Annotated in this window: 111 protein-coding genes, 1 tRNA gene and 8 pseudogenes (1 of these 120 only partly in view); 61 read left to right on the top strand and 59 right to left on the bottom strand. The window is 70.0% G+C overall.

The features are described from left to right. A protein-coding gene (locus ACFTXQ_RS13265) for an aldo/keto reductase (RefSeq protein ID WP_382639605.1) crosses the window boundary here: on the top strand, positions 1 to 69 show its end. Its footprint begins 927 nt before the window's first position; the window shows 69 of its 996 coding nt (coding positions 928-996); its start codon lies beyond the left edge, outside the window; it ends in the stop codon at positions 67 to 69. Positions 70 to 95: 26 nt separating this feature from the next. Here the strand turns inward: ACFTXQ_RS13265 and ACFTXQ_RS13260 are convergent, their stop codons facing one another. Both ACFTXQ_RS13260 and ACFTXQ_RS13255 read right to left on the bottom strand, forming a co-directional pair. Then, positions 96 to 1187, bottom strand: coding sequence for a PP2C family protein-serine/threonine phosphatase (locus tag ACFTXQ_RS13260; RefSeq protein WP_382639602.1), 1092 nt, complete (start codon positions 1185 to 1187; stop codon positions 96 to 98). Positions 1188 to 1331: 144 nt separating this feature from the next. Then, positions 1332 to 2384, bottom strand: a complete 1053-nt coding sequence (locus ACFTXQ_RS13255; protein ID WP_382639599.1) for a YncE family protein — start codon at positions 2382 to 2384, stop codon at positions 1332 to 1334. A gap of 145 nt (positions 2385 to 2529) precedes the next feature. Between ACFTXQ_RS13255 and ACFTXQ_RS13250 the strand changes: the two genes are divergently transcribed. Further along, the gene (locus ACFTXQ_RS13250; protein WP_382639596.1) at positions 2530 to 3453 is read left to right on the top strand and encodes a LysR family transcriptional regulator; all 924 of its coding nucleotides are present in this window, start codon (positions 2530 to 2532) and stop codon (positions 3451 to 3453) included. 38 nt (positions 3454 to 3491) lie between these two features. Here ACFTXQ_RS13250 and ACFTXQ_RS13245 read toward each other — a convergent pair whose 3' ends face one another. From ACFTXQ_RS13245 to rpmG, 6 genes are all read right to left on the bottom strand, one after another. Beyond that, positions 3492 to 4673 (bottom strand): GTP-binding protein, encoded by a 1182-nt coding sequence (locus ACFTXQ_RS13245; RefSeq protein ID WP_382639593.1) that lies wholly within the window; start codon positions 4671 to 4673, stop codon positions 3492 to 3494. Between the two features lie 7 nt (positions 4674 to 4680). Further along, positions 4681 to 4851: a 50S ribosomal protein L32 gene (gene rpmF / locus ACFTXQ_RS13240; RefSeq protein ID WP_382639590.1), complete on the bottom strand. Its 171-nt coding sequence runs from the start codon at positions 4849 to 4851 to the stop codon at positions 4681 to 4683. A gap of 64 nt (positions 4852 to 4915) precedes the next feature. After that, positions 4916 to 5152 carry a 30S ribosomal protein S18 gene (gene rpsR / locus ACFTXQ_RS13235; protein ID WP_382639587.1) on the bottom strand — a complete coding sequence of 79 codons (237 nt, stop codon included), beginning with the start codon at positions 5150 to 5152 and terminating at the stop codon, positions 4916 to 4918. Positions 5153 to 5194: 42 nt separating this feature from the next. Continuing rightward, positions 5195 to 6337: a CobW family GTP-binding protein gene (locus ACFTXQ_RS13230; RefSeq protein ID WP_382639585.1), complete on the bottom strand. Its 1143-nt coding sequence runs from the start codon at positions 6335 to 6337 to the stop codon at positions 5195 to 5197. Then, on the bottom strand, positions 6334 to 6582 hold the full coding sequence (locus ACFTXQ_RS13225) for a type B 50S ribosomal protein L31 (protein WP_382639583.1): 249 nt from the start codon (positions 6580 to 6582) through the stop codon (positions 6334 to 6336). The genes ACFTXQ_RS13230 and ACFTXQ_RS13225 overlap by 4 nt, the downstream gene beginning before the upstream one ends. A 30-nt stretch (positions 6583 to 6612) precedes the next feature. Further along, the gene (gene rpmG, locus ACFTXQ_RS13220; protein WP_382639581.1) at positions 6613 to 6777 is read right to left on the bottom strand and encodes a 50S ribosomal protein L33; all 165 of its coding nucleotides are present in this window, start codon (positions 6775 to 6777) and stop codon (positions 6613 to 6615) included. Between the two features lie 68 nt (positions 6778 to 6845). On the opposite strand from rpmG, the gene rpmB reads away from it, so the two are divergent. Beyond that, positions 6846 to 7082 carry a 50S ribosomal protein L28 gene (gene rpmB, locus ACFTXQ_RS13215; RefSeq protein WP_382639578.1) on the top strand — a complete coding sequence of 79 codons (237 nt, stop codon included), beginning with the start codon at positions 6846 to 6848 and terminating at the stop codon, positions 7080 to 7082. Next, the gene (gene rpsN, locus ACFTXQ_RS13210; protein ID WP_382639575.1) at positions 7082 to 7387 is read left to right on the top strand and encodes a 30S ribosomal protein S14; all 306 of its coding nucleotides are present in this window, start codon (positions 7082 to 7084) and stop codon (positions 7385 to 7387) included. The genes rpmB and rpsN overlap by 1 nt, the downstream gene beginning before the upstream one ends. Before the next feature lie 123 nt (positions 7388 to 7510). On the opposite strand, the gene ACFTXQ_RS13205 is transcribed toward rpsN, so the two are convergent. From ACFTXQ_RS13205 to ACFTXQ_RS13195, 3 genes are all read right to left on the bottom strand, one after another. Beyond that, on the bottom strand, positions 7511 to 8344 hold the full coding sequence (locus ACFTXQ_RS13205; RefSeq protein WP_382639573.1) for a CbtA family protein: 834 nt from the start codon (positions 8342 to 8344) through the stop codon (positions 7511 to 7513). Between the two features lie 14 nt (positions 8345 to 8358). Further along, positions 8359 to 8586 carry a CbtB-domain containing protein gene (locus ACFTXQ_RS13200; protein WP_382639570.1) on the bottom strand — a complete coding sequence of 76 codons (228 nt, stop codon included), beginning with the start codon at positions 8584 to 8586 and terminating at the stop codon, positions 8359 to 8361. Positions 8587 to 8858: 272 nt separating this feature from the next. Next, positions 8859 to 9398, bottom strand: coding sequence for a hypothetical protein (locus ACFTXQ_RS13195; RefSeq protein ID WP_382639567.1), 540 nt, complete (start codon positions 9396 to 9398; stop codon positions 8859 to 8861). Between the two features lie 221 nt (positions 9399 to 9619). Here ACFTXQ_RS13195 and ACFTXQ_RS13190 point away from each other — a divergent pair, with 221 nt between their 5' ends. Together ACFTXQ_RS13190 and ACFTXQ_RS13185 are read left to right on the top strand one after the other, a co-directional pair. Then, entirely contained in the window at positions 9620 to 10012 is a 393-nt protein-coding gene (locus ACFTXQ_RS13190; RefSeq protein ID WP_382639564.1) for a VOC family protein, read from the top strand. Beyond that, on the top strand, positions 10009 to 10884 hold the full coding sequence (locus tag ACFTXQ_RS13185; RefSeq protein WP_382639562.1) for a sigma-70 family RNA polymerase sigma factor: 876 nt from the start codon (positions 10009 to 10011) through the stop codon (positions 10882 to 10884). Before ACFTXQ_RS13190 ends, ACFTXQ_RS13185 begins: the two co-directional genes overlap by 4 nt. A gap of 95 nt (positions 10885 to 10979) precedes the next feature. Here ACFTXQ_RS13185 and ACFTXQ_RS13180 read toward each other — a convergent pair. Both ACFTXQ_RS13180 and ACFTXQ_RS13175 read right to left on the bottom strand, forming a co-directional pair. Next, positions 10980 to 11052: transfer RNA gene (locus ACFTXQ_RS13180), tRNA-Ser, on the bottom strand. Between the two features lie 558 nt (positions 11053 to 11610). Next, on the bottom strand, positions 11611 to 12030 hold the full coding sequence (locus tag ACFTXQ_RS13175; protein ID WP_382639559.1) for a protease inhibitor I9 family protein: 420 nt from the start codon (positions 12028 to 12030) through the stop codon (positions 11611 to 11613). Between the two features lie 376 nt (positions 12031 to 12406). On the opposite strand from ACFTXQ_RS13175, the gene ACFTXQ_RS13170 reads away from it, so the two are divergent. Beyond that, on the top strand, positions 12407 to 13588 hold the full coding sequence (locus tag ACFTXQ_RS13170) for a S8 family serine peptidase (protein ID WP_382639557.1): 1182 nt from the start codon (positions 12407 to 12409) through the stop codon (positions 13586 to 13588). Between the two features lie 189 nt (positions 13589 to 13777). Continuing rightward, complete coding sequence (locus tag ACFTXQ_RS13165; RefSeq protein ID WP_382639555.1) at positions 13778 to 14332, top strand: hypothetical protein; 555 nt, start codon at positions 13778 to 13780, stop codon at positions 14330 to 14332. A gap of 91 nt (positions 14333 to 14423) precedes the next feature. Here ACFTXQ_RS13165 and ACFTXQ_RS13160 read toward each other — a convergent pair whose 3' ends face one another. Beyond that, a complete protein-coding gene (locus tag ACFTXQ_RS13160) occupies positions 14424 to 15302 on the bottom strand; it encodes an alpha/beta fold hydrolase (RefSeq protein ID WP_382639552.1) in 879 nt (292 codons plus the stop codon). An 83-nt stretch (positions 15303 to 15385) separates the two neighbouring features. Between ACFTXQ_RS13160 and tsaD the strand changes: the two genes are divergently transcribed. Beyond that, positions 15386 to 16474, top strand: coding sequence for a tRNA (adenosine(37)-N6)-threonylcarbamoyltransferase complex transferase subunit TsaD (gene tsaD, locus ACFTXQ_RS13155; protein ID WP_382639550.1), 1089 nt, complete (start codon positions 15386 to 15388; stop codon positions 16472 to 16474). Positions 16475 to 16572: 98 nt separating this feature from the next. Here tsaD and ACFTXQ_RS13150 read toward each other — a convergent pair whose 3' ends face one another. Next, positions 16573 to 18309, bottom strand: a complete 1737-nt coding sequence (locus tag ACFTXQ_RS13150) for an amidase (protein ID WP_382639548.1) — start codon at positions 18307 to 18309, stop codon at positions 16573 to 16575. 223 nt (positions 18310 to 18532) lie between these two features. On the opposite strand from ACFTXQ_RS13150, the gene ACFTXQ_RS13145 reads away from it, so the two are divergent. The 3 genes from ACFTXQ_RS13145 to ACFTXQ_RS13135 all read left to right on the top strand — a co-directional run bounded on the left by ACFTXQ_RS13145 (position 18533) and on the right by ACFTXQ_RS13135 (position 21490). Further along, on the top strand, positions 18533 to 19138 hold the full coding sequence (locus ACFTXQ_RS13145; protein ID WP_382639545.1) for a TetR/AcrR family transcriptional regulator: 606 nt from the start codon (positions 18533 to 18535) through the stop codon (positions 19136 to 19138). Between the two features lie 130 nt (positions 19139 to 19268). Beyond that, positions 19269 to 20399, top strand: coding sequence for an MFS transporter (locus ACFTXQ_RS13140; protein WP_382639755.1), 1131 nt, complete (start codon positions 19269 to 19271; stop codon positions 20397 to 20399). Next, complete coding sequence (locus ACFTXQ_RS13135) at positions 20396 to 21490, top strand: sugar ABC transporter permease (protein ID WP_382639542.1); 1095 nt, start codon at positions 20396 to 20398, stop codon at positions 21488 to 21490. Before ACFTXQ_RS13140 ends, ACFTXQ_RS13135 begins: the two co-directional genes overlap by 4 nt. Here ACFTXQ_RS13135 and ACFTXQ_RS13130 read toward each other — a convergent pair. Next, positions 21477 to 22613 (bottom strand): acyl-CoA dehydrogenase family protein, encoded by a 1137-nt coding sequence (locus tag ACFTXQ_RS13130; RefSeq protein WP_382639539.1) that lies wholly within the window; start codon positions 22611 to 22613, stop codon positions 21477 to 21479. The genes ACFTXQ_RS13135 and ACFTXQ_RS13130 overlap by 14 nt on opposite strands. A gap of 215 nt (positions 22614 to 22828) precedes the next feature. On the opposite strand from ACFTXQ_RS13130, the gene ACFTXQ_RS13125 reads away from it, so the two are divergent. Both ACFTXQ_RS13125 and ACFTXQ_RS13120 read left to right on the top strand, forming a co-directional pair. Beyond that, the gene (locus ACFTXQ_RS13125; protein WP_382639537.1) at positions 22829 to 24604 is read left to right on the top strand and encodes a CoA transferase; all 1776 of its coding nucleotides are present in this window, start codon (positions 22829 to 22831) and stop codon (positions 24602 to 24604) included. Then, positions 24601 to 26280: a class I adenylate-forming enzyme family protein gene (locus ACFTXQ_RS13120; protein WP_382639535.1), complete on the top strand. Its 1680-nt coding sequence runs from the start codon at positions 24601 to 24603 to the stop codon at positions 26278 to 26280. The genes ACFTXQ_RS13125 and ACFTXQ_RS13120 overlap by 4 nt, the downstream gene beginning before the upstream one ends. 81 nt (positions 26281 to 26361) lie before the next feature. Here the strand turns inward: ACFTXQ_RS13120 and ACFTXQ_RS13115 are convergent, their stop codons facing one another. The 4 genes and pseudogenes from ACFTXQ_RS13115 to ACFTXQ_RS13100 form a co-directional block, all read right to left on the bottom strand. Further along, positions 26362 to 27171 carry a metal ABC transporter solute-binding protein, Zn/Mn family gene (locus ACFTXQ_RS13115; protein WP_382639532.1) on the bottom strand — a complete coding sequence of 270 codons (810 nt, stop codon included), beginning with the start codon at positions 27169 to 27171 and terminating at the stop codon, positions 26362 to 26364. Further along, positions 27129 to 28001: a metal ABC transporter permease gene (locus ACFTXQ_RS13110; protein WP_382639529.1), complete on the bottom strand. Its 873-nt coding sequence runs from the start codon at positions 27999 to 28001 to the stop codon at positions 27129 to 27131. Before ACFTXQ_RS13110 ends, ACFTXQ_RS13115 begins: the two co-directional genes overlap by 43 nt. Next, positions 28001 to 28636 (bottom strand): ATP-binding cassette domain-containing protein, encoded by a 636-nt coding sequence (locus ACFTXQ_RS13105; protein WP_382639527.1) that lies wholly within the window; start codon positions 28634 to 28636, stop codon positions 28001 to 28003. The genes ACFTXQ_RS13110 and ACFTXQ_RS13105 overlap by 1 nt, the downstream gene beginning before the upstream one ends. A 642-nt stretch (positions 28637 to 29278) precedes the next feature. Further along, positions 29279 to 31315: pseudogene (locus ACFTXQ_RS13100) on the bottom strand (heavy metal translocating P-type ATPase). Between the two features lie 81 nt (positions 31316 to 31396). Between ACFTXQ_RS13100 and ACFTXQ_RS13095 the strand changes: the two are divergent. Further along, entirely contained in the window at positions 31397 to 31561 is a 165-nt protein-coding gene (locus tag ACFTXQ_RS13095) for a hypothetical protein (protein WP_382639524.1), read from the top strand. 120 nt (positions 31562 to 31681) lie between these two features. Here the strand turns inward: ACFTXQ_RS13095 and ACFTXQ_RS13090 are convergent, their stop codons facing one another. Next, positions 31682 to 32467, bottom strand: coding sequence for a 3-hydroxybutyryl-CoA dehydrogenase (locus ACFTXQ_RS13090; RefSeq protein WP_382639521.1), 786 nt, complete (start codon positions 32465 to 32467; stop codon positions 31682 to 31684). Between ACFTXQ_RS13090 and ACFTXQ_RS13085 the strand changes: the two are divergent. Next, positions 32447 to 32728, top strand: a pseudogene (locus ACFTXQ_RS13085) (short-chain fatty acyl-CoA regulator family protein); the annotation flags it as partial. The gene ACFTXQ_RS13090 and the pseudogene ACFTXQ_RS13085 sit on opposite strands and share 21 nt — an antisense overlap. Here ACFTXQ_RS13085 and ACFTXQ_RS13080 read toward each other — a convergent pair. Beyond that, positions 32635 to 34224: an isocitrate lyase/phosphoenolpyruvate mutase family protein gene (locus ACFTXQ_RS13080; RefSeq protein WP_382639518.1), complete on the bottom strand. Its 1590-nt coding sequence runs from the start codon at positions 34222 to 34224 to the stop codon at positions 32635 to 32637. The pseudogene ACFTXQ_RS13085 and the gene ACFTXQ_RS13080 overlap by 94 nt on opposite strands. A 65-nt stretch (positions 34225 to 34289) precedes the next feature. Between ACFTXQ_RS13080 and ACFTXQ_RS13075 the strand changes: the two genes are divergently transcribed. Then, the gene (locus ACFTXQ_RS13075) at positions 34290 to 35000 is read left to right on the top strand and encodes an ArsR/SmtB family transcription factor (RefSeq protein WP_382639515.1); all 711 of its coding nucleotides are present in this window, start codon (positions 34290 to 34292) and stop codon (positions 34998 to 35000) included. On the opposite strand, the gene ACFTXQ_RS13070 is transcribed toward ACFTXQ_RS13075, so the two are convergent. From ACFTXQ_RS13070 to ACFTXQ_RS13060, 3 genes are all read right to left on the bottom strand, one after another. Continuing rightward, positions 34967 to 36475 carry a DUF4246 domain-containing protein gene (locus ACFTXQ_RS13070; RefSeq protein ID WP_382639512.1) on the bottom strand — a complete coding sequence of 503 codons (1509 nt, stop codon included), beginning with the start codon at positions 36473 to 36475 and terminating at the stop codon, positions 34967 to 34969. The genes ACFTXQ_RS13075 and ACFTXQ_RS13070 overlap by 34 nt on opposite strands. 819 nt (positions 36476 to 37294) lie before the next feature. Beyond that, entirely contained in the window at positions 37295 to 37732 is a 438-nt protein-coding gene (locus ACFTXQ_RS13065) for a glutaredoxin domain-containing protein (RefSeq protein WP_382639509.1), read from the bottom strand. A gap of 106 nt (positions 37733 to 37838) precedes the next feature. Continuing rightward, complete coding sequence (locus ACFTXQ_RS13060) at positions 37839 to 38468, bottom strand: TIGR03086 family metal-binding protein (RefSeq protein ID WP_382639506.1); 630 nt, start codon at positions 38466 to 38468, stop codon at positions 37839 to 37841. Between the two features lie 52 nt (positions 38469 to 38520). Here ACFTXQ_RS13060 and ACFTXQ_RS13055 point away from each other — a divergent pair, with 52 nt between their 5' ends. From ACFTXQ_RS13055 to ACFTXQ_RS13020, 8 genes are all read left to right on the top strand, one after another. After that, a complete protein-coding gene (locus ACFTXQ_RS13055; protein ID WP_382639503.1) occupies positions 38521 to 38976 on the top strand; it encodes a MarR family winged helix-turn-helix transcriptional regulator in 456 nt (151 codons plus the stop codon). Between the two features lie 119 nt (positions 38977 to 39095). Further along, on the top strand, positions 39096 to 39725 hold the full coding sequence (locus ACFTXQ_RS13050; RefSeq protein WP_382639500.1) for a hypothetical protein: 630 nt from the start codon (positions 39096 to 39098) through the stop codon (positions 39723 to 39725). Positions 39726 to 40050: 325 nt separating this feature from the next. Continuing rightward, positions 40051 to 40308 (top strand): hypothetical protein, encoded by a 258-nt coding sequence (locus ACFTXQ_RS13045; protein ID WP_382639497.1) that lies wholly within the window; start codon positions 40051 to 40053, stop codon positions 40306 to 40308. Positions 40309 to 40469: 161 nt separating this feature from the next. Beyond that, complete coding sequence (locus ACFTXQ_RS13040; protein ID WP_382639495.1) at positions 40470 to 41018, top strand: hypothetical protein; 549 nt, start codon at positions 40470 to 40472, stop codon at positions 41016 to 41018. Beyond that, on the top strand, positions 41018 to 41662 hold the full coding sequence (locus tag ACFTXQ_RS13035; RefSeq protein ID WP_382639492.1) for an OmpA family protein: 645 nt from the start codon (positions 41018 to 41020) through the stop codon (positions 41660 to 41662). The genes ACFTXQ_RS13040 and ACFTXQ_RS13035 overlap by 1 nt, the downstream gene beginning before the upstream one ends. Positions 41663 to 41777: 115 nt before the next feature. Further along, positions 41778 to 42371, top strand: coding sequence for a TetR/AcrR family transcriptional regulator (locus tag ACFTXQ_RS13030; RefSeq protein ID WP_382639489.1), 594 nt, complete (start codon positions 41778 to 41780; stop codon positions 42369 to 42371). Then, positions 42368 to 43204 (top strand): alpha/beta fold hydrolase, encoded by an 837-nt coding sequence (locus tag ACFTXQ_RS13025; RefSeq protein ID WP_382639486.1) that lies wholly within the window; start codon positions 42368 to 42370, stop codon positions 43202 to 43204. Before ACFTXQ_RS13030 ends, ACFTXQ_RS13025 begins: the two co-directional genes overlap by 4 nt. A 102-nt stretch (positions 43205 to 43306) precedes the next feature. Further along, complete coding sequence (locus ACFTXQ_RS13020; RefSeq protein WP_382639484.1) at positions 43307 to 44536, top strand: serine/threonine-protein kinase; 1230 nt, start codon at positions 43307 to 43309, stop codon at positions 44534 to 44536. 71 nt (positions 44537 to 44607) lie between these two features. On the opposite strand, the gene ACFTXQ_RS13015 is transcribed toward ACFTXQ_RS13020, so the two are convergent. Together ACFTXQ_RS13015 and ACFTXQ_RS13010 are read right to left on the bottom strand one after the other, a co-directional pair. Then, the gene (locus ACFTXQ_RS13015; RefSeq protein ID WP_382639481.1) at positions 44608 to 44889 is read right to left on the bottom strand and encodes a pyrimidine/purine nucleoside phosphorylase; all 282 of its coding nucleotides are present in this window, start codon (positions 44887 to 44889) and stop codon (positions 44608 to 44610) included. Positions 44890 to 45074: 185 nt separating this feature from the next. Beyond that, positions 45075 to 45677 (bottom strand): DUF6529 family protein, encoded by a 603-nt coding sequence (locus ACFTXQ_RS13010; protein ID WP_382639478.1) that lies wholly within the window; start codon positions 45675 to 45677, stop codon positions 45075 to 45077. 454 nt (positions 45678 to 46131) lie between these two features. On the opposite strand from ACFTXQ_RS13010, the gene ACFTXQ_RS13005 reads away from it, so the two are divergent. Next, the gene (locus ACFTXQ_RS13005) at positions 46132 to 46710 is read left to right on the top strand and encodes a suppressor of fused domain protein (RefSeq protein WP_382639475.1); all 579 of its coding nucleotides are present in this window, start codon (positions 46132 to 46134) and stop codon (positions 46708 to 46710) included. Positions 46711 to 46950: 240 nt separating this feature from the next. After that, entirely contained in the window at positions 46951 to 47262 is a 312-nt protein-coding gene (locus ACFTXQ_RS13000) for a hypothetical protein (protein WP_382639472.1), read from the top strand. Between the two features lie 140 nt (positions 47263 to 47402). Here ACFTXQ_RS13000 and ACFTXQ_RS12995 read toward each other — a convergent pair whose 3' ends face one another. After that, entirely contained in the window at positions 47403 to 47534 is a 132-nt protein-coding gene (locus ACFTXQ_RS12995; protein WP_382639469.1) for a hypothetical protein, read from the bottom strand. A 1656-nt stretch (positions 47535 to 49190) separates the two neighbouring features. On the opposite strand from ACFTXQ_RS12995, the gene ACFTXQ_RS12990 reads away from it, so the two are divergent. From ACFTXQ_RS12990 to ACFTXQ_RS12960, 7 genes and pseudogenes are all read left to right on the top strand, one after another. Beyond that, on the top strand, positions 49191 to 49817 hold the full coding sequence (locus ACFTXQ_RS12990) for a hypothetical protein (protein ID WP_382639466.1): 627 nt from the start codon (positions 49191 to 49193) through the stop codon (positions 49815 to 49817). Positions 49818 to 50085: 268 nt separating this feature from the next. Then, complete coding sequence (locus tag ACFTXQ_RS12985) at positions 50086 to 50724, top strand: HAD family hydrolase (RefSeq protein WP_382639753.1); 639 nt, start codon at positions 50086 to 50088, stop codon at positions 50722 to 50724. A 70-nt stretch (positions 50725 to 50794) separates the two neighbouring features. After that, positions 50795 to 51180 (top strand): annotated as a pseudogene (locus tag ACFTXQ_RS12980) (IS5/IS1182 family transposase); the annotation flags it as partial. Positions 51181 to 51530: 350 nt separating this feature from the next. Beyond that, the gene (locus tag ACFTXQ_RS12975) at positions 51531 to 52124 is read left to right on the top strand and encodes a hypothetical protein (RefSeq protein ID WP_382639463.1); all 594 of its coding nucleotides are present in this window, start codon (positions 51531 to 51533) and stop codon (positions 52122 to 52124) included. Between the two features lie 157 nt (positions 52125 to 52281). Beyond that, positions 52282 to 52518: a hypothetical protein gene (locus ACFTXQ_RS12970; protein ID WP_382639461.1), complete on the top strand. Its 237-nt coding sequence runs from the start codon at positions 52282 to 52284 to the stop codon at positions 52516 to 52518. A 329-nt stretch (positions 52519 to 52847) separates the two neighbouring features. Beyond that, entirely contained in the window at positions 52848 to 53441 is a 594-nt protein-coding gene (locus tag ACFTXQ_RS12965) for a hypothetical protein (protein WP_382639458.1), read from the top strand. Between the two features lie 211 nt (positions 53442 to 53652). Next, entirely contained in the window at positions 53653 to 54183 is a 531-nt protein-coding gene (locus ACFTXQ_RS12960) for a hypothetical protein (RefSeq protein ID WP_382639455.1), read from the top strand. A 187-nt stretch (positions 54184 to 54370) separates the two neighbouring features. Here the strand turns inward: ACFTXQ_RS12960 and ACFTXQ_RS12955 are convergent, their stop codons facing one another. The 4 genes from ACFTXQ_RS12955 to ACFTXQ_RS12940 all read right to left on the bottom strand — a co-directional run bounded on the left by ACFTXQ_RS12955 (position 54371) and on the right by ACFTXQ_RS12940 (position 58394). After that, positions 54371 to 54964: a hypothetical protein gene (locus tag ACFTXQ_RS12955; RefSeq protein ID WP_382639452.1), complete on the bottom strand. Its 594-nt coding sequence runs from the start codon at positions 54962 to 54964 to the stop codon at positions 54371 to 54373. Positions 54965 to 55275: 311 nt separating this feature from the next. Beyond that, a complete protein-coding gene (locus tag ACFTXQ_RS12950; RefSeq protein WP_382639449.1) occupies positions 55276 to 56862 on the bottom strand; it encodes a penicillin-binding transpeptidase domain-containing protein in 1587 nt (528 codons plus the stop codon). A 152-nt stretch (positions 56863 to 57014) separates the two neighbouring features. Next, the gene (locus ACFTXQ_RS12945) at positions 57015 to 57677 is read right to left on the bottom strand and encodes an N-acetylmuramoyl-L-alanine amidase (RefSeq protein WP_382639447.1); all 663 of its coding nucleotides are present in this window, start codon (positions 57675 to 57677) and stop codon (positions 57015 to 57017) included. Between the two features lie 444 nt (positions 57678 to 58121). Next, positions 58122 to 58394, bottom strand: coding sequence for a hypothetical protein (locus ACFTXQ_RS12940; protein ID WP_382639444.1), 273 nt, complete (start codon positions 58392 to 58394; stop codon positions 58122 to 58124). A gap of 1842 nt (positions 58395 to 60236) precedes the next feature. Here ACFTXQ_RS12940 and ACFTXQ_RS12935 point away from each other — a divergent pair. Continuing rightward, complete coding sequence (locus ACFTXQ_RS12935) at positions 60237 to 61088, top strand: MBL fold metallo-hydrolase (RefSeq protein ID WP_382639441.1); 852 nt, start codon at positions 60237 to 60239, stop codon at positions 61086 to 61088. Between the two features lie 216 nt (positions 61089 to 61304). Further along, positions 61305 to 61820, top strand: coding sequence for a hypothetical protein (locus ACFTXQ_RS12930; protein WP_382639438.1), 516 nt, complete (start codon positions 61305 to 61307; stop codon positions 61818 to 61820). A 3-nt stretch (positions 61821 to 61823) separates the two neighbouring features. Here ACFTXQ_RS12930 and ACFTXQ_RS12925 read toward each other — a convergent pair. Beyond that, positions 61824 to 62698 (bottom strand): IS5 family transposase gene (locus ACFTXQ_RS12925; RefSeq protein ID WP_382639435.1). Its coding sequence is split into 2 segments (ribosomal slippage): positions 61824 to 62351 and positions 62354 to 62698, totalling 873 coding nucleotides; the frame shifts between segments, so codons are not numbered across the junction. 88 nt (positions 62699 to 62786) lie between these two features. Here ACFTXQ_RS12925 and ACFTXQ_RS12920 point away from each other — a divergent pair. The 3 genes from ACFTXQ_RS12920 to ACFTXQ_RS12910 all read left to right on the top strand — a co-directional run bounded on the left by ACFTXQ_RS12920 (position 62787) and on the right by ACFTXQ_RS12910 (position 65040). Further along, complete coding sequence (locus tag ACFTXQ_RS12920) at positions 62787 to 63338, top strand: IS5 family transposase (RefSeq protein ID WP_382639432.1); 552 nt, start codon at positions 62787 to 62789, stop codon at positions 63336 to 63338. Positions 63339 to 63594: 256 nt separating this feature from the next. Further along, entirely contained in the window at positions 63595 to 63891 is a 297-nt protein-coding gene (locus ACFTXQ_RS12915; protein WP_382639429.1) for a hypothetical protein, read from the top strand. A 579-nt stretch (positions 63892 to 64470) separates the two neighbouring features. Continuing rightward, entirely contained in the window at positions 64471 to 65040 is a 570-nt protein-coding gene (locus tag ACFTXQ_RS12910) for an SMI1/KNR4 family protein (protein WP_382639426.1), read from the top strand. Here ACFTXQ_RS12910 and ACFTXQ_RS12905 read toward each other — a convergent pair. Next, a pseudogene (locus ACFTXQ_RS12905) lies at positions 65041 to 65743 on the bottom strand (transposase family protein); the annotation flags it as partial. Between the two features lie 134 nt (positions 65744 to 65877). On the opposite strand from ACFTXQ_RS12905, the gene ACFTXQ_RS12900 reads away from it, so the two are divergent. Then, complete coding sequence (locus ACFTXQ_RS12900; RefSeq protein ID WP_382639750.1) at positions 65878 to 66144, top strand: transposase; 267 nt, start codon at positions 65878 to 65880, stop codon at positions 66142 to 66144. Here the strand turns inward: ACFTXQ_RS12900 and ACFTXQ_RS12895 are convergent. After that, a complete protein-coding gene (locus ACFTXQ_RS12895) occupies positions 66120 to 66446 on the bottom strand; it encodes a GYD domain-containing protein (protein ID WP_382639423.1) in 327 nt (108 codons plus the stop codon). The genes ACFTXQ_RS12900 and ACFTXQ_RS12895 overlap by 25 nt on opposite strands. 145 nt (positions 66447 to 66591) lie before the next feature. Next, positions 66592 to 66720, bottom strand: coding sequence for a hypothetical protein (locus tag ACFTXQ_RS12890; protein WP_382639420.1), 129 nt, complete (start codon positions 66718 to 66720; stop codon positions 66592 to 66594). A 103-nt stretch (positions 66721 to 66823) separates the two neighbouring features. Here ACFTXQ_RS12890 and ACFTXQ_RS12885 point away from each other — a divergent pair, with 103 nt between their 5' ends. The 3 genes from ACFTXQ_RS12885 (at position 66824) to ACFTXQ_RS12875 (ending at position 68714) form a co-directional block, all read left to right on the top strand. Then, a complete protein-coding gene (locus ACFTXQ_RS12885) occupies positions 66824 to 67207 on the top strand; it encodes a barstar family protein (protein WP_382639417.1) in 384 nt (127 codons plus the stop codon). Between the two features lie 708 nt (positions 67208 to 67915). Next, positions 67916 to 68074 carry a hypothetical protein gene (locus tag ACFTXQ_RS12880; protein WP_382639414.1) on the top strand — a complete coding sequence of 53 codons (159 nt, stop codon included), beginning with the start codon at positions 67916 to 67918 and terminating at the stop codon, positions 68072 to 68074. An 85-nt stretch (positions 68075 to 68159) separates the two neighbouring features. After that, entirely contained in the window at positions 68160 to 68714 is a 555-nt protein-coding gene (locus ACFTXQ_RS12875; protein ID WP_382639411.1) for a GNAT family N-acetyltransferase, read from the top strand. Here the strand turns inward: ACFTXQ_RS12875 and ACFTXQ_RS12870 are convergent. Further along, a complete protein-coding gene (locus tag ACFTXQ_RS12870; RefSeq protein ID WP_382639409.1) occupies positions 68696 to 69244 on the bottom strand; it encodes a hypothetical protein in 549 nt (182 codons plus the stop codon). The genes ACFTXQ_RS12875 and ACFTXQ_RS12870 overlap by 19 nt on opposite strands. A 41-nt stretch (positions 69245 to 69285) precedes the next feature. Then, complete coding sequence (locus ACFTXQ_RS12865) at positions 69286 to 69420, bottom strand: hypothetical protein (protein ID WP_382639406.1); 135 nt, start codon at positions 69418 to 69420, stop codon at positions 69286 to 69288. A 94-nt stretch (positions 69421 to 69514) separates the two neighbouring features. Between ACFTXQ_RS12865 and ACFTXQ_RS12860 the strand changes: the two genes are divergently transcribed. Next, a complete protein-coding gene (locus tag ACFTXQ_RS12860) occupies positions 69515 to 69925 on the top strand; it encodes a VOC family protein (RefSeq protein ID WP_382639403.1) in 411 nt (136 codons plus the stop codon). Positions 69926 to 71785: 1860 nt separating this feature from the next. Here the strand turns inward: ACFTXQ_RS12860 and ACFTXQ_RS12855 are convergent. Further along, complete coding sequence (locus ACFTXQ_RS12855) at positions 71786 to 72256, bottom strand: Clp protease N-terminal domain-containing protein (protein WP_382639400.1); 471 nt, start codon at positions 72254 to 72256, stop codon at positions 71786 to 71788. Positions 72257 to 72263: 7 nt separating this feature from the next. Then, a complete protein-coding gene (locus ACFTXQ_RS12850; RefSeq protein WP_329192551.1) occupies positions 72264 to 72467 on the bottom strand; it encodes a helix-turn-helix domain-containing protein in 204 nt (67 codons plus the stop codon). 143 nt (positions 72468 to 72610) lie between these two features. On the opposite strand from ACFTXQ_RS12850, the gene ACFTXQ_RS12845 reads away from it, so the two are divergent. Continuing rightward, positions 72611 to 74176 carry an FAD-dependent monooxygenase gene (locus ACFTXQ_RS12845; protein ID WP_382639397.1) on the top strand — a complete coding sequence of 522 codons (1566 nt, stop codon included), beginning with the start codon at positions 72611 to 72613 and terminating at the stop codon, positions 74174 to 74176. Between the two features lie 131 nt (positions 74177 to 74307). Here the strand turns inward: ACFTXQ_RS12845 and ACFTXQ_RS12840 are convergent, their stop codons facing one another. Then, positions 74308 to 74511, bottom strand: coding sequence for a hypothetical protein (locus ACFTXQ_RS12840; RefSeq protein WP_382639394.1), 204 nt, complete (start codon positions 74509 to 74511; stop codon positions 74308 to 74310). 642 nt (positions 74512 to 75153) lie between these two features. On the opposite strand from ACFTXQ_RS12840, the gene ACFTXQ_RS12835 reads away from it, so the two are divergent. Further along, complete coding sequence (locus ACFTXQ_RS12835) at positions 75154 to 75564, top strand: peptidase inhibitor family I36 protein (protein WP_382639391.1); 411 nt, start codon at positions 75154 to 75156, stop codon at positions 75562 to 75564. A gap of 392 nt (positions 75565 to 75956) precedes the next feature. On the opposite strand, the gene ACFTXQ_RS12830 is transcribed toward ACFTXQ_RS12835, so the two are convergent. The 4 genes and pseudogenes from ACFTXQ_RS12830 to ACFTXQ_RS12815 form a co-directional block, all read right to left on the bottom strand. Further along, positions 75957 to 76394, bottom strand: coding sequence for an SMI1/KNR4 family protein (locus ACFTXQ_RS12830; RefSeq protein WP_382639389.1), 438 nt, complete (start codon positions 76392 to 76394; stop codon positions 75957 to 75959). 10 nt (positions 76395 to 76404) lie between these two features. Continuing rightward, positions 76405 to 76707 (bottom strand): annotated as a pseudogene (locus ACFTXQ_RS12825) (IS5/IS1182 family transposase); the annotation flags it as partial. A 2-nt stretch (positions 76708 to 76709) separates the two neighbouring features. Beyond that, positions 76710 to 77651, bottom strand: a complete 942-nt coding sequence (locus ACFTXQ_RS12820) for a PhzF family phenazine biosynthesis protein (protein WP_382639386.1) — start codon at positions 77649 to 77651, stop codon at positions 76710 to 76712. A gap of 109 nt (positions 77652 to 77760) precedes the next feature. Next, positions 77761 to 78072 carry an EthD family reductase gene (locus tag ACFTXQ_RS12815; RefSeq protein WP_382639383.1) on the bottom strand — a complete coding sequence of 104 codons (312 nt, stop codon included), beginning with the start codon at positions 78070 to 78072 and terminating at the stop codon, positions 77761 to 77763. 257 nt (positions 78073 to 78329) lie between these two features. Here ACFTXQ_RS12815 and ACFTXQ_RS12810 point away from each other — a divergent pair, with 257 nt between their 5' ends. Then, positions 78330 to 78626 (top strand): winged helix-turn-helix transcriptional regulator, encoded by a 297-nt coding sequence (locus ACFTXQ_RS12810; protein ID WP_382639380.1) that lies wholly within the window; start codon positions 78330 to 78332, stop codon positions 78624 to 78626. Between the two features lie 179 nt (positions 78627 to 78805). Here ACFTXQ_RS12810 and ACFTXQ_RS12805 read toward each other — a convergent pair whose 3' ends face one another. From ACFTXQ_RS12805 to hutH, 4 genes are all read right to left on the bottom strand, one after another. After that, entirely contained in the window at positions 78806 to 80209 is a 1404-nt protein-coding gene (locus ACFTXQ_RS12805) for an 8-oxoguanine deaminase (RefSeq protein WP_382639377.1), read from the bottom strand. 63 nt (positions 80210 to 80272) lie between these two features. Next, positions 80273 to 81421: a 3-oxoacyl-[acyl-carrier-protein] synthase III C-terminal domain-containing protein gene (locus ACFTXQ_RS12800; protein WP_382639374.1), complete on the bottom strand. Its 1149-nt coding sequence runs from the start codon at positions 81419 to 81421 to the stop codon at positions 80273 to 80275. Between the two features lie 103 nt (positions 81422 to 81524). Further along, entirely contained in the window at positions 81525 to 82604 is a 1080-nt protein-coding gene (locus ACFTXQ_RS12795) for a methyltransferase (protein ID WP_382639371.1), read from the bottom strand. 24 nt (positions 82605 to 82628) lie between these two features. Further along, positions 82629 to 84245, bottom strand: coding sequence for a histidine ammonia-lyase (hutH, locus tag ACFTXQ_RS12790; protein WP_382639368.1), 1617 nt, complete (start codon positions 84243 to 84245; stop codon positions 82629 to 82631). 355 nt (positions 84246 to 84600) lie between these two features. Here hutH and ACFTXQ_RS12785 point away from each other — a divergent pair, with 355 nt between their 5' ends. The 3 genes from ACFTXQ_RS12785 to ACFTXQ_RS12775 all read left to right on the top strand — a co-directional run bounded on the left by ACFTXQ_RS12785 (position 84601) and on the right by ACFTXQ_RS12775 (position 87241). Beyond that, positions 84601 to 85236: an NADPH-dependent FMN reductase gene (locus tag ACFTXQ_RS12785; RefSeq protein ID WP_382639365.1), complete on the top strand. Its 636-nt coding sequence runs from the start codon at positions 84601 to 84603 to the stop codon at positions 85234 to 85236. 75 nt (positions 85237 to 85311) lie between these two features. Continuing rightward, a complete protein-coding gene (locus ACFTXQ_RS12780; protein ID WP_382639362.1) occupies positions 85312 to 85722 on the top strand; it encodes a MoaF N-terminal domain-containing protein in 411 nt (136 codons plus the stop codon). Further along, entirely contained in the window at positions 85715 to 87241 is a 1527-nt protein-coding gene (locus tag ACFTXQ_RS12775; RefSeq protein WP_382639359.1) for a long-chain fatty acid--CoA ligase, read from the top strand. Before ACFTXQ_RS12780 ends, ACFTXQ_RS12775 begins: the two co-directional genes overlap by 8 nt. Here ACFTXQ_RS12775 and ACFTXQ_RS12770 read toward each other — a convergent pair. The 5 genes from ACFTXQ_RS12770 to ACFTXQ_RS12750 all read right to left on the bottom strand — a co-directional run bounded on the left by ACFTXQ_RS12770 (position 87186) and on the right by ACFTXQ_RS12750 (position 92737). After that, the gene (locus tag ACFTXQ_RS12770) at positions 87186 to 88070 is read right to left on the bottom strand and encodes a LysR family transcriptional regulator (RefSeq protein WP_382639356.1); all 885 of its coding nucleotides are present in this window, start codon (positions 88068 to 88070) and stop codon (positions 87186 to 87188) included. The two genes, ACFTXQ_RS12775 and ACFTXQ_RS12770, sit on opposite strands and share 56 nt — an antisense overlap. Before the next feature lie 172 nt (positions 88071 to 88242). Then, positions 88243 to 89400: a prephenate dehydrogenase gene (locus ACFTXQ_RS12765; RefSeq protein WP_382639353.1), complete on the bottom strand. Its 1158-nt coding sequence runs from the start codon at positions 89398 to 89400 to the stop codon at positions 88243 to 88245. A gap of 6 nt (positions 89401 to 89406) precedes the next feature. Then, positions 89407 to 90222: an NAD(P)-dependent oxidoreductase gene (locus tag ACFTXQ_RS12760; RefSeq protein WP_382639350.1), complete on the bottom strand. Its 816-nt coding sequence runs from the start codon at positions 90220 to 90222 to the stop codon at positions 89407 to 89409. Positions 90223 to 90233: 11 nt separating this feature from the next. Continuing rightward, a complete protein-coding gene (locus ACFTXQ_RS12755; protein WP_382639347.1) occupies positions 90234 to 91484 on the bottom strand; it encodes an acyl-CoA dehydrogenase family protein in 1251 nt (416 codons plus the stop codon). Positions 91485 to 91561: 77 nt separating this feature from the next. Further along, positions 91562 to 92737, bottom strand: a complete 1176-nt coding sequence (locus tag ACFTXQ_RS12750) for a Bcr/CflA family efflux MFS transporter (RefSeq protein WP_382639344.1) — start codon at positions 92735 to 92737, stop codon at positions 91562 to 91564. Positions 92738 to 92957: 220 nt separating this feature from the next. Between ACFTXQ_RS12750 and ACFTXQ_RS12745 the strand changes: the two genes are divergently transcribed. Beyond that, entirely contained in the window at positions 92958 to 93473 is a 516-nt protein-coding gene (locus ACFTXQ_RS12745; protein WP_382639341.1) for a MarR family winged helix-turn-helix transcriptional regulator, read from the top strand. A gap of 275 nt (positions 93474 to 93748) precedes the next feature. Continuing rightward, entirely contained in the window at positions 93749 to 94834 is a 1086-nt protein-coding gene (locus ACFTXQ_RS12740) for a DUF2599 domain-containing protein (RefSeq protein WP_382639338.1), read from the top strand. Between the two features lie 118 nt (positions 94835 to 94952). Here the strand turns inward: ACFTXQ_RS12740 and ACFTXQ_RS12735 are convergent, their stop codons facing one another. Next, on the bottom strand, positions 94953 to 96167 hold the full coding sequence (locus ACFTXQ_RS12735; protein WP_382639335.1) for a PucR family transcriptional regulator: 1215 nt from the start codon (positions 96165 to 96167) through the stop codon (positions 94953 to 94955). 128 nt (positions 96168 to 96295) lie between these two features. Here ACFTXQ_RS12735 and lysA point away from each other — a divergent pair, with 128 nt between their 5' ends. From lysA to ACFTXQ_RS12705, 6 genes are all read left to right on the top strand, one after another. After that, entirely contained in the window at positions 96296 to 97603 is a 1308-nt protein-coding gene (gene lysA, locus ACFTXQ_RS12730; protein WP_382639332.1) for a diaminopimelate decarboxylase, read from the top strand. Positions 97604 to 97653: 50 nt separating this feature from the next. Then, positions 97654 to 99111: an APC family permease gene (locus ACFTXQ_RS12725; protein ID WP_382639329.1), complete on the top strand. Its 1458-nt coding sequence runs from the start codon at positions 97654 to 97656 to the stop codon at positions 99109 to 99111. Positions 99112 to 99697: 586 nt separating this feature from the next. Continuing rightward, a complete protein-coding gene (locus ACFTXQ_RS12720) occupies positions 99698 to 100153 on the top strand; it encodes a lactococcin 972 family bacteriocin (RefSeq protein WP_382639326.1) in 456 nt (151 codons plus the stop codon). A gap of 200 nt (positions 100154 to 100353) precedes the next feature. Beyond that, on the top strand, positions 100354 to 100743 hold the full coding sequence (locus ACFTXQ_RS12715; protein WP_382639323.1) for a hypothetical protein: 390 nt from the start codon (positions 100354 to 100356) through the stop codon (positions 100741 to 100743). 29 nt (positions 100744 to 100772) lie between these two features. Beyond that, positions 100773 to 100919: a hypothetical protein gene (locus ACFTXQ_RS12710; RefSeq protein WP_382639320.1), complete on the top strand. Its 147-nt coding sequence runs from the start codon at positions 100773 to 100775 to the stop codon at positions 100917 to 100919. A 546-nt stretch (positions 100920 to 101465) separates the two neighbouring features. After that, on the top strand, positions 101466 to 101717 hold the full coding sequence (locus tag ACFTXQ_RS12705) for a hypothetical protein (RefSeq protein WP_382639317.1): 252 nt from the start codon (positions 101466 to 101468) through the stop codon (positions 101715 to 101717). A 165-nt stretch (positions 101718 to 101882) separates the two neighbouring features. Here the strand turns inward: ACFTXQ_RS12705 and ACFTXQ_RS12700 are convergent, their stop codons facing one another. After that, on the bottom strand, positions 101883 to 102983 hold the full coding sequence (locus ACFTXQ_RS12700; protein WP_382639314.1) for a serine hydrolase domain-containing protein: 1101 nt from the start codon (positions 102981 to 102983) through the stop codon (positions 101883 to 101885). A gap of 579 nt (positions 102984 to 103562) precedes the next feature. Then, positions 103563 to 104050, bottom strand: a pseudogene (locus ACFTXQ_RS12695) (TerD family protein); the annotation flags it as partial. Positions 104051 to 104413: 363 nt separating this feature from the next. Between ACFTXQ_RS12695 and ACFTXQ_RS12690 the strand changes: the two are divergent. Then, a complete protein-coding gene (locus ACFTXQ_RS12690) occupies positions 104414 to 104824 on the top strand; it encodes a hypothetical protein (protein WP_382639311.1) in 411 nt (136 codons plus the stop codon). 583 nt (positions 104825 to 105407) lie between these two features. On the opposite strand, the pseudogene ACFTXQ_RS12685 reads toward ACFTXQ_RS12690, so the two are convergent. Next, positions 105408 to 106849, bottom strand: a pseudogene (locus tag ACFTXQ_RS12685) (Helicase associated domain protein); the annotation flags it as partial. Positions 106850 to 107934: 1085 nt separating this feature from the next. Between ACFTXQ_RS12685 and ACFTXQ_RS12680 the strand changes: the two are divergent. Beyond that, positions 107935 to 108093: pseudogene (locus tag ACFTXQ_RS12680) on the top strand (AAA family ATPase); the annotation flags it as partial. A 14-nt stretch (positions 108094 to 108107) separates the two neighbouring features. On the opposite strand, the gene ACFTXQ_RS12675 reads toward ACFTXQ_RS12680, so the two are convergent. Next, positions 108108 to 108764, bottom strand: coding sequence for a class I SAM-dependent methyltransferase (locus tag ACFTXQ_RS12675; protein WP_382639308.1), 657 nt, complete (start codon positions 108762 to 108764; stop codon positions 108108 to 108110). Between the two features lie 502 nt (positions 108765 to 109266). Between ACFTXQ_RS12675 and ACFTXQ_RS12670 the strand changes: the two genes are divergently transcribed. Further along, the gene (locus ACFTXQ_RS12670) at positions 109267 to 109833 is read left to right on the top strand and encodes a hypothetical protein (protein WP_382639305.1); all 567 of its coding nucleotides are present in this window, start codon (positions 109267 to 109269) and stop codon (positions 109831 to 109833) included. The last annotated feature ends 177 nt before the right edge of the window (positions 109834 to 110010 follow it).

Below are 110010 nucleotides of genomic sequence, written 5' to 3'. Positions count from 1 at the left end.
GTCGCCCCGCTGGGGATCGTCTCCGGCGACCGCTACTCGCCCGAACTCATGCAGACCCTGAACGGCTGACCCCGCGCCGCATGGCGCTCTGTCGATCAGGGTTCACGCAGACGTACGGCGAGGGCGGCGATGTCGTCGTCAAGGCGGCCCCTGCTGTAGCGGAGGAGGTCGCGGTGAAGGGCCGTGAGCAGTTCACGGGGCGGTGTCGGCGGCTGTTGACGCATCCAGGCTGCCAACGGGAAGAACTCGCCGTCGCGCGCGCGGGCCTCGGCGATCCCGTCGGTGTAGAGGAGCAGCAGGTCGCCGGGAGCGAAGTCGAAGGTGTCGACGTTGTAGTGATCGCCGATCAGCTCCGCGAGGCTGAGCAGCGGCGAGGGGGTGTCCGACTCGAGGACACGCAGTGCCCCGCGGCTCAGGAGCAGAGGCGGAGGGTGTCCGCAGTTGAGGATGACGATACGTCTTTCCTCGTGCGGGATCTCGGCGAGGAGGGCGGTGGCGAAGCGCTCCATCGGCCCGTCGGGGGGAAAGGCGGCGTTGTATCGAGTGCTGCTGGCGTCCAGCCTGCGTGCGACGTTGACCAGGTCGATCTCACCGTACGCCGCCTCCCGGAAGGCGTTGACGATCGCCGCGGCCGCCCCCACTGCCGGCAGCCCCTTGCCCCGTACGTCCCCGATGAGCAGCCTGATGCCGTACGGCGTGTCGGCCACCTCGTAGAAGTCCCCGCCGATGCTGGCCTCCGCCGCGGCCGCGAGGTACAGCGATTCGATCTCGACGTTCCCGAGGCGCCGCGGCAGAGGGCTCAGCACTACCTGCTGCGCCGCGTCGGCGACGAGCCGCACCTGAAAGAGGGTGCGCTCCCGCTGGAGGCGGAGATGGCTTCCGTACGCGGCGGCCACGGTGACCGCGATGATCCCCGCGGCCGTCCACCACGTTCCCAGGTCGGGGAAGACGAGGCTGAGCCCGATCATCAGGAGGAGGCAGACCGTCCCGAGCAGGACGGTGGGGAGAACCGGCCACATGGCGGCGGCCAGGGCCGGCGCCGCCGGCAGGAGGCGACTGAAGGCCATTTCCGGCGGAGTGTTGTAGGCCAGGCTGGCGATCACGACGGTCAGAATGACCGGCGACAGCCGCACAAGCCATCCCCGGCCGTAGCGGCGACGGAGCCGCGGCCGTCCGGACTCGATCACACTACACAGAATATCTACGCAACCAGGGCATAGCTCTTCGGCGAACGGAGTAGGCCGCCCGACCCTCCCCAACCAAAGACGCATTCGAACGCTTGATTGAATCGGTGAAAGATGTCGTGCGCCCCGGTGGGCCTCTGGCGGGGGTCAGGCCGGGCGCGGAACGTAGGCGAGGCCGTGCGCGCCGGGTTCGCCGAGCTTGGCGATGTCCAGCCGGGCCAGGCGTTCGAGCCTCTCCAGGTCGATGACGTCGACGGTGGACGAGACGACGCACGCCACATAGGCGAGCCGGCCGTCGGGGGACGAGGTGATCGTCAGCGGGAAGAGACCGACCTCGAGGTCGCCCAGCTGCTTGCGGGTGTCGGCGCAGAACACGGTGAGGCGGCCCGGTGCGTGGTGCCCGAGTCGGGAGACGGGGTCGGGCGCCATGCGCACCTCGCCCGCGAGCAGCCTGCCCGTCGAGGTCACGTGCACCGGCAGGACGATGTCCCCGGCGGGCAGGGTGTCGACGACGGCCGCCGTCCGGGTGTCGATGACCCGGATCCCGGTGGGCGGCCGATCCTCCGCGGAGCCGGAGAAATCGCCGTAGGGCGCGGCGACGAAGACGTGCCTGCCGTCGGCGGAGACGGCGAGGCCCTCACTGCCCGGTACCTCGACCTTCGCGGTGAGGCTGCCCCGTTCGAGGTCGACGACCGAAACGAACGGCGCTTCCTTGTTGGTGGCGTAACCCGTCCGCCCCGCCGGATCGATGGCGAACCAGTGCGGGCCGGGCGCGTCCGTATCGATCCTGCCCAGGGGCCGACGGGTCCGCGTGTCGATCACCACGACACCGCCGGGCCGGTCCTCCGAACCCTCCACGCTGACGTAGAGGCGATCTCGCTCCGCATCCAACGCCAGGCCGTGCGGCCCGTGTTCCGGAGCCAGGTCGACGACCTCGACGATGCGGCGGGTGTCAGGGTCGATGACGGCCAGTTCGGTGCGCCGGCCGCCGTTCGCGTGGTAGTAGCCCGAGCGGTACGTCAACGTGCACCACAGCAGTCGCTGCGTCGGGTCGAAACACAACTCGTGGGGCTCGGCGGGGACTTCCAGGTCGACGAGGTGCCGGTCGGAAGCGGCGTCGAAGAACGAGACCGTCGGTCCGCTCTGACTGACGACGGCGAGGACGTCGCCTTCCCTACCGGCGCGGGGGGACTGCTGCACAGCGGCTCCTTGAAAGGGGGGTGAAGTGAATGCCGCGAGTCTTCGCGGGCATGTCCACTCTCCGCGCCGGAAGACGCCGCGAACAATGCAAAGATTGACATCGAATCATTGACTCAGGCGTAAAAGTGCAGCTCAGGAGGCATTCGTGGATCTCAACCTGCTGAGAGTCCTGGACGCCCTGCTCCAGGAGAACAGCGTGACCCGCGCAGCGGAGCGCCTGGGCACCTCGCCCGCGGCGGTCAGCCGCACCCTCGCCCGGCTCCGCCGCGCCGTCGGTGACCCGCTGCTGGTCCGGGCCGGCCAGGGGCTGGTCCCGACCCCGCGCGCCGTCGAACTCCGGGAGGAGGTCGGCGCGTTGCTGCGCGGCTGCGACAACGTCCTGCGGCCCGGCCCCGGTTTCGATGCCGTGCATCTCCAGCGCACCTTCACGGTGCAGGCCGCCGACCTGCTGCTGGTGGGACTGGCCGCGAGCCTGACCGAGCGGATCCACGCCGAGGCCCCGCAGGTGGACGTCGTCTTCCTGCCGGAGGCATTGGAGGGCGGCCCTGGGCTGCGGCAGGGATGGGTGGACGTCGAGCTGGGCGTCCTGGGACACCTGGATCCGGAGATCCGGACCCGCCCGCTGAGGCGGACGCCGCTGGTCGGCATCGCCCGCAGCGGTCACCCCCTCTTCGACCGGCCGATCGACGCCCGCCGTTTCGCCGCGGCCGACCACATCGGCATCTCCCGGCTCGGCAAGCGCCTCGGACCCATCGACACCGCGCTCGCGGAACTCGGGCTGCAACGCCGGACCGCGGTCGTGGTGCCCAGCCACACGAGCGCGATGATGCTCGCCCGGGACACCGACCTCGTCGCGCTCAGCCTGGCCGACTGGCTCCCCGACACCGTCACCGCCATGGGACTGCGGACGTTCCCCATCCCCCTCGAACTGGCCCCCCTCGACCTCGGGATGGCCTGGCACCCCCGCAACTCGACCGATCCGGGGCACCGCTGGTTCCGCGAACACCTGACGGCCGCCGTCCTGGCCCCGACGGGACCGGGGACGGCAGCCGCCCGCACCGCCAACTGACGTCACCCTCCCTCTGTCGCTGCCCCTGTGACGGTGTCTCAGGCCACCGCCTCGTAGGCCGAGTGCGGGTGTTCGTGCTCGCAGGCGCCGTCGATTCCGTACGTCTCCCACGCCGGGAAATCGTCCTCGGGGGGCACGGGCTCGTGCGCGTCGAGCAGGCAGGCTTCGAGGGCCGCCCGGAGGGCTTCAGGACGCAGCCCGGTGCCGATGAAGACGAGTTCCTGGCCCTGGCTGCTGTCCGGGCCGAGGGCGCCCGCGGGCTCGAAGCGGGCCACCGCGCCCGCCTGTGACCAGAGACCGGTCACGCGGGGGCGGCTGGCGAGCCGGAAGAACCCCTTTGAGCGCAGGATCCGGCCGAAGGTGCCGCTGTCGAGGCCCTTGGTGACGAAAGTCCACAGGCGGCCGGGGTGGAAGGGGAGATCGGAGCGGAAGACGAGGGAGGAGATGCCGTACTCCTCCGTTTCCGGAACATGGTCGCCGTTGAGCTCCTTGACCCAGCCTGGCGCCTGCTGGGCCCGTTCGACGTCGAACAGACCGGTGCCCAGCACCTGTTCGAGCGCGACACGCCCACGGACGGCAGGGACGACGCGGGCCTCGGGGTTGAGGCGGGCGAGGGCGGCACGCAGCACAGCGGCCTGGTCCGGCCCGACCAGGTCGAGCTTGTTGAGGACGATGACGTCCGCGAACTCGACCTGGTCCACGAGGAGGTCGCTCACGGTGCGTTCGTCGTCCTCGTACTGGTCGAGTCCGCGCGCGGCGAGTTCGTCGCCACCCGCGAGTTCCGGCAGGAAGTTCGCCGCGTCGACCACGGTGACCATGGTGTCGAGACGGGCGAGATCGCCGAGGGTGGCGCCGTCGTCGCGGGGGAACGAGAACGTGGCGGCGACCGGCATGGGTTCCGAGATGCCGCTCGACTCGATGAGCAGGTGGTCGAAGCGGCCCTCACGGGCGAGGCGGTCGACCTCTTCGAGCAGGTCGTCGCGCAGGGTGCAGCAGATGCAGCCGTTGGTCATCTCGACCAGGCGTTCCTCGGTGCGCGACAGGGCCGCCTCGCCGCCGCGCACGAGCGCGGCGTCGATGTTGACCTCGCTCATGTCGTTGACGATCACCGCGACCCGCAGTCCCTCGCGGTTGCCGAGGACGTGGTTGAGCAGGGTGGTCTTTCCCGCACCGAGGAAGCCGGACAGGACGGTCACGGGCAGTCGGTCGTACGTCGTCATGAGCGGCTCAGCCTTCGGGGCGCAGCAGACCGCGCTCGTAGGCCTTCACCAGGCGCTGCGGCACCCGGTACACCGAGCCGTCGACCGTGATCGGGACGAGCTGCGGTGTGCTGGCCTTCCACTGGGCCCTGCGGTGACGGGTGTTGCTCCGGGACGTCTTCCGCTTCGGGACTGCCATCGGTATCTCCTGGGTGAGTTGTGGGGTGTTGTCGTTTGCCGACGCCGGCGGGTTGCGCCGCGGCCTATCGGGTGCCGTACGGGAGCAGGGCCATTTCGCGGGCGTTCTTGACGGCGGCGGCGAGCTGTCGCTGCTGCTGGGCGGTGACGCGGGTGACGCGGCGGCTACGGATCTTGCCCCGGTCGGAGACGAACTTCCGCAGCAGGTCGGTGTCCTTGTAGTCGATGTAGGTGATCCCTGCTGCGTCCAGCGGGTTGGGGCGGGCCTTGAGCGGCTTGTGGGCGTTCTGGCGGCGGGCCATGCGCGTTCCTTGCGGTCGTGGAGTCGTCGGGTGGTACGGGTCTTACGAGACGGGGTCGAGGAGGGAGTCGAAGGCGGCTGGAAGGGATCTCCACGCCTCCGGTCCCGCCGCGTATTCGGCGTCGGTGAGCAGGCAGGACTCCAGGAGTCGTTCCAGGCCGTGGCGATCGAGGCCGGGGGAGGTGAAGACGAGGTGCTGGCAGCAGTCGCCGTGCTCGGGATGCCAGTGGAGCGAGGCCGCCGCCCTGCGCATCGGCGGGACCAGCTCCCAGGCGGCGTCCGGCAGGGACGCCAGCCAGGGGCCGGCGTTCTCCACGCACAGGGCGCCGCCCGCCGCGTCCCAGGCCAGCAGGGTGTCGGGGCGGTCGGCGAGCCAGAACCGGCCACGGCTGCGGGCGGCCGCGCAGCACAGGTCTTCCAGGGCCTGGTAGAGGCGCTCGGGATGGAAGGGGCGGCGGCGGTGCCAGACCAAGGTGGTCACCCCCGCTTCCTCCGCCTCCTGGGGGAGCAGGGCGCAGGCCGGGTGCTGGGCGGCGGCCGCCGCTTCCACGTCGAAGCCGGCAAAGGCCGCCTGCGCGAGCTCGCCGGATGCGGCGGACACCTGCCGGGCAGTCGGGTGGAGTTGGGCCAGCAGGGCGCGGTCCTCGTCGTCGGCTTCCTCGCTGTCGACGAGCGCGAGTACGGGCGCGTACTCCAACTGGCGCGCCCAGGTGTCCCCGACCGTGCGCTGATCGGTGGCGGCCGCCGCGAGGCCCGCGTCGGCCAGGTCGTCGCCGTTGACGAGGTAGGGCAGGACGAGGGCCGGGTCGACCGCGGTGATCACGCCGGTGAGGTCGAGTGCGTCGGCGCCGTGCGCGGTGACGACTTCGGCCATCGCCTTGGGTTCGACGGAATCCCACAGCTCGACGACGGCCAGCCGGGTCAGCCCGATGCCGGCCATCCGTTCCAGCTCGGGGACCAGGTCCTCGCGCAGCGCGCAGCAGGCGCAGTCGTTGACGAGGGGCGCTTCGCCCCGGGACAGCTCGCCCGAGGCGTCGCGCACCACGCGCAGCACCGTGCCCGCCGCCGCTGTGGCGAGGTCGTGATGGAGGGCGACGCTGCCGGGTACGGCATGCAGCAGCCGGTCCACGACCTCCTTGCGGGCGTCCGAGTGGAGCCCGCCGACGATGACGACGGGCAGCCTCACGCCTTGCTCCCGTAACGGCGCTCGAAGCGCTCGACGCGGCCGGCGGTGTCCAGGACGCGGGCGGTGCCGGTGTAGAAGGGGTGGCTCTGCGAGGAGATCTCCACGTCTATGACGGGGTAGGTGTTGCCGTCCTCCCACTCCACCGTTTTGCCGCTGGTGGCGGTCGAGCGGGTGAGGAAGGCGAAGTCGGCGGCCTTGTCGCGGAAGACGACGGGGCCGTAGGCGGGGTGGATCCCGGGCTTCATGACGGTTCCTTCAGGCAGGAGGGGCGGGGGTCAGCGCTCTTCGCGGAAGTCGACGTGCCGGCGGACCACAGGGTCGAACTTGCGCAGCACCATGCGGTCCGGGTCGTTCCGCCGGTTCTTGCGGGTGACGTACGTGTATCCGGTCCCGGCCGTGGAGCGGAGCTTGACGATCGGGCGTGTTTCGTTGCGTGCCATGCCGCTACTATACGGCAATGGAAATCATTTCCAATAACCACTCCGCCCAGAGAGGGGCAGGTAGCACCTTGTCCGCACACTGCCAGCTGACCGGCGCGAAGCCGGGCTTCGGCCACCACATCTCCCACTCGCACCGGCGTACTTCCCGCCGCTTCGACCCCAACATCCAAAGCAAGCGCTACTGGCTGCCGAGCGAGGGACGGCATGTCCGCCTGACCCTGAGCGCGAAGGCGATCAAGACCGTCGACGTCATCGGCGTCGAAGCGGCCGTGGCCCGGATCCGCGCCCGGGGGGTGAAGGTCTGATGGCCAAGAAGAGCAAGATCGCGCAGAACGAGAAGCGCAGGGCGATCGTCGAGCGGTACGCAGCCCGGCGCGCCGAGCTGAAGGAGGTCCTCCGGAGGCCGTCCTCGACGGAGGCCGAGCGGGGCGCGGCGCTGGCGGAACTGCGCAGGCAGCCCCGCGACGCGAGCGCCACCCGGGTGCGCAACCGGGACGGCGTGGACGGCCGTCCCCGCGGTCACCTGCGGAAGTTCGGGCTCTCGCGCGTCCGGATGCGTGAGCAGGCGCACGCCGGGTTCCTGCCGGGGGTCACCAAGTCGTCCTGGTAGCGCCCGCAGCGCGTGCCCGTCGTACTTCCCGGGACCGGAGGGCGACGGAAGACGCAAGGGAACGGCCCTGCCGCCCCGGATGTCGGGGCGGCAGGGCCGTCGGGTAGCTGTGTCGCCGGGCGATCAGCCGAGGGCGGATGCCGTCCGGGTCGTCGCGGCCTCCGCACCGGCGGGGTCGGTGCGGTGGGCCAGCAGCCGCTGGGCGAGGACGCCGAACACGACCCCGAAGACGGCCCACAGCACGACCTGGACGGACAGCGAGGCCACCCGGAATTCCCACAGCAGCGCGGCGGGGAACTCGGGCTTGACCGCGTCGGTGTTGTCCGGAAGGACGAGGAAGGCCAGCGCCGTGGCGACGACGAAGCCCGCCCCGGCCGTCAGCGTCGCGTTCCAGTTGCCCAGGCGCGGGGCCAGCCGCCGTCCCAGGATGATCGCGCCGACGCCGAGCAGGACGCTGAGCAGGATCATCAGGAAGAACAGCGTGGTGCGCTGGCCGATGGTGTCCGGATTGCCGACCGCCGGCGGGGTGGCCGGGTACTTCAGGAACGGCACCAGGTAGACGGTCGCGAAGGCGCCCGCGGCCGTGAGCGCCGCCGTCGCACGGGGGCTGAACCCGCCGACGCGGCCCAGGGCGAAGGAGAACGCGAGGGAGGCGATACCGCCCAGCGCGACCCCGTAGACCAGCACGCCGGTGGCGAGACCGACGGTCGACTGAACGGGCCGGCTGACGAGCTCTTCCTCCTCCTCGGCGGCGGGGGCGGCAGCACCGTGACCGGCGTGGCCGGCCATCGCACCGGCGTCGGCAACGTCCTTGGCGGCCGTGGCCTCTTCGACGGCGATGGAGCCCCGAACCGGGGGCTCACCGACCACGTAGGCGACGGCGAACGCGAACAGTCCGGCGATCAGGCCCGCGAGCATGCCGCGGACCAGCAGACCTCTGACAGTGGAGGCGTACATGGCGCGTTGGCCTCTCAGTGGCAGGGGAAGCCGAGCAGATGACGGCCGTCGTGCACCCACTCGTGCACGCCCTCGCCGGAGAACACGGCGGTGGCACCCTGCTCGGCGCCGACGAAGTACAGGGCCACGAGCATCAGCAGGCCGACGAACAGCGCCCAGGGCAGCACCGCGCGAACGGGCAGCGGAGCCGACGGCGAAAGGGCGGGGGTGGGTATGGCAGCGGAAGCGGCAGCCTCGGCCATGGTGGACCTCCTCGGGGAACACGCGTCCCATGTGGTGGCGGGGACGACGGTCCTCGGGTCTGACTCGCCGCGCCGCCACCCCCGGAGGTGTGGCATCGCAGCACACAGTGGCGCGACCATGCCGGATTCACACCGGGCTTCCGTCTCGCCGTCGTCGCTATGTGTCAATGTCGCCGTGACGGTACAGCCCCGCAGGCTGTCCGACCAAGCGGATGAGTTCCTGATCACATGAGGAGTCCGGGCCACGAGACGGCGCAGGGCCCCCGCTGGGGCTATCCCTCACCCAGAAGCGGCGCGAGGGGGTCCCGGGTGAGCGCGACCGGCGCGCCCAGGGATTCCTCGTAGGCCGGGCGCGGGAAGACGTAGGGGCCCAGCGGCAGTTCGCCCCACTGCGGCCGGTGAGGCTGGTGGAAGCCGGACCAGGTGACCTCCGTCGCCGTGACGCGGACCGTGGCGAGCAGGGGCCAGCAGGCGTCGATCCCGCAGGAGCAGCCCAGGAGGCACAGGGCGCCGGTGTCGCGGTCGCGGAGGTCCGGCGGGGCGTCGCCCAGGAAATGAGCCCGGGCCCGGGCGCCGTCGGCGTCGTCGTCCAGGTGGAGCGGAGCGTGTTGGCGGAGCAGGAACTCCTCGCGCTCCTGCGGGGTGTCGTCGTCCTCGTCGAGCTCCCGGCTCCAGAGTCCGCGCGTCGCCTCCGCGACCAGGACGCGCAGGTCGGTACCGTCGATCCGGATGCCCCAGGCCGTGAGGTCCGGGTAACCCGGGTGGGGGTGGCGCAGGAACTCCACCCGGTGCGTGACGGTCGCCAGACTCATGCGCCCCATCCTGCGGCACCCGTCCCACCGGCACCAGCGGGTATCGCCGCGGGCGCCGCCGTGCGGGCGGTCGGCGAGCAGGACCGCCATGTGGTCCGCGCAGTGCAGGACCACGACCGGCGGAACGGAAGGGTCTTGTTACCTTCCTCCGTCGGCACTCGTCATAGGGGCGACGACCGAATGCGAACGGTTGTCGGACCGACGAGTGAATCGAGAGCAGGATGCTGACCAAGATCATGTACGTGACGGTCTACGTCACCGACCAGGACCGCGCGCTGGAGTTCTACACCGAGGGGCTGGGCCTGGAGAAGACCATCGACTTCCCGGGGCCCGACGGACGGTTCCTCACCGTCGGCATACCCGACAGCCCGGTGCAGATCATCCTGTGGTCGCACGCGGCGGCCGCGGGACAGCCGGGTGACGCGGGCCGGCATGCCGTGCCCGGTCCGCTGATCCTGGAGTCCGACGATCTGCGGAAGGATTTCGAGCTCATGCGCCGGCGCGGCGTCGTTTTCGAGCAAGCGGAGCCCGAGGACTATCCGTTCGGGGTCCGCATCGAGGCGGTGGACCCGGACGGCAACCGGGTTTCGCTCCGTCAGCAGCGCAAGCCGTGACCGCCCACCCGTCCGGCCTCGTGACCGAAGCCTTCGAAGCCCAGCGCGAGCGGCTGCGCGCCGTCGCCTACCGCGTGCTGGGCTCTCACGCCGACGCCGAGGACGTGGTCCAGGAGGCCTGGATGCGCCTCGTCCGCCAGGACGCGGCGACCATCGACAACCTGGGGGGCTGGCTGACCACCGTGGTCGGCCGCATCAGCCTGGACCTTCTGAGATCCCGCCAGGCCCACCCCGAAACCGCCTACGGACAACAGTTCGCGGAACTCGTGGTGACGCCCGCCGACGACCCCGCGCCGGACGAGCAGGCGGCACTGGCCGATTCAGTGGGCCTCGCCCTGCTCGTCGTGCTCGACTCGCTGACCCCCGGCGAACGCCTGGCCTTCGTCCTGCACGACATGTTCGCCGTCCCGTTCCGCGACATCGGCCAGATCCTCGGCAAATCCGCCGACGCCACCAAGATGGTCGCCAGCCGAGCCCGCCGCAAGGTCCGGGCCACGGACCGACCGGCGAGCCCCGGCCGCGAGCACCGCGAGGTCGTCCAGGCATTTCGCGCCGCCGCCCTCGGCGGCGACTTCGAAGCGCTCCTGCGTGTCCTCGACCCGAACGTGAAGCTGACCGTCGACACCCCCGCCGGGGTGGTCGTCACCCTCGGCGCCACCCAGGTCGCCACCGGCGCCCGCATGTTCTCCGGCGAAGTCGCCCGCCACCGACCCGTGCTGGTCAACGGCGTTCCCGGCCACATGTCCTGGCGCACCGACGGAACCCCTCTCTCCGTCATCGCCTTCACCGTCACCGAAGGCCGGATCACCGGCATCCACATCGTCGTTGACCCGGCCAAACTCGCCGCGATCCAGCTGCCCGACCCGGGCTGAGCCGGTGCCGTCAGGGTCGGCCCGTGCAGGCGCAAGTCACCCCGGGCCGACCTGGATCGCGGACTTGGACCAAGTGCTGCGAGAGTGCGCGCGGCGGGGGCGAGCCGGATTCGAACCGGCGTCATCCCTCTGAGCAAGAGGGTGCGACGACCTCTGCGCTACCGCCCCCGCCGCGGCATGAACAGGCTACGGCAAGCGAACGCCGAGGCGAGGGCGTAGAAGGCGCGGACTGTTCCACTGCCACGCTCGGCTGACAGACTTTTCGACCATGACGAACAGCGGACTGTGGGTCGGCGTCCTCACGGCACTGACTGCACTCGGAGCCAGCTACATCACCGCGCGGGCGACTCTCCGCGCGGCGCGGGCCCAAGCCGAGGCGACAACGAGGGCGGAGGCCCTGCGTGAGGAGCGTGAGCGGCGCCGATCCGCATACCGGGAGATGATGAGCTGCGCGCACGCGTTCAACGTGGTCACGTGGCAGATCGATGACGTTGATGCAGCGCGTGACCGTGAGAGCAAGGGCCGGCTCCTGACGCAGATGTACGAGCGCATAGGCCCGGCCATCGGGGACATGAACAGGGCGATGCACGAGGTCCGGCTCGATGGCCCTGCCGCTGTGTCCGACGCGGCGGATCACGTACGGAACATGGCCCGCCGCGTGCAGCAACGGCTCAACGCGCTACTCGGTGACGACAGTTCTGAGCGCCGGGGCGCGTACGACGCCGCCTACCGGGATTTCCGGGAAGCGTACGTCACGTTCATCGCCTGGCGCGAGGGGCGCTGGAGGTCAAGGGCAACTGATGCTCCAGGCCGCCCGAACGGCCCCGCGGCGCCGTCGGGTTCCACCGACACCACCCCCGGCAGGGCAGCCACCTCGGCGACCTGAGCCGGGCTGAGCCGGGCCGCGAAGCCGTTCAGGGCGTGGTGGAAGGAGCGCTCCGGTCGCACGCCGGCCTGGGCCGCCACGGCAGCCGGGTCGACGCCTCGCCGCACGGTGACGATGTACGAGGGCCAGTCGGCCGGAGTGGCCCGCGGCGCGGGCTCGCGTACGGCGGCCGTGGCGGCGGTGGACAGAGGAAGGACCGCGACGGCGGCCAGGACGGCGGCGGCCACGGGCAGGGCGGCTCGGCTCACACGGTTGCGCATGGGGCGAGGCCACCATGGCCGGCGGCACCGTTCAACGACGTCCGGGGGTGTGGCGGGGGCACGGGGAGCGCACCAGCCGTGCGCTCCCCGGTGTGGGGGCGGGCCGTACAGGTGATCTTGCTGGGGCCGCCCGGGACGTCCGGCTGGGGACCGCAGACGGACATGGTCCCGGGCCCACAAGGGGCGATCCTTTGCGCATCCGGGCGTCAGCGTGCCTTGACGAGGCCGAACGAGGGGACCGGTCGTGCGGGGGCCGGGTTCAAGGCGGGCGGAAAAGGGACCCGATGTAGGGGAGAGGCCGTCCCCGCGCAGGCAACCCGTCGTCGTGGGGGCGGCCGGTCCATGCCCGCCTTCACCCCGTCAGGGAGTTCCCTTCATGCGCCTGCTCGCACGCCTGGCCACCACCGCCTTGCTCACCGTGCCCTCCATCGCCGCCGGAGCCGCCTCCGCCGACACCCCGGAACCGACCCCGGCACCGCTGCACGCCGCCGCGAACGCCGTGCCCGGCCGGTACATCGTCATCCTGGAGAAGGGGGGGGACGCGCCGAAGGCCGCGCAGAAGCTGGGTCTGAAGCCGACGTTCGTCTACGGCTCGGCGCTGAACGGCTTCGCGGTCCCGATGACCCCGCTCCAGTTGTCGATCGTCCGCAACAGCCTGGGGGTGAAGGCGGTAGAGGAGGACGCGAAGGTGCAGTCCGTGCCGATGCCGTCCTCCGCGAGCGGTATGCGGGCCCCGGCCACGTCGTGGGGTCTGGACCGGATCGACCAGAAGCTGCTGCCGCTCGACGACGACTTCAGCACCGAGGGCAACGGCGCCGGCGTGACCGCGTACATCCTCGACACAGGCATCGACTACGCGCACGACGAGTTCGGGGGCCGCGCCAAGCCGGGCTTCGACGCGATCAACGACGGGCGCAACGGTCAGGACTGCAACGGGCACGGTACGCACGTGGCGGGCACGGTCGCGGGCAAGTCGTACGGGGTGGCGCGCAAGGCGAGCCTGGTCAGCGTCCGTGTCCTCAACTGCGAGGGCAAGGGCGAGTGGTCGGGGATCCTCGCGGGCATGGACTGGGTGGCCAAGAACGCCAAGCAGCCGGCCGTGCTGAACGGCTCTCTGGGCGGGGACCGGTCGGAGACGGTCAACAACGCGGCGACCGCGCTCTCCGACGCAGGTGTGCTGCCGGTCTTCGCGGCGGGCAACTCCGCGATCGACGCCTGCAATGTCTCCCCCGCCTCAGCGCTCCGCGTGGTCACGGTCGGCGCGACCAACCGGTACGACGAGGAGACCGACTTCTCCAACTACGGTCCGTGCCTGTCCCTCTATGCCCCGGGCCAGGACATCGTCTCCGCCAAGCTCGGTGGCGGCAGCGTGGCCCTGAACGGCACGTCCATGGCCGCGCCGCACGTCGCGGGTGTCGCCGTCCTCTACAAGCAGGCGCACCCGACCGCAGAGCCGGCGGAGATCGCCGATTTCCTGGACGACCAGTCCACCAAGGACGCCCTGACCAACATCAGCAGGACCAGCCCGAACCGGCTGCTGTACACGGGCGAGTTGTAACCACGTCGGGCGGCGGGCCGCAGGGATCGGCGGCCCGCGCCCCGCATGTGATCAGTATGTCGTGATCGTGTCACGATCCGGTGGGCCGGCCCGGATGGGACGCAACCAGGCGGCATAAAGACGATATTAAGGTGACGTGCGCCTGCCGAGGCGCCTATCTGCTCATCACTCTTTGCAACGGGATTGAATGTGAAGCTTCGTCATGTCCGCGCAATAGCCGTCTTCGGTGTGGCCGTCGTCGCGCTTACGGGAGCCCGTGGCTCCCACGGAGCCAGCTGTGGCGGCAGCCACGGCTCCAGCTCCTCCCACTCCGGCAGCTCGGGCAGCTCGGGCACCTCCAGCAGCGGTACCACCGGCGGCAGCGACAGCAGCGGCACCACCGGCAGCACCACCACCGGCAGCTCGTCCGGCACCCCCTCCGTCACCGGCGGTTCGAGCAGCGCCAACAAGGCCGAGCGTGACATCAAGATCGACAAGTGCCGCCTGGACGACTCGGGCAAGAAGCTCGTCGCCCAGCTGACCGTCACCAACAGCGGCTCGTCGAACTACACCTACAACATCACCATGAAGTTCGAAGGCGCGCCCGGGTCGGGCGTCCTCCCGGCGACGGCCAGGGTCGCCAACCTGACGGTCAAGGCCGGTGGCTCCCAGCAGGCCGAGGCCACGACGCCGTACACCGGCAAGGGCGACGGTAGCGAGTACAAGGAGTGCGTCGTCTCCAGCGCGTCGAAGAGCGTCTCCTGACACACCGTCCTCGTGACCGCGGGGAAGGCACCCGTGCTCGACGTCCGGCCGTCGGGTCCCTGACCCGGCAGGCCGGGACCGGGACGCAACCTCAAAGAGCGTTGCCGGGCACTGCCTGGTCGGCGTTGTCCGCTGCGGTGAGTTCGAGGAGTGCGGGAACGACCGTCGCCCAGTCGGCTCGCTCGAGGCCGTGGCCGGCGTCCTCCAGGGGCAATAGCCGTCCCTCGGGGATCTGCTCCGCGAGTGCCTCCCCGTGCCGGATCGGGAACATCGGATCGGCAGTCCCGTGGATCACCAACGTGTGCACGGCGATCGAGGACGGGGGCGCCGGTGTGAGCTCGCCGTCCTCGAGCGAGTCGTGGTTGCGGGCCGCGCTGAAATCGTGGGCGCGCTCGACGTCGCGACGGACGAGGCCGCGTGCGGCGGTCTCGTCGAACGGGCGCCGACCCCCCGCGAGCATGCGGGCGTAGGCGACCTGGTAGTCGATCACGGAATCGACGTCCGACCAATCGACGTACGCGGCCGCGACGAACCGCAAGAACTCTTCGGTGGGCGGGGGAAGCCCGAGGTCGCCCGGCACGACGGAGGACGTGCTGACCAGGGCGAGCGAGAGGACCCGATCGGCGTGATCGAGTGCGAGCCGCTGCGCGAGTGCCCCGCCGGCCGAGACGCCCACGACATGCGCGGCTGGGAGCCCGTAGGCGTCGAGCACGCGGGCGGCGTCGCCGACCAGGTCCGCGGCGGTGTACCCGGGACGGCCCGGCTCGTAGGTGATCGAACGGCCGGTGTCGCGGTGGTCGTAACGGATCACGAAGCGCCCGCCCTCGGCGAGCATCCGGCAGAAGCCCTCTTCCCACCAGAGCATCGAAGCCCCGAGGCCCATGATGAGCAGGATGGGCGGATCCGAGGGGGCGCCGAAGGACTCGGCGCACAGTTCGACGCCATCCGCTGCAAAAACGCGTTCGCCCATACCTGCATTCTCGGCCTGTCGCGCACGTACCTCCCCTGCTCCCTCGGCCGCGTACCTTATTGCACATAGGTTGCAACTGCTTTATGAGTGCGAAAGGGGTCGTAGTGGGCTCTCCGGTGGTGCTGGGCATCGAGTCGTCCTGTGATGAGACGGGGGCCGGGATCGTGTCCGGCGGGCGGCTCCTGGCGCATGTGGTGGCGTCGAGCATGGACGAGCACGCGCGCTTCGGCGGGGTGGTGCCGGAGATCGCGGCCCGTGCCCACGTACAGGCCTTCAACCCGGTCGTCCGGGAGGCCCTGGACCAGGCGGGGCTGCGGATTTCGGACATCACGGCGGTGGCCGTGACCACCGGACCGGGGCTGTCGGGTGCGCTGCAGGTGGGCCTGGCCGGCGCGAAGGCCCTCGCCTACTCCGCGGGCGTACCGCTGTACGGGGTGCACCACCTGGCCGGGCACGTGGCCGCGGACACGCTGGAGCACGGGCCGCTCCCGAACCCGTGCATGGTGCTGATCGTTTCGGGCGGGCACACCTCGCTGCTGTTCGTACGGGACCTCGTACGCGATCCGATCCTGCACCTCGGCGACACCGTCGATGACGCCGCGGGGGAGTGCTTCGACAAGGTGGCCCGGGTTTTCGGTCTGCCCTACCCGGGCGGACCCGCGATCGACCGGGCGGCCCGCGGGGGCGACGGGTGCGCGGTGGCGTTCCCGCGTCCGCTCACGCGTCCGGGTGACGCCCCGTACGCCTTCTCCTTCTCCGGGCTGAAGACCGCCGCCGCGCGCTGGGCCGAGCAGCACCGGATCCGCGGCGAGGAGCTTCCCCTCGCCGACGGCGCCGCCTCCCTCCAGGAGGCCGTCGCGGACGTGCTCACGCGCAAGGCGCTGGCCGCCTGCGAGGAGTACGGGGTGCGGACCCTCGTGGTGGTGGGCGGGGTCGCCGCGAACTCGCGGGTGCGGGCCCTGGCCGAGGAGCGTTGCGCCGCCGCGGGTGTCGAGCTGCGGGTGCCGCCGTTGACCCTGTGCACCGACAACGGGGCGATGATCGCCGCCGTCGGTGACCTCCTGGTGCGGGCGGGTTCGGGTCCGGCCCAGCTGGACGTGTCGATCGATCCGTCGGCGCCGCTGGAGTACGCGGCCCTGCATCCCGTCGCCCGCGCCGCCGCGCGGGTCTGAGGTGCCGCCGGGTGGGCGTGACGGGCGTGTCACGTCCACCCGGCCGGGCAGAACGCGTCCGGCCCGTGTTGCAACCGCCCGGAGGAACTCCGGTCAGGTCACCGCGCCGACAGCCGCGGCGTACGCGCCGGCACCGTGCGCGGGCTGCCGGTCTTCTCGAAGGCCGCGGCGAGGACCAGCAGGGCGTTGTCGTCGTAGGCGCGGCCTGCGAAGGTCAGCCCGACGGGCATGCCGGTGTCCGTCATGGCACCCATCGGCACGGTCACCGTCGGAATGCCGAGGTGCCGGGGAACCAGGTTGCCGTTCGCGACCCAGACGCCGTTGCGCCAGCCGAGGTCGGCGGACGCCACGGACACGTCCATGTCGGCGGGGCCCACGTCTGCGACCGCGGGGAACACCACCGCGTCCAGGCCCAGTCCGTCCATCCACAGCTCCAGGTCGACCCGGCGCGTCTCCTCGAGCCCGCGCAGCCCCTGCTCCAGGTGCGGCATGTCGGTGAGGGCCGCGTACGGGCGCTCGCGCACGAAGCGCGGGTAGTCGCCGATCGTGTCGTCGAAACCGTCGTAGCGGTCGGGCAGTTCGCCTTCCTGCTTGGGCCAGATGCGGGCACCGTCGACCTCGGCCAGGGTGGAGAGCGCCGGGTCGCCGTTGGCCCGCAGGAAGTCGTCCCATGCCCAGGCGGACAGGTCCTCTATCTCGAAGGTGAGGAAGTCGCGGCCGACCAGTCCGCGGGTGAGCAGCGAGGGCGCACCGGGGCGGTCGGACTCGTAGTTCGACACGACGGGGAAGTCGACCTCGACCACCTCGGCGCCGGCTGCCTCCAGGTCGCGGCGCGCGGCTTCCCACAGGGCGATCACCGAAGGACGCGTGTCGATGCGCTGACCGGTCTGGCCGCCGATGCCTCCGTCGGGGTTCGTTCCGGCCCCGGGGTCGGCGTTGATGTACATCCTGGGTACGCCGACGCGCTTGCCGGCGAGCGCGTCGTGCGCTGCCGGAGCATCGGCGGGTGCGAGCTCCGGGTAGGAGGCGGGTCGCACCTGCGAGGCCGGGGGCAGCGAGATCCACGGCTGCGCGCGCCACAGGTCCCCGCGCGTGTGCGGGTCGTCGGCGACGATGACGTCGAGCAGTTCGAGCAGGTCGGCCATGGTGCGGGTGTGCGGGACCACGACGTCCATGGTCGGTACGAGCGGCCAGTTGCCGCGGACCGAGATCACGCCGCGGCTGGGCGTGTAGGCGCACAGCGCGTTGTTCGAAGCGGGTGCCCGGCCCGAGGACCAGGTCTCCTCGCCGAGGCCGAACGCGCCGAACGACGCGGCCGTCGCCGTGCCGGAGCCGTTGGAGGAGCCGGAGCCGTAGGCGCTGGTGAGCCAGTCGGCGCTGTACGGGCTTTCCGCGCGGCCGTACACACCGCGCTGCATGCCGCCGTTCGCCATCGGCGGCATGTTGGTCAGGCCGATGAGGACGGCCCCGCCGGCGCGCAGGCGCTCGATGGCGAAGGCGTCGCGCTGGGCGACGAGGTGCTCGAACGCGGGGGAGCCGGACGCGGCCGTCAGACCCTTCGCGAGGTAGCTGTCCTTCGCGGTGTACGGGATGCCGTCCAGCGGGCCGAGCGTCTCGCCCCGCGCACGGCGTGCGTCGCTGGCCTCCGCTTCCGCCCGGGCGTCCGGGTTCATCACGACCATCGCGTTGAGAGCGGTGGCCGTGCCGGGCCGGTCGTACGCCTCGATCCGGGCGAGGTAGGCGTCGAGCAGCTCGACAGAAGTGGTCTCACCCTTCTCCAGCGCCGCACGCAGGTCGGCGATACAGGTCTCCACGACATCGAATCCGTGCGTCATGCGGGTGTCTCCAGGGTGGTCGGGACGGACAGGCGAGCCGCTGGGCGTCGGACCGACCGACGGCCTCCCCATCGCACTGACTAGATTTTCAGTCTAGACTGAAAATCTAGTCAGCACGAGCCGAGGTGCGTGGACCATGCCGACGTCAGAGACCGGGCCCGCCGCCCGGGCCCCAGGGGACAGGAAGCGCCAGCCCAGCGGGGACGAAGCGCGGGGACGGGCGATGAGGGCTGCCATCAGCGTCATCGCCGAGAAGGGCACCGCAGCCGTGCGGATGTCGGACATCGCCGCGCGGGCCGGCATGAGCACCGGGCACATCCTCTACCACTTCGGCAAGAAGGACCGGCTCCTGCTCGAAGTCCTCGCGTGGAGCCAAGCGGATCTCTGGTCCCGGTTCCAGCAGGCCGCCGACCAGGCCGCATCCCCTGCGGAGAAGCTGGACCTGTTCGTCGGCTTCTACCTGCCCCGCCACCAAGGCGACGAACGGTACGCGCTGTGGACGAAGGTGCTGGCCCAGCGCCACGACGAAGCGGGCCGGCGCATCCTCACCGAGCTGCTGGACGGCTGGGACGAGCGCCTGGAAGCCATCCTCCGGGAGGGCCGGGATCTGGGACAGTTCGCCGAAGTGGAGCTTCCCGAGTTCACCATCCGGGCCGTGGCCATGCTGAGCGGGATCTCCGAAGACGTGATGTTCGGACGGTCCCGCTGGCAGCACACCTCACCGCACGCGTTCGCCCTGTCCGCCCTCGAACGCGAACTGCGTCCCGCCGAAGGTGTGGTGCGGGCCACAAGGAGAGGGGGGAACCGGAGGGACTGCTCGACCGACTGACTTCGCATCCGGCAGTTGCGATGGACCTCGGAAGGAGACGGTTGTGCCAGCGGAGGAAGCGGCGACTGCTGCGCCGGAAGGGACGACATTCCGCGCAGGCCGACAGCTCACCGGGCTCCTGACCGCCGCCATGGCCTTCTCGATGCTGCAGTTGTTCCTGCTCGGCGCACTCGGGCCGCGCCTCGTGGACGAGCTGGAGATATCTCCCGTCACTCTGGGGCTGACGACCACGATCGGGTTCGGTACGGCAGCCCTGCTCTCGCCGGCCGGCGGCCGGATCGTGGACCGGGTGGGGCCGCGACGCTCCCTGGTGGCCCTGCTCCTGATCTCCGCCGTGGCGCTCGCACTGATCGGTACGGCCCCTGGCGCCGGGCTGCTGCTGGGCGCGGTCGCGCTGGGCGGAGTGCCGCAGGCGCTGGCCAATCCGGCGACCAACAAGGCGATCCTCGCCGCGGTACCGCCCGCCCGCCGGGGCGCGGTCACCGGCATGAAGCAGTCCGGTGTCCAACTGGGGGCGTTCGCGGCCGGGCTGCCACTGGCGGCCCTCGCCTCGGGGCTCGGCTGGCGCGGCGCCGTCTGGACTGCGGCGGGTGCGGCCCTGCTGACCGGGCTGTGGGCCGCGCGCGCTCTGCCCGCCGATCCTCCGGTCGCCCCGGGCGGCCCCCGTACCTCACTCGTCCCACGGGGGGCGGTCGCGTGGCTCGCGGTGTTCTCGCTGTTCCTGGGCTGCGGCATCGCCTCCGTGAACACCTACCTCGCGCTGTTCGGAGCACGGCAACTGGGGCTGGGGCCGACCGCGGCCGCTGCCTTGGTCGCAGTGCTGGGCGTAACGGGCATCGCGGGCCGGGTCGGCTGGTCGAAGGCGGCACGTCCGGGGCGGGCCGAGTGGCTGCCGGGATGGCTCGCCTGCGGGGCGCTCGGCGCGGCCGTGCTCCTCGTGGGGGCGGTGGCGGTCGGGCCGCTGGTGTGGCTCGGAGCCGTCGCGGTCGGGGTGTTCGCCGTCTCCGGAAACGCCGTGACGATGGTGCTCGTGATGCAGCGGGCCGCACCGGGGCGGGCGGGTCAGGACTCGGCGCTGACCGCGGCCGGCTTCTTCGCCGGGTTCGCCGTGGGACCGCCGCTGTTCGGGCTGCTGGTGTCGGAGGACCACCGGTACGGGGCCGGCTGGCTTCTGGTGGCGGCGGAGTTCGCCGCGGCGGGCGCGGTCGCATTCCTCTGGGCCGCCCGCGACCGCCGTGAGCGGCAGGTACGGTCCGCATGATCGGCACGGACTGGGCCGGCCGTGCGTTGGCGGCGCTGATGGAACGCGTCACCGAGTCCGAGTCCGAGTCGGGCGCGCGCTTCCCCCTGTACGCGGACCCCGAGGAGGGCCGGTGGACGACGACCGGTCGCGGCTCGTGGGCCGGCGGGTTCTGGGCCGGGCTGCTGTGGCTCAGGGCCCGGTACACCGGAGCCGACGCCGACCGGGCGGCAGCGGCAGGGTGCACGGCCCGCCTCGCGGGCTGGGTGGGGGCCGACACGGCGACCCGCGGCCTGATCTTCTGGTACGGAACCGCCCTGGCGATCGACGACGACCAGGCCGAGGAGCTCAGGAAGGCGGCCGCCGGCGCCTGCCTGTCCGCGCATGACCCCACGCTGGGTCTCGTGCCCTGGGGAGCCGCCTTCGGCGGGCCCCGCCTGCTGGCTCGCGTGGATGCCGTTCCCGGGATGTTGTCCCTGCTGGCCGGTGCCGGACCCGGTGGAGCGGAGGCCGCGTCGGCGCACCTGCACCGGCACCTCGACCTCTGCCTGGGCGAGTACCTCCCGCAGAAGCAGTGGCCGGCGCCCGTATGGCAGTACACCGGTCGGCACGAGTGGCAGCCCCTGGCGGATCCGCCGCCGGGATGGAGCCGGGGCCGCGCCTGGCTTCTGCTGGCGGTCGCCGAAGCGCTGCTGCATCCCGAGCTCGCCCGGCACCGGCCCGACCGCCTGGCGGCGGCGGCCGAACGACTCCTGTCCAGGGGAGGATTCCTGGCGGGTCCGCTGATCCCGCCCGCCGAGTCGGAGCGGCCCGACGGCCCGCTCGACACCTCGTCCGCCGCCATCACCGCGGTGGCGCTGATGAAGCTGGCCAGGGTCCCCGGCCCGCGGGCGAAACACTGCTCCTACCGGGCCGTGGCGATCCTGAGCAGACTGGCCGAGAGCCACCTCTCCGACGGGGAGGCGGTCAACGCGCCGGTGGGACGGCTGGTGGACGGCTGCTACGACGCGGGCAAGGGACTGGCCGTACGGCACGAACTCATCTGGGGAACCTTCTTCCTGACGCTCGCGCTCGCCGCCCTGGAGGGTGTCGTCGACATCACCCTCGTGTAGGGGCTTGCGCGCCGTAGCCGCGCAGGACGCGGTGGGCCACCGACGTGATGTGCAGTTCGTCCGGGCCGTCGAGGATCCTGGCGGCGCGGCCACTGCGGAACAGAGCGGGCAGCGGAGTGTCAGGGCCGAGGCCGGCGGCTCCGTGGACCTGGATCGCCGAGTCCGTGACCTGCTGGAGCATCCGCGCCGCGGCGACCTTGGCCAGCCCGACCTCGACGTGCGCGTCCTGCCCGGCCTCGATCAGGGCGACCGCCTCGTGGACCAGCGGGCGGGTGGTGCGCAGGGCGAGGAGGGCGTCGAAGACGTGCTGCTGGACCAGCTGATGGTCGGCGAGCGGTCCACGCGATCCGCTCCGGGTCGCGGCCCGCTCACACATGAGGTCGAAGGCCCGCCGGGCCTGGCCGAGCCAGCGCAGGCAGCGCAACGTCCGTCCCAGCTGCAGGCGCTCCCCGGCGACGGCGAGTGCCCCGCCCTCCTCGCCTACGACGTGGTCGGCCGGCACCGGAACCTGGTCGAGGGAGATCTCGTACTGGCCCGCCGCACCGAATACCGGGAGTTCCCGGACGACGCGGAAGCCGGGGGAGCCGGTCGGTACGAGCAGCAGCGACAGCCCCTCGCGGTCTCCCGGGGAGCCCGATGTGCGGGCCAGCACGGTGACCAGGTCCGCGGTCGCGGCTCCCGAGGTGAACCACTTGCGGCCGGTGACCGACCAGCCGCCGTCCGCCCGGCGTTCGGCCCGGGTGGCGGTCTGGAACGGGTTCGTTCCCGGCACACCGGGCTCGGTCATCGCGTAGCACGTGCGGATCTCACCGGCGACCAGGCGTGCCAGGTACGCCTCACGGATCCGGCTGCCGCCGTGGCGCGCGAGCATCGTGACGTCGAGGAGGGGAGCGGAGCCGAGAGCGGTGGGTCCGTGATCGCTGGCGCCCTCGGCCTCGGCCAGTGCGGCGTACGCCCCCAAGGCCAGACCCCCGCCGCCCAGCTCCTGCGGGAGGGGAAGCGCCCACAGTCCCTCCTTGACGGCACGGCCACGGAGCTCGCCCAGCGCGGCTGATGCACGGGCCCCTCCCGCGTCCAGCACCGCTTCGTACGGGATCACCTCGTTCCGGACGAATCGGGCCACCCGCTCACGCAACGGGGCCGCCTGCGCGGCAGGTTGGGCGTGAGCGGGCTTGGCTGCGCCTGGATCCGTCACTGCTTTCCTCCAGATTTCCGGGAACCCGTGGGAACGGTTGTCCGACTGTCTGTCCGTGGAACTGGTCGGGCGCGCGTGCTCCCGGGTTCCCAGGATTCGGAAACGTCCCGGCGCGGCCACCGCCGCGTCAGGAGAGGAGAGGCATGGCGTCACCGGCAACCACGCAGACGGGCCGGCCGCTCGACACATTGCGCTTCGACACCTCGGGGCCGCCGCAGATCACGAGCGTCGTGGCGGACCGCCTCCGGCTGCTCGGCGCACAGGGCGAGGCCACCGGACAGGACCAGTCCGCCACCGGGCATGTCGTGATGACCGGCGCGGGAACCGAGCCGGTTCACGCGAACACCGGCTGGGGCGGCCCGAAAGCCGGCCTCGTCGACGAAGCCACCGTGCAGGCCGCCACCGGCGTCATGGCCGTCCACGGCCGACGGGACGGCGGCCCGCGCGGCCTGGCGGTCGACTACACGGCCACCGCCACCGCCGTCCTCACCGTCCAGGGCCTCCTCGCCACACTGATCGGCTCGGCCCGCGGCATCCAGCCCCGGCAGGTCACCACGAGCGCGGACCGGGCCGGACTGCTCGCCGTCTCCCAGTACCTGGCCGCCGACGGGGCCGACGAGGGCGAAGCGGCCGATCTCGCGCCCGGCGGGCCGCCCTTCACCTCCGCCGAGGGCACTCTCTTCGAACTGGAGACCCTCGACCCCGGGGCCTGGGCCGCGTTCTGGAAGGCGCTCGAAGCACCCGCCGACGCGATGCGGGCCGGCTGGCGTCCGTTCCAGTTCCGGTACGCGACCGCCTGCGCCCCCTTTCCCGCCGCCCTGCACACCGTGACCCGGGCCCACCCCATGGCACGGATCCGGCAGGCCGCCGCGCTCTCCGGTGCGCAGGTGTGCGCCTTGCGGACACTGGCCGAGCGGGCCGCCGAACACGATGGCGCCGCGCCCTGGTCCCTGCGTCTGCTGGAGCCCGGCGCCACATCCGGCGAAACGGCTCCCTCCTCCTCCCGACCGCTGGCCGGGATCACCGTGCTGGAGGCAGGCCGCCGCATCCAGGCCCCGCTCGCCGCCCACCTGCTGGGACGGCTGGGAGCCGAGGTCATACGGATCGAGCCGCCGGGCGGGGACCTGCTGCGCGGCATGCCCCCGGCCTGCTCCGGCATCTCGGCACGCTGGCTCGCCCTCAACCGCGGCAAGAAGGCCGTGGAGATCGACATCAAGGCGGAGGCCGACCGCCGTCGCCTGCGGGAGATGACCGCCGAAGCCGACGTGTTCCTGCACAACTGGGCGCCGGGCAAGGCGGCCGAACTCGGCCTGGACGCCGAGGACCTGGCCGCCGTGAACCCGAGCCTGGTGTACGCGTACACCAGTGGCTGGGCAGAGCGCCTGCCCGACGCCCCCATGGGTACGGACTTCATGGTCCAGGCCCGTACCGGCGTCGGCGAGGCTGCCCGGCCCGAAGGCGAGCCGCCGGCCCCCTCCCTGATGACGCTGCTCGACGTACTGGGCGGGCTCACCGGAGCCGAGGCCGTGCTGGCCGGGCTGCTGCTGCGCGAGCGCACCGGACACGGCGTGCGCGTCGACTCCTCCCTGCTCGGCGCGGCCGACACCCTGACCGGACCCGCCCTGCGCCGCGCCGCGCGCGGTGAGAACCCAAGGCGGCCCGCCGGGTTCCGCCGCCCGCTGCCCACCGCCGACGGCTGGATCGCACCCTCCGACGTGTGCGCGGCCGCAATCGCCGCCTACGACCTGGGCGAACTCTCCACCCCGGACGCCGTGTCCCTGCTGGCCGGCCACGGCCTGACCGCCACCGCCGTCACCACGGACCTGGCCGGTCTCCACCATGACGCGCGCTTCGCCGGCTCGATCAGCCGTGACGCGCACGGTGCCCCTGCCGTTCTCGACCCCTGGAGCTTCAGATGACCGTCGCCCTGCACGACCTGCTGCCCGCGGAGCTCCGCCGCTCGTGGGTGGTCGACGGCACCTGCCCCGACCTCGACCTCTACAGCCTCTTCCGGGCACGCCAGATCGCGAACCTGCACGCGACCGCCGTCCTCGACGACAAGGGCAAGCTCTGTTACACCGCCCTGGACCGCAAGGTGCGATGTCTGGCCGTCGGCCTGCGCGACCTCGGCGTAGGCCCGGGCGACGTGGTCGGCGTACAACTCCCCAACACCCGCAACGCCGTTATCGCCGACCTCGCCATCGCGGCCATCGGCGCGATCGCCCTGCCCTTCCCCGTCGGCCGCGGCGTCCTGGAGGCCGAGTGCCTGCTGCGCCGGGCCGAGGCCGTCGCCGTCATCGCGGCGACCGAACACCGAGGCTCCCACCATGCCGCCGACCTGCTCGCCCTGGCCTCCTCGCAGCCCGCGTTGCGCCATGTGATCGCCGCCGGCACCGGGACGGCCCCCGAAGGTTCGGTCCCCTTCTCGCAGCTGCTGCGCTCGGACGCGACAGCCTTCACTCCGGCCCGGCCGGATCCCGACAGCGCGGCGCGCATCCTGGTCTCGTCCGGTTCCGAGGCGGAGCCGAAGATGATCGCCTACTCCCACAACGCCCTCGCCGGCGGCCGCGGCAACTTCCTCGCCTCCCTCATGCCGGACGGAACGCCCCCGCGCTGCCTGTTCCTCGTCCCGCTCGGCTCCGCCTTCGGCTCCAACGGCACCGCCGTGACCCTGGCCCGCCACGGGGGCACGCTCGTCCTGCTCGACCACTTCACCCCCGAGGCCGCCCTGGCGGCCGTACGGGAGCACGAGCCCACCCACGTCCTGGGCGTGCCGACCATGATCCGCATGATGCTGGACCGGCTCGACGCCGACGGCGGTGTCCTGCCCGCTCCCACCGCGCTCGTGCTGGGCGGTGCGCCGCTGGACGAGACCACCGCCAAGGACGCCGCACACGCCTTCGGCTGCCCGGTCGTCAACCTCTACGGCTCCGCCGACGGCGTCAACTGCCACACGGGCCTTGCCCATCAGGTCCCGCCCACGGACGGCACCGGCGTGGTCGCCGGCCACCCCGACCCGCGCGTCGCGGAGATCCGCATCGCCGACCCGGACACGCACGCCCCGCTGCCCGACGGCACCATCGGGGAGATCATCTCGCGCGGCCCGATGACCCCGCTGTGCTACGTCGCCTCTCCACAGCTCGACGCCCGGTACCGCACGCCAGACGGCTGGGTCCGCACAGGAGACCTCGGCCTCCTCGACGAGGAAGGCACCCTGCACGTCGTCGGCCGCCTCAAGGACATCGTCATCCGGGGCGGAGCCAACATCAGCCCGGCCGAGGTGGAGCGGGAGCTGTCCTCCCACCCGCTGGTCCGCGACGTGGTGTGCGTGGGCGTACCCGATCCGGTCATGGGGGAGCGGCTGGCCGCCTGCATCGTGCCCCGCACGGCCAAGGCCCCGGTACTCGGTGAGCTCGGCGCCCACCTGACCTCGCGCGGTCTGGAGCGGCGCAAGCACCCCGAGCGCCTGCTGGTGGTGGCGGAACTCCCGTTGACCCCCGCGGGCAAGCCCGACCGGGCCGCCCTGCGCGAGCGCCTGTCCGCACCGGCCGCGCTCGACCCCACACACCCGGCTCCGCTCGCGCAAGCCGGATGAGACGTGGGCCCGGGCAGCCTGCCGCTGCCCGGGCCCACACGGGGGCACTACGGTTCTACGGCGCGCTCCGCGCCGCCCGGATCACGAGGCCATGGCCTTCTTCAGCTCGGCCGCCGCGTTGCGGTAGACCGGCAGGAGGTCGAGGTCCTCGCCCGGATAGTTGACGATCTTGACCTGCTTGGCGCCGGAGTCGGGCAGGACCGTGCCGGTGGACATGTGGGCGTTGTCCAGGACGAGCGCCGGCTTCTTCGCGGGGAGCTCGGCGAGCTGCGCCGGCGTGACGGCCTCGGGCCCGTACGTGCCCACGGGGGTGGCGCCGGCGAGCTTCGCGGCCCACGCGGTGAACACCTGGGTGACGACGGAGGGGCTCTTGCCGCCGGGCCAGGCCGCCTGGACGTCCTTGTTCAGCTTCGCGTACTCGGTGTCGAAGCCGCTCTTCCACTGCGTGGCGGCGTCCGCCGTGCCGAAGAGGGCACCCAGCTTGTCGACCTCGGCCTTGACCTTGTCGGGGTCGTTGTCGAGGTTCACCTCGACGAGCTTCGCCTTGGATCCCGCGGCCTCCTTGATCTTCGCGGCGTACGGCTCGAAGGGCGCGTACAGCACGAAGTCGGCCTTGGCGACGGCGGCGAGGTCCGAGGGCTTCGGGTCGTAGTCGGGGGCGTGGTGCACCGACTGCGGCACGATGACCTTGACCTCCTCGGCGCCGGCGGCCTTGGCGAAGGCGCCCTCCCAGGTGGTGGTCACGACCACCACGGGCTTGGCCTTCTTCGCCTCGGTGGCGCCTGTGGCCGGTGCCTTGTCGGAAGAGGTGCCGCTGCTGCACGCCGCGGTCAGGAGGAGCGCCGCGCTCAGTGCGACGAGGGCAGGGATACGGACGCGGGTGCGCGCCATGAGCTGATTCTCCGTTCGGGTATGAAGTGCACGGCGAGGACGAGGGCCCCCGCCGTCAGGACGAGGACGGGCCCGGGTGGCCAGTCCAGCCACAGGGCCAGAAGGAACCCCGTCAGGTTGACGACGACGCCGATGCCGATGGCCCACAGCGTGATCGACTTCAAGGAGCTGCCCAGGCGGCGGGCCGCGAGCGCGGGCAGCAGGGTCAGGGCGTCGACCAGGAGCGCACCGGTCAGCTTGATCGCGCCGGCCACGGCGATCGCCACCAGGACGAGGAGGGCGGCGGTCAGCGCCCGCACCGGCACGCCCGAGCACTGGGCGAGCTCACGGTCGTAGAGGAGGAGGCCGATCTCGCGGCGCCGCCACCCGAACAGGCCCGGTACGGCGACGGCCAGCACGCCGAGGACGATCAGATCCGGCGTCCCGACCGACAGGATCGATCCCCAGAGCAGGGCGAACGCTCCGGACGCGTTGACCCCCGACACCGCCATGAGGAGCAGTGCCGCGGCGATCGCCAGGCTCATCAGCAGCCCCATCGCCCCGGACAGCCCGTCCGGAGTCCGGGCCAGCGGGGCGACGCCGGCGCCGGCGAGGGCGCACGCGACGAGCGCGCACAGCATGGGGTCGAGTCCGGTCAGCAGGCCGACGGCGATCCCGAGCAGGGCGACGTGCATCATCGCGAACCGCACCGGCATGATGTCGAGCCCGACGATGACCACCCCGATGACGGGCAGCCCGACCGCCGCCAGCAGCAGGGCGATCCCGGCCCGCTGCACGGGTACGAGCTGGAGCATCGCGCCGATGTCGACGGTGGCGAGGGTCACCGGCATCACCGGACCTCCCGCAGCCGGCCCGCCGCCATCTCCAGCACGCGGTCGCAGCGCTCCGCGAGGGTCCGGTCGTGCGTCACCACGACCAGCGTCACCGGCAGCGACGTCAGCACGTCCGCAGCCTCCTCCTGCCCGCCGAAGTCGAGGGCAGCCGTCGGCTCGTCCGCCAGCAGCACCTGGGCCCCCGCGGCGACGCAGCCGATGGCGCGAGCCAGGTACATCCGCTGCAACTGGCCGCCCGACAGGGTGTGCAGGGGGCGCTCGGTCAGCTCCGAGACACCGAGCCGGTCCGCCGCCTCGGCGGCGTCCGCGGGCGCGGCGCTGCTGGCCAGCAGCTCGGATCCCAGCAGCGGGAACCGGCCCGCCGCGGGCTTCTGCGGGATCCAGGCACAGGCCCGGCGCCGCCACGCCCACTCCGCCGGAGACCCGGTGCCCCGGCCGCCGACCGTGATCGACCCCGACACCTGCCGGTGCAGTCCGAGCACGGCCCGCAGGAGCGTGGTCTTGCCCGAACCGTTGGTCCCGGTCAGCGCCACGCGCTCGCCGGCCGCGATCTCCAGATCCACGTCGGCGACCGCCTCGACCCGGCCGTGCCGGCAGGCCACCCGGCGCATGCGAACATCCAGCCCGCCCATCACACCTACCTCAATCGTTACGTAGCAGCAGGGCGCGAGAGGATGCCCGACCGTCGCCCACGCCGCAGTAGTCGGACGGCGCACGCCCCGGGTTCCCGCGGGCCGGCACTCGCCGACGGCTTTTCTCTGGACTCGTGCTCCCGCAGTGCTGCGATCCGGGGCTTGCGGCCGATACCGAACATCGAGGACGCCAAGGCCGGCAAGCTGGACTCCGTCGCCGTCGCGTGAGGCACAGGTGCCGGCCGGGCAGCCCCGTTCAGCTGCCGGGCCGCACCACGAACGCCACCGCGTTCACCGTGGCCATCACGTCCACGGAGCCCGGCGTCATGGTCAGGCGGCCGCCCGTCCGGACGTCCACGGACGCGACCATGCCCATGGAATCGGCCCCCTGGCCGCCCTTCTCGTGCCGACTGAGCATCTTCGAGGGCCGGCGAGGTGACGGACACCAGCTGGTCGTCCGCTCCGCCGGTGTTGGTGATCGTGAAGAACGCGGCGGTCCGGCCGCCCCCGCCTTCGTCCACGCCGTCAGGCCGACCAGGGCCGTCAGACAAGCCACGACGGGAACGCACGCGGCGAGCAGCCCGTCGTGCAGGCGCCGCCGACCTTGGTGCCGGCCTTCCACTGCGGTCCGGAGGGGCCCGGTCATCGGCGGGAACCCTTCCGGAAGGACGCCGCGGTGCGCTTCGGGGAAGGCTGCCAGGTGCGCAGGCGCAGGCTGTTGGCCACGACGAGGAGCGAGCTGGCGGACATCGCGGCTGCGGCGACCATGGGGTTGAGCCACCCGACGGCCGCCGGCGGTACGGTCACCGCGTTGTAGCCGAACGCCCAGACCAGGTTGAGGCGGATCGTCGCCAGAGTGCGCCGGGCGAGGCGGACGGCGTCGGCGACCGCCTCGATGTCGCCCCGCACGAGCGTCACGTCTGCGGCCCCGATGGCCACGTCCGTGCCACTGCCCATCGCGATTCCGAGGTCGGCCTCCGCCAGTGCCCCCGCATCGTTGACCCCGTCCCCGATCACGGCCACGCGGCGGCCCTGCCTCTTCAACTCCCGTACCAGCGCCGCCTTGCCCTGCGGCGTACAGCGGGAGTGGACCTCGGGGGCGACGGCCCGCGCGGTTGGCCAGGACCGGTTCCAGGCCCAGCCGCCGCAGCCGGTCCACGGCCCGGTAACTGCCGGGCCGCAGCACGTCCCCCAGTGCGATGACGGCTTCGTCGACCCCGTCCACCCGGACCAGCACCGGCGTGAGCGCGGCGGCCTCCGCCTCGGCCGGCGCCTGCGCGAGCGCGCCGGGCAGGCCGTCGCCGAGGGTCCGTACCTCCACCCGGCGGCCTTCCACCACCCCCGCGACACCGATTCCGGGAGTGGCCAGGAAGTCGGTGACCGCAGGCAGCGGGCCCGACCCCTGCTCCACTGCCCCGGCCAGCCGGATCGCCGCTTCACGGCCGATGCCGTCGTCGACTGCCGTCACGCTCACGACCGACATGTGGCCCGTGGTGAGGGTGCCGGTCTTGTCCGGGACGATCACGTCGACGTGGCGCAGCGCCTCCAGCGCCCGCGGCCATGAGCGCTGCGGGGGTCGCCAATCCCAGGGCGCAGGGGCAGGCGACGACGAGGATCGCCACGGCCGCAGTGACGGCCGCCTGCGGGTCGGCTCCGGCGCCGAGCCAGAAGCCGAGGACCGTCACGGCCAGGGCGAGCACGACCGGCACGAAGACCCCCGCCACCTTGTCCGCCAGGCGTTGGGCGCGGGCCTTGCCCGCCTGGGCCTCGGTGACCATACGGGTGATCCTGGCGAGCTGGGTGTCCCCGCCCACCGCGGTCGCCCGTACGAGCAGCAGCCCGCCCACGTTGACGGCGGCGCCGACCACCGGCCGGCCCGGGCCCGCCTCGACCGGATCGCTCTCCCCGGTGACCAGCGAGAGATCCAGGGCTGAACTCCCCGAAACCACCACGCCGTCGGTGGCGACCCGTTCGCCGGGCCGAACCACGAACTCCTGGCCCGGCCACAGCCGTTCGATCGGCACCCGGCGCTCCTCGCCGCCCTCCCGCACGGTCACGTCCTTGGCGGCCACGCCCGCCAGGGAGCGCAGGGCTTCACCGGTGCCCCGTCGGGCGCGTGCCTCCAGATGGCGGCCGGTCAGGACGAGGAGACCAGGCGAACGAGGCGAGGACGCCGAGGGAGACCAAGGTGTCCATGGTGGCTGCCGAGTGCCGCAGCCCGCGGGCCGCCCGAAGGTGGAAGGGCCACGCGCTCCAGACGACCACCGGGGCGCAGAGCACGAGGCACAGCCACTGCCAGTTGCGGAACTGCAGGGCGGGCACCATCGACAGGACGAGGACCGGCAGGCAGAGGAGAGCGGTGATCAGCAGCCGCTCGCGGTCCTTGCGGACGTGGTCGTCCGCCGCGGGCCCGCTCGGGGCGGTTGCGGGGGACGCTTCGGGCGGCGACGCCGGTTCGACCCGGTAGCCGGCGCGTTCGACAGCTGCCAACAGCTCGTCGACGGTGACGTCCGGCGGGTGGCTGACCCGGGCCTTACCGGTGGCCAGGTTGACCGAAGCGGTCACGCCGTTGAGTCGGGCCAGCCGCTTCTCCACCCGGTTCACGCAGGCCGCGCAGGTCATGCCGCTGACGACGAGGTCCGGGGCCAGCGGGGACAGGCCCGCCACATCGGCCGTCATCGCCCACCACCCGGATGCATACCGCCCATGCCGCCCGGATCGGAATGCCCGGGGGACCCAGGATCCGTGACGGAGGGATGCATGCCGGGCGCCACCGGCCCGACGGCGGAGCCGACCCCGTACGCGAGGGCGAACATCGCCAGGAGCAGCACCACGAACCCGGTCAACGCCGGGGAAGGAGGCCACCACCCCGTCGTGGGCGCCTGGACTACGGACGGCTCTTCTTCGGCCATCTGCTTCCCCTGATCCGAGGACTCGCTCACGAAACTCCTGCCCTGCGAACTCCGGGGAGGCAGTCGTGTGCGGGGCGCGCGGAGTTCCCAGCTGCCGGGCACCCTCAGAGCCCTGCCGGCACGCCGGGACCGTTCAGTCCTGGCCGTAGGTGTGGAACCCGCGGCCGGTCTTGCGGCCGAGCAGCCCTGCCTGGACCAACCGCTGGAGCAGTGGGGGCGGGGCGTAGAGGGGTTCCTTGAACTCGTCGTACAGGGACTCGGCGATCGCGGCGACCGTGTCCAGGCCGATGAGGTCCGCGAGCGCGAGCGGGCCCATGGGGTGGGCGCAGCCCAGCACCATGCCGTTGTCGATGTCGGCGGCGCCGGCGTATCCGGACTCGGCCATGCGGACGGCCGAGAGGAGGTAGGGGACGAGCAGGGCGTTGACGACGAAGCCGGCCCGGTCCTGGGAGCGTATGGCGGTCTTGCCGAGAGCATCGCGGACGAAGGCCTCGGCGGTGTCCGTCACCCGTGGGGCGGTGTGGAGGGAGGAGACGATCTCGACGAGGGGGAGGACGGGGACGGGGTTGAAGAAGTGCAGGCCGAGCACGCGGTCGGCGCGGCGGGTGGCCATGCCGAGCCGCATGACGGGGAGGGCGGAGGTGTTGGTGGCGAGGATCGCCTCCGGGTCGGCCACGATCTTGTCGAGGGCCGTGAAGAGCTCGATCTTGGCGTCGGCGTTCTCGGTCACCGCCTCGATGACGAGCTGCCGGTCGGCGAGGCCGTCGAGGTCGCCCGTGAACAGGAGTCGGGCCAGGGCGTCCTCGGCGGAGAGCCGGTCGAGTTTTCCGCGCTGGACGGCGCGCTCCAGGGAGACGGCCACGCGCTCGCGGGCTGCGCGGGCGGCGGTGGCGTCTGCCTCGGCTGCGAGGTCCGCCATGCGTCCCGACTCGTCTACTCCGACGGGATCGACCTGGACAACACCTCCGCGGCCACCCCCATCGGTATGGGCTGCCGGCTGTGCGAACGCCTCGACTGCCCCCAGCGTGCTGTCCCGCCCCTCGGACGACCCCTGGCCGTCGACGAGAACAGCAGCACCTTCATTCCCTACCCGGTCTCCCACGACCGGGGGTGTGCCCTCGCCGTGGCCGCGACGACAGGCATGCCACCGGGCGCCCCGAGTGCCTGTACCTCGGCGTAGGAGGGGGCCCTGAGGTCGGTCGGCCGTCCGTCGCGGATGGCGGTCGCGGTGGTCACGGCTGCCGCCAGGGCCCTGCGGTAGAGCAGCGAGCCGAGGCTGACCCTCTGCACGCCCAGCGCACCCAGTTCGGCGAGAGTGGGTCCGGTCGGGGTGTACAGGATGTTCAGCGGGACGACGAGGGTTGCCGTCAGGGCCGCGATCCCGGCCGCATCCGACAGCCCCGGCACGAACACCCCGTCCGCGCCGGCCTGTTCGTAGATCGCGAGGCGCTCCGCCGTCTGTTCCTCGTGAACGTGGAGCCAGTGGGTGTCGGTGCGCGCGTTCACGAACAGGGCGGGCGCGGCGGACTTGACTGCGGCGATCTTCGCGGCGTGCAGCTCCACGGGCGCGAGGGTGCCGTCCGGGCGCCCGTCCTCGAGGTTGATCCCCGCGGCGCCCGCGTCGTGCAGCGTGCGGGCCAGTTGGGCCACTTCTCCCGGGTCGTCGCTGAACCCGCCTTCAGCGTCGACGGTGAACAGGAAGGGGCCTTGGCCGAGCCGGCGGGCCAGCGCCACTGTCATGTCGGCAGTGGCGGCCGCCCCGTCAGGCAGGCCGGCGGCCGCGGCCACGCCCAGGCTCGTGGTGCCGATCGCCCGGAAACCCTGCTCCGCTAGCGCTGTCGCGGAGGCGAAGTCCCAGGCATTGGGCAGCAGCAGCGGGGCGTCCTGGTGGTGCAGCCGGGCGAAGTCCGTCAGCGGGCGCTGGAGCAGGCCCTCGGCCAGGGCGAGGGCATGGGCCCGGCCGGGACAGACCCGGGGCGGTGCACCGAAGGCGAGGGGTACGGGGTGGGCGCGGTTGGCGGTTGCGAGATCCAGGAGCACCACATCGCCCTCGGCGATCTCCCGGTCGGCGACCCGGGTCGGACGGGCGGCGATCCGGCGCATGCTCCGAACCGGCGGAACCTCCCGAAGCACCCGGGCCAGCGGTGCGTCACCGTCGGCCGCGGCCTCCACCAGCGCAGCCGTCGCCGCGCAGGCCTGCACCAGCAGCCCGATGCGGTTGGCGGCGGCCTCCAGACCGGCTTCGTCCGCCCGCCCCTGCGCCAGCTGCGCCACCAGCCGCGCCACAGCCTCGTCGGCGGCCGCGTCCGAGCCTCCGAAGTAGGCCCCGGCCACCACGGCCACCGCCTCCGCGACCATCCCGGGCTCCGACATCCCCAGGGCCTCGGCCAAGGTACGCACCACCCGTATCCGGATCTCCCCCTCAGTCCCCGCCGCCGCCCCCGCCTCCCGCAGCGCGGCGGGCTCCAGCCGGGCCAGCTCGGCCTCCACCAGAGCCCGCCGCCGCGCGTGCGGCTCACCGGAGCTGAACCGGGCCACGGTGGCACGCAGCCACGCGACACTCGCCCCGACGGCACCGCCGTCCGCGGCAGGCAGGTCCGGGACAAGTGCCGGGTCGGCAAGCGCAGCCCGTACGTCGGCGTGGCGATCGAACTCGTGCATCGTGTGGTGCGTCATGGCACTGACGCTAGGGCCACAACAGTTCGGCACCTCCCGAACCATGGCTGCGCCATCATGTCCCCATGTCCCTCGCCGAAACCGCCGGCCTGTTCGCCGACCGCACCCGCGCCGCCTTCTGCCAGGCCCTGCTCGACGGACGCGCCTGGACTGCGGGCGAACTCGCCCGGCACGCAGGGGTACGCCCCTCCACCGCCAGCGAACAGCTCTCCCGCCTCATCGCGGGCGGCCTCCTGACCGAGGAACGCCAAGGCCGTCACCGCTACGTCCGGCTGGCCGGCCCGGAGGCAGCCGCCCTGATCGAAGCCCTCGTCTCCTACGCCCCGGACACCCCGCGCCCGCAGAACCTCCGTGAATCGGTGCGGCTCAGCGCCGAAGCCCGGGCCCGCACCTGCTACGACCATCTGGCGGGACAGCTGGGCGTGGCCCTGGCGGATGCAATGATCGCCCGAGGCCTGATCGCCTCCGACTCCGGTCTGGCCGTCACCCCCGCGGGCCGGGCATGGCTGGCCGACGCCCTGGGCTACGACCAACCTGCCGGCGCCCGGCGACCCCTGGTGCGGGCCTGCCTGGACTGGACAGAGCGCCGCCCCCACCTCGCCGGAGCGCTGGGCGCGTTCCTGTGCGCCAGGGCACAGGAACGGCAGTGGGTGCGGCGGGTCGGTTCAGGGCGCGCGGTGAAGGTGACACCGGAAGGAGCCGAGGCGTTCCGGGAGCTGCTGGGAGTGAAGATCCAGCACGATCAGTGCTCGCAGAGGGAGAATTCCCGTTCGTAGAGCTGCTCGTTGTGTTCGTCGACGAAGAACTTCCGTTCCTGCATGAGCTGTTCACGGTATTGCTTCGCCTGTTCCAGCGTCATGGTCGAGGTCTCGGACCACGGCTGTTGTGGTGGCACATCGGATGTCGAGACGATCTTTTCCGACGGGTCGACCAGGAAGAACGCGAGGATCTTCCGATATCCCGGGCGGGTGGGGTCCGTGAGGCGGAATGAGCCTACGCGGTGTTGCAGGACGTTCGGGAACGCCAGGCAGCGGCCCGCCGGGGTCGATGCCGATCCCAGCACCTGGTTCAGTGCGTCGTCGTTCTCCAGTCCGTAGACCTCGCGCACGCCGTTGTCGTCGTTCTGTTCGTAGTCCGGGTCGTCGAGTGCCGCCCGGAAACTCAGCCGGCTTTCGGTGATGTTCTCGCTGTCCCAGTAGTAGATGCCGGTCGAGACGATCCGCTCGTTCAACATCCCCTCGACGTGCCAGGAACCGCCTGGGTACTCGGGCTTCTCCGGGGTGAGATGAATGGTGGCGAGCTTGACGATGACTTGGAGACGGCGGCCGCGCAGGTCGACTCGTGCGGATTCGCCGGGCAACTCGGGCGGGGTGAAGGCCGGGGCGTCCGGGATGACCGGGCGGCGGTTCTCCCACCAGTCGTCCTGTGCCTGCTCCCACGCCCGAAGGGCTTCCGTGTAGGCCTCGTCATCACTGTAGGAGGACTTGCTCGGACGCTCAGGCTCCGAGTCGTACCACCCGTAAGGATCGGCCTCGATCCGCAGGGGCCGCGGATGGCGCAGGTCGGTGAGTACGTTTTCCAGCAGTGGGCGCATGCGCGCGAACAACTCCGGCAGGACGGAGGCCAGTTCGCGGTGGATCTCGGGGTGGACGTTGTTGACGTACGAACGGAAGGCGACACCGCCGTCGTCACTGATGTCGACGTCCGTGGGCAGCCACTGGAACTTCTCCGAGAATTCGTACTTCGAATAGCGGTCCGTCGGGTTCTGCCAAGCCCGCTCGGGCGCGCCACTCGCCTGCCTCACCAGGCAGAACAGGGAGGGATGAACCAGATCGAGTACCTGGCCGTCGGAGCCGGGGTGCCAGTCCTGTTCTGCTTCGGGGACCTGCTCCAGCACCCGAACCGCGTCGCGCAGCCGGGACCTGAGCGTGTCGTCGACCAGCGTGTCCGACTGCCAGACCCCGTCGACGGCGGACACCTCGACGCCGGTGCGCCCGTCCCGCAGCGCGGCGTAATGCCGGAGTTCGGCAAGCACGTAACGAACCTGCGCTTCGGTGAGGCCCTGGGCGATCGCCTCTTGCGTCCATCTGGCGACGATGTCGGGGTCGTTCATCTTGTCGAACCACGCCGGCTTGGCCCGAAGTTGTGAGCTGCACTGCATCATCTGAAGTTCCCGCAGCGTTCGGGGTGTCGCGCACGATATGGAACGGGACGTCTGAAAGGGCAGTGGGAAGGCAGACAGGCCGGTCAATTCTCTTGATCCCTCGGGTCGGTGTGCGGTGGCCGGAAGGATACTTCAGCAGACTGACACCGCAGCCATCGCCGGTCCGGAGCCAGTGCCTCGCCGTGTTGGCGTGATGTCCCGGTTCGCGCCCACCCGCGGCCAAGGCCGAGGCCGGGGAGGGCGAGGGGGGAGTCGGGGCAGCAGGCGCCGGGAGCCGGAGCGTGGCGGGAGTGTCGTCGGCACCCCCGCTGGGTCATGAGCCGCCCTGAACGCCTCAAGCGCAGCATGCTCGGCAGAGCGAAACCGCCGCTGCTGCGCAAATGGCTCCTTCTGATCGCGGCCAGCGGCCGACCTTAACCTCTGCCACCTCGGGTCTGGCGGTCCAGGAATTCGATCAGTCGCGTCTCCGAACGTAGAAGCCGCTCTCGCTGCTCAGGAGGAAGAGAGGCGAGGAGGTCGACCAGAGATCGCTTCCGCGGGACGTACACCACGTTGCCGGAGTAGATCCTGCAACCTGCACACCAAGCGAGTCCGATGCAGCGTTCGAACATCGAGGACTCGGGAGGATGGAAGCGGTAGTGGTACGAACGGACGGGCGTTCCGCAGACGGTGCAGACCCGTCCATCACCGTCGGGAATCGTGTCCCAGCTTCCGACCTTTCGCCAATGCTGTCGCCCGGCCGATGCTCTTCAAGTCGTCATGCGATGCATTCTCCCTCGCGGCGATCCGCGAGCGCAGCCGTCCGAGCAAGGCGACGGCCGACCATCGTGGTTGTCTGCCGGCCCGCCGCCCAATGTAAGTCAGGCTCTGCACGCCCTGTCGTGGCCAGTAGGGCGTGGTTTCTGATCAGGCGGAAGAGGAGAGCTGTTCGCGCACCCATTCGGGATCGGGGTTGGTGTGCGGCTGGTCCGCCACGACGACGGTCGGCACGGTCTCATTGCCGTCGTTGGCTGCCCTCACCGCTGCGGCTGCCGCCGGGTCTTGCCAGATGTTGACCCAGTGCAGCCGGCGGGCGTTGCGGCCCAGCCGGAGGCGTAGACGTATGCAGTACTTGCATCCCGGTCGCCAGAAGACGACGGGCCGGCCGTCGACCGCGCTGCGGCGTTGCGCCTCCTGCGCACTGATCGAACGCGGGAAGACCAGGGGCGAGTGCACGACGGCGAGCGCCAGGAACGCCGGCAGGAGTACTGCGGCCGTGACCGGGCTCCCCTTGGAGATCAGCCCGGTTGCGACGGCTGAGCCGCAGAGGACAAGCAGTATCGGCAGGATCCAGGCGCGCATCATGGTGAAGCAGGCTATCGACAAGTCGAACTGCTCCTCGAACTGGGCCCGCGAGCGGATGGCCCTGCGCCGGCCGTGAAGGCCAAGAGCAAGCCGTCATCCCGCCACCTCAACCGCGCCCATCGCCGAGGCCTCCCACGCCCCAGGAGGAGGAGCGGCCCAAGTGGGTGAGGATCCGGGGCAGGGGGTCGGGGTCGGTGGGCTCGGGAAGGCTCGGGGCGAAGGCGGCGCCCGGCTGCGTGCGGTGGGCGCCGTTGGGGACGGCCTGCGCGATGGGGAGGGCGGCGTCCAGGACGTCGGAGTCCATGGCGAAGGGCAGATCGAGGGCGCAGGCGACGTCCCACGCGTGGACCACGTAGTCGAGGAAGTGGAATCCGATGGCCCGGATCGCCGGGAAGCGCCCGCCCGGACCGAACTCGGGGAGGGCGAACTCCTGCTCTGCGGAGCCGACTTCGGCGAAGGCGGCCAGGACCGCTTCCGCGGCCGCGAGGTAACGCCCGACGGCGGCCGGCCGCGGCGCCTCGGCCTTCCAGTGCGTCAGGTCACCTCCCTCGCCCCTCGCCGCCGCGGCGAAACCCCGGTGCTGGGCCGTCATGTGTGCGAGCAGTTCGCCCAGGTTCCAGGCCGAGCAGGGGGTGGGGCGGGTGAGGTCCTCTGCGTTCACCCGGCGGACCACGGCGATGCTCTCGCGTACCGCACGGGCGTCGAAAGCCTTGACCGTCACTAAGTTCATAAGCATGTGCTTACGGTAAGCACGGACAGATCATAGGTCAACGAGTATCTTCTTCTGCATGACCGGGAACACCACACCCGAAGGGCGCCCCGACCTGGCGGCGATGATCGTCCCGCTGGGCCGCGCGCTGGTTGCCGCCGAGCTGCCCGTGCTGCGCGAACACAATCTGCGCATGTGGGCGTACTCGGTACTGCTCGGGCTCGACGACGAGCCGGTGCGGACACAAGCCGCGTTGGCACGGGACATCGGTGCCGACAAGACGCGGATCATCGGCGTTCTCGACGACCTGGAAGAACGCGGGCTGATCCGACGGCAGCCCGATCCGGCGGACCGGCGGGCGCGCGTCCTCTCCCTCACCCCTGAGGGGCGCAGGGTGCGCGAGGCGGTCCAGTCGGCGATCCAGCAACGCGAGGAACAGCTGCTGGCGCGTCTGCCGGAGGAAGACCGCCGCGGCTTCCTGAACACGCTGCAGGCGCTCGCCGCGCTCCCTCCCTCCGAGATCAGCGGGGACTAGGACGTCACGCCGTCGACGGTCCAGGGCAACTCGAAGGCCCGGCCCGTGGCGTTGGCATGTCGTCGAGTGCTGGTCGGAAATCGCCGGGGGGAGCGGCTCACGGGGGAGGTTCATGTCTCATGTCCGCCATCGGTACGAGTACGGCCCTCGATCGGGGAAGCGACGTCGAGGAACTGCATGATCTGATCAGCACGCGGTTCGCGCCGAACCGGATGAACCTTTTCGACGATTCCGGGCTCGACGGGCGTTTCGAGTGCGCGCACGAGGGATCAGTGGCGCGGTACGAGCTCGGGTACGGCGCGGAGGTCGACGTCACGCCCGCCGACCCACTGGACTTCTACGACGTTCACATCCCGCGGCAGGTGGTCGACCAGGCCGTCTCCGTCAGGCTCGGCGAGCCGCCGCGCAGGCCGCTGTCGTTCGATCCCCTCCTGGACACGAGGGTGGATGCGGTACAGGGGTGGTTGGTACTGGTGAGACAGTTCGCCGAGTTCCTCGACTCCGGACTCGCAGCGCTGCTGGACGTACAACCCCACGCGCTTACCGAGGCGGTGGCAGCCGGCCGCGGAACCGTCGCCATGCCCCGCGCCGTACGCCGCGCCAGGGACTTTTGTGCCGAGCACGCCCACGAGCCGATATCGGCGGCCGATATGGCGCGGGCGGCCGGGCTCAGCGTGCGCAGCCTGCGTGAGGGATTCCGGCGGCACCTGGACACCACTCCGCTGAGTATCTACGCAACGTTCGGCTGAACCTCGTACGCCGCGACCTGGTGGCCGTGGCCGACGGCCGGGCACTGGACAACGTCACCGATGCGGCGCTGCGGTGGGGTTTCATCCACCTGGGCCGGTTCACCGGCTACTACCGGGAAGCGGGAAGCCGACGGGGAGACGCCCTCGCAGACCCTGCGGAACGCTCGCCCACTGCCCCATACAAGCCCGTCTTCCCGGGCTCGCGCTATCCGAAAACGCGCTCGTACCCCCGCCGAAACCGGATAGCTGTCGAGTGGCATGCCCGGCAACGTTGTGGTGCCGCCTACGCGGATCCTGCCAAGTGATTGGTCAACGAGGAGCCTCGATGAAGCGGACGAAGAAACTCGCCTACGGCGTCACGGCCTTGGCCATGGCGGCCATCGGAATGACAGCCGGTGCCACGCCGGCATCGGCCATCGGCGGCCCGGTCAAGGCCACGCTCTTCCACTACGAGGCCTCGGGCTGGTACGCGGTGTCGACCATCCGGTCGGGAGGCTTCAGCAGCAATACCGGGGCCCTCACGCCCGAAGGCTACTGGTACCGGTTCTCGGAGAAGATCTGCACGGGCTCGGCAACTCCCTGATCGCGGCCGAGAAGCGGACGTGCTTCTCCATGATGCGCGCGCATTTCACCATCTGCCGGGGCCGAGGAAATGTCCGCAACGGAAAGGAAACATCGTTCATGAACACGAGGCTGATGAGGAGCATACGGCGGGGCGGGACAGCGGCCGTTCTCGCGGCGGTCTTGGCCCTGTCACTGTCGGCTTGTGGTGGCGGCAGTGGTGGGACGGCGAAGGACAGCAGCAGCTCCTCGTCCTCCTCCTCGGCGTCTTCAGGGGCCGTCAAGGACGGGGCGTCCAAGGGCGGCGGGGGCAAGACCTTCCCCGACAAGAGCAAGGTGCTCGGCACGTTCAAGGGGCCGGACGGCATCGACCTCGTCGTCCACGCGGCGACCAGGGACAGCGGCGGGTTCCTCACGGTCTACGGCGAGTTCAAGAACACCAGCAGCGAGGACTACACCGTCCCGATCGCCTGGCAGGGCCTGGAGCAGAGCGTGGCGATGCACGGCCGGTCCCTGGGCGCCATGACCCTGGTGGACTCCAAGGAGAGGAAGCGCTACTACATCCTGCGCGACTCCGACGACCGCCCGCTGACGACGACCGACTACGCGGACCCGCTGAAGGCCAAGGCCTCCATGGACGTCTTCGCGATGTTCCCGGCTCCGCCTGCCTCAACGACCGAGGTCGGCATCCAGTTCCCCGGCTTCGCCGCCGGCACGATCGAGGTCTCCTGATGGCCGCGACGGCGAGGTCCACCCGGCGGACTGCCGTGCGTACGGCCGGGGTTGTGGCAGCGATCGGCGCCCTGGCGCTCGGGCTGCTCACTGCGCACGCCGCTGCCGATGAGTCCCCCCACCCGTCCGCATCCGCCGCACCACCGCCGCGGATCGACGCGAACGACCCCGACCTCGGGCTCCCGGCCGGTGTCCGCCTCGGGCCCGCCAAGGTGCTCACCGTCAAGTCCGTCATCGAGGACCTCGACGGCACCGAGCGCCGCGAGGACACGAAGACGGACATCAAGGTCGCGCTCCAGTCGGAGGTGCTCTTCGGCAAGGACAGCGCGCAGCTCTCGCCCGCCGCGAACGGCCGCATCGCCGCCGTCGCGGCCGAGATCAAGAAGCAGGGCGCGAAGAAGGTCGGTGTCTTCGGCTTCACCGACAATCTCGGCTCCTCGGCGCACGGCGACGAACTGTCGAAGCAGCGTGCCGAGGCGGTACGCGCCCTGCTGGCCACGGACCTCGCCTCCGCGGGCATCACGTTCGAGGTCCGGGGCTTCGGCGAGCAGCACCCCGTCGCCGACAACGGCACCGAGGAGGGCCGGAAGAAGAACCGCCGCGTAGAGGTCTCGTTCGAGCGCACCGTGGAGAGCGCTTCGTAAGGAAGGCCCCCCACCTCGGGGGGGGCCTTCCGTCTGTGCGGCCGGAGTGCCTCCTGCGATAGCATTCCTAGGGCCCCTAGGGTAAAACTAATACCCCTAGGAATCAGGAGGTCTCATGGCGCGGGCAGGGCTGACGGCGGAGCGGGTGACGATCGCGGGCGCCGATTTGGCGGACGAGGTGGGGCTCGACCGGGTGACCATGTCCCAGGTGGCTCGGCGGCTCGGCGTGAAGGATGCAAGCCTCTACACGCACGTCCGCAGTCTGGAGGATCTGCGCGGACGGATCGCGCTGCTGGCGGCGGACGAGAAGACCATCCGCATCGCCGATGCGACCGCCGGGCGGGCCGGCAAGGACGCGCTGGTCGCGTTCGCCGACGCGTGGCGCGAGTACGCCCACACACATCCGGGGCGCTACACGGCGACGCAGACCCCGATCCCGATCGACCCCGAGCTGGCCGCAAAGGCGGCCGGACCGCGACGCGCCGTCGAGCTGACCTACGGCATGCTGCGCGGCTACGGACTGGCCGAGCCCGACCTGACCGACGCGGTCCGGTTGCTGCGCAGCACGTTCCACGGGTTCGTCGCCCTGGAGGCCGCGGGCGGTTTCGCACACGAGCGTTCACCGCAGCAGTCCTGGGTCCGCGCCCTCGACGCCCTCCACACCCTCCTGGAGCACTGGCCCCCGTCCCGAGAAGGAGACTCCGCATGACCGCCCCGACCACCGGCAGCCTGCGCGTGAACGGCGCGACCCTCCACTACGAAGTACGCGGCCAGGGCCCGCTCCTCCTGCTGATCCCCGGAGGGACGGGCGGCGCGGCCTCCTTCGACGGAGTCGCCGACGGCCTGGCCGCCGAGTACACCGTCGCGACCTACGACCCGCGCGGCATGTCCCGAAGCACGCTGGACGACCCCGAAGCCGAGCAGAGCGTGGCCGAACACGCCGCCGACGCGTTCCGGATGCTGGAACTCCTGTCGCCCGGTGATCCCGCCCGGGTGTTCGGCTCCAGCTCGGGCGCGATCGCCGCCCTGCACCTGCTCACGGTCCATCCCGAACGCGTCGAACGGCTCGTGGCTCACGAGCCGCCCGTGGTGGAGGTCCTGCCGGACGCCGCCGAGCACCGCGCATTCATCGCGCGCGTGCAGGAGACCCTCCGCACGCAGGGGCTCATGCCGGCGATGGCCGTGTTCGCCGCGGGCCTGAAGAAGGACGGCGACGCCCCCGAGCCGCGGGCCGAGGTCAAACTTCCACCGGAGGCTGCGGCACGGATCGAGCGGACGATGGCCAACCTGCCGTACTTCGTCGGGCGCATCGTGCCGAGCTTCATGTCCTACACCCCGGACACCCACCGGCTGGAGACACTGTCGGACCGCCTCGTCCTCGCCTGCGGCCAGGACTCGCGCGGCGAGCTGCCCTACCGCCCGGCCGCGTTCCTCGCCGAGCGTCTCGGCACGGAACTCCTGCACTTCCCCGGCGGACACACGGGCCTGACCACGCACCCCGCCGAGTTCGGCGAGGCCCTCCGGAAGGCATTCCGAGTCTGAAGGGGGATGCGCCGGTTGTGCCGTCCGGGACATGATCCTCCTTGCGCCGGGTTCGCGGCGTGAGGAGGCCGGCGTCTGTGTGGGGACAGGGGAGACGAGGCGATGGAGGGTCAGCTGCTCGGCGGCCGGTACCGGCTGGGGCAACAGCTCGGTGAGGGCGGCATGGGGCAGGTGTGGGAGGCGCACGACGAGACCCTGGACCGGCCCGTCGCCGTCAAGGTGATCTCCCAGCTCGCCGGCGGCGGGACCCTCGGAGAGGAAGCCCGCGCCAGGTTCCTGCGCGAGGCACGCATCACGGCCCGCCTCCAGCACCCCAACATCGTGACCATCCACGACCTCGGCGAATCCGGCGAGGGAGAAGGCAGGGTTCCGTTCCTGGTCATGGAACTGGTCCGGGGCGAGGGCCTGGACGAGGTACTGCGCAGGGGCCCTGTCGAGCCGCCGCTCGTGGCGCGGTGGAGCGCCCGGATATGCGAGGCGCTGGCCGCGGCGCACACCGCCGGGATCATGCACCGGGACATCAAGCCGTCGAACGTGCTCGTCACGCCATCCGGCACCGTCAAGGTCCTCGACTTCGGCGTCGCGCGGGCCGCCGACCCCTCGGCAACCGGCGACCGACTCACCCGGACCGGCTTCATCGTCGGCACGCCCCCGTACATGGCCCCCGAACAGGCGCGCGGCTTCCCCGAGCCGAGCAGCGACCTGTACGCGGTCGGCTGCCTGATCTTCGAACTGCTCACGGGGCGCCTGCCCTTCCAGGCCCCGGACACGGTCGGCTACCTCTCGGCACACCTCACCGAGGAACCCCCGACCCCCGGCTCGGTCTCCCCGAACGTCCCCGCGGCCTGGGACGACCTCGTACTCACCTTGCTGCGCAAGGAGCCCGCCCGGCGCTACCCGGACGCCGCCACCCTCGCCAGGGCCCTACGTCAGCTCGACCACCTTCCGCCCCGGTCCGCGACGATCCCGGCCAGGGTCGCGACGGTGCCCCCGTCGAACCGGAGCGACGCGGTGAAGCGGTTCGGACCCCCGGCGATCCTGCTCGTGCTCGCGCTCACGATCTACCCCAACTGGGCGTCCGTCACCGCCACGGCAGCCCTTCTGGGATGCGCCGCATCTCTCACACCAAGGTCCGGGAACGCGCTCCGCACGGGGGGATACGTGGCCGGGGCTCTGGCGATCGCCAGCGCCGTGTGGGCCACCTTCGGAATCGCCCGAGGCACCATGACCTACAACGGCGTATGGAGCTACTGCATCGTGGTCGCCCTCGCTGTCACGACGTACGCCCACCACGACATCACCACCCGCAGGCGCCCCGCGCCAACGCCCTAGCGGCTCGGAGAGCACGAGCTCGGCCAGCCCCGAGGCGGGCTGACCAGGCCGAACAAGGGGGCACCGCAATGCTAACGGTATTCGCAGAGGTAGGCGGTTTCGACTGCGACCTCGATCTGGAACTTGCTGTTGCCCGGGACCTTGAAATGGCTGCCACTGGAGAAGGTCTCCCAATCGGCGGCGTTGGGGAGCTTGACGGTCAGGGCGCCGCTCACCACGTGCATGATCTCCGGGCTGGCCGTGCCGAATTCGTACGCGCCGGGAGCCATGACACCGATGGTTGCCGGGCCCTGCTCCTGGGTGAAGGCGATCGACTTGACCGTGCCGTCGAAGTATTCGTTGACCTTGAACATGTGCGTTGTGTCCTCTTGGGGAACGAGCGGAAACGGATGGCCGGCTCGTCGCGCCCTGATTACCGGCGAGGGGAAGGTTACCGGTAGCGCACCCCCGTCGCCCTCTTCGTCCTGGGACGCACGGCGCCTCCGCGCCCGAACGCCGCCCGGAAGGCCGTCGAGGCTCAGTGAGTACCCCGTCATCGTCACCCGATAGGCAGGTGGTGGTACCCGAGCGACAGCATCGGCACGCTGTCGCCGTTGAAGTGCCACAGCGCACTCGTGTACCAGAGGACCACCACCACGACCGCCAGCGCGCCTCCGGCCAGTGGCAGGGCCCAGCCCGGCAGACGCCGACTCTCCACCAGCAGGACCTTGGCGGCGAACGCCCCGTAGAAGAAGCAACCCGCGATCGAGTGCACTGCCACCCGTGAGCCGGTCAACTGCACGCCATACGCCCGGACGCAGTGCACCGCGATCGGGACGGTGAGGGCGAACAGCACCACGCCGACGATCCGGTGGATGATCGGCACCGGTCCCGGTACCAGGTGCACCCCGGGCAGCCGCCGGTACATCCACAGCGCCAGCAGCAGCTGAAGAGCGGCCAGCCCCAGGACGCCGGTGGCGAGTTGTGCTTTGAGACGCAGCGCATCGGCGCCTGCCTGGCCGAGCAGTGTTGCCGTGTACTCCGCCATGTTCGCCCGGCCGAAGAGGAAAACGGCGACGAACACGACGGCGGCGACCACGACCGCCAACGCGATAGCGAGCCTGGCTTCAGGGCGGCGCAGAAGGGGCCGGGCCTGCGACATGGTGCTCCTCGTCTCAGAACGCTGACGGTTGGCGGTACGCCATCCCTTGTACTCGCCTCGTGCGACAGATGTCGGCCCACGCGGCCGTAGCGATCTCGCTACTTGTCGGCGCGGCCGACGCACGCGGCGTGGGCGCCGTCGATCTCGTCGCATTCGACCTCCGATCAACCGGCGCTACGGGCAGGAGCTGGCGCCAACAGCACGGCTCGCCGAACTCGGTGACGAGTACACCTTCCTCGAATACGGCGGCGACGCAGCGGTAGCTCAGACCGATGCCTTGCCGCAGTCCATCCCCACGTTCCCCAGAACATGAACGTTCCGACCCAACGCACACGGACCGACCCGAGAGTTCCCCCTGAACAAGCTTCAGTTCCCTGAACACCAGGCGACCGGCTCACCCGGCGGGGGACTCGTAGGCCCGCGTGTTCCGGTGGAGGTCTGGCACGATCGCGCGGTGAGCGATGCGAGGCTGCTGGCCGCGGAGGCCGTAGAGGCACATGTCCGGGCGTTCTTCGAGGGGCATTCGGTTGAGGTCGTCGCATCCGACCTCGGGCCGGACCGGCGCGATGTGGTGCCCGACCTGCGGGTCCTCGTGGTGAGCCCTGTTTCCCGCTGCGACAGCTGGTCCTACGTAACCGCAGGCTGCTGGGCCGCGATGGAGAAGGACGGCAACGGGCTTGAGTTCGTCATGGCCGCCCACGTCCGCGACCAGCGGTTCATCGACCTCATGACCATGATCGCCTACTACCACTGCGGAGGGCATCAGCTCGACCTGGAGCACAGCATGCCCATCGGTGAACCATGGGTGCCGGGCTCGACCTGCGACCACCTGCTGATCAGTCTTCCCTATCTCCACGGCCCTGACCTTGAGCACTGTCCGCTGCCCGGAGGGCACGCCCGCATCCTGTGGACCCTGCCCGTGACGGCCGCCGAAATCGAGTTCCGCAGGCACGAGGGCCATGAGGCGTTGGAGCTGCTCCTCGATGCGGCGGGGATCATTCCCACTGACCCTTCCAGGTCATCGGCGGTGTGAGCCGCCGGCCGCCCCTTTCCCTCGCCTACGCCGCGGGCCGAAGACGTTGCCCTTGCCGCCAAACGAGAGCGGACCCTCTACGAAGCCGTCCAGGACTTCCGCCTCGCGGCGCGCGGCACTCTCGGTAGAACCAACTGATCCAGGGACTCCGAGCCCTGCCCCAGAGGGTTGGGCGATTGAGGCGTTGTTCATACTGAAATGTCATCAGGGCCCATGTAGCGTCAGCGCCAGGGGGATGAGATGAACTTCGACGAGAACGAACCTCAGTCTGTCCGAGACGCACGTTTCGCCGCGGAAAGAGCCGAAGGCAGAGAGGCACGCAAGGCCGCGTCGCTTGACTCGCGGGGAGCCCACCTTGGCGCTGTAATCGTGACGATCGCCCTGGTTGTGCTCAGCTGGAACGGCAAGCTGGTGGCTCTGGGCATCGTCAGCGGAGTCTTTCTGCTCTGGTTCTTTGCAGCCCTCGCGTGGGCCTACGCCGACGGGGACCATGGCCGGCACGCGCTTCAGCGCGCTTACAACGTCACCTTCGGATGGGGCGACGGGTTCTGAGTCGCAAGCACTCGACACCTGGCCCGGACGGTCCCGGTAAGGCACCTCGCGGCGCAGGCCGCTACGGGCGGACCCATGGCCGTGTGCCTCAAGTTCCACGTCAGGCGCCGCACCGACGTGGTCAACGATCGCCCCCCAGATCAACGCGCCAGCATCGCGGCTCCGCGCTCAACGAACCGCTTCATCAACGCGAACGGCACCGGTTGCTCCGGATCGAATCGCACGAACGGCGGCTTCTCCACGTCTAGATCACGGGCCACTACAGCTGCCATGACGCCGGCATGACGACGTCTTGCTGAAAGCAGTAGTACTCGCCCTCGTCTTCCCAGACTTCTGACGCTCGGCGCGGTGGGGGTGCGCCGCATCCGGCAGCTGGGCGGCCGTCCGGCGCGCTCGGGCGCGCGGTCCCGGGAGCTGGCCGAGTCAACCCGGCAGCTCGAGGGCGCGCGGGGCGGCGGCGAGCCGCCCCTTGACGTCGGGCGCCTCCGCATCGGGCCCCTTCCCCGGCTGCGGGACCCAGTTGACCTCGGCCTCGATGTCCTGCGCCTAGTCGAGGGCTCAGCGCGGACTGACCTGATCCCCGCTGGTCGGAGGGCGCACAGGCCCTGCCGGACGAGCGATTGCGGCCGGGGGTGCACAGCTATCGGGGATATCAGGTCGCCCTGAGGAGGCCGCTGTGGGCCTGGAACTGCCCCAGGGGATGACGGTGCTGGTCATCGGCTCTTTCGAGGGCACGGTGCGCATTTCGGGCGCTCTACCCCCCGCGTGTACGCCCTACGCCTCGCTGGGCTCAGGTCTGCACACCCGCGCCGCACTGGGGGAGCACGACGGCCGGGCCTCAGGGAGCCGAGTCCGTGGTCGACCTGGACGAGGTCCTCGGTGCCCGAGGCCGGGCCCTCGCCGACGCGTTCGCCGCCGCCGCGGGCTGGGCCGAGCGGTTCACCCCCTCGACCGGGGGCTCGCCCGCGCCTGTGCGCCCGGGCCCGTGGTCTGCCCGCAGACGCTGGGGGCGTGAGAGATGCTCTGCGCCGGCCGCCGGCGCCGTGCCGCTGCTGTCCGCCGCCGGTATCTGGCCGCCGAGGTCGGCTGGAGCGAACGACAGCTGCGACGACGCTTTCAGGAGCAGATCGACTGCCTTCCTGGGCGGCGCACACGCCATCCGGATGCGCGTGGTCGACCAAGTTGGTGAGTTCCCCCCATAGTTCTTCTACGCGCACGAGGAAACCGGCTTCGTCTGGCGGGCGCTCGACGCCGGCTGGGAGATCGGCTACGGGCAGCCTGCTGCGACACCCCCGCAGCGCAGCGTCCCACCACGCGGTTTACTGCCGGAACACCGGGCGCGACCGCGTCTGGCTCGCGAAGCGACACCTGGCCGCCGTTCTGGGCCCCGGTCTACCTCCCCACCTGGGCGACTTACACCCGGCGCACTCGCCGACGCCGAGATGTGACACCGGGCCCGATCAGGGAAGCGGCAGCACATGGATCAGCCACAGCAAAGTGGCCTGGCAAGGCGTTGATGGCCATGCGCTGGGGCAAGGCGAGCGCAGGGCCGGCCACCCACGAACAGGCCATGTCGGTGAGCTGGGCTGTGAGAGCCTCCGTGCGGCGTGCGTGGCGACGGTGTCAGGGCCGCAATCTGCTCGGCAAACGTCTGACCTCCGACGGGGACAGTGCTCGTCCCACCTGCAAGCCGACGTGCTCGCAGGTCGATTCGTACACGTCGGCCTGCGACTTAAGGATCCGTCAGAGTCCGCTGCCAGTAGCCGTGCACTCTCGAAGGTCTCTACCCGCATCCAGAACAGGCCGCTGACACGTCCCGTGATCGCACGGCAACTCGGGTCTCCACTTCCGTCAGCACCAGCGGCCGAAACCCGCTGACTCTCCGGTGGACCGCCGACAGCCTGGAGGGCACAGCTACTCTTGCGATCATGGCTTTGCGACCCGATGAGTTCTACGACCACGCACGCGCGGCCGCGGACGATGAGCTGCGGCTTCCGTTGGCCCGCATGACCGGTTGGGACATCAGCCCCTTCGAGGCGGATGGCCTACGCGTGTCCATGCTCCGTCCGCCCGTTCTGCCCGAGCCGCGGCGGCACGGCGAAGACCCGGCGGACTGCGATGAATGCCGCTCCCGCAACGAAGGCATCTGGCTGAACGACAACTGGCGACTGGCCCGGATACCAGGCGTCGGTGTGCCACTGGTGCTCATGCTGTACCCCCGCGACCACTACGACATGGCCGATCTGCCCGACGAGCTGGCCGCCGAGCTGGGCGTGCTCACCACTCACATCGTCCGCCACGTGCAAGCCCTGCCCCACATCTCTCGAGCCCACGTCTACCGGATCGGGGACGGGGCCGCACATCTGCACATGTGGTTCTTCGCCCGGCCCGAGGGGCAGACCCAGCTGTACGGATCGTGGTTGCCCGTCTGGGACGACCTCCTGCCCGAATACCCGGCAGACGTAGCCGACGCAGATGCAGCCGCCGTTGCCGACGCCCTGACTGCCTCGTACGGGGGTCGCCGCTCGGACCCCAGCGGTCAAAGGGACTTCTGACCCTCGGCTGCGCCGGGCCAGCCGAGCCGGCACCCGCACATCAGTCGGCGAGTGCTACGCCGGGCCGCCCCGCCCCGCCCCGCCCACCTGCCTCACGGTCGCGCCTCGCGGCGCCGCCCTGGCACGGCGCCGCCACATCCCGGTCGGGCGGGGGCTGACCAACCTCCGCCGGCCAGCCGGACTCGGGGAACCCCGGGGCCAACGCCACCAGGGGACATCGTGATGGCAAGATCGTCATGTGATCAGTGAACTGGGCCGGCGTGGCGCGATGAGATATGTCCTGTTTGATGTCGATGGCACGTTGATCGATGCCGTGGAAAACCAGCGGCTCGTCTGGCGAACGTGGGCGGAGCGGTACGGGCTGGACCCTGATGAGGTCTACCGGGTGGCGCTCCGGACGAGGCCGATGGAGACCTTTGCGCAGGTCGCTCCGGACCAGGACCCTCACAAGTGCCTGGCCGCACTGCACGAGCTGGAGGACGAGGACGTCCGGACCGGCGTCTACGCGGCTTTCGACGGCGCCTCGGAGCTGCTGAACGCTCTGCAGCCCGGGGGCTGGGCTCTGGTGACCTCGAACTACGAGCACCGGGTGCGCGGACGTTTCGCTCGTACGGGCTTGCCGGTACCGGAGGTCCTCGTGGACGCGGCTGCTGTGGAGGAGGGCAAGCCGTCGCCGGTGCCGTATCTGCAGGCAGCCGAGCGGCTTGGTGCCCGACCGGAGGACTGCCTGGTCATCGAGGACGCCCCTTCCGGGGTGCAGTCGGGGCTGCGTGCCGGCATGACGGTGTGGGGGGTCAACACCCCCGCAGCGGTGGACGGCGTGCATCGCCACTTCGCCAGCCTGCACGAAGCGGTCCGCGACATCCTCGACTTCGCCTCCGGACCTCACTCGCACCGGCTGGTGTGATCACACAGTTGGGGACGTCTTTCCCGTGAGAGCCGACGTCCCCGACCGGGGCAGACCGTAAGCCCGGCCAGCCCTGGCAGACGGGACGCTGACCGTCACGGCGTACTGACGCACCGATTTGACGTTACGTCAATTTGCGCCGCCGTACGGCATTTCGACGTCCTCAGCCGACCGCATCATCGACCACCTCGGTCCTCTCCTGGCAGTGCAGCTAGGCACCGCTTCGCCAGAGAGGCCGTACTCATCGTAGACGGCACCCTGTCCCCACCCGCGTCCAAGAACCACAGGCACTCCGCCAACCATCAGGTCGTCATCGATGCCGACACTCGCAGGGTCGTCGTGGCCGGCCAGCCCCTGGCAGGCAACGGCAACGACTCCAAGGCCTGGGCGCAATCCGGAGCCAAGCCCGCCGTCGGGAGGACGAGGACGATCGCCGACGGCGGCCACCAGAGCACCGAACGGCGTCATACCTCTGCCGCCGCCGTGCCGACGAGGGCGAAGTAATTCCCGACTGAATACAGGAGACACAGCCGCTCACACCAGGTCCGTGAACGGGCCCGCCGATCAGAGGGTCCGACCCTGGAGGCCCCACTACGTGCTTGGGCTGTCAGCGCCGTCCGGTTATCAAGCGCGAAACAGGGCACGTGGAGGTTCCCGAAGTCCTACGGCCCCTACTCCTCGGCCTTCACGTCGCGACCGCCGAACGGCGCCGCCCGGCCGCAGCGGACTGAACCACCTACGGAGGCCCGCACGTCGCAACGCCACAGCTGATCGCTGCCTTGCCTCGCCTGTCAGAGGCGCTCGATATGGTCCATGCCATGACCTCAAGTGATCATCTGCTCGACCTGATCCGGAGCACCCCGGAGATCGATCTGCTGCTGCGGACGTCGTTCGGCTTCGACATCGGGCGGAAGTATTACGGCGAGGGGTTGAGGCTTGCCTCGGGTGCACCGCTGGAGCCGATAGCCGGCGAGTCGGCCGGCGGGGCCTACTTCCTCTGTGCTGAGGAGGGCGGCCGTCGGCCGGTGGTGTTCGCGAGTTCCGAGGGAGAGGGCGGGCTGATCGCCGACGACCTGGCGGACGCACTGGAGATCATCATCGGACTTGAATGGCGGGACTGTCTCGGGTTCTCCGGCGGGGGCGACGTGCAGGTGATGCAGGTCTCGGCCCAGCACCTCGAACGGTACCTGGCCCGCGGCAACCCGGAGATCGCCGAGGAACGCGCCCGCGTGGCCGCGGCCCTGTCGCTTCGTGTCGTGCCCGTCGCCGACCTCGTCATCCGCCTGCGCGAAGCCGCTGCTCGAACCGCGCCGGAGTACGTGGTGACCACCGCGGCCGGGGAGGCATACGACCCACCATTCGGCGAGTACTCGGAGCCTCGCCACGGTGGCTGGCGCTGAACCAACCGATACCCGCTCACCCGTCACGACACGGCGGTCAGCCGGTGCCGGTCCTCCGTGCCGCGCTTCTGCTGACCGCAGGATTCACGACGGCCGCCACGGGAACGGCTTCGGCGGCGGGCGGCAGATCGGCGGCGTCATGGGAGTCAAGGGCGACTTGAGGGACCATCTGGAGAATGGCTACACGTTCTCCGCGATCGTCTACCACACCGACGCCTACTGGGGTGTCAACCTACCCACCGCCGTCCAGCCCGTTCGGAACGACGGGCTTGCTGGTCCGCAGGACGACGGCAACTACCGCTACTACGCCGGCCCGGTGCGTTGGATCACGTGGATGTACGAATCCTGGGCGAGTGCCTGGGTCAATGGCGAGTACCTGGTCTGGCACGCCTAACGAGCGTGCATGGTCGGCGGGACGGTGACTCGTGCGTGATCACCAGCGATCGGAGGAAGCCCGTGGGCGCCGGCGCAAAGCAAGAAGTCCCGCCGAGGTCATCGAGTACCTCGGCGCCATCAGGCAGACCGGGATCATCAACGGCACCGACATCCGCGTGCGGCGGCCGACCGCGGGACGCAAGGACCGGCGAAGCCCACCAGGCCGGTGACGGCGATGAAGTAGCGGGCGCCTACGACCTCTTGGGGCATTCGCCGGTCCAGGAGGCGTTCCGCCGGGACACCGCCGGCCGCGTCGTCGAACACTGACAGGAAGTGAGGAAGGTCCATATGAGCCAGCACGCCATCGCGTACGTACACAGCAGGAACATCGCCGACGAGACGGCCCGGCGCGTGTTCCTGGCCGTCGCCGAGCAGAGCAAGGGGGAGGGCGACATCCTCGGCCTGAACCTGTGGGACACCGACATCCCCGTGCTCGCCCAGCGGGCCGGCCTCGACGCGGACGAGTTCCGCCGCCAACTGCGCACCCTCAAGCAGCACGTGCGGATGGACGTCCTCGAGCACTCCAACGGCCTGTGGGAGATCGTCTACGGGCCGACGTACACCCGGCCGCCCCGGCTACGGCCGCCCCGGCCGGTTACCCAGAACGCACTCCGCCCCGGTCCGCAGGCGTTCTGGATGCCGGGCTGGGATCGCTACAGCATCTGGGGCTACGACGAAGGACTGGGCTGCCTGTACGCCCAGCTCTTCGCGAACCAGGACGACCCCGATGCCGCGCCCCGCATCTGGATCACCCCGCCCGGATACGAGCTCCACACCGTAGACGAACTCGCGGCGGCCATATCCGAGGCGCTGACCCCGTACGTACCGGTGCGGGTGCTACCCGAGGTCGTCACGTCCTGGCTGACGACCCCGCCACGTTGAGTCACCCGCGGCGTGTCGATCCACGACGGCACGAAGCGCACCGTCAACCCTGACAAGGGCATCGACTCGATCGCCCCGGACGAGCCGGGGGTTGGGCTGCCGGCCCCCGAACGGGATGTGTGAGACTCCTCTCGAATGATCATTCGGGGGGAGTTTCGCGTTGAACGCGTTCTTGAAGAGGGTCTGGATCGGCCTGGCCACGGCTTTGATCGTGAGTCTGGCTGCCGTGGTCCTGCCGGACCAGGTACAGATCGACGACCACGGCCGCGTGCACCTGGGCGCGCCCTTGGCCAAGCCGTCCGGATCCGCGTCGGCACCCGCGCCGGAGCCTGAACCCACGTCGCCACCCCTCACGCGGGACGAGGTGGACGAAGTGATCCGGACGGCGGTCCGCGCGGCGGGCCTTGACACGGAGCAGGGCAAGTCGACGGTCCCGGCCGGGTCCAACCTGAACAGGACGGGTTGGATGGCCGTCCGGGAGAAGGGCGCCGCACAGTCCGAAATGAAGGCGATCTGCGCGGACTTGGAGCGCCAGGGCTGGGTGCTGAACCCGAACGGCGACGGCGCGGACCTCTCCCGCAGCTACAAGCGCGGGGGCTGGTACCTGCTGGTGAGCACGCGCGGGGAGACCAAGGCACCGTCCAACGCCCTGAGCGGCTCGCAGACCTACCTGACCATGACCGGGCTCCAGCTCAACCTGTCCGACATACCGCTCCCGGAGGTCACCCTCCGCCTGCGCTGACCAGTTACAGCAAAGCCCACACACCGTCCTCGGCCCTCGTCGGCGCGATCACGACAGCCCGAGCCGCGGGTCGGCCGGTCTTCGAAGGGGTGTCCTTCCGGCGCGGCCCGGTCCGTGAAGGGCGACCGGGCCTCCACTGAGAGGCACCCTACTGTCCGGTTGCCTCCCGGCTGAGGGTGAGGGCGGGCTACTGCGTCAGTGCGTCGATCGCCTGCTCGGCCATCTGGATACCGACCGTTGCAGCCACGGTGGATCCAGCTGCCAGCAACCGATCCTTGATCTGACCGGCTAGCAGGCGCAGTCGGCTCACCTGGGGAGCATCCGACGTGGCTTCCACGTGCAGTTCCTGGGTGACGCGCTCCAGCTCCACACGATCCGGATCGTCCATGCCCAGAGCGCTGCTGACCTGGCCCACGTATCCGGCCAGTTGGAGGAAGGCTCTCGGGTCGATGCCGGTTGTGTTGTTCTGGATGAAGTTCTGCTGCTCGCCCACGATGACCCCGTGCGCGTTCGGCAAATAGGTGTTGTAGACGACCGGGGCGCGACGTTTGCCCTGACCGGAGGCTTCCGCGTATTCCGGCATCAGTTCCAGTACTTCCACAAGGTAGTTGACGGCAATCGCGGTGTAGGCCTGTGTGACGAGCGGGCCGTGTTCACGGCAGTATGTACGCGCTGACCGGTGGCTGTGTCTGCAGGCATCTGCGCGGCCGTCGGCACGAGGGACACCCGGCAAGACCACCACCGCTAACGACTGGTGACAAGGTTCCTGTTGGTACCCCATGATGGCAGCCCTTCGTGCTGGCACAGGTGGCGGACATCGCGGTCACGTGACGTCTCTCCCGACCAGCCACACAGGGCTGAAGGTCCGCCATGGCCTGCGCAGCTTCAGTCAGTGGCCTCTGCCAGGATGCCCTGTCAGTGACTTGGTCAAGAGAGCCTGCCGGCGGCGCGGGTGCGCACCATGGCCACGACGGCGTCCTGCTTGGTCCGCCGTCTGGTCTCGCCACCGAGACGGCGGCCGGCCCGGTTCGTGTCCCCCACCGGAGGTAATCGCGCCCTGGGATCCGGGCTGACGTCCGGTGACTGCGCCTGTCAGCTTGCTGCCCGGAGTACGGCTGCCACGATCGGTCCGGCCGACGAGGCGCCCGTTTCGCCGCCGCGCACGACTGCGGCCGCGGCGATGTCGTTGCGGTAGGCGGTGAACCATCCGTTGTTGGCTGCCCCGTCGACTTCGGCGGTGCCGGTCTTCGCGCCGACGTCTCCGTCCATCCCGGTCAGCGCGGGAGCGGCCGTGCCGCTCTGAGCCGTGTGCCGCATCATGTCGCGAAGCCCGCGGGCCACGCCGTCGTCGAGGGGACGTGCGGTGGCGAGTTGCCGGGGTTCGTCCCCGACCGGAACGAGAACGGGCTGTTTGAAGCTGCCGTGTTGGACGGTGGCGGCGATGGAGGCGACATTGAGTGCGTTCATCTGGACGGTGCCCTGGCCGATCGCGGTCGCGGCCTTCTCGCCCGGGCCGTCTGGGGCAGCTACGCTGCCGTCCGCCGTGGGTATTCCGACCTTCCAGTCCTTCCCGATTCCGAAGACATCTCGCGCCAAGCTGGGCAGCGTATCGGTGTCCAGCCGGTCGTTGAGCGCCACGAACGTGGTGTTGCACGACATCGCGAAGGCCTCTTTCAACGTGGCACCGGGCAGGTCGCCACCGTGCGCATTGCGGAAGGCCCGGCCCGATACCGTGGCGACGGCCGGGCATCCGGCGGCCTGGTCCGGCGTGACGAGGCCGGCTTCGAGCAGGGCGGCCGCTGTGACGATCTTGAAGGTGGAGCCGGGTGCCTGCCGCCCCTGTGCGGCCGCGTTGAACTCCCCGCCGCCCGAGTTGGCCATGGCGAGGATCTCACCGGTGGACGGCTTGAGCGCTACCACCGAGGCTCCGGGCCGGCCGCGCACTGCCTCCTCGGCTGCCCGCTGCACACCGGCGTCGAGAGTCGTACGCACGGTGACCGGCTTGCCCCCGCCCGGCTCGAAGAGGGGGACGGCATCCGTGCCGCCCGGTCCCTCCGCCCACACGGAGATGCCGGTCTCACCGGCGTAGCGGGCCCGGAGCTGGTCGAGTACTGCGGCCAAGCCTGGGTACTGCTCCTTGGTCATCGGCTGTCCCTGTCGGTCCTGGCTCTCGAAGCGTGCCGAACCGGCAGGCTTCGCCTTCAGCTTCTGTCCCTTGCCGAGACGGGGATGAACCACGGCCGGACTCCAGTCGACCAGTGGCGCACCGGTCCGTCGGCCCAGTACCACCTTCAGCCGCGAGTCGTACTCCCAGACGGCCTTCCTCTTACCCGACCTCACCGTGGCCCTGACCCGGACGGGCAGGAAGTCCCCCTCGCGCGGGCCGGTGTTGAACTTCACCTGCTCGACCTGCGCGTCCCGGCGGAAGGAACGCATCGCCAGCGCGGCTGCACCGGGATCGTTCGTGAGGCCGGACGCCGCCTCGATGTTGCCCGAGGACCACATGTCCAGGAAGGCGTGGACCGTTTCGTCGGCAACGGCTTCGGACACGGCGGGCCTGGCGGAATGGGGACCCCACGCGCCCAGGGCAGTGCCGACGTTGTACACCCCGATACCGGTGACCGTGAAAACGGTGGCGATGGCGGAGCCCACGAATATCCTCTTCACGCCGCAGCGCATTGTTCTTCTCCAACGGTTTCGTAGTAACAGCTGCGTATGAGAGGGGAGCTGCCGCACTCAGGCAGCCGCCGCGAGAGTTTTCCCCGTGCGTCCAGCTGAGCTCGGGCGCCCCTCGAGATGAAGGCAGGCCAATTGGGTCTGCGCCTCTCGGGTTAGATGTTGCGCGCCCGACGGAGGATTTCCTTGCGCTGTGCGGAACGCTCCGCCCCAGGGCAGGCGTGGCCTCCCCAACTATGGCCACCCATCAGATGAGTCCCCAGCCCACTGCCCTCGGGGCTCTCCGCGATCGTGTCGGGCCAGCCGTGCTCCGCCGCCCCCCACGCATAGATGCGTGCGACGGCATCCACCTGAGCCTCGGTCAGGGGCTGGGCCGCGAATCCGGCGGTCTCCACAGATGCCCACGACGAGTTGCCGGCCACCTGGGTCCATGCCTGGTCGAGGACGGAGACGTACTGCTCTATTTCCCCCTCAAGGGAAACCCAGAAGTGCGAGGAACTGCGCTGCTGCGGCTCGGAGAACTGCTGATACAGAGATCCCTTGCCCTCCTGCACGTGGAGGATGAGCCCGCGTTGGGCGTCGCGTTCACCGACGGAGAAATTCAGCAGAATGGGCTTGGTGGTAGCACCAGGCATCCACCCCTTCTCGGCCGTGACTGCTCGCACCGGTGCTTCTGTCAATTCCCCCATGACCTCGGGCGCGTCGCTGTCGGACAGGACCCAGGAAGCTGCGGCGAGAAGGAGAGCAGTGCCGGTCACCAGTGCCCCGCGCCGAGTCGACGGCATTGCTCTGATCTTCTTTTGTTTTCTGTGCTTCATTTACTTTCTCCACCGTGGCGCCTGGCCTCACGGTCGGCCACATCCTGTTCGAAGGACGTCGCGGCAGCGTGCCCTGTGGGGCAGGGCATTCGGGCCGGATAGGGCCACCACGAAATGTGTGCGCTGGGAGCGTCGCGGGGTCCTGGGTGGGTAGGCCGTTGAGGACAGCGTTCCACTCAGTGCTGGTCAAGCTGGCCGTGCTGCGGGCGGGAGCGGGTGCCGAGCCGGCCGTGGACAGCGCGGTGGCAGCCGCGCCGAGCAGGGCGAGAACCATCGTGCCGGTCGTCAGCGCATTCTTGGTACGAGTCGTGAACGAACCCTCGCGCCGACGAGTGCAGAGCCTGCCGAAACCGGAGAACATAGTCGATCATTCCTTGGGGGAGCGAGGCGGACGCACCGCACGGTGGTGAAGCCGCTCCCAGCGCTGTGAGGTGCTGCCGCTCTTCACGTGGTCCGGCAGGTTGGATGGCTTGCACGGCGGACCCCGCTGAGTACTGCCGTTGCAGTCGGCAGTGCAATGCAGTGCAATGCAGTGCAGCGGACAGGCGAGGCCCGCTTGTTGTCGAAGTGGTTGGCCGCCAGCGTTCTACAGACGTTGGTCATCCAAGCTGCCATCTGGCCGGCCCGCTTCTTCCAGATGCCGGGCTTGATGGCGATGGCCTCATCCTCGATCCGCTTTTCGGCTGCGAACCAGGCGACGGCGACGTTCGTCTGCACCTTCCACTGGGCGTTGGCTGTGGCGAGTGCGATCTCCGGGTCACCGGGGGGCAGGACGGGGCTGCTTCAAAGGGAGGTTGAGGCAGCCGGAGGCGGAGAACACATCCGCTGGGAGCGTGTGCCCGTTGCCGGCCATGCAGGCAGACCAGGTCCGGAAGATGTCATGACTTTCTCTACCTCTTTTTCGTGCTTCACCCAAGGGATCCGCTGGTGATCACCACAGCATTCCAAGGGGATGCTCCGAGCTGACAGAGGACGAAGCCCTTTGGTCGGCTTCAGGTTTCGGTCGGACCGGGCGAGGCGAAACGGAGCATGGAGATGTTGCCCTGTAGACGTAGCGGTGCCTGCCCACGCGGATTGCTCCCCGTACCTGAGGGGATGCCCAGGATGTTGCCGACCACCGCTTCAAGGATTCTCTGCTTCCCCTGCCTGGTGGGGCCCACCGGACATCCGGTGGAGCCCGAAACAGGTCTGCCGCGCTCTTCGTAGACGGTCCCCGACCGGCCGAACAGATGAAATCGACCTCTTAGCGCCACGGATCCAGCCCGCCGCCTACCACGCCCACGTCGGCACCCCGGCGAACGCGCCTGCACCCCGCTGGAAACCTGGCGTATCCTCCGCCGGGCTCGATGCCCCACCAACCGCATCAGCCGCACCATCCCACCCTCCTCACCTGCCAATATTCAAGATGAAGGGACTCCATGGAGCCCTTTGTGACAGGTGGTACACCGTCAAACCTGAGAGGAATTCAGGATCGTTTGGCTTTCTGCCTAGCCGCTGAGACTGTTTCGCCTGTCTGTGCTGTCAGTGTTGATGTAAGGAGCATGAATGGGCAGGAAGATCCGGAGGGGTCGAAATTGGTACCCGGCTGCCATCGTCTCGGCGGTAGCCGCAGGTGCAGCTTTGGCTGCCGCGCCGTCAGCTCAGGCCGCCGATAGCCACGGTGGCGGGGCGAGTGAGGGTGGCATCGCACAAGCGGAAAACTTGCGTGACGCAGATCAGCCTGGGCACTGGGCTCCTGGGGCTTTGGAGCGCGATCCGTCGGGTGTGCCGTCGGGGCGGCGGGATTCTGGGCGTCCGAGTTATCCCGGGGATGAGGGGACGGGTCGGCCGAGTTACCCGTCGAATGAGGAAGACCGTCCGAGTTATCCTGCGGGTGGGGACACGGGCCGGCCCAGCTACCCGACTGAAAGCGCGAGTGCCATTCAAGCGTCGACGAACAAAAATGAGAAGGATGGCGGTCGAGGGACTGCGGACGTCCTCGCCCAGACGGGGTCCGATGCTGGCTTGCCGTTGGCTGCGGGCGGGATACTGGCGGCCATGGGTTCTGCTCTCGTCGTTCGGTCTGGCCGCCATCGGCGGCGCCGCTCCGCTTAAGGATCTACTCGGCGATTCAATTATATTCTGAAGCTCCGGACAGCCTGCCAGCCTCCGTTCAACGATACGGGTGCGGGACGGGCATTTGAGCGGACCTCGTGGGCAAGGCCCACATTGCCGGACTCTGCGGTATCGAAAATGCCGTGGATTCGGAAGGTTCAGCGCGGAGATACGTTTAGTAACAGACCCGGTTCCCATTTCCTGATGGAATGGGAACCGGGCTTGTCGGGCTGACGCCGTCCTGGAAGGTGGTCACCCTGTACTCTGCGGTGAAGGTGACACGGTAGGGCCCCTCATCGTTGGCGTGCTGATGCCACTCATCACAACGGCATTCCGAGGGGCCCTGTCGGTTCCGCGACGTGCACCGGCTCTTCCCGTCACGAGTTCCGCGTTTGACGACAGCCCGGTACGGGGTTGCACTGGATTCATGGACGCTGCGGCGACTCCGCCCTAGGGAGAGCAGCGATGACAACCACGGAAAGTTTCGCCCTTCTGCAGCCGTACAAGATCGCCGAGGAGACGTTCGTCATCCCGTGGGCCCTTGAGGCCCCGCCGGTCGGCCACTTCCCGATGAACTCGATGGTGATCCGGGGAGCGGAACCGACCCTCGTGGACACCGGGGCGCCCGCAGTGCGCGCCCAGTGGCTGGAGGCAGCCTGGTCCGTCGTGGATTCCCTGGACGTACAGTGGATCTTCCTCACCCACGACGACCGCGACCACGCCGGCAACCTCCTGGCGGTCCTCGCGGAATGCCCGAACGCGACCCTGCTGACGACGTGGTTCTCCATCGGCCGCATGGCTGAGGAGTGGGAGACTCCCATCAACCGGTGCCGTTTCATGACCGACGGCGACACGATCGACGCGGGCGACCGCACCCTGGTCGCCAAACGACCGCCTCTGTACGACAACCCCACAACCCGCGCCCTCTTCGACCCGAAGACCAACGTCCTGTGGGCCGTCGACACCTTCGCCACGAACGTGCCGACCCCCATGCCCGAAACAGCAGCGATGTCGCCAGACGAATTCCGCGACGGCCAGTTCTTCGGCGGGCGCCTGGTCTCCCCCTGGGTCGCCCTGCTGGACGCCCAAAAGTTCGGGACGGTCGTCACCGACTTCCAACACCTGAACGCCGAGGTTATCGCCGGCTGCCATTGCCCAGTCCTCCGTGGCCCCCAGATCCCCGAGGCCTACGACCTCCTCCGCCAGCTCCCCGAAATCCCACCGTGGACAGAGTTCACCCAGGCCGACCTGGACCAGTGGATGGAGGCTGCCGAGACCTCGGTTCCGCCGGAGCAGCCGCGGCCGTCCGGGACGTGAGTGGCGCTGACCCACGCGTGGAGATCTGCTGCACTCCGGCGCCTACGACCAGACCCGCTCGGCTGGGCCGTGTTCTAGGGCGTGTTTCAAAAGCGTCGGCCGGCCACCGATGTCATCGCCCGCTACGAGGCCATCGCATGCTCTGACGCGCCAATATGCACCAGTGCTATGTTCCGATCGGGGATCGAACGCAGGTTGCTGGGCACGGGGGCTGGGGTGGCTTTGCTGGAAGCGCTGATCACGACCGTTACTGGAGCGGCCTCGGCGACTGTCGGAGTGCTGGTGGGCGGGATCGTCACCAGACGGGGCCAGGACCATCAGTGGTCGCGGGATCAGCAACTGGTTGCCTACCAAGAACTCCTCAGCCACTACGCCAAATTCACGATGGTGATCAAGCGCGCACACGCCGACCATCGCGGCTGGGACTACGACTGGGCCGAGTGGAGCGCCGTTCTGACGCGGGTCAGCTTGATCGCTCCCGCCGAGGTCGCGGGAGAGGTCGACAGCTTTGGCGAGTCGGTCGACCGCTTCTTGGACCGCGTCGCGCGAGGAGTCGATCCAGTCCGTACGCCACTCGGCGAAGAGGAGTTCCGGGAGGCCAGCGCGGAGGTGGCTCAGGCGCAGATGCGACTGGTCAATGCGATGCGACGGTCGCTGGGAGGGGGACGGAAGGCGCTGACCTTCTGGATTGGAGGGTCGCACGCCGGCCCGGCAAGTCGCGGATCGCTGTAGCGATCACAGCCACTCGTTGATGACGGCGATGGTAACCGTGGCCTCGTAGCGGACGGCCAGCTTGTCGTACCTCGTGGCCACCGCCCGGTGGCGCTTGAGGCGGTTGATCCCGCACTCGACTGCGTGGCGCTCGCGGTAGTCGGCCTTGTCGAACTTCGGCGGGCGACCGCCGTGAGCGCCCAGCTTCTTGCGGTTGCGGATCTGGTCGGACTTCTCCGGAATCGTGCAGCGGATGCCGCGTCTGCGCAGGTAGCCGCGGTTGGCTCGGGACCCGTAGGCCTTGTCAGCCCTCACCCGGTGCGGGCGGCAGCGCGGCCTGCCGACACCCATACGCGGTACCCGGATGCGCTCCAGGACCGGCTGGAACTGGGGACTGTCGTGACGCTGGCCGGCGGTGACCAGGAAGGACAGCGGCTTCTGTCCGTGCTCGACCGCCAAGTGCACCTTCGTGGTCAGTCCACCGCGCGAGCGTCCGAGCCCGTGGTCGGCGGGCTCAAGTGCGACTCCGCCGGGTTTGTCCCGCTGCAGATCCCCCTTTTGCGGGCGCCTGCAGCATGCTGATGCGCCCGCGCGACGGTGGAGTCCACGCTCACGTCCCAGGTGATCAGACCTCTCGCGTCGGCTTCGGCCTGCAGCTGGGTGAGGATCCGGCTCCAGGTGCCGTCGCGCTGCCAGCGCCGGAAGAGGCCGTAGACGGTCTCCCACTCGCCGTAGCGTGCAGGAACGTCCCGCCAGGGCGCGCCGGTCCCCGTCCGCCAGCGTATGCCGTTGATCAGCTGCCGCTTCGACCAGACTGGAGGCCGCCCCGGCTTCTTGCCCACCGGCAACAACGGCTCCAGCCTGGCCCATTGCTCGCTCGTCAGATCTCCACGCCCCACGAGTGGATCATGACAGACCTTGATCCACTTATGAAACAGACCCTAGATCGGTGTTCCGTTCCACGTCTCACGCTGTGATGATCATGGTGTGGGGCGTGGGGATCTTTCTGATGAGCAGTGGTCGGTGCTGGAAGCGTTGTTGCCTGGGGTGGGTGTGAACCGCAGGTCCGGGAACCGGCGGCGGCTGGTCGATGGTGTGCGTTGGCGGGTGCCGACCGGTGTTCCGCGGCGCGATCTGCCGCGCGAGTACGGACCCTGGCAGACCGTCCATGGGCTGGTCCGGCGCTGGCAGCGCGAGGGCATATGGGCCCGGCTGCTGACCTTGTTGCAGGGGCGGGCGGATGCGGCCGGGCTGATCACGTGGGAGGTGAACGTCGACTCCACGGTCTGCCGGGCCCATCAGCATGCGGCTGGTGCCCGCCGGGACGGCGCCGGGCAGAAGGAGCCGCCCGGTGGGCTCGGGGTCGAGCCGGAGGATCACGGGCTGGGCCGGTCGCGGGGCGGGTTCACGACGAAGATTCATCTGGCGTGCGAGCAGGGTCAGGAGCCGTTGCCGGTTCTGGTAACGGCGGGTCAGCGGGGTGACAGTCCGCAGCGAGCCGGTCCTCGAAGCGATCAGGGTGCCCAAGCCGGGTGGTGATCGTCCGAGGCGCAAGCCGCTGCGGGTGCGTGGCGACAAGGCGTACTCCTCGCGCGCCAACCGTGCTTACCTGAGCAGACGCGGGATCCGTGGCACCATTGCGGAGCCGGCCGACCAGGTCCGCAACCGCAAGCGCCGTGGCCGCTCCGGAGGTCGGCCGCCGGCCTTCGACCGGGAGGACTCCACCAGTGGCTGTGAACCAGCGGCCGCCCATTCTGACACCGGCATCGGGCATCACGCACATGGGGAGGGTCCAGTGGCCGCCAGGTATTACTGCGCCGACAGTGAGAACGGCGACCACGTCGAAGTCCCGTCCGAGGACGCCCTGTTCATGCTGATCGGCGATCTGAACGGCACGGACAACACCTTCGTCGTCATTCAGCCCGACGAAGACGACCCCGCGTGGTTCGCCTCGTTCGCCGTTCTGGACGGGGGCGGATACGAGATCGTCCGCCGCGACACCACCCGCAGGGAACACGACGTCTTCGTCGAGACCAGCCCCGACCGCATCGCGGGCGACCTCACCAAATGGCTGGCCGGCCGCGCTTCCTAAAACACGGCCCAGCAGGACTTAAACCGCGACCACGCTCGCTTGCGAGCACCAGGCGAACGAGTCTTCGCCCCACTCAATACCCGATGCATCCGAGGCATCCCTTGTCGTGGTGTAGCCGAACAAGGTGCGGGCGTACGCGGGCGAATGTCCGGGGCGCACTTCTGACGCTTGCCGCTCCCTGACGCAAGGCAGGCAATCGCGTAACTCCTCCTGGCGAACGCCCCGTTTCACGATGAGGAGTAGGTGATGCTCCTGTCCCAGTCTGACCCAATACGGCGGCTGGAGTCACTGAGCGTTTTCTGCTTCGCCACCCCAGGGTGACGCCGTGGCCCTCGCTTGAGTCCTGGAAGCTCCTCGGCTGGGCCCGCCGAGCACAGTGGGTTGTCTGTGAAGAGTTGCGGGCGGTCACTCCGCTGAGGGGTCGACCCTGCGCTTCGAGGCGGAAGATGATCGTGGGGAGGGATGGAACACACGCTCGAAGTACCATCTCTGCAAGGGCCTCCGGCCGATATTCCCAACCTCCGCAGTGGCGTGGTCGGACGGAGACATCCCTGTAGAGAGGGGCGAGGACAGAGGACGATGAGTGTGGCTGAGAGTTGGTCGCGTGTGATGAGTCTTCTTCGGGAGCACGCGCCGGCCGATCACGCGGATCTGCCGGGGCCCGCTACGGAGCAGATGCTCGCGGCAGCCGAAGAACGGATGAGGATCTCCCTGCATGGGGACCTGCGGACGTGGCTGTTGCAGAACAATCTGGATCTGCCGGAGGAAGATTTCGACGACGACGTGATGTGCTGCGGCTTCGACGGGTTCCCCGACGAGGGAAGCTTCTTCCTGGGTATCCGGGCGATGGAGAGGCTTTACGCGAACCGCTCCACGCCCTGCGGATTCGACCCTCCGGACCAGCCGGACTACCCGTTCTGGCGTAACGAGTGGATCCCGTTCCTGTCGGACCGGGACGGCTGGAGTGGAAAGTTCATCGATGTGCGGGACGGGCGTGTCGGCAGCTGGTTCGTGGGTGAGAACTCGGTCACGGGCAAGTACGAGTCGATGGCCCACTATTTCGACTCCGTGGCGGAGACGCTGACGAGGATCGCCGATGGAAGCTGCCCAGTCTGTCGGTTCACCGAAGGTCGACTTGTCTGGTCGTGAGACGGTCATCCGGTTGGGGCTGCAGCGGGCCCGGCGGAGGATCTGCCAGGACTTGAGTCGCGCGATGCTTTCTTCGACCGGTGCTCGTGCCGCTGACAGGGCTCGGTTGATCGTCCGCTGGGTTGTGGTGAGGTCCCGGCCGGGAAGCCGTCTGATAGGTGTGGTCACCCAGGAGCCGGCCCCGATGTAGGCGCGGTCGGCGAGCACGGGCACGCCCTGGAGTTCGCAGATCCGGATGGTGCGGTGGGCGCGGGCCGCGACCAGGTCGTGAATGCGGCCGGGCAGCGCGGATGAGATCCACAGCAGCTTGCCGGTGGGATCGGCCACGACCTGCACGTTAACGCCGTGACGGCGGTGCTTCCGGGAGAAGTCGGCCCGGCTGCAGCCGACCCGGTCGCACTCGGCGAGCGTCCCGTCGAGCAGGACGTGATCGGGAGCCGTCTCGCCCGCAGCAGGCCGGGTGCCCGGCGGGCAGGTGCTCGACGACGGCCTTGACGTAGGCGTGGGCGGTCCCGACGGATATGCCGAACCCGGCGGCGATCTGCGCGAGCGTCTCGTGCTGGCGAAGGCAGACCAGGCCGACGAGGGCGCGCTGGTGGGGCGGGAGCTTGCAGCGGCGGTCACCCTCACGGGTGACGATGAGTATCGATACCCACTCGACCAGAGCATGAGGCAGGTCGAGTGCGGCAGGACGGGCAACCAACGAGGCTCCTGTGCTGTCGAGTTGAGACGTCGAGCATCTCTCTCAACGGCACGGAGCCTCGTGAGTCGCGCGACGCTGGCCCGTCACCCGATCAGCGGCCACTCTGAAAGAGCTCACTACTCTCGTCCGACGGAATCGATCATGCCCGCAGCGTGGCTGAGCGGATGCTCCAGGAACTGATCGAGGCTGGGGTGAGCGCGCACATCGGTGCAGGCTGGAACCAGCACACCGCGTCACGGACGGCCCTGCGTAACGGCCATCGGGACAAGACCCTGATCACACCGGCCGGGACGGGCACGGGGGAGTGGGGCCGACCAGGAACTTCGCCTGCTCTCTACTTGCTGGAGCCATGCGAGCCGGCGCACGAGCCGGACCGCTACGCGCCCGGTGCCCGGTACTGAACTCGTTCGGCTCTGCGCAGGGCATCCAAGGTTTCATCGACGGTCAGGAGGACCGTCGTCTCGAACGAGCTAAGTGCGCCGCCTCCACTGATCGCCAGCGCAACCGCCGCCATGGACACGTTGTCGGGGGCCTCCCACAGGTTGTAGCCGTCGTGCGTGCCGAAGGCGTACCAGAAGCCGTGGAGCTTCCCGCCGACGGACTCGATGTACGCCTGGGCGGCCCTTGCGCGGTCCTCGGGGCGGACGATCAGCCTCGCCCAAGTCTCCGGTGTGTAGCTGAACCTCGACAGATAGAGCGGCATTATGTCTCCCTTTCGTTTCACGAAGGGATGCCCCGGCGGGGCGGGAGACGCGCCGGATGCAGCGCGTGCATCCCCCGAACGGGCTGGGGATTCCAGGTCCTGGCCAGGGGCGCCCTTGCTCTTGCCGACCAGGGTTCCGCGCTCGTCAGGTCCCGTAGGCCCGCTTCGGCAGGACGGTCTTCTCGTCCGCGCCGTGGATGTGGGTGCCGTCGAACGTCCAGCGGTAGGCGCGGCTGGAGCCGCGGCCGGCGCCGGTGCTGTACGGCGCCGCCATCACCTCCAACGAGTCCCTCTCCAAACCCGTGCGAGGTGCCGCCTGCACAGCACGGGTTTAAAACGGATAGGCAGGGCATCAGGCCGGACGTAATCTGCGGGCTGTGACGGTGAGGTACGTGTTGGACGGCAGCAAGGTGAAGACGCTGGAGGACTTCTGGCAGGTCGCTGGCGAGAGCATCGGCTGCGGCGGTTACTTCGGCCGGAATCTTGATGCCTTCGCTGACTGCCTCCGCGGTGGCTTCGGGACGCCGGACGACGGCGACTTCATGATCGAGTGGCGTGATCACGAAGCCTCCCGCCAGCATCTGGAATATCCGGAGACTGCTCGGCAGCTCGAGATGTGGCTTGCCCGCTGTCATCCGACGCATAGGGCACCCATGGCCGCCAGACTGGCGGAAGCCCGCGCTGGACGTGGCCCGACCGCCTTCGACTGGCTGGTTGAGATCATTGAAGAAGAACTGCCGGGGGGCCTGCGCCTTCGTTAGCCAGGCGGCGGGTCACGGAGGCGGCAGGCGGCCTTCGTCGATGTGGTCGGCGACCTATGCAGCCAGCTACCTCCCAAAAACTCGTGGACAAAGCCAGCCCGCGCTGACGCGCCACTCGATGAGCAGCGGATCGTCGAGGCGGACGGCGTCGGGGTCCAGGCCGGCCCGCCGCAGGAGCTTCAACAAGTCGGCGGGGCGCGCGGCCGAGGATCTCGCCGTCGCAGCGGACGCGGCGCTGGCCCTGGGCATCGGGCGGGTAAACGACCACGCGCCGGGCAGGGCTGATCTCCCCACCGTGCCGAGTGCCGGTCATTCCAGCACTCCCGGATGCAGGCGGGCACGACTTCGGTCAGCAGCCGCCGTATCTGGTCCGGGGTGGCCAGGGCGCAGCGGATGTCCCAGCAGTCTCCGGCGCGCTGTCGGACCGGGGGCCGGCCGTTGCCGATTCCGCGCTCGATGAGCCATGCGGGCGACTCTCTTGGCGGCCGTCGGGACGCGGCGAGGGCCTCGCGTTCCTCGGCGGCGGCCAGTCCTTCTCGGTCCGGTCGAGCTCGGCGCTCAGGTAGGTGACCAGCGTCCGCAGCCGGGGGAGGTCCGGCGGCAGGACAGCCATGACTCAGCCCCCGTACTGCGCCTGCCGGGCGGCCCTGCATGGCGTGTTTTCCGGCAGTCTGGCGGCCGCGGCCCCCGGGCCATCCGTGGATCGACGTGCGGTTCGCGGCGTCGTCGGGGTCGCGTGACGTCCTGAACGCCGTCCTGGTCCGCCCCGAGCTGGTCGCGGAGGTCGGCGCCGACCGGGCCGTCGACCAGGGCGGGATCTTCCGCCACTCGCTGTGCTTGCGACGGCTGCGCATGGACGTGACGTGACCGTGGACGAGTCCCGCAGTTCGGGACGGGTTGGTTGCGGGCTGAAGCGGTAGGTCGCCCCGAGCGCCTCTGGCAAGATCAGCTTGTGGCTGGACATTCGGTAACCCTGGGCAGAATCGAGCTCGCAGACTGGTGGGCTGTCCACTCCTGGGCCTCCCTCGATGAGGTCTGCCGCTTCCAGACTTGGGGTCCGAACTCCGAAGAGCAGACGTGCGAGTTCGTGACGACTGCGGTCGAGGCGTGGTCACACATCCCTCAAAACCGGTTCGCTTATGTAGCACGTGTCGGTGGCGACGCAGTCGGCATGGGGGAGCTTCACGTTCGAAGCCGAGGACAACGCCAAGGCGAGATCACCTATGCGGTGCATCCTCGGGTTTGGGGACAGGGTGTGGGAACGGCGATCGCCAGGGAACTGCTGGCGCGAGGGTTCGAAGATCTTGGGCTCCACCGCGTCTATGCCACCTGTGACCCGCGGAACCGCGGGTCGGCGCGGGTGCTCAGCAAGCTTGGCATGACGCGAGAGGGGCGTCTCCGTCACACCGCACTGATCCGGGACGGTTGGCGGGACTCCGACATATTCGGCATCCTCGAACACGAGTGGCGGGCGGTCACCCCGCTCTCTCAGCCACCTACGGGATGACTTGTTCGTTTCGGGGTGCGGGTGACGTTCCGTGGCGGAGACCAGGCGCAGGGAGGCCGTCCAGGCTGGCGGTGCCGGCAGTCGGAGGTCTGCTCGTACGAGCCGGCCGCGTCGGAAACCCGCCGCCCTCGGTCAGCGAGGGCCAGGGCCGTTGCGCGGTCGCCGCGGAGGGCCGCGGTGTGGGCTTTGCCGTAGATGGCGTTGAGCAGGCCGAGCGACGGCCGCTCGCAGAGGGCCAGGGGCTGGTCGGCGAGGAGGTCGGCACCATCGAGGGCGGCGCCCTCGTAGCCGAGGGCGATGGCGGCCCGGCCCCGCACCCACAGCCGGGCGGCCGGGTCCCCGGACTCGTCGGACGCGCTCGCGGCCACGCGGTACCAGCGCACGGCGGCGGCCCCTTCGGATCCGGGAAACGTCTCGGCGTACGTCTGCATCAGCCGGGCGGCCGCCGACCACAGGCGAGGCTGGTCGAGTTGCTGCTGGATGACGACGAGTTCGCCGGCGCCGCGGCGCCGGATGTCGGCTGTGCCCATGGACCGGTAGTCGGTCCCGTACGCGGTGAGCTTGGCTTCCCCTACTCGACGGCGGGCCCGCCCGCGTGGCGGGTGGCGAAACCCTTGGCGAGGAGGTCGGAGGCGACCACGGGGGCTATGGCCGTAACTGCCACATCGGTCAGGAACTCTCCGCTCAGCATGACGGTGGTTGGCACTGCCTGACCGAGTCCACGTTTGAGAGAGCGCCCTCGGCGACGCTGCCAAGGGCCTGTCTCGAAGTCGGGTGTGAGCTTGTGACAAGATCGCGGGATGCTGCGACTCACCGATTTCATTATCGACTGCCCGGACACGATGAAGCTGGCGGCCTTCTACTCCGAGGTGACGGGCCGTCCGATCAAGGAAGGCAGCTCCGAGCACTGGGCCGGCATCCAGTTCGGCGAGATCGAGCTGGCATTCATCCGGGTGGACGACTACCGCGCTCCGCAGTGGCCCGACAGCGAGCACCCCAAGCAGTTCCACCTCGACTTCGAAGTGGACGAGTTCGAGTCCGAGCAGCGCCGCGTCCTCGAACTCGGCGCGACGCTAAGGCAGGATTTCGTCGGCCCCAACGGCTACGGCTGGCAGGTCTACACCGACCCGATCGGCCACCCCTTCTGCCTGTGCCGCAACAAGGGCGTCGTCTGGACCGACCAGGGCCCGACCTGGCCCGAGCGCGACTAAGCGGTTTGGACGAGGTTCGTTGCTGACCGTCGGACCGGGTCGCGTTGATGGTTCATGGCCTGGTCGAGCCACGCTTTCGGTGAGCAGTCGCCGTATCTGGTCCGGGCTGGCGGGGGTGCTGTGGTTGCGGGTGTCCCGGCAGTCGGCCGATCCCGCGCTCGATCAGTCAGGCGGGAGGCTCCTTCGGCGGCGGCTGCCGCCTGGACGCGGCGAGGGCCTCGCGCTGGGCGATGGCCAGTGCCTTGTCGGTCCGGTCGGAGTTCGGGGCTCAGGTAGGTGACCAGCGTCCGCAGTCGCGGGGAGGTCGGTCCGCAGGAGAGTTATGTCTCAGCCGCCGTACTACGCCTGCCGCACGGCCTTGCATGACGCGCTCGGTGGGTTTTCTGGGGCAGACCGTGTGGCGCGCTGCAGATGCTGACGGTCATCGCAGCTCACTATCGGTACAGGTGACGATTGGCGGGCCCAACGGGTGTGGCGCTGTCTGCCGGCGGGTATGGCGGGAGCGGGACAGCGCCCAGCTGCCGCTGGCTGTGGCACTCAGCCCGGGGAACATGGCCCCCGGGGGCGCCGCCCAGGTTGTTGCCGGTCACCCGGCGGCCGGATCCTCAATGGTCGCGGGACGCTCCGCCACCGCCCCCCATCCCCATGGATTCGGACACATGCGCGGGAGATGGGTCGAACAGCTTGCTGCCGCCGACCAGAGGGATGAGGTTGCTGGTGGAATCCGTGCGGCCCTCGGACCCACTGGCGCGAGGAGCCAGCCAGGCACCCACGCCGACCTGCGGGTCTTTCTCGTCGCCCCGCCAGCTGCTCAGGCCGCCCCAACTGTGGTGCGTTCCTCCCATGGGCTGTGGGTACCCGGGGTGCATGAGGTCGCCCCCCATGACTCCGGGAATACTGCGCAAGAGACCGCCCACCAGGCCGAGACCGTCCCCGTCATCCCCCTGAGGGGCCGCGGTGACCCCGTGCTGTGGAGCGGGTGCGGCCATTGCGGCCGCTGGCAGTCCCAAGCCGCCACCGATCAGCGCCGCCGTAGCGGCGGCCAGCAGAACAGGACGGTTGTATGAAATCTTGAACATCGGAAGTCTCCGGAGCTAGTGCAGGAATACGGGCTGAATGCCTGCGTCCAATGAACCCCACCGAGATCTCCCGGTCATGCCACCCGAATACGTGGCTTGACGCCCCCTGCACGTTTGGCTAAGCGGCAGCGGTCGGACATGCGCCCATGACCGACGTGCCCTCGACGTCGTCGGGGTGCAGGCCGGCCCGCCGCAGGAACTTCAGAAGATCGCCAGCCGGGTGAGTCCAGCGGAGGAACTGGCCGTCGCAGCGGATGCGGCCCCCGCCCTGGGCGTCAGGCGGGTGGACGTGTCGGGCCGACGGTGGATGCAGGCGGGCACCGTTTCGGTCAGCAGTTCCCGTATCTGGTCCGGGGTGGCCGGGGCGCAGCGGTTGCCGTGACCCGGCAGTCTCCGGCGGGTACCGGACCGGGGGCCGGCCGTTGTCGATTCTGCGCTCGATCAGCCCCGCGGGCGGCTCCTTCTGCAGCCGTCTGGATGCGGCGAGGGCATCGCGTTCCTCGGCGGCCAGCGCCTTCTCGGTTCGGTCGGAGTTCGGCGCTCAGGTAGGTGACCGGCGCCCGCAGCCGGGGGAGGCCGGGAGGCGGGACAGACACGTCTCAGCCCCCGTACTGCGCCTGCCGCGCGGCCTTGCACGACGCGCACAGGGGCTTCTTTGGGGTGCAGCCGCTGTGTGGCATTGGGCGCGAGGGGGCTCGTCGGACACCCAGACCGGCGCCTGAGGCGAACCTCCCATGCTTCGCCTCCCGCCCCGGCGCACTCTCCGTGGCAGGCCGAGGTCTCAGGCGCCCGTCTGCCTGAGGCGTTCACGGACGACTGCACGGTCGATGCCCAGCTGCTCCAACAGATCTGCCGCGGGGTCCGGCGGCTCGCAGTCGAGGATCGCGAGCAGTAGGTGTTCCGGAGTGATGCGCCGGCTGCCGGCCTTCTTCACCTCGGCGAGGGCCCGCGGGAGGACCGAGCGGGCACCAGAGGTGAAAGGGGTGCGCTTGCGTGAGGCGGGGATCGGCGGGCGGTCGACGCCCTGGATGTCGATGCCGATCGAGGCCAGTGCGGCCCGGTCCAGGGCATCGAGGGCCGTACGTGCGGCTTCGAGGTCGATGCCGAGGGATCGGACCGCGACCGAGCCGGGCTCGTGGAGGACTCCCAGGAGGAGGTGTTCGGTGCCGATGCGGCGATCGCCGCGCAGCCGGGCTTCTTCCAGGGCGGAGGTGACCGCCGCGCGGGCACCTGCTGCGAATTGTTCGAACACTGTCGTCTCACTTCCCGTGCTTGGCGTGTGCGGATTGCCGTGACACGCCGAGGGCGTCTCCGATCTGTTCCCAGGACCATCCCTGCTGTCTGGCGCGGGCAACCGCTGCCGCTTCCACCTGCTCGGCCAGTCGGTGCAGGGCGCCCACCGCCCGTAGTCCAACGGCGGGGTCGTGTGACCTGAGGCGCTCTGCGAGATCTCCCGTTTCCATGCCTGTCAGTTTGGATTGACACTCAGCGCCTGTCAATCCAAACTGACAGCCATCCGCTCGTCAGCCCAGGCTGACAAAAGCTGCCGACGAGGCGTGGTGCTCCCACGCGCCGCTCCCCCTGAACCCATCAGAGGAGATCTGTGATGACTGCTGACGTCGTGATCGTCGGTGGGGGCCCGAATGGGCTTCTGCTGGCCTGCGAGCTGCGGCTGGCGGGTGTGCGTCCGCTGGTGTTGGAGCGGCTGCCCGCACGCAGTGCGCTTTCCAAGGCCAACGGACTGGTCGGGCGGGTGGTCCAAGCGCTGGAGCTCCGCGGCCTGTACGCGCGGCTCGCCGATCGTGTCGGCCCTCCGGAGCCGTCGCCCTTCTACCAGTTCAGCGGCATTCCGCTGGACCTGCGCGGACTGCACGGCAACCCGATGCACGTTCTGCAGGTGCCACAGGTGCGGATCGAGCAGGTACTCGAAGAGCGTGCCCGAGAGCTTGGCGTCGAGATCCGCCGCGGCCATGAGGTGACCGCACTGGACCAGGACGACGAGACCGTGACCCTCGACGTCCATGGCCCCGAAGGGGCCTACCGGATGCGCACCCGCTACCTGGTCGGAGCCGACGGCGGGCACAGTCTGGTTCGCAAGCAGGCCGGCATCGCCTTCCCCGGCACCACTGACGAGAGCTTCGTCTCCCGCGCGGGACACGCCGTCATCCCGGATGCCCTGCTGGCTCCCGGGACGGGCGAACTCGATCTGCCCGGCCTCGGCATGCGCCTTCGGGCGTACGCCCACAACCGCCTGCCCGCCGGCGTGTTCACCTTCGCGATGATGCCCCCGGGCTCCGGCGTTCACCTCGTCGCGGTCTTCGAGTGGGACCGGCCGCCTGTCGACGAGAACACCCCGATGACCTTCGACGAACTCCAGGACAGCGTGCGCCGTGTCCTCGGCACAGACCTGCCGATACACCTGCCCGCCACCCCCGGGCCGCACCTTCTTCGCCGGGTCACCGGCATCAACTCCCGGCAGGCCGAGACCTACCGCGCCGGCCGCGTCCTACTGCTGGGCGACGCCGCGCACGTGCACTCCGCGGTCGGCGGGCCCGGGCTGAACCTGGGCATGCTGGACGCGATGAATCTCGGCTGGAAGCTCGCTGCCGAGGTCCGAGGCTGGGCATCACCGGGCCTGCTGGACACCTACGAGACCGAGCGGGCACCCGCCGGCCGGCGAGTCCTTATGCAGACCCGCGCACAGATGGCCCTGATGCGTCCAGGAGACGACATCACGGCCACGCGTGACCTGATCGCGGAACTGCTCGACGACGAGAGCAACCGCCGCCGCATCGCAGCGCTCCTGGCCGGAACGGACGCCGGGCACGACATGGGCCACGACGCCTGGCACCCGCTGGTCGGGCAGTGGCTTCCCGACCTTCAGGCGCACATCGCCGTCGACCGGACACCGATCACCGAACGGCTACGGGCCGCCCGTCCAGTGCTCGTGGACTACAGCGAGGACTCCGCAATAGCCGCGACCGCCGCGGGATGGAAGGACCGGGTCGACATCGTCGCTGTCCAGCCCGGCGACGCGTCCCTCCCAACCTCTGCCCTCCTCATCCGCCCCGACGGATACATCGCCTGGGCCGCAGCCGACAGCGCGCGAGAACAGTCGGCAAACCATGGCTTGCGCGAGGCGCTGACCACCTGGTTCGGCGTGGCGCGCTGAACCAGGACCGACAAACGGATCCTCCGAGTCGACCCACCTACCCAGCCTGCAATCCTGACAGCAACACCGGTTTTCCGTTCCGCTCTGGTCCCGAAGGCAGTGACCACGTCACTGCCCCGGCGAAGTGCCCCTCAGCCGCGCTGGTTGAGAGCACGGCGGCGTTCGGCGTCGGCCTGACGGTCGGCAGTAATGGCGGCGGTCACGGCCGGCGGTTCCTTGGGGGTCGGGTCGAGGCCAGTGGTGACGCGGTCGATGAGTCGGCGCACCCTGCTGAGCTTTTCGTTGCTGCGCATGGCCTGGGCGCGTGCCCAGTCGTCGGCTTCGAAGGAGGACATCGGCCGTCCCGGCTGCGGAGCAGGTCAGCGAGGCGGGCCTTCAGCTCGGGGAGGTAGGAGACGTCGGTGGAGAAGTGCCCGCAGCCCAGGCAGCGGAACCGCAGCGGGCAGGCGTGGCCGCCCACGGCGACGTTGGACGGTTCGCGGCAGACTCCATACGGGGTGGCGACCTCCCCGATCGCGCGGCGGACGTGCTCGGAGTCGAGCAGGCTCTGGGCGGCGCGCCAGACCCGGTGGCCGTGCCCGTCGAACTGGAGGGCGGTGACGCGGTCGACGACCTCCCGGCGCCGCTCGGCGCCGACCCGGTAGTAGCCCTGGGCGGCGGCAATGAGCCGGACCCGCCCAACCACCCATCCGCTGGGTCGGTCGTTGCAGGTCGGGCCGGGCATCGTTGCGCGTGCGGCGGTCGACCGGTCACGGTGACACGACCCAGCCCGTCCGGCCGGCTGTGCAGGCCGGCGGGGGTAGTCGCGCTGTGGCTGCTTCACGAACGGCGTGTCCCGTGTCAGTGGTGGAGTAACCGGCCGCAGGCGAGCCCGCGCGGTGCGGGCCCAAAGCCGTTCGACGGCGGCCTCACAGTTCGGTGCGGTGTTTCGTCGTAATGCCGAGATCATCTTCACTGAAAGCTTTGGAGGGGACACAGTGGACGTCAAGCGCACGATGGCAGTCGCACTTTCGTCGGTCATGCTCGCCGCGGGGGGAGTGGCGGCTACCGCAAGCACTGCCGAGGCCGTGGGCGGTTGCCCCTCGGGCAAGCTGTGCCTGTACGAGAACACGCAGTTCCAGGACCTCGATGTCACGACTACAAACACGCAAGGCTGCATCTTCCTCGGCCATTACGGCGAGACCGGATTCTTCGACGGGATCGGGTCGTACGTGAACAACCTGCCGGTCAGTGCCGTGGTCTACCACTACAGCGCCGACAAGAAGCTGTTCTACCTGGACAGCACGATTCGCCCCGGCGGTTTCAGCAGTGACTCCAGTTCTCTCGCGCAGTTCGGCGAGCGCGGTGCCGTGTGCATGGGCGGCGCCAACCCCAACGCCGGCCTGTAACGACTGAGCCATCCCCCTCCGGCTTCGTGTCGGGTCATCGGCGGAGCCGGAGGGGGGCTGCTCCGGGTACGCGTCCGCGGGTTTGCTCCTGAGCCTGCGCGCGGCTCGGAGCGGGTGCTGCGGGTCCTTGTCGTCAGTACTCCGGGATCCGAGCAATCATGGCCACCTGGGCACGAAGAGCCCGTTCTGCTTGCAGTGCGCTTCGGAGCGGAGTCCTTCCGTCAGACCTTCACCTTGACCCCAGAGGGCCGGAGACGGCTCCCTGCGAAGTAGAACTACAAGATCAGCGGGTGTTCGGTGCCTACGCCGTTGGCGAGGGGTTCTTCGAGGATGCCGTCCTGCCTTAGGCGGTGTCCTGATTGCTGTCGGCTCAAGCTCGGAGGGCTGCCGTATTACAGCTGATACCACTCGTCGCCGCCGGATCGGAGTGAACGGCTCAGGTAGTCCCGCAGGTTGTTGGCGACCCATCGACGGCTGTCGCTTTCGTGCTCCCAGACGAAGATGTCGGGACGTTTGGGCCTCTGCACGAAGGCGAACTGGTCGCCGCCTCCGTTGTCCCCGAAGAAGAGGAGGGCGTCAAACGTCATGTAGAGCTGCGCGAACGTCTGGTCGGACCAGAAGAGCAGGTTCCTCTCGGCGATCTGATCGATGGGCCAGACGGTGTCCACGTGTGTGTGTCCGATTACCCCGTTGCTTTCGAGCAGCAAATCCCGAAGCTCCGCTGGCAGCGTTCGCCTAAGCCGGGTCTCCGCCGCAACGAGATCGGATGCCTGGGCCGGTTCCCTGAATTCCACGCCGGGAAAGACCTCTGTCGCTGCCTGTCTCCACATGATCCGGAGCTTAGCCAGCCACCTCCAGGGCGCCGGCACTGCACCGGCGGCAGCAGATGAGCATGCTGGCGATACCGACGAGAGCCAGGAAGTGCTCGGCGTTGCGCTCCTGGCGGCGGTGCAGACGACTGCACCCGTTCAGCCAGGAGAGCGTGCGCTCAACCACCGAGCGGTGCCGGCCAAGGCGGCCGGACGGTTCGATGCCTCGCCGGGCGATGCGCGGCACGATCTGCCGGCGCCGTAGCCATCCGCGCGAGTAGGTGAAGTCGTAACCCTTGTCTGCATGCAGCCTGGCCGGGCGGCTGCCACCGGGTGTCAACGCTTGACCACAGCGGACGGCCCCAGCCGCATGCGCGGATCGCAGAAGAGGACGGTCTGGTCGTCGCCGCGGTGTCCGTCGCGGACCACCGCCAACCCGCCGACCCGGGCAGTGATGCCCGCCGGCCCGCGTCGGGCCGAAGCGAGCACACTGGCCGGTCGACCGAGGGTGTCGCCCTGCTCCACCTCGATCGCGACCGTCTGCGCCCCTGTCGTGTCGAGCAGGTGGGCGGCCAGGCAGCCGGTGCTGTTGGCGTTGGCGACGTCCTCGTCGACACCGATCGCCGGCGCGAACATCCGCGCCGCACCCGGTTGATCGCCCACCGGCGGTACGTACACGAAACAGCCGAGGAGCCCGTACCGCCGGCACGCCGCTGTCAGGCTGCCGAGGTGTGGGCGAACTCGGAGCAGTACCGACCGGTCGCGGACGGGTACCAGCATGCGTGGTGCGCCGGGCGCGGCGATCCGTGGCGCGTCCGTCGGATGCGGATCGTCCGCGGTGAGCCCGAGCGCGGCGACGATAGCGGCGCGCTCGTCCGGTGCCGGGTGACGCAGAGCGACGAGGCCCTGGTCGAACCACACCTCGATGCCGACGGGGCGGCGGATCGCGACGGTGTCGAACGTGCGCCCGCCGGTGTGTTGGCGGTCGTTCAGCTCGCCCAGCGCGGTGCGGGTCAACCGGACGGCCTGCGCGGCGACGGTGCCGTGGCCGCAGCCGGACAGTTCGGCGGCGGCGGTGAAGAACCGGACCGGCCGGCCACCGTCCGGCGTCCGTCCCGGGCCGAGGAACGCCGCGTGCGAGGTGCCGGCCGCAGTAGCGACCGCACGCCGGTTGGCGTCCGTCGCCGCCGGGTCGTCGTCGGTGACGGCCGTGGGGCTACCGCCCCGGCCGTCGCGCCGCACGCACGCATCGACCACCGTGACATCCGGCCAGGACATCGGCCCACCTCTGACGCTCAACGAACTGCAACCGCCAACGGCGTCCGCCGCAAGCCGGACCCGGCCTCAAGCGGCCGACTGAACGCGTCCCGGAGCGTACCGGCCTGCCTCAGCCGGTGCCGTCCTGTACCGGATAGTGAATGATGGCCACACCGCCGGTGGCGTAGTTGGCGACATCGGCGGCCAGCCGCTGGCCGTGCGGCGACGCCAGTGCCGCGTCCATGGCGGCGGCGTCGGCGAAGTCGGCCTCGAAGACCGCGAAATACGGCGCTTCTCCCTCGGTCGCCGCCACGTCGAAGCTGTAGCGCCACGCAAGCGGGCCGGGCCAATTCTTGACCAGCGGGAGGTGGTTGGTCACGTAGTAGTCGCGGAAGTGGTCAGGGTCAGCGGGCTCGGAATACAGGACGACGAGCTTATGCACGACGACCTCCGTCCAGAGACGTCAGCTGGCTGCCCGACTCGTAGCGACCCCACCCGTGGATGGCGCCGACCTGGTCGGTGCACGGCGGTTCCAGCAGGGCTATCCGCGACATCGGCTCTCCCGTCGAGTTCGTTTCGAAATCAGAAACGTTAGGTGGATGCTAGTGTTTCGAATAACGAAACGCAAGGAGGGTCATGCCGGGACAGACACCGCGCCCAGGAACACCGGTTCGCGGATCGACTACCGGCCGTCCCCTCATGGCCGCGATGGACCTGTTCGGCCGTCGGTGGGCGCTGCGAATCCTCTGGGAACTGCGTGCGGGACCGCTCGGCGCCCGCGCGCTGCTGGCACGATGCGAAGGGCTGTCATCCAGCGTCCTCTACCAGCGGCTTCGCGAACTCGCATCGAGCGGGATCATCGCCCCCTCGGCCGATGGCTACGAGCTGACCCGGCTGGGTACAGCACTCCGTGATGCCCTCCGTCCGCTCGACGAATGGGCGATCACCTGGGCGCAGGAGCAAGAACACAGCGATCAGGAGCCCACGGAGACGTGAAGATCACGCCGGATTAGGTGGAGCGCGGTACGGCGAGACGTGTGCCAGGGCCTACGGGGCGATGCCCATCCGCTCGGCCTGCCGCTGCCGCACGATCTCGGCGATGGTGGCCGGCGCGGGCCGGGGCCCCTCCGAAGGGGTTCGGAGGGGCCCCGGCCATGGCGCGCTCAGCTCTGTGGTCAGGCGTGGAGTCCGGCGCGCTCACGGATGACGGCCGCGGCCGTGGTGACGTCCTTGGCGATGGTTTCCTCGTCGAGGGTGGTCAGGTGACCGTCCTCGACCACCTGGTGGCCATTGGCGAACAGCGCGGTGAGCGGCGGGAGGCCGCCGAAGACCAGGGCGGAAACCTTGTTGTGGATACCGGAGTGCATGATGCCGTCCACCTTCCACAGCGCCAGGTCGGCGAGCTTGCCCGGCTCCAGGGAGCCGATTTCGTCCTGCCGGCCGAGGAGGCGCGCGCCGCCGATCGTCGCCATGCGCAGGGCCTGCGTGGCGGTGAGGGCGTTCTCCCGGTGCGGGCCGAGCCGGTTGACGAGGAGGCTGTTGCGCATCTCGGAACCGAGTTCGCCGCATTCGTTGGAAGCGGTGCCGTCCACGCCGAGGCCCACCGGGACGCCGGCGGCCAGCATGTCGGGGACGCGGGCGATCCCGGCGGCCAGCCGGGCGTTTGAGGACGGGCAGTGGGCGACGCCCGTCCCGGTTGCGGCGAACTTGGCGATGTCGGAGTCGTTCATGTGCACGCAGTGCGCCATCCACACGTCCGGGCCGAGCCAGCCGACCGATTCCAGGTAGTCGGTGGGACCCATACCGAACAGCTCGTGGCAGTAGCGTTCCTCCTCCGCGGTCTCCGAGCCGTGAGTGTGCAGGCGAACGCCCTTGCGCCGGGCCAGCGCCGCAGCCTGCTCGAGCAGCTCGGTGGTCACGGAGAAGGGGCTGGTGGGAGCCACGGTGATACGCAGCATCGACGCCGGTGACGGGTCGTGCCAGCGGTCGATCGCCGCATCCATCGCGGCCAGAACGTCGTCCGTGGCCTCCACGCAGCTGTCCGGCGGGAGCCCGCCGTCCTTCTTGCCCCGGTCCATCCCGCCCCGGGTCAGGTCGAAGCGGAGGCCCAGTTCGCGGGCCGCCCGCACCTCGGCGGCCATGATGTCACCGGCGTCGCGCGGGAAGACGTACGAGTGGTCGGAGGCGGTGGTACAGCCGCTCTTCAGCAAGGCGGCGATGGAGCCCTGGGCAGCGGGGCCAACGGTGCTCTCGTCGATCGTGGCCCAGATCTCGTACAGGCCGGTCAGCCAGTCGAAGAGGTTGTGGTCGGTGAACAGCCCGCGAGTGATCCACTGGTAGAAGTGATGGTGGGTGTTGATCAGGCCCGGGGTGACCAGGTGCCCGGTGGCGTCGACGCGGCGCACGACGCCCTCCAAGCCCCCTGGGGCAGGGCCTGATCCGAGCGATTCGATCCGGTTGCCGTCGAGGACCAAGTGGCCGCCCTGGATGACCGTATCGGCGGGGTCGACGGTGGCGATGACGGCGTTCTCGATGACGGTCCGTCCGGTCGGGACGGCGCCGGTCAGGGGGCGGTTCATGGCGGTCTCCTCTGCGGGCGATGGCGAAGGAAGGGAAGGGGAAAGGGGCAGTCCGGGGGTCCGCTAGGGCATCCAGCCCTCGGCGGGGATGTTGATGGTGAACGCCCCGGCGCTGAAGGACAGGCCGAATGCGGACACCAGCCCCTGCCCGCCCGGGCGCCGCACCGGTTCGGCGACCATCAGCGGAACCGAGCAGCCGAGGGTGTTGGCGTAGTCGCGCAGCACGTTGTACGAAGCGGCGACCGCCGGGCTGTTCCGGTCGAGGAGGAACCCCTCGCACAGGGAATCCAGGATGCGGGTGGATCCGGTGTGCATGAAGAACACCGATGCCTGCGTCGGGTCGCTCAGGGTGCAGGAGTCGTCGTCGAGGACGGCGCCGATGGTCTGCTTGGCGTAGTGCGAGCCGCGCGGTGTGACCTCCGGGCTCAGGGTGTAGAGGCGGCGGCCGTGGGCGGCCTGGACGACCGGGATGTCCGAGCCGCCATCGGGGACGGTGCCCAACTCGGTGTCCTCCGGCAGGTCGTTGGTCAGGTTCTTCACCGGCCCGAACGACGGACCCTTGCCGTGGGCACCGAAGACCATCGCCACGGAGGCGTCGGCGAACAGGAACGAGTGGAGCGCGTCCACGGTGGACTGCCGCTGCTCGGGGGACACTTCGGAGAAGTGCGCGTAGCGGCTCCCGGCGAGCGGCGGGGACAGGGGTGTGATGGCCTCGGTGAACACGGCCAGGACCCGCTTGCGCGGGTTGGCGGCGAGGTACCAGCGGCAGGTTTCGACGACCTTCGCCATGGCCGAGCACCCCATGTACTCGATGCTCAGATTCGAGACGTCACGGGGGAGTTCGGGCATGCGGGCAATGACGTCGCACACCAGGGACGGCAGGAGACGTCCGGGGCTGGAGGTCACCCCCAGGACGAGACCGATGTCGGCGGGGTCGATCCCGGACTTCTCCAGGGCCGTTCGGGCGGACTCCACCGCGAGGTCGGCGGTGGCGATGTCCATCTTGGGGTCGGCCCCGCCGAAGACGACATCAGGGTAGTTCGACAGGACGGAGTGCCGCTTGTCGATGCCGAGCCCGCCGACCATGCCCAGGAGCCGGTCGGAGAACAGGGGGCGGGCGGCGTCGAGCAGTTCGCTGGTGGAGAACGCGGGCCGCGGAAGCTCCGCGGCGACCGCGAGGAGTACCGGGTCGACTTCGGCGGTTGCAGGCATGGTGTCACCTCGGCTGTGCTGACGGGAAAGGGGCAGGGACAGGGAAAGGGGCAGAGACAGGGACAGGGACAGGGGCGCCGCCGGCAGTCGGCGGCGCCGGGCATCAGGCCGAGGCAGGCTTCGTTGCGCAGATCACGCTGTGCGCCGGGATGGTGTCCGCGGGGAACGCGGTGGTGTCCTGCTCGGTCACGGACTCGACGGTGAATCCGGCCTCCTTGATCCAGGAGACGTACGTGGCCGAGGTCTGCGGTCCGCCCTGCGCCATGGTGCAGCCCAGGAAGTACGCCGGGAAGAACTCCTCCACGGAGCCACCGCCGGCCTCCGGGTAGACCAGGTGCATGGCGTACAGCGTGCCGCCCGCGGGCAGCGCCTCGTACGCGTTGCGCAGGATGCGCACCGCGCTGTCCCGGTCCCACATGTCGAGGAAGTGCTTGATGGTGATGACGTCGAACCCGGCGGGGATCCCCGCGAAGGCGTCGCCGCCGATGAACGCGCAGCTGTCCTGCACGCCCGCGCTCTTGAAGTTGGCCAGGGCCTGGGACTCCTTCTCCGGCAGGTCGAAGCAGGTGACGTGCAGGTCCTTGCCCGGGTGATACCGGTGGGCGAGGACCGCACCCTGTCCGGTGTTCCCCGCGACGTCCAGGACGCGTGCGCCCTGCGGAAAGGCGAGCCGGCTGAACAGCCACGGGTCGGCCACGCTGGTCACCTGGGCCATCGCCTTGGCCCAGGTCTCGTGGAGGCCGGGGAGGTTGAGCATGTTGGAGTAGAAGTTGCCTTCCACCCCGTACAGCTCCTTCAGGCCGACGACCTCGCCGGTGCGCACGCTCTCGGTGAGGCGGTAGACCTGCCGCAGGCAGACCTCCTTGACCAGGCCGATCCACGGTGTGATCCGTGCCAGGTCCTCGTCGTCGAGGAGCGCCAGTCCGTCGAGGGTGTACTGCCCGGTGGCGGCGCGGGCCACGAAGCCCTCCTTCACCGGCAGGGTCAGGAGCTGCTCGACGGTGTGGGCGGTCGCCCCGGTGACGGCCGCGAGCTGAGCGGCGTTCATCCCGTCCGGGCCGGCAGCCTTGATCTGGGCGGGGATCCCGAGCTCGAAGACGGTCGCGAGAGTGGCGAACCGGGTCGGGCCGACGATGATGTCGCGGAACGCCGCGAGGATGCCGTCCTTGGTGTGCTGGGTCATGCTGGAGTCCTCTCGTTCCTCGGATCAGACCGCGACGGCGTGGGTGTCGTCGGCGGCGAGGCCGGCGGCCCGCTCGACAGCGCCGGTGCGGATCAGATCCACGACGGCGGCGATGTCCGCGTCCATGCGGCGGTCGCTGTCGACGAACGGCACCACCGACCGGACCAGGGCGTGGACGGCCCTCGTACGGGGCGCCATCTCCGCCACCCCGCGCAGGTCGAGGGCCTGGCACGCGGCGAGCAGGTGGATCGCGAGGACTTCCCGGGAGAGTTCGTTGATGCGGCGGGCGTCGCGGGCCGCGATCGGGGCCATGGACACCTTGTCCTGGTTGTGGGCCTCGGTGGACCGGGAGAACACCGTCGCCGGCCCGGCGTGCTTGAGGGCCTCGGCGGTGAGGGCGGAGCACGCGAGCTGCATGCCCTTGAAGCCGTGGTGCAGGCCGGAGGCCCACTCGTCGCCCTCGATGCGCGGGATGAGGTTGGGGGTCAGCCCGTTGTTGAACTTCTCGTCCACCATCAGCTGCAGCTGCCGATCCAGCAGGTCCGCGACCGAGGCGGTGGCGACCTTCAGGGAGTCCATCGCCTGGACGACGTGCCCGGCGTAGAAGTTGCCGCCGGAGTGCACCGAGCCGGTTTCCACGTCGAACAGCGGGTTGTCGGTGGAGGCGTTGATCTCCGTCTCCATCCAGCCGTCCGCCCACTCCAGGGTGTCCCGCAGGACTCCGACCACGTGCGGGGCGCAGCGCAGCGAGTAACGGTCCTGGATGGAGCGCTTGAGCTTGCCGTGCCCGGCGCCGTCGAGCGGGTCGTTGAGGTCCACCACCTGGTTGTGGGGCAGGGACAGTTGCGAGCCGTCCAGCAGGTCCGACAGGACGGCGGCGGAGGCGACCTGGCCACGGTGCGGCCGGTTCTCGTGGATGAACGGCGCGTAGTGACCGCGGTTTCCGAGCAGTGCCTCCGACGCGAGGGCGGTGCAGATGTCGGAGACGGCTGCGATGCGGTAGGCGTCGCGGATGGCCAGCGTGGCGAAGGCCGCCGAGAAGGAGGTGCCGTTGATCAGGCCGAGCCCGTCCTTGGCCTCGGGGACGATCGGATCCAGGCCCAGCTCCTGCAGGACCTCGGAGGCGGCGCGCGTCCGGCCGGCGTGGGTGACCTCTCCCTCGCCTATCAGCGCGGCGGCGACGTAGCACAGGGGCACCAGGTCCCCGGAAGCGCCGACCGAGCCCCGCTCCGGGATCTGCGGCAGGACGTCATGACGCAGCAGGTCCAGCAGCCGCTCCACTACGGCGGGCTGCACACCGGAGTTGCCCCGAGCCAGGCAGTTGGCACGGATCAGCAGTGTGGCGCGGACCACCTCCGACGGGGCCAGCGGACCCGTGCCGTTGAGGTGGTAGCGGATGAGGTTGCGCTGGAGTTCGGCGGCCTTCTGCGGCGCGATCTGGTTGGTGACGGAGTCGCCGAAGCCGGTGGTGACCCCGTAGATCGGCTGTCCGGTGTCGATCAGGTTCTGCTTCAGCTCGCGGGAGCGCCGCGACGCCTTCGACGCGGAGTCGGTGTAGACGAGGCCGGCTTTGCCGCTGCGGGCCACGGCCTCCACGTCGGCGAGGGTCAGGGACCGGCCGTCGATGGTCACTTCAGTCACGTCGGAGTCCTTCTGCGCAAGACGGGTATGTGATAGATCAAGCGGACGGAAAACGGGAACGGGGCGTCCATACGGGGCCTCTCCTCCCTGCCGCACGGTTTTCGACCCTACGAACGGAATCCCCGAACAGGCCAACAAGTGCTGGTTCTCGCCGCGATAACAAGCGCTTATCAGCGGCCCTCGGGAGAGACGCGTAGACTCATCGGCATTTCCCGCACCGCCCTCGGACGGACGTTTGCCGTGCTTCGTTCAGGGCCCGATCACTTCGTGGCGGGACCCACCCGCAGGGCATGTCATTCGCCCTTTGTTCACGATCCCGTTCCCGTTCATTTCCGTCAGCGGAGGAGAAGTACGCATGCGCCAAGGTGAGGTGACGGTGGCCGGCATCGGGGGCTCCACGCGTGCCGGATCGACCACCGAGACCGCCCTACGTGCAGTCCTGGCCGAGGTCGAACGGCTCGGCGTCCGAACGGTGTGCCTGACCGCCGAGGACCTCGTGCTCCCCCTCTACGAGTGGGGCGGCGCGCGTGGACCCAGGGAGCGGCGCCTGGCCGAGGTCATGGGCTCTGCCACCGGACTGGTGCTGGCCAGCCCGGCCTACCACGGCACGATGTCCGGGCTGATGAAGAACGTCCTCGACTATGCCGAGGACCTGCGCGGGCGCAGCGAGCCGTACTTCACCGGCCGCCCGGTCGGCTGCGTCACGGTGGCGCAGGGCCCGCAGGGAGGGGCTTCCGCGCTGGCATCGCTGCGTTCGGCGGTGCACGCGCTGCGGGGCTGGCCGACCCCGCTCGGGGTCACCGTGGACACCTCCCGCACCACGTTCGCCGCCGACGGCCGCTGCCTGGACCCGCACGCCCGGCGCCACTTCGAAGCGCTGGCCGCGCAGCTCGTCGACTTCACCCGGCGTACCACCGCACGGCCACTGCCCGGTTCCGGCGCGGGGGAGGGCACGGGTGCCCGCGCCGGCACGGAACCCGCCCGGGCGTGAGGCATCCCGTCCCCGCACGCACCTCCTCCGCGCAGATCCACTCAGATCTTTCACGCAGATTCAGGAGTTTCATCCATGAGCATTCCGCTTCCTCCGCCGCAGCCCGATCTGATTTCGGGCCCGTCCACGAATGAACTCGCGGGAATCGAGATGGAGTACCGATACTCCTCCGGTCGTCACTACCGGATGGAATTCGACGCCGAATCCCTTTCCTTCGATCACCTCAACGGCCCCGCGGAAGGCGTACGCGTCGGGCCCATTCCCTACCGGGCCCGCGCGCTGCGCGACGGCCAGTTCCTCGTGAGCTGGACGCTGAAGGAGCTGAAGGTCCACGTGACGCTCGTCGTCGATTTCACCGAGGACCGGATCGTCGTGAGCGGCATGATGCCCCCCAACCAGTGGGAGTTCGCCGACACCGGCCAACTGCTGAGCGTCACACGCTCCGCAGTGGCGCGCGCCGCGGGCGGGCGGGCCGGCCGTGCCTGACTACGGGATCGGAAGCTGGCCCTTCCGGCAGGCACGGATACGCCCCGACGCCGTCGCGTTGCGCACGCCGGGCCCCGACCCGACCGCCCCCGCCTCCGTCCGCGAAATCGACTACGCCCGCCTCGCCGAGCGCGTCGACCGCCTGGCCGCGGCCCTGTGGGCCCGCCGGGTGCGCCGCGGGCAGCGGGTGGCCTACCTCGGCGCCAACGACATCACCACCTTCGAGGTACTCTTCGCGACCACGCGCATCGGCGCGATCTTCGTCCCGCTCAACACCCGTTTGACCCCTCGGGAACTGTCCCTGCTCCTCGCCGACTCATCCCCGGCCCTGCTGTTCCACGACACGGACCGGCAGGAAGCCGCAGAGCAGGCCTCGGGCGGACTGACCTGGCTGATCGGGCCCGCCGAACGCGAGGCCATGACCGCGCACGAGGACGCCCCGCCACTCGACGAGCCGGACATCGGCCTCGGCGACGACGCCGTGATCCTCTACACCTCCGGCACCACCGGCCGTCCCAAGGGCGCCGTGCTCACTCACGGCAACCTCACCTTCAACACCATGAACCAGCTCGCCCACGTGGATGTGCTCAGCACGGACACGGCCCTGTGCTTCGCGCCCCTGTTCCACGCGGCCGGACTCGGGCAGGTATCGCTGCCGACCCTGTTCAAGGGCGGCACGGTCAGCGTCCTGCCCCGCTTCGACGCGGGACGGGTCCTCGCGGAGGTCGGCGCCGGGCGAGCCGCCTCCTTCGCGGCGGTGCCGACCATGCTCCAGATGATGTGCGACCACCCCGACTTCGCCCGGACGGACCTGTCCTGCCTGCGCTACGTCATCTACGGAGGCTCCACGGCCTCCGAGCGGGTCGCGACGGCCTGGCAGCGGCGCGGGGTGACCCTGCTCCAGGGTTACGGCATGACCGAGGCGTCCCCCGGCGTCACCCTGGCCGTCCCCGGCCCGGCCGCCACCGCCAAACCTCAATCGCCGGGCGTCCCGCACTTCTTCACCGACGTCCGCCTCCGCCGGCACGAACACACCCTCGCGCCGGAGCTGCTCGTGTCCGGGCTGAACGTGTTCCGCGGATACTGGCAGCGCCCCGCCGACACCGCAGCCGCCATGGAGGGGCGCTGGCTGCGCACCGGCGACGCCGTCCGCTTCGACGAGGACGGCTGGGCGGTGGTGGACGACCGGATCAAGGACGTCATCATCTCCGGTGGCGAGAACATCTTCCCGGCCGAGGTCGAAGCGCACATCGACGCCCTGCCGGCCGTCCAGGAGTCCGCGGTGGTCGGCGTCCCCGACGAACGCTGGGGGGAAGTCGGCATGGCCTACATCGTGCCCGCCCACGGAGCCTCGGTCACCGCCGAGGGACTGCGGCACGCGCTGCTCGGGCAGCTCGCCCCGTACAAGATCCCCCGACACGTGTCCGTCATCGACCGGCTTCCCCGCAACTCCACCGGGAAGGTCATGAAGGAAGCCCTGCGGGCGCGTCCTGCACGTAGGCGGACAGTGCTGTCCTGACGGCGTCCAGGGCCGCCCCGGCGAGCTCGCCCGACAGGCGGGGGCCCATGGTGAGGGTCACCGGGAAATCGCGGTCCGGCTTCGGCAGCAGCCCCTCCGGCACCCGCTCGAGCCTCCACAGCCGGTCCGCGGAGGAGAACAGCAATCCCACCCCGAGTCCCGAGCGGGCCGCGGTCACCACGTCCTCCAGCCCCAACCCCTCGTACACGGTTCGCCAGGCCACGGAGGAGACCCCCAGGGTCTCCTCCGTGAGCTGTCTGAGCGGCGCGTTCTTGGAGGCGCACACGACGACCGGGACGGGGGTGGCCTCGGCGAGGTCGGGGCAGCCGAACCAGTCGCAGGAGAGGTTCACGGCGACGCGGTCGGCGTCCGTCTGCGGCGGGCCGATCCTCAGCACCATGTCGACGGTGCCGTCGACCAGGTCCTCGGCGAGCCGCTCGCCCGGCCCCGTCTGGATGGCCAGCCGGGTGAGCGGCACGTGCTGCTTCAGCACGGCCAGCAGGTCCGGGATCACCCCGATGAGGGTGTCGCAGATACCGAGCGCGAGGCGGCGGCGGCGCTGGGCGGCGCCGAGGTGCAGGACGAGGTCGTCGTTGATCCGGACCAACTGCCGCGCGTACCGCAGGAGCTCCTCCCCGATGGGGCTCATCCGCAGGAGCTGGCCGGTCTCCAGGAAGACGGGCTCGCCGACCAGGGAGTCCAGGCGGCGTATGTGCTGGCTGATGGCGGGCTGGGAGATGTTGAGGACATCGGCGGCCCTGCGGAACCCACCGGTGTCGACAATGGTGATCAGGGTCCGTAATAGCCGTATGTCGAGATCGCGTCGCACGTAGTCCCCCGTTGGCTGCGTGATGTGTAGCGAGATGAGCGAGATATTCGTCTTTCCGGTGGTCATTCACCGCCCGGTGGTTCTCTGTCCAGACGGCGGAGCGGGACCTTTCGTTCCCGTTCCGCCGTCCCGGGGTGCCGGTGGACGTCCGGCACCCCGTGGGGCCAAGGCGTCAGGACGACGCGGGCCGTTCGCAGCGCCACTCGTGATGCGCCAGCACGCCTGCCAGCCGCTCCCCGGTTCCCCTGGCCACCATCAGCTCGGCGACGCCCGCGGAACCGGAGGTGTGGTCGATGGCCATGTCCTCGATGTTCACGCCCGCCGCGGAGGCGCACGCCAACAGCCGCGCCAGCTCCCCGGGCCGGTCGCCGACATGGACCAGGACGTTGTCGTAGACGGCGTGCGGGCCTCCGTGCTTGCCGGGGATCCGCCCGTGACCGGCCTGCCCGTGCCGCAGCAGGTCGAGGACGCCCTGCTTGCCGGCGCACGCCTCCACGCCCTGTGCGCCGGCCGTCTGCCGGAGCGAAGTGATCATTTCCTCCAGGTCGGCGGCGAAGCCCTCCAGGACGTCGGCCACTTCACCGGCGTTGGCCCCGAGGATCTCCACCCAGAGCGCGGGATGCCCCGCCGCGATACGGGTCACGTCCCGCAGCCCCTGGCCGGTCAGCCGCAGGTCGCCCGCCTCCGCGTGTTCCAGGCGGGCCGCCATCAGCGAGGCCACCACGTGCGGGGCGTGCGACACCAGCGCCACCGCCCGGTCGTGCGCGGCGGGCGTCATCACGACAGGCACCGCGCCACACAGGGCGACCAGCTCCCGTACGGCCGCCACGGTGGCGGGACGGGTGTCCGCAAGCGGCGTGAGCACCCACGGCCGACCCTCGAACAGGTCGGCCTGACCGGCGTCGGGCCCCGAGCGCTCTCGGCCCGCCATCGGGTGCGAGCCCACGAAGGAGCCGATGTCGCAGCCGCGGCCGGCCACGTCCCCGCACGGCCCGGCCTTCACGCTGGCCACGTCCGTGTAGGCGTGCGCCAGCTGCTGCTCCTGGCACGCCTGCAGGACGGAGGCCACCCGGTCGGGCGGCACGGCGATCACCGCGAGGTCTACCCGGCCCTGCGGGGCCCGCGTGGTGCCGGCGCCCATCGCCTCCGCGGCCAGGGCGTTGGAGGGGTCGTGGTCGGACAGATGGACGCTGATTCCGCGGGCGGTGAGCGCGAGTGCGATGGACGTGCCGATCAGGCCGGTCCCGACGATCAGGCAGCTGCGCAGGGGGCGCGGCCCGTACGCGAGGAGCCGGTCCTCGGCGCGCGGCAGCGGGATGACGCTGGTCACGACGGATCAGCCCTCCGCTTCCAAGGGTTCGGCCACGGTCCAGTGCCGGTGCACGAACTGCTGCCGTTCGGCCTCGTCGGCGACTGCCAGCGCGAGGTCCGGCAGGGCGATGCCGGAGGGGATACCGTCGTCGAAGATCATGTCGTCGATGCCGGTTCGGTAGCCCCCCTTGCCCGCCCCGGGCCGGTACAGCCACGGCGGCGACAGGAAGCTCCAGGCGATGTCCTGGCGCCCCTCGAACAGGTCGAGGGCGATTCGGCACCCCTCCAGCAGCGGTACCCGGTCCCACGAGGCCACCATGGCCTCCAGCTCCGGGTCCGTCTGCCCCGGCGGCACGGTCCCGTCCTCCTTGCGCCGTGCGGCGTCGTGGAAGAAGCCGACCCCGGTGATCTCACCCAGCCAGCGCAGGTGTTCGGCGGGCATGACACCGAAGTACCAGGACGGAAAACGCGGGTCGTCGAACATCTGCACACCGGGCCGGACGTACAGGCTCGCCGCCCCGCCCACGTAGAGCAGGTACGAGCCCCCGGCCTGCCGGAACGCCTTGAGCAGCCGCCGAGTTCCCTCGGCCTGGCGGTAGTACACCTCCAGGTCGACCTCGTGGCCGCCGGAGAACATCGACACGACCGCGTCGTGGCCCTCCAGCAGAACGCTCATGGTGTCGACGTCGAAGACGTCGGCGGCCACGTTCGTCAGGCCGGCCCGGTCCTCGGACGGCTTCGCGCTGCGGGAGATGCCGGTGACGTGGTGTCCTCGGGACGCCAGGACGTCGGTGAGGGCCTTCCCGCCCATGCCGGTGTGCCCGATGACGGCTATCTGCATGCTGGTGCTCCTCAACGGGCGGCGGGCAGGGACACGGCGAGGGCCGGGTTGACCGGGTTCGGCGGTTCCCCGCCGAGCCGTACGACGCCGGCCATCTGGAGGACGGCGTCCTGCGCGACGGCGTGCTGGCACATGGTGTTGGCGTCCCGCAGCCACCGGTCCAACGGCGAGGCGGACGTGTACACCGCGGTCCCGCCGAGCAGGTCGTACAGGGCCTGGACGATTCGGCGTGCGGTCTGGAAGGCGTGGTAGCGGGCCAGTGCCGAGGTGACGCGCTCGGCACGCGGGTCGAGGTCACCGGCCTCCAGGGCCCGCCACTGGTCGGCGAGGGAGGCGTACACGGAGGAACGGGCGGCGTGGAGCTCCATCTCGCAGCGGCCGATGACCTCGTGCACCCGGAAGTCGGAGGCCCACGGGGTGCGCGTCTCCCGGTCCGCGCGACCCTCGGCGATGCCGACGACGTAGTCGATGGCGGCACGGGCCAGCCCCAGGGGCACGCCGGGCATCTTGCGCTGGACGGCGTCCGGGGTGCGCAGCAGGACGCGGTCCGTCCGCGGTCGGGACATGGTGAACGCGCGGTCGGCCGGGACGAACAGGTCCTCGACGGAGTAGTCGTGGCTGCCGGAGCCGCGCAGCCCGGTGGTGTACCAGGTGTCGTGGACGGTGAACTGCTCCGGCGACGCGGCGAACACCCGCCACTGCACCGGCTCGCCGGTGACCGGATCCGGTACATCGGCACCGTGGTCGCGCACGATGCACGAGGCCATCAGCACCTCGGCGTGGCCGATGCCCGAGGCGAACCGCCACCGGCCCGAAATCCGGTAACCGCCCTCCACCGGCTGCGCCGTGCCCGTGGGGAACAGGGCGCCGGCGGTCACCAGGTCGATGCCGTGGTAGACCTCCTTGGCGACGTCCGGGTCCAGGTACCCGGCGTAGACGCCGGAGTCCATGCCGATCATCGCGCACCAGGCGGCCGACGGGTCGCCCTGGGCGAGGAGTTCGAGCAGTTCCACTTGCTGCGCCGAATCGAGGTCCGGCCCGCCCCACTCGCCGGGCATGGCGGCACGCCACACGCCGACCTTCCGCAACAGTTCCACGGTCTCGGGGGGCAGGCCCCGCTCCGCCTCGATCGTGGGTGCCGCCGCGCGCAGGAGGGGTATCGCCGTGCGGGCACGGGCCAGCACGCCGGCCGCGTCGTCCGGCGGCGCCGTCCAGCCGTCGGGCTCGCCCCCGTGCTGCGGGAAGGCGGTTCTGCTCATCATGCGCTCCTCGGTCGTCGTGTGTGCCGGGGGCTTCCCGGTTTCGCCATCGGTACGGGGCTGCGTGCCCGGAGGACGCCTCACTCGGCACCCGCCCCGGACCCGGCGGCCTGCTTTCCGACCGGCGCCGTGCTCTCGCCGTTGCCCTCCCAGGGGCGGGCGACCAGCAGCAGGGACATCGCGGCCAGGGCGAACCCGATGGCCATCAGCACGGCCATCGGCCGGTCGCTCTCGGTGCCGAGCACACCCACCAGCGGCGCGGTGATGCCGCCCAGCAGGCACTGCCCGGCCCCCAGCAGTGCGGAGGCGGCGCCGCCGGCGGCCCGGCCGATCTCCTGACCGATCGTCATCACGGACGGGATGGTGGCCCCGATCCCGAACATGGAAAGGAACATGAAGACGAGGCTGGATCCGAGGCTGTTGCCGACCGTCAGGGCGACGGCCAGGTGGGAGGCGGTCACCACGAGGCCGCCGAGGATGCCCACCGTCAGCACGCTGTTGTAGCGGACCCCTTTACCCGACAGGGCGCCGAACAGCGCGCCGCCGATCAGAACGCCGACCGCGGTCAGCGCGAAGGTCAGGGAGAAGCCGGTTTCGGACAGGCCGTAGACGTCCTGGAAGACGAACGAACTGCCGGAGATGTACGCGAACAGCGCGACGTTGGCGAAGGAGAAGGTGAGCACGTAGCCGAGGAAGGGGCGCTGTCGGAGCAGGCCGTTCATGGCCCGGAACGCAGATCCCACCCCGCCGGAGGTCCGTCGTGCGGGCTGCAGGGACTCGGGGATCTTCACCGCCACGGCGAGGGCCAGCAGCAGGCCGAGTACGGCCAGGAAGAGGAACATCGCCCGCCAGTCGGACACGGCGAGGATCCCTCCGCCGATCACCGGTGCGATGATGGGGGCCACCGCGAAGATCATCGACAGCGCGGTGAAGCGCTTGGCCGCCTCCTGGCCCCGGTACCAGTCCCCGACGACGGCCCGCGCGAGCACCATTCCGGCGGCTCCCGTCAGACCCTCGGCGATACGGACGGCGTTGAGTACCTGGGCGTTCGGGGCGATGGCGCAGGCCAGGGAGAACACCGCGAAGAGGACCGACCCCCAGACGAGCAGCCGCTTGCGGCCGCTGGAGTCACTGATGGGGCCGAGGAGTAACTGGCCCACCAGCATGCCCGCCAGATAGGCGGTCAGCGATGCCTGGATACTGGAGGTCGACGCCCCTAAGCCCTCTTCCATCGAGGGCAGTGCGGGAAGGATCATGTCGGTGGCGAGGGGCGTGAGCGCCGTCAGTGCGGCGAGAATCAGGATGACCGGGCCTCCGCTGCGCGGTGGCGCGGTGACGTCTAACGATGGGCCTTGCAGGGTTGGCGATCCCATGCCAAAACCGGGGACCTTTCCGTCGCAGGACAGTGGCGCGTGCAGGCAGCCACACGCATTATGGTTACACATTGGTTCAGTGGCTAACAATAGGAGGCGGTCGGTGATCCCCTCAGCTCCGATCGATACAGTCGCCGAGTGGTGGCGCCAGGCACGACCCGACCTAGACACCGGCCCGGTGGGGCTCTTCGGCCGCTTGCGCCGCCTACAGGTCCTCGCCGAGCTCGAGGCGTCGAGCGTCCTGACCGACGCTCGCCTGACCACCTCGGAACTCGACGTCCTGGCCACTCTCCGGCACGCGGACCAGCCGATGATCGCCCGCGCCATCGCCGTGCTGCGCGGATGTTCCCGAGCCGCCATGAGCAACATGCTCGGCAAACTGGAGAAGCGCGGGCTCGTCACCCGCGAACCCAGCCCCGCCGACCGCCGTGCCACCCTCGTTCACCTCACCCCCGAGGGCGTACGGCTGGTCGACGAGATCTTCCCCAAACGCCTCTCCCTGGAAGCCGGTCTCCTCTCCGAGATCCCCCCTGAGCAGCAGGAACAGATCATCGAGGCCCTCGACGTCCTCCTCGACGCCATGATCCGCCGCTCCCCCCTGGCGGACACCCGCATCTGAGTCCGCGTTCAACCGGGGCGGACCGGCCCGCCGGCCCGCCCCGACCGCGGGAGACGCACGACTCAAAGGGGGAATTATGTCCAAGCCGCAGAATGTCGACTTCCACTTAGGGAGGCGTCCTTTCCATTCATGGTCGGACGTGTCAACCTGACTGGCGCCAAGATCGCCAAGCGTTCGGCTGGTTGCTTGGTGGTCGATGGCCGCGGCCCGCGTTTCCGCCGGCTGCGCTCCGTACATGGCCTCGACAGGCCGTCTGACAAGGAGCAACGACACCCATGCGACTTACTGTTCACGCGGGCCGCCGCAGGCCCCGCGCCCCGCGCGTCCTGGCCAGACTTGTGGCCGTGCTGGCTGCGGCGTTCATCACGCTCACCACGCTGAGCGCGGTCCCGGCCGCGGCGGCGGACCAGGAGATCTGTGGGCACTGGGTCCGCGGTGCGATCCTCGACAAGTACCTCGGCATGGGTGGCTGGAACTCGCCGCTGAAGTGCCCGACCACGGAAGAGCTGCCCACGCCGGACGGCCGGGGCGCGTACACGGTGTTCGAGGGAGGGTCGATCTACTGGTCGGCCGCCACGGGGGCGCACCCGGTGTGGGGCGCGGTGCGCGACGCCTGGGCGCGCCAGGGCTGGGAGGGCGGCAAGTTCGGCTACCCGGTCGGCGACGAGTTACGGAACCCCGACGGCCAGGGCATCCGGCAGCAGTTCCAGGGCGGGACGTTCTACTGGCACCCCACGAAGACAGCGCGTGCGTACGGGGTGACCGGCCGGATCGGCCAGCTCTGGGCGCAGTGGGGGTATGAGCGCGGGGCGTTCGGCTATCCGACGTCCGACGAGTACGTCACCGACACCATCGGCGGCTTCGGGCCCCAGCACCCGGGTGTACGCCAGAACTACGAGAACACCAGGTTCATCGTCTGGAGCAGCGGCCACAGCGACGGCTACTACGTCTGCCGCAGCGAATGCGTCGGATACGGTGCGATGACCAACAAGCTGTGGGTGGCGAAGACCGAGGTCTACCACAGCCTGGCCGCCGCACCGGACCCGTACGCGGGCAAGCGCTCCGTCCATGTGACGCCGACCGAGGTCGGGTTCAGCCACGCGGACGACCACCTGCAGGAGTTGTGGAGCCAGGTGTGGTCGGTCATTCCGTCGCCCTCGCCCGCGTTCAGTGCGGACGAGCAGGACGTCGTCAGCAAACAGCTCTACTGCCACTCGGTGTTCGCGTTCCGCGACCCCACCAGCGGCGACCGCTTCGGCGGACCGACCTGGGACCTGGAGACCTGGCGCCCCAACTGGGCCTGGGACTCCGCCAAGTGGCTGCAGGCCAAGTGCAACCCGGGCTGGCCCGCGGAGGAGTGAGCCCGGCAACGATGACCTGAACCCCTGACAAGCGCGGCCCCCTGGCAGCCGTGGGTGGTCTCACCACCCGCGCGCCCGCCCAGGGGGCCGCGTCGTTTGCTCCGCCGGCAGTGGCGTTTCAGGGGCGGCGGCCGATTCGCAGCTGTAGCCAGCACGACAGCCGGACGTCCGGGTCGTCGAGGTCGAGACCGAACTGCTCCTGGGCGCGCCGCAGCCGGTACTTGAGGGTGTTCGGGTGGACGGTCAGGCGCCGGGCCGCTTCGCCGATGTTGCCGACCGCGTCCAGCCAGGCGACCACAGAGGCCGCGTAGTGGGCCTGATGGAGCCGGTCGTGTTCGAGCATGGCCTCGACACCGGGATGGCGCAGCCGTGGCCGGCGGGTGAGCTCGTCGGCCAGATGCCCGAGGAGGACCTGGGAGTGGACGTCGGTGAGTGCGGCGACCGGTGGCCCCGCGGCGGCCTCGGTGGTGACGCGGAGTACGTCGTCGACCTCGGCGCGCAGGTCCGGCAGCTCCTCGGCGTCCGGGGCGGGCCGGCTGACGGCGGCGCGCAGCGGCTGCGTGCGGGGGCGGGTGATCGCGGCGAGTGCCTGTGCCGCGAGGCGCCGGCCCGATTCCGGGTCGTCCGCGGGCAGCAGGGTGTAGACGGCGCGCGGGCCGGTGGCGACGGCGGCTGAGGGGCGTACCGCGGCGAAGTGCCGGCCGAGGTCGGTGCCCATCCGGATCAGCAGTGTCCCCGTCTCCGCCGGAGCGCCGGCCGGAGCGAAGCCGAGCAGGACCATGGACGCGTGCGTGGGGAGGCCGAGCCGGTAGGCGGTGTCCTGTGCCGTTGCCGTCCCGTCCAGGGCGGCCCGCAGAGCCTGTTCACGGGCGTGCAGCTCCAGCGCGGCGGCGCTGCGGCGGCGCAGTATGTGCAGGGCGGCGGTAGCGGCACCGTCCAGCAGCGCCCGTTCGCCCGCCTCGTCGAGCGGGGTGCGGTCCTCGATCGCCCAGATGCTGCCGAGGGGCAGGTCCCCGGCGCGGATGGCGACGGCCGCGCGCGGCAGCTCGTCCTCCGCCAGCCCCGGAAGCCGTACGACGCCGGGGGCGGCCAGCACCTGACGGTACTGGTGCTGTTGCCGCTCGGCCTGAGCGTCCGGCTGGTCGGGTACCCGGCGGCCGAGGATGCCCTGGCGCCGCAGCTCGTCGATGCGCTGGCCCGGCAGGCTGGAGTGGGCGAGTACTCGGGCGTCGAGGTCTTCGATGGCCACGGACCCGCCGATCACCGCTGCAATGACGTCCGCCAGGGCGAAGAGCTCCTCTCCGCTCCCGTCCCCGCCCCGAGCGTTTGGCATGTCTGACGAATCCATGCCGCGAGCATAGGCGATACCGACAAAGCGGGGGAGGGGCGTCAGCCCCGAGTCTGGTGCGACCAGGCCCCCTCCCGGGGCTCCTGGAGTACCGCACGTTCGGAGGACGCACCATGCCCATCTCGGCCGCCCCGGTCCCGCAGGCCGCCCGACCGCCCGCGCCGTCCCCCTCCCTCGACGCACTGCTCGGGCTGTTCCCGACCGGCACGCGCCTCGCCGGGGACGGGCAGCTGCTGATCGGAGGCTGTCGGGTGAGCGACCTCGCGGACCGCTTCGGCACACCAGCCCTGATCATCGACGAGGGAGCGCTTCGGGACCGCGCACGCCGGTACGCTCACGGGCTCGCTGCCCGCTGGCCGAACTCGAGGGTGGCCTTCGCCTCCAAAGCCTTCCCCTGCACCGCCGTGTACCGGCTGCTGGCCGAAGAAGGACTGAGCATCGACGTCGCGGGCGGCGGAGAACTGGCCCTGGCGCTCGCTGCCGGTGTGGACCCGGCCAAGGTCGTCATGCACGGCAACGCGAAGACGGACGCCGAAGTGGAGATGGCCGTGTCGGCCGGGGTCGGGCTGATCGTCATCGACAACACCGACGACATCGACCGGCTGGAGCGGACCGTCACCGGCGAGCAGCGCGTACTCGTCCGCGTCACCCCCGGCATCCGCCCCGACACCCACGCCGCGGTCGCCACCGGCCAGGAGGGCTCGAAGTTCGGACTGACCCTGCCCCGGGCACGCCGGGCCATCGCGCGACTGCGCGCGAGCGACCGGCTGCGGCTGGACGGCGTCCACGTCCACATCGGCTCCCAGATCCTGGACACCGAGCCGTTCGCCCGGGCCGTGGAGGCGGTGGCGGACCTCGGTACGTTCGCCGTCTACGACCTCGGCGGCGGCCTCGGAGCCCGCTACACCTATGACGATCACCCGCCCAGCATCGAGGAATACCTGGACGCGGTGGTGGGAGCGGCCCGCAGGGTGCTGTCGGCCGATGCCCAGATCATCCTCGAGCCCGGCCGGTCCATGGTGGCCGAAGCGGGAGTCACCCTCTACCGCGTGGCCACCGTCAAGCCGGGCGAACCGACGTTCGTCGCGGTGGACGGCGGGATGGGCGACAACCTCGAAGTCGCACTGTACGACCAGCGCTTCGAGGCCACCGTCGCCACCCGCCCGGGAGGCGGCGAGCCCCACCATCTGGTGGGCAGGCACTGCGAGTCCGGAGACATCCTGAGCGCGGACGTTCCGCTGCGCGACCCTCGCCCCGGCGACCTGATCGCCGTCCCGGTCACCGGCGCGTACTGCTTCTCACTGAGCAACAACTACAACGGAGCTCTCCGGCCGCCCGTCGTCTTCTGCCGCGACGGCCAGGCGCGCCCCGTGGTGCGCCGGGAGACGTACGGCGACCTGCTCCGCCGCGACCTGCCCTGAGCCTCCCGGCCGCCCCCTCACCTCCGCCCCCTCACCTCGCTGGAGTCCCCATGACCTCCCCGCCGCAGCTACGCGAGCAGCTTCTGAGGCGCAAGCCCCTGCACACCTTCGGAGAGGAATCGAGCGGAGGAGGCGGACTGCGCCGTACCATCGGGCCCTTCCAGCTCACGATGATCGGGATCGGCGCGACCATCGGCACAGGCATCTTCTTCGTACTCGGCTCGGCCGTGCCGGAGGCGGGCCCCGCGGTGATCGTGTCCTTCGCCATCGCGGCGGCCGCCGCGGCCCTCACCGCGCTCTGCTACGCGGAGCTGGCCTCGGCGGTTCCGGTATCCGGTTCCTCGTACTCCTACGCGTACGCCACGCTCGGCGAGTTCACGGCCTGGGCGGTCGGCTGGTGCCTGCTGCTGGAGTACGCGGTCTCCGGCGCTGCCATCGCGGTGAGCTGGGGGCAGTACCTCAACGACCTCACCCAGCGGACATTCGGCTTCCAGATGCCCGACGCGATCTCGGCGCCGCCGGGCGCGGGCGGAGTCGTCAATCTGCCAGGGGTCGTGCTGGTGGGGCTGTGCTGTCTGCTGCTGGTCCGGGGAGCGAAGGAATCCGCCGTCGTGAATACGGTGATGGTGCTGGTCAAGCTCGGAGTGCTGGTGCTGTTCGTGGTGATCGGCGCCTCCGGCTTCGACTCCGGCAACTTCCATCCGTTCGCCCCGCTGGGCGCGGCCGGTATCGGGAGCGCCGCCGCCACCATCTTCTTCGCCTTCATCGGCCTGGACGCGGTGTCCACCGCCGGCGAGGAGGTCCGCAACCCCCGGCGCACCCTGCCCCTGGCCATCATCGGATCGCTGCTCGTGGTCGCCACCGTCTACGTCCTGGTGGCCGTGGTCGGCGTGGGCGCCCAGCCCTGGACCGCCTTCGACGGCCAGGAAGCGGGCCTCTCCGCCATCCTGGGCGACGTCACCGGCGCCGGCTGGCCCGCCGTACTGCTCTCCGCAGGCGCGGTGCTGTCCATCATCAGCGTCACCCTGGTCGTGCTGTACGGACAGAGCCGCATCCTCTACACCATGGGCCGCGACGGCCTGCTCCCCTCGGCCTTCCACCGCGTCAGCCCGCGCAGCGGCACACCGGTCTTCACCACCCTCCTCACCGGAGGCTTCGTCGCAGCCCTCGCCGCGTTCTTCCCCCTGGACCTGCTCGCCGACCTCACCAGCATGGGCACCCTCGCCGCCTTCACCGTCGTCTCGCTCGGCGTACTGATCCTGCGCCGCACGGCCCCGGACCTCGACCGCGGCTTCCGTGTCCCCGGCCACCCGGTGGTCCCACTTCTGGCCCTGCTCGCCTGCGGCTACCTGATCAGCCAATTGCCGCTCGACACCTACCTCCTGTTCGGCGGCTGGCTGGCCATGGCCCTGGCCGTCTACATCATCTACAGCCGCAGCAACTCACGTCTTCAAACTGCCCACGACTCCGTCCAGGCCACGCCACTCGACCAGACACCCGTAGCCTGAGACCTCGATCCTCGGGGCGGGCCGCCACCGCACCAGCGGCGGCCCGGTCGCCCGATGCGAAGTGAGGTCCGGGTTGCGTCGTTCCACCCCGACGCTGGCGCGTCGAGCGCACGATTGTCGGGACCACGAACGCCCGCTGCAACGTCCGCGACCACGTACAGCTGAGCACACGCCAACTGGTCGCTCATCACCCTCATGACCAGGCGGCGGATTGTCCCGGACCCCGGTGTCGTCCAGCGTGACCGTGCCCGACTCCTTGAAGATGCCGCCCCCATCGGCGGCTCTGTTGCCGGTAACGGTGCTCTTCTTCAGAGTCGTCGACCGGATCGGCCGGCATCAACGGCTGGATCCGGTCCCACATCACATCGGTGATCACTGACCGGACAGACGCATCCGATCAACTGATCAACCCATCAAAGAGTCACGCTGTAGCCGCAATTCTTCAGCCGGCTTCAGGCTGTCGGCCCATTCTTGATCGAATGGGGCAATCTCTGTTGCCGGGAGCACTTCCGCCATATGGCCTCGCGCCCCCTCATCAGCCGCACGTGCGGCTGGGCATTTCGAACAGAGCCGAGTGGTAAGTCAGATGAAGAAGCCTGCGAAGTTCGTTCTCGGCGCTGTTTCGGCCATGGTCGCCGCCGGACCGGCCACCCCGGCCGCCGCGCAAACCCATACCTACAGTGCGGCCAACGGTGACACCCCGCCCGCGGAGCTCATAGGCCCGAACGACGAGAAGCCCGTCGAGTGGGGCATTGCGACCTTCGACCCGAACGCCGGGTCCCCGGCCCTGGAGAGCGTCGGCGGTGGCACGTGGCACCACGGCACGGTGGCTGACAGCGGCTACAAGGGCTGCTATTCGAACTACATCCACCCCAAGAAGAAGCACTCGGCCAGCGTTGCCATCGCGGACAAGACCGACAAGGACATCAAGGACCCCGACATCTGGGCCAAGGCCTACGCCACGAGCGGCTGGGCCTACAAGTGCAGTGCCTACTGGGGTGTCTACCAAAAGGCCCCCGTACCTCATGGACGGAAGGTCTGACACTCGCGCCGACCACGCGAGCAGTCAGGCCTTCGCCGTTTCCCGCATCCCAGAAAACAGGCTCAGACAGGCTCAGACAGGACGGGTGGATCCCCTTCGTGCGCTCTTCAATCTCGACCATCACACTTTCCCTCGCAGTCGGACTGGCCGTCGGAACATCCGGGCCGCTCCTGCAGTCCACGGGCGATCCGGTGAGCCACGTGGCGAGCATCGCCCTCGTCGCGGGGTGGATGTACGCGCTGATCGCCTTCGGCGTCGGGTGGGCATCCCGGTCCAAGAGGGAAGCCGCCCTCACGGCCCTGGCGACACTCGTGGTCGCCGTCGTCGCCTACTACGGGACGAAGGCGGCCCAAGGAGGCTTCAGGGTCCCGGACTTCGACGACCCGGCCAACGCGGACGGGTTCTTCGCATGGAACGAGTTCCTGTCCGTGATCGTGGTGTGGTGCGCCTTCGCCGTCCTGCTGGGCCGCTCTGCGCACTCGCCGGCCACCTCTCCCGCACCGGGTCCGGCACCCTTCGGCCGCTCCTGCGGCTGCCCTGCCGGCTCCTGGTCCCGGCCGTGGCCGTCTTCGAGACCACCCTTCGGCTGATCCACGAGCCTGCCAGTCAGGACGGTGGCGTGGTGCGCCCGGTCTGGATCGTCACCCGCCTCCTGGCCATGGCGGTCGCCCTCGTCCTCGTCGCCACCGCGGTCGTCACCACGAGGCGCGACCGGGACGGAGGCACGGGACGCGCAGGTACGGACGTGGGTTCCGGTTCGCGCTGAACAGGGAGCCACCAGGCGCCGGCACTAGAACACCTCGACGCCCCAACGCGATCGGAACTGGTCCAGCGTTCGGCTTCCACCCGCATCCGGCCCAGCCCGGTCCCCCGGGAGACCGCCGCCTTCAGGTTGTCGTAACGGAGCCTGCCACGAGGGACGCCTCCCTGGGTCTTCAGCGCGTGGACGTGGCCTTCGATGAACGCTTCCTGGCCGCAGGAGGCGAAGACGCAGTGGACCGCCTTGCCCGAGTAGGACAAGCGGAAGGAGGAGATGTAGCAGCGGGCGGGGACCGAAGTCCACCTCGGCCTCCGCGCCGGGGACGTGGGACTGCGGGATGAACACCGAGTCCGGGCCCGGCCGGCAGCAGGATCTGCTTGCGGCGGCCGGGGACGTAGGCGCGGACCATCTGATACGGGATCTCGTAGGCGTCGTGCTCGTCGACCAGCCGGTCGAAGCTCCGCTTCGCAGAGCTCCAGAGCACGCATCGGCGCGTTGCCCTGACGGTGGTCACGGCGGATCGCCGCGTACAGCTCGACCTTCGACTTCGGCATGCGCCTGGAGCCCCAATGGGAGAAGCACACGCAGCCCCCCCATCACAAGGCCTCAACCTCCTTCAAGACAAAGCAACACCGCCGTCCTCGGGGCGCCAACCTCCGCTTCGCCGCTCTCATGGCCGGCGGCTCGATCGCCGGGGCGCTCCTCGGCGGGCCCCTCTTGGGCGTGATTCCGGACCTGGTTGTGATCCCCGCACTTGCGGTGATTTTGCTGGTCTCGGCGGTCAAGGTCGCACGGCATACCTGACCCAGGCAGGTGGTGCGTGCCGTGCTGCGGGGCCCGATCGAGGCGGGGGTGGCGGCGGACGGCCTGACGGAGATGCTGGGCGTCCCGTTGCCGCCGATGCGGCCGAGGGGGCGGGTTGCGTCCGTCGGTCATCTCGCCCGGGCCGGCCATGGTTGCGGCTGGTGGTTAGCGCTGCTTGGTGCACAGGGCCGCGTCTACCGCCCCTTGGAGGTGGCGCAGGCTTTCGCCCTCGGCCGCCCAGGTCGTGGTGTAGACGGTCACGGTCCCGCGGCCTGCAGTGGCGCGGCCTCCGCCCACCGAGTTGCCGGGGAGGTCGCCGCCGTGGCCCCAGTAGGCGCCGCCGCAGCTGAGCGGGATCGAGGCGATGCCGTAGCCGTAGCGGCTGCCCGCCGGGTAGACGTCGCGCCCGCCGACCGCGGTGGTGTCCTGGGTCATCTGGCGCAGCGCCCAGACAGGCAGGAGGCGGCCACCGAACAGCCCGTCCCAGAAGGCGTTGAGGTCCTTGGGCGTGGAGACCAGACCGCCCGAGGCACCGAACTCGTAACCGGGGAGCTCGGTCACATCCACTCGGCCGGCTTCCGGGGCGGCCGGGTGGATACCGTAGTTGCGGGCGTGCGGTCCGCGCAGCGACAGCTCGCCGGGTGCGGGCCAGTAGGTGTCGTCCAGGTGCAGCGGGCGCAGGATCGTGCGTTCGATGTACGTCCGGAAGCCAACCCCCGACGCCTTGTCGATCACCATCCCGAGTACCAGGTAGTTGGTGTTGGAGTAGCCCCAGTCGGTGCCGGGCTCGAAGACTGGCTTCTCCTTGAGCGCGAGGGCCAGGTAGTCCTCGGACGTGCCGGGCCGGGTCCAGTCGACCAGCGTGGCGTACTCCGGCAGCCCGCTGGTCTGCTTGAGCAACTGCCGGATGGTGATGGGGCGTTCGGCGAGCTGCGGCACGTAGCGGCCGGCGCGGTCCTCGAGTCGGATACGCCCGTCCGCCACCAGGCGCATCACGGCTGCCGCGGTGAACGCCTTGGTGTTGCTGGCCAGCCGGATTCGCCCCCGCGCATCGACCATGGGCCGGCCCGACTGCATGTCCGCGACACCGGCCGTACGCGTCGTCCGGCCGTCGTACGCCAGCGCACCGGGGACCCCGTCGCTATGGACGAGCAGGTCCAGCTGCCGCTGTACCGGGTCGATCGGCCGGGCCGCCGCTGCGGGGACGGACGTCCCGATGATCGCTGCGGCGAGCAGGACTGCGCTGGCGATGCGCTTGCGGTACATGAGCTTTCCCCCTGATCGTGGGCCCGGACGGGCCGTTCAGTCGCTTGACGACGACTCTGCCAGGACGCCGACGCAAGATCATTACGCTCGCCCCCCGAACTGGACGGCAGTTACCCCCCTTGACACAGCACAGCTCACGGACATGCAGGTGCTCATGAAGCGCTGCGCACTGGAAGGCAACCAGTGACCGGCGCCCGGTTCACAGCCGGGGGCGCGGTGGTCGGGCTACCCGTCCCTGCTTGTGGTGCGCCTTGCGGACGCGGGCGGGCGGGTTCCACGGGATCGCCCGCACTGTGGCGTGCGAAGGGCAGGGCAGCCGCTGCCGGCGCGGACCACGCCATCGGCCTCTCCCGGACCTGCCCGCGCACCCGGTCGTGGAACTCCCGGATCAGGCCGTGATCGCGCCAGCGGTGGAAGAACTGCCGCCGACCAGGCCGACCGCACCGGCGCCCGGGCCAGCGCCGAGGCCGAAGCGGCGGTTGCCGCCCTGCTGCAGCGGTTCTTGCGGGTAGCCCTGCTGCACCGGACGGCGTGCGCGGCGGCGCTGCTTCGGGGGCCGGTGCCCGGGTTCGGCCGCAGGACGTCGACGCCGTAGTCCTGCGCGATGCCGGCGAGCCCGGAGGCGTAGCCCTGGCCGATGGCGCGGAATTTCCAGTTGTGCCATGGCGGTAGAGCTCGCCGAACACCATCGCGGTCTCGGCGGCGGCGTGGCCTCTGAGGTCGTAGCGTGCGATCTCGGTGCCGTCCTGGTCGACGACGCGGATGTGGGCGCTGTGGACCTGGCCGAAGTGCTGGCCGCTGCTCGGCCTCGTAGAGGGAAACCGGGAAGACGATGTCCGCAACGCCGGCCGGGACCGAGCCGAGGTCGACCTCGATCTGCTCGCGGTCCCCGCCCCTGTCCGCCGTCAGACCATTCCCGGAGTGCCGCACCGAACCATCCGGGCTTCGCAGGTTGTTGAAGAAGACGAAATGCTCGTCGGAGAGGGCCTTGCCGGACGGGCCGCACAGCGGTGCCTGGCGTCGAGGTCACAGGCGGCCCCCGCTGCTGTTCCTGTCTGCCAACCCAGGGGCCTCGCCCGTCTCCGGGTCCGTGCAGCACACCACGAAGAGCAGCTGCAGGGAGCGTACGCAGAGCTGAGTGAGCTCGGCGACCTGGCAGTCCAAGAAGCAGATGCCCCGCCCGTGCAGCGTCTGCAGTGGCGCATCCAGGACGGGGAGCAGGCGCTCAAATCAGTCCGAGGTCGCGCTAGCGCTGACTGAGCATCGGCTCGACAACCTCCGAGAAGGCACCTGACAGACGGTCCCGGTCAGCCGAAGTCACCTATCCATAGGTTATTTTGACTGGCCTTCTGTCTTAAACCGACTTTCATTACGAACTAGGGGAGAACGTCATGAGGATCATCAGGACTGCACGTAGGACGCGGGCCAAGATGACCGTGTCCATCGCGGCCCTGGCAGCGGGCTCACTCATACTCACCGCCTGCAGCGGAAGCAGCGACAGCGCCGGCAAGCTCGACGGTACCTACTACATCAAGGACGTCAACGGCACGTCCGACCTCGGCCAGCTGGTCGTCAAGGGCAGCAATGTCTCGCATCATGAGTACAGCTGCGATGGTGTCTACGACAAGGCGGACGTGACCAGCACCGGCGAGTTCAACAAGGATCAGTCCCAGATCATCTGGACGGTCGCCGGAGAGGACACCCGCAACAAGCGGACCGGCACCGAGCCCATCTCAACCAGCAGCACCTCGATCAGCGTCAGCGGTAGCGCGTACGTACGTGACAACTCCGATGCGGGCAAGGCTTTGCTGGACGCCTTTAAGGCCAAGTGCAAGAAGTAACGTCGACGTCCCGCTCGGCCAGCCAAGCAGCGCAGAACCCCGTGGACATCGCGTACACGGGGTTCTGTCCATCCTCGTCTGGTCAAGCCTCTACGCCTGCTCCTGAACGGACCTCGTCTTCCGCGAGGCAGGCGGCCCGGCGGCCAGCGTCCGACCGTTGTCGGGCCGCCGCTGGGAGCGATTACCAGCACCGACCGCTCGGTCCCCTCGGCGTCCCGCGCCGTCCCCGTGCCAACCCACTGATTGCCCACTGGCGCGCGCACTTCGGCGACGCCGATCCCATCTCCTGGCTCGACGACCCGGCCCACCCCAACGCTGCTGGCCACCTCCAGATGGCCGAACACACCCTGCGGGCCCTGGGCCTGGGACCCATGTCGCCCCGCTACTGAGCAACGCGGTGTACGCCCTTGTGCTCGTCAGGGTGATCAAGTTCTTCGACACAGAGCGGTCTGGCTGGGGGTAACCCTGAGAGACATCGGGCGCTGCCTCGGGGTTGGAAGGTATGGCAGGGCCCCGAAGGTCACGACGGCCCGGGGCCTCCACTTCGCTGACCCCGCAGCTCAGCTGCGTACGCGGTGGCGTGTCAGGCCCAGTCGACACCGAGCTTCCGGAGCGCGTCCAGCTGCTGGGGGTGAGTTTGTGGCGTCGGGTTTTGGTGTTGGTGACCCATACGCCGAGCTTCACGAGCACCGGCTCCGCCTCACTCTCGACTGCGATTTCCTCCCCGTGGGTCCTCCGGACCGGCTGGGGGGCGCCTTCCCGCGCGGCCCACTGGGTGAGGGCTGCCAGGACCCGCCGGAACGCTGCTGCGCCTTGCTCGGCCCCTTTGCCCCGCGACTGGCCGCAGGGGCGGGAGACGGCGCCTGGTCAGGCTGCACACCCAGCGCGGTCAGCCGCTCCTGCTGCTCGGGCAGGAGCCGTGCCCAGGTAGCCGGCTGCTTCTGCTGCTGGAGCCACCGCCCGATGTCGTCGCCGTCCATCAGCACGCCCGGGGCGATGTCGGGCAACTGTCCGTCGGCGTCGACCAGGTCCGCGAGGACGCGGTGGTGGCGCTGCCAGTCGAGTGGCCAGGGGCAGTTCCAGTTCTTGTCGCTCGCGGCGAGGCCCAGAGAGTGGCGAGCTAGGTTTCCCACTTCTCCTCGCCAGGTTCCCACACCATCCCGGCCTCCGGCGCGTCCAGGAGGAGCTTGCGCCGGTCCTCGAGTTCGCCGGTGCGCGCCGCCTTGCACTGTTGGTGCACCCACCGTCCGAGGGGGAAGACTTTGGTGACGCCGACCGCGGTCTCGGTGTCGTACGGGACGGCGTACAGGCCGTTGATCCCGTTCTCGGCCCGCCATCGGATCAGGGCCTGGTAGCCCTCCAGCCCCACCAGGGATCGGGCCGGTAGACGCGGGTGCGTAGGAACGCGGCGATCACGGCGGCGTCCCGCGGGCTGGAGAAGGGGAGCCGGGCCGACTCCGCGGCGGCGTCGGCGCCGTCCTCCTGGTCATCGCCGTCCCCGTCGGCGCCGACGATCTGCCCGTCCTCGTCCCGGCGCAGGTGGACCTTGCGCTTCCCGCTCGCTCGTGAAGGGGCGGGAAGCGAGCTGCTCGTCCAGGCGCTTATCCTGAGAACGCAGGCCCTGGAGGACCGCTACCAGGGGGCGGATACTCGCGGAGGCACCATGTCGGTGGGGTCCTCGCCCGGCTCCAGGAACCCGGGAACAATGATCCTGGCGGCCTTCGTGGTGCCGTCCTCGTTGAGGCGGAGTGCGCGGCCGATGTTCTGGACGGTTTCGACGTGGGAGCCGCGGGTGTCGGCGAAGCAGATGGCCTCCACGCCGCGTTCGCCGGTGATGTCGACGCCTTCGCCGAGGACGCGTACGGAGGCGAGGAAGGCCCGGCGGACCCGGTGGTTATTCGCGTCGATGCCGTTGGCGAACTGCCGCAGGACCCCCCGGCGCTCGGTGACGAGGTGGTCCCCGCACCTCCACGCCGACCACACCCGGTCCGGCGGGACGTGGCGGCCAGCCTCCAGCTCGTAGAACGTACGACTTCGGGAGCTTCTCGGCGGCCGCCAGATCGGCAACAGAGGCGTCGGTGACGTACAGCTAGGTGTGTTGTCCGAGGGTTCTGTGCGGCCCGGAGAGCGGGTGTGCGGGTGCTGCGGTGACCGGTTGAGGCCGGTCGCACGGCCGGACGCCGTCTTCTGCTCGACGGCCTGTCGTGCCCGCTTATGGCGGCGGGATCGTCGGGTTGGCGGTCGGCAGGCCGCCGGGATAGCGAAATGTCGGCCAACTCCCGGCCATCCGCAGGCTGTCTGCGCTCAGTGCGCAACGAATCTGCGCACCGTGCCATCGACGCCGGCCGACGCCTCCCCGCACAGCGGTGGTGGCGCCGTGCCGAAGGGTGAAGCAGAGAGGCAACACAGTGACGAAGCGCGGAATCTTACGGTCCGACGGGGCTGGGCAGCCCCTCGCCGCCCTCGTCGTGGCCCTCCTGGCGCTCATGGCCGCACCGGGCGCCGCCCAAGCCGCCGACGGGGCGCACGTCCGGGGCGCGCGCGGACTTCGCGGCGCAGGCCGCGAGCGCCGGCCTGAAATGTGTGCTTCAGGCCTTCAAAAGTGGATATACGGTTGCGTACGGGGCCGCGCCACGCGATGTACTTGAAGTCAAGGTTCTGCGCAGCTCGTGTTGGACCAGCGAACCCACGTACGCGTCGCCTGCAGATTCTAGTGTTCGGATCATTGCAGTGTTTGATTCCCCGACGGATCATATTCTGCAGATCGACCCACCTGCTGGGCCACTGCAATCGCAGCTTAAGGCCAAGCTTGCAGACTTCTACTCTGGCTCCTGACCTATCGGGCGGTGTGGGCGTCTTGCGGGTGCGTTTCCCGGTGATGAGATGGGGAGATCTGGGCGAATGCGGAGTGGGGGCGGTGGCGGCGTTCACCACCCCCGACGGCACCCCCGACACGCCACCCGCAGCAGCGACCGAACGGTGCGCAGCTGGGATTCCCAGGCACGGACAGGGCGCGCTCTACCTCTGGCCTGTCACGCAGCCTCCGGCCTCCACCCGTTGCCGGGAGAAGCCCACTGCCCCTCAACCCCGCCCTTGTCGGCGGCTTCGGGTTCTCCGGCTGGACCAAGACCTTCACCGACCCCCGCCTCTGCGCGGCCGTCGTCGGCCGCCTCGCCTTCGGCGGCAACATCATCGAGACCGGCACGGACTCCTACCGCCTCGCCACCAACCGAGCCCGCGCCGCCGAACATGAAGCCGCCGCGGGCTGACGTTCCTCAGCGCGTTACACGTTGGCGATCAGGGCATACCGTTCATCGGTCACCGGACCACCCCACAGATCTGGGTCGTTGCTGAGCGGTTCAATGCGCACAGCGGCAGCAAGAGGGCGCATGGCCGCGGCGAGGTCTTCGGCGCTGATTCCGCCGTTCCACGGCAGCGATTCGGCGCCAGCCACATATGGGACCCCGCTCTGACCTGCCTCGCGCCAACGCCCCTCGATCAGCACCAGCCGGCCTCCCGGCCGCAAGCGTGTCACCCACTCGCGCAAGGCGGCCTCCGGATCAGGCAGCGTCCACACGAGATGCCGCGAGAACACGACATCGAACCGCCGTTCCCCGGTCGGGGGCATCATGGCGTCACCTACCAGAAAACGGCCGTCAAGGCCGGCGGCCTCGAACTTCGTGCGCGCCTGCTCAACCATGCGCGGCGCCAGGTCGACCCCGGTCGGCCGGTGCCCGGCCTCGGCCAGCAGCAAAGACACTGACCCGGTGCCACATCCGATGTCGAGAACATCGACTGGATCGGTCGGCATCAAGGAGTGCAGGAGCCGGGCCCACGCAGCGCGCGTGTGGTCAGCCCGCAGCCCGTGGTCGGGCTCGTCGTCGAAGGCCGCTGCAGCGGCATCCCAATAGGCAGTTATCGAAGCAGTGCGGTCGGTCATGACTCGATGTTCTCAGTAGCCACTGACACTCCAGACGCCAAGCAGCGGTGTCAGTTCTCACCGATACTTCCCGGCCCAGTGATCAACCACTGCTGCTGAGACTCGTCGACAACCGGTCTCCGCTCGCTCTTACCTAGGCAGCCACCAGGCCTTGGCTTGAGCCGTCCGTGACGTGTGTGGTGGTGCACTGAGTTGTGGCTGGGCTGGCGGTGCCGGGTTCATGCAGCCTTGGCGACGGTGGAGAGGCTGAGTTTGAAATGCGGGCCGAATCCGCGGGGCGCGGGCGCAGACACGGGATCCGCCACCAGTGCTGGGTTCGTGCCAGCTGGACACGGGCGATGAAGATCGCGCTGTCATGGGGATGGCCGATCTGTCATGCGAGTGAAAGTCGTGTCCGCCTGGCCGGTCCGGCGTGGCATGTGTTCGGTTGGCTGGGCAGGGTGGAGTTCAGGCTGCGGGATCGGTGTGGATACGTGTTCCCGCCTTACTGAGGGGAGCATCCATGCGCGGTCATCTTTCACGCGCCGCCATGAAGGTCTGTCTCGTTCTGGCCATGCTGGGCTTGGTCATCCCCACAACCTCCAGCGCGGCTCAGGCCGCGCAGGTCGTCCATCGGCGGACCGTCGTGCTGCCTCTCAGCGGTACGTTCGGAGGTCTCGGCTCGGAGCCGATCGACGTCACGGGCAGTATCCGTGTCAGTGTCGTCACCGAGACCGAGCCGGGCAGCGGCGGCACCGCCCGCGTGAGAAGCACTCTGCTCCGCACGACCGGCATCGGCCAGGCCACCGGCACCTTCTACCGCTTCGTCGGCAGCGCCACCAACGTGGCCGCCTGGCCGCCGGGCCCGATCGCTCCGCTGACCTTCAACCCCACCTTCTTCCAAATCTTTCCGCCGGGCCCGATCCTCCCGCCACACCCCATCCGACCCGTCATCGTCAGCGTGACGCTCGCACCGGACGGCGCCATCGACGGCATCGGCGCACAGGTCGACCCGGGCAGCATCGACAACCCCCCGGCGTTTAACAGCGTGTTTTCCCTGGTCAGAGCGGGCACCGATTCCGCGGGCTAGGTGTTGTGGGCACTGCGAGCGGGGCGGCCACCGACGGGTGGCGGCCCCGCTTCGCTGTGTCCGGGACCGGGCACCGGCCATCCCCCCCCCCGGCGGATGAATCCGTCCTCGCGTAGGCGGGCGCAGAAAGGGTGCACGCCGCCTGACCGAACCAGAGTGGGTTTTTGAACACTCTTC

The sequence above is a fragment of the Streptomyces sp. NPDC057010 genome, assembly GCF_042673805.1.
Lineage (GTDB): Bacteria > Actinomycetota > Actinomycetes > Streptomycetales > Streptomycetaceae > Streptomyces.
The sequence above is the reverse complement of the archived record's forward strand: the minus strand, read 5'-3'. Positions and strand labels throughout refer to the sequence as shown.

Bases quoted from the DNA above. Each gene is read 5' to 3' on its own strand.
- ACFTXQ_RS13205 (WP_382639573.1), bottom strand. From the start codon at position 8,344: ATGTACGCCTCCACTGTCAGAGGTCTGCTGGTCCGCGGCATGCTCGCG.
- ACFTXQ_RS13225 (WP_382639583.1), bottom strand. From the start codon at position 6,582: ATGAAGCCCGGGATCCACCCCGCCTACGGCCCCGTCGTCTTCCGCGAC.
- ACFTXQ_RS12740 (WP_382639338.1), top strand. From the start codon at position 93,749: ATGCGACTTACTGTTCACGCGGGCCGCCGCAGGCCCCGCGCCCCGCGC.
- ACFTXQ_RS13025 (WP_382639486.1), top strand. From the start codon at position 42,368: ATGACCGCCCCGACCACCGGCAGCCTGCGCGTGAACGGCGCGACCCTC.
- ACFTXQ_RS12890 (WP_382639420.1), bottom strand. From the start codon at position 66,720: ATGGCGGCGCCGTACAGCACCGGCGCCGGCCGCGGCTCCAGCCGCGCC.
- ACFTXQ_RS13150 (WP_382639548.1), bottom strand. From the start codon at position 18,309: ATGACGCACGGATTCGATGTCGTGGAGACCTGTATCGCCGACCTGCGT.
- ACFTXQ_RS13055 (WP_382639503.1), top strand. From the start codon at position 38,521: ATGACCGGGAACACCACACCCGAAGGGCGCCCCGACCTGGCGGCGATG.
- ACFTXQ_RS12675 (WP_382639308.1), bottom strand. From the start codon at position 108,764: ATGACCGACCGCACTGCTTCGATAACTGCCTATTGGGATGCCGCTGCA.
- ACFTXQ_RS12850 (WP_329192551.1), bottom strand. From the start codon at position 72,467: ATGGAAACGGGAGATCTCGCAGAGCGCCTCAGGTCACACGACCCCGCC.
- ACFTXQ_RS12870 (WP_382639409.1), bottom strand. From the start codon at position 69,244: ATGGGCACAGCCGACATCCGGCGCCGCGGCGCCGGCGAACTCGTCGTC.
- ACFTXQ_RS13060 (WP_382639506.1), bottom strand. From the start codon at position 38,468: ATGCTTATGAACTTAGTGACGGTCAAGGCTTTCGACGCCCGTGCGGTA.
- ACFTXQ_RS13195 (WP_382639567.1), bottom strand. From the start codon at position 9,398: ATGAGTCTGGCGACCGTCACGCACCGGGTGGAGTTCCTGCGCCACCCC.
- ACFTXQ_RS12860 (WP_382639403.1), top strand. From the start codon at position 69,515: ATGCTGCGACTCACCGATTTCATTATCGACTGCCCGGACACGATGAAG.
- rpsN (WP_382639575.1), top strand. From the start codon at position 7,082: ATGGCCAAGAAGAGCAAGATCGCGCAGAACGAGAAGCGCAGGGCGATC.
- ACFTXQ_RS12990 (WP_382639466.1), top strand. From the start codon at position 49,191: ATGGCTTTGCGACCCGATGAGTTCTACGACCACGCACGCGCGGCCGCG.
- ACFTXQ_RS13175 (WP_382639559.1), bottom strand. From the start codon at position 12,030: ATGCGCAACCGTGTGAGCCGAGCCGCCCTGCCCGTGGCCGCCGCCGTC.
- ACFTXQ_RS12725 (WP_382639329.1), top strand. From the start codon at position 97,654: ATGACCTCCCCGCCGCAGCTACGCGAGCAGCTTCTGAGGCGCAAGCCC.
- ACFTXQ_RS12830 (WP_382639389.1), bottom strand. From the start codon at position 76,394: ATGTGGAGACAGGCAGCGACAGAGGTCTTTCCCGGCGTGGAATTCAGG.
- rpmF (WP_382639590.1), bottom strand. From the start codon at position 4,851: ATGGCAGTCCCGAAGCGGAAGACGTCCCGGAGCAACACCCGTCACCGC.
- ACFTXQ_RS13015 (WP_382639481.1), bottom strand. From the start codon at position 44,889: ATGTTCAAGGTCAACGAATACTTCGACGGCACGGTCAAGTCGATCGCC.
- ACFTXQ_RS13125 (WP_382639537.1), top strand. From the start codon at position 22,829: ATGGCGTCACCGGCAACCACGCAGACGGGCCGGCCGCTCGACACATTG.
- ACFTXQ_RS12910 (WP_382639426.1), top strand. From the start codon at position 64,471: ATGAGTGTGGCTGAGAGTTGGTCGCGTGTGATGAGTCTTCTTCGGGAG.
- ACFTXQ_RS13000 (WP_382639472.1), top strand. From the start codon at position 46,951: ATGAACTTCGACGAGAACGAACCTCAGTCTGTCCGAGACGCACGTTTC.
- ACFTXQ_RS12750 (WP_382639344.1), bottom strand. From the start codon at position 92,737: ATGATCCTTCCCGCACTGCCCTCGATGGAAGAGGGCTTAGGGGCGTCG.
- ACFTXQ_RS12935 (WP_382639441.1), top strand. From the start codon at position 60,237: ATGACAACCACGGAAAGTTTCGCCCTTCTGCAGCCGTACAAGATCGCC.
- tsaD (WP_382639550.1), top strand. From the start codon at position 15,386: ATGAGTGCGAAAGGGGTCGTAGTGGGCTCTCCGGTGGTGCTGGGCATC.
- ACFTXQ_RS13050 (WP_382639500.1), top strand. From the start codon at position 39,096: ATGTCCGCCATCGGTACGAGTACGGCCCTCGATCGGGGAAGCGACGTC.
- ACFTXQ_RS13120 (WP_382639535.1), top strand. From the start codon at position 24,601: ATGACCGTCGCCCTGCACGACCTGCTGCCCGCGGAGCTCCGCCGCTCG.
- ACFTXQ_RS13010 (WP_382639478.1), bottom strand. From the start codon at position 45,677: ATGTCGCAGGCCCGGCCCCTTCTGCGCCGCCCTGAAGCCAGGCTCGCT.
- ACFTXQ_RS12820 (WP_382639386.1), bottom strand. From the start codon at position 77,651: ATGTCCTGGCCGGATGTCACGGTGGTCGATGCGTGCGTGCGGCGCGAC.
- ACFTXQ_RS12965 (WP_382639458.1), top strand. From the start codon at position 52,848: ATGAGCCAGCACGCCATCGCGTACGTACACAGCAGGAACATCGCCGAC.
- ACFTXQ_RS13105 (WP_382639527.1), bottom strand. From the start codon at position 28,636: ATGGGCGGGCTGGATGTTCGCATGCGCCGGGTGGCCTGCCGGCACGGC.
- ACFTXQ_RS13190 (WP_382639564.1), top strand. From the start codon at position 9,620: ATGCTGACCAAGATCATGTACGTGACGGTCTACGTCACCGACCAGGAC.
- ACFTXQ_RS12690 (WP_382639311.1), top strand. From the start codon at position 104,414: ATGACCGTGTCCATCGCGGCCCTGGCAGCGGGCTCACTCATACTCACC.
- ACFTXQ_RS12735 (WP_382639335.1), bottom strand. From the start codon at position 96,167: ATGCCAAACGCTCGGGGCGGGGACGGGAGCGGAGAGGAGCTCTTCGCC.
- ACFTXQ_RS13065 (WP_382639509.1), bottom strand. From the start codon at position 37,732: ATGATGCGCGCCTGGATCCTGCCGATACTGCTTGTCCTCTGCGGCTCA.
- ACFTXQ_RS12700 (WP_382639314.1), bottom strand. From the start codon at position 102,983: ATGTACCGCAAGCGCATCGCCAGCGCAGTCCTGCTCGCCGCAGCGATC.
- ACFTXQ_RS13140 (WP_382639755.1), top strand. From the start codon at position 19,269: ATGGCCTTCTCGATGCTGCAGTTGTTCCTGCTCGGCGCACTCGGGCCG.
- ACFTXQ_RS13035 (WP_382639492.1), top strand. From the start codon at position 41,018: ATGGCCGCGACGGCGAGGTCCACCCGGCGGACTGCCGTGCGTACGGCC.
- ACFTXQ_RS13200 (WP_382639570.1), bottom strand. From the start codon at position 8,586: ATGGCCGAGGCTGCCGCTTCCGCTGCCATACCCACCCCCGCCCTTTCG.
- ACFTXQ_RS12720 (WP_382639326.1), top strand. From the start codon at position 99,698: ATGAAGAAGCCTGCGAAGTTCGTTCTCGGCGCTGTTTCGGCCATGGTC.
- rpsR (WP_382639587.1), bottom strand. From the start codon at position 5,152: ATGGCCCGCCGCCAGAACGCCCACAAGCCGCTCAAGGCCCGCCCCAAC.
- ACFTXQ_RS12955 (WP_382639452.1), bottom strand. From the start codon at position 54,964: ATGGGGTACCAACAGGAACCTTGTCACCAGTCGTTAGCGGTGGTGGTC.
- ACFTXQ_RS13135 (WP_382639542.1), top strand. From the start codon at position 20,396: ATGATCGGCACGGACTGGGCCGGCCGTGCGTTGGCGGCGCTGATGGAA.
- ACFTXQ_RS13020 (WP_382639484.1), top strand. From the start codon at position 43,307: ATGGAGGGTCAGCTGCTCGGCGGCCGGTACCGGCTGGGGCAACAGCTC.
- ACFTXQ_RS12985 (WP_382639753.1), top strand. From the start codon at position 50,086: ATGAGATATGTCCTGTTTGATGTCGATGGCACGTTGATCGATGCCGTG.
- ACFTXQ_RS12945 (WP_382639447.1), bottom strand. From the start codon at position 57,677: ATGAAGCACAGAAAACAAAAGAAGATCAGAGCAATGCCGTCGACTCGG.
- ACFTXQ_RS12995 (WP_382639469.1), bottom strand. From the start codon at position 47,534: ATGGCAGCTGTAGTGGCCCGTGATCTAGACGTGGAGAAGCCGCCGTTC.
- ACFTXQ_RS12670 (WP_382639305.1), top strand. From the start codon at position 109,267: ATGCGCGGTCATCTTTCACGCGCCGCCATGAAGGTCTGTCTCGTTCTG.
- ACFTXQ_RS12705 (WP_382639317.1), top strand. From the start codon at position 101,466: ATGCGCCTGGAGCCCCAATGGGAGAAGCACACGCAGCCCCCCCATCAC.
- ACFTXQ_RS12840 (WP_382639394.1), bottom strand. From the start codon at position 74,511: ATGTCCTCCTTCGAAGCCGACGACTGGGCACGCGCCCAGGCCATGCGC.
- ACFTXQ_RS12780 (WP_382639362.1), top strand. From the start codon at position 85,312: ATGAGCATTCCGCTTCCTCCGCCGCAGCCCGATCTGATTTCGGGCCCG.
- ACFTXQ_RS12785 (WP_382639365.1), top strand. From the start codon at position 84,601: ATGCGCCAAGGTGAGGTGACGGTGGCCGGCATCGGGGGCTCCACGCGT.
- ACFTXQ_RS13110 (WP_382639529.1), bottom strand. From the start codon at position 28,001: ATGCCGGTGACCCTCGCCACCGTCGACATCGGCGCGATGCTCCAGCTC.
- ACFTXQ_RS13030 (WP_382639489.1), top strand. From the start codon at position 41,778: ATGGCGCGGGCAGGGCTGACGGCGGAGCGGGTGACGATCGCGGGCGCC.
- ACFTXQ_RS12810 (WP_382639380.1), top strand. From the start codon at position 78,330: ATGGCCGCGATGGACCTGTTCGGCCGTCGGTGGGCGCTGCGAATCCTC.
- rpmG (WP_382639581.1), bottom strand. From the start codon at position 6,777: ATGGCACGCAACGAAACACGCCCGATCGTCAAGCTCCGCTCCACGGCC.
- ACFTXQ_RS12755 (WP_382639347.1), bottom strand. From the start codon at position 91,484: ATGATGAGCAGAACCGCCTTCCCGCAGCACGGGGGCGAGCCCGACGGC.
- ACFTXQ_RS13115 (WP_382639532.1), bottom strand. From the start codon at position 27,171: ATGGCGCGCACCCGCGTCCGTATCCCTGCCCTCGTCGCACTGAGCGCG.
- ACFTXQ_RS12805 (WP_382639377.1), bottom strand. From the start codon at position 80,209: ATGAACCGCCCCCTGACCGGCGCCGTCCCGACCGGACGGACCGTCATC.
- ACFTXQ_RS12795 (WP_382639371.1), bottom strand. From the start codon at position 82,604: ATGACCCAGCACACCAAGGACGGCATCCTCGCGGCGTTCCGCGACATC.
- ACFTXQ_RS13045 (WP_382639497.1), top strand. From the start codon at position 40,051: ATGAAGCGGACGAAGAAACTCGCCTACGGCGTCACGGCCTTGGCCATG.
- ACFTXQ_RS13080 (WP_382639518.1), bottom strand. From the start codon at position 34,224: ATGACGCACCACACGATGCACGAGTTCGATCGCCACGCCGACGTACGG.
- ACFTXQ_RS13075 (WP_382639515.1), top strand. From the start codon at position 34,290: ATGTCCCTCGCCGAAACCGCCGGCCTGTTCGCCGACCGCACCCGCGCC.
- ACFTXQ_RS12760 (WP_382639350.1), bottom strand. From the start codon at position 90,222: ATGCAGATAGCCGTCATCGGGCACACCGGCATGGGCGGGAAGGCCCTC.
- ACFTXQ_RS13170 (WP_382639557.1), top strand. From the start codon at position 12,407: ATGCGCCTGCTCGCACGCCTGGCCACCACCGCCTTGCTCACCGTGCCC.
- ACFTXQ_RS13160 (WP_382639552.1), bottom strand. From the start codon at position 15,302: ATGGGCGAACGCGTTTTTGCAGCGGATGGCGTCGAACTGTGCGCCGAG.
- ACFTXQ_RS12950 (WP_382639449.1), bottom strand. From the start codon at position 56,862: ATGCGCTGCGGCGTGAAGAGGATATTCGTGGGCTCCGCCATCGCCACC.
- ACFTXQ_RS13095 (WP_382639524.1), top strand. From the start codon at position 31,397: ATGCCGGGCGCCACCGGCCCGACGGCGGAGCCGACCCCGTACGCGAGG.
- ACFTXQ_RS13145 (WP_382639545.1), top strand. From the start codon at position 18,533: ATGAGGGCTGCCATCAGCGTCATCGCCGAGAAGGGCACCGCAGCCGTG.
- ACFTXQ_RS13245 (WP_382639593.1), bottom strand. From the start codon at position 4,673: ATGACGACGTACGACCGACTGCCCGTGACCGTCCTGTCCGGCTTCCTC.
- ACFTXQ_RS12975 (WP_382639463.1), top strand. From the start codon at position 51,531: ATGGTCCATGCCATGACCTCAAGTGATCATCTGCTCGACCTGATCCGG.
- ACFTXQ_RS12845 (WP_382639397.1), top strand. From the start codon at position 72,611: ATGACTGCTGACGTCGTGATCGTCGGTGGGGGCCCGAATGGGCTTCTG.
- ACFTXQ_RS12895 (WP_382639423.1), bottom strand. From the start codon at position 66,446: ATGCCGCTCTATCTGTCGAGGTTCAGCTACACACCGGAGACTTGGGCG.
- lysA (WP_382639332.1), top strand. From the start codon at position 96,296: ATGCCCATCTCGGCCGCCCCGGTCCCGCAGGCCGCCCGACCGCCCGCG.
- ACFTXQ_RS12800 (WP_382639374.1), bottom strand. From the start codon at position 81,421: ATGCCTGCAACCGCCGAAGTCGACCCGGTACTCCTCGCGGTCGCCGCG.
- ACFTXQ_RS13090 (WP_382639521.1), bottom strand. From the start codon at position 32,467: ATGGCGGACCTCGCAGCCGAGGCAGACGCCACCGCCGCCCGCGCAGCC.